At 57.8% G+C, this 115,343-nt stretch carries 90 protein-coding genes, 1 tRNA gene, 1 pseudogene and 2 riboswitches (1 of these 94 cut by a window edge); of the genes and pseudogenes, 32 read left to right on the plus strand and 60 right to left on the minus strand.

The window, feature by feature from the left end:
• Nucleotides 1–1,024, minus strand: a pseudogene (locus MARLIPOL_RS18385) (transposase); the annotation flags it as partial.
• Nucleotides 1,025–1,367: 343 nt separating this feature from the next.
• Between MARLIPOL_RS18385 and MARLIPOL_RS10510 the strand changes: the two are divergent.
• Nucleotides 1,368–1,664, plus strand: a complete 297-nt coding sequence (locus MARLIPOL_RS10510) for a hypothetical protein (RefSeq protein ID WP_012138067.1) — start codon at nucleotides 1,368–1,370, stop codon at nucleotides 1,662–1,664.
• 141 nt (nucleotides 1,665–1,805) lie between these two features.
• Here the strand turns inward: MARLIPOL_RS10510 and MARLIPOL_RS10515 are convergent, their stop codons facing one another.
• Together MARLIPOL_RS10515 and MARLIPOL_RS10520 are read right to left on the minus strand one after the other, a co-directional pair.
• On the minus strand, nucleotides 1,806–3,185 hold the full coding sequence (locus MARLIPOL_RS10515) for a GGDEF domain-containing protein (protein WP_012138068.1): 1,380 nt from the start codon (nucleotides 3,183–3,185) through the stop codon (nucleotides 1,806–1,808).
• A 138-nt stretch (nucleotides 3,186–3,323) separates the two neighbouring features.
• Nucleotides 3,324–3,845 (minus strand): DUF2238 domain-containing protein, encoded by a 522-nt coding sequence (locus tag MARLIPOL_RS10520; protein WP_012138069.1) that lies wholly within the window; start codon nucleotides 3,843–3,845, stop codon nucleotides 3,324–3,326.
• A gap of 761 nt (nucleotides 3,846–4,606) precedes the next feature.
• On the opposite strand from MARLIPOL_RS10520, the gene MARLIPOL_RS18670 reads away from it, so the two are divergent.
• The gene (locus MARLIPOL_RS18670; RefSeq protein WP_222102466.1) at nucleotides 4,607–4,714 is read left to right on the plus strand and encodes a hypothetical protein; all 108 of its coding nucleotides are present in this window, start codon (nucleotides 4,607–4,609) and stop codon (nucleotides 4,712–4,714) included.
• A 14-nt stretch (nucleotides 4,715–4,728) separates the two neighbouring features.
• Here MARLIPOL_RS18670 and MARLIPOL_RS10525 read toward each other — a convergent pair whose 3' ends face one another.
• Complete coding sequence (locus tag MARLIPOL_RS10525; protein WP_012138070.1) at nucleotides 4,729–5,787, minus strand: ribonucleotide-diphosphate reductase subunit beta; 1,059 nt, start codon at nucleotides 5,785–5,787, stop codon at nucleotides 4,729–4,731.
• Nucleotides 5,788–5,802: 15 nt separating this feature from the next.
• Complete coding sequence (locus MARLIPOL_RS10530; RefSeq protein WP_012138071.1) at nucleotides 5,803–8,574, minus strand: ribonucleoside-diphosphate reductase subunit alpha; 2,772 nt, start codon at nucleotides 8,572–8,574, stop codon at nucleotides 5,803–5,805.
• 157 nt (nucleotides 8,575–8,731) lie between these two features.
• A riboswitch (cobalamin riboswitch) is annotated at nucleotides 8,732–8,953 on the minus strand.
• Nucleotides 8,954–9,039: 86 nt separating this feature from the next.
• Between MARLIPOL_RS10530 and MARLIPOL_RS10540 the strand changes: the two genes are divergently transcribed.
• Complete coding sequence (locus MARLIPOL_RS10540) at nucleotides 9,040–9,762, plus strand: DUF3047 domain-containing protein (protein WP_012138073.1); 723 nt, start codon at nucleotides 9,040–9,042, stop codon at nucleotides 9,760–9,762.
• A 1-nt stretch (nucleotide 9,763) separates the two neighbouring features.
• Here the strand turns inward: MARLIPOL_RS10540 and MARLIPOL_RS10545 are convergent, their stop codons facing one another.
• From MARLIPOL_RS10545 to MARLIPOL_RS10655, 23 genes are all read right to left on the minus strand, one after another.
• Nucleotides 9,764–10,540: a substrate-binding periplasmic protein gene (locus MARLIPOL_RS10545; RefSeq protein WP_012138074.1), complete on the minus strand. Its 777-nt coding sequence runs from the start codon at nucleotides 10,538–10,540 to the stop codon at nucleotides 9,764–9,766.
• A gap of 113 nt (nucleotides 10,541–10,653) precedes the next feature.
• On the minus strand, nucleotides 10,654–11,505 hold the full coding sequence (locus MARLIPOL_RS10550; protein ID WP_012138075.1) for a universal stress protein: 852 nt from the start codon (nucleotides 11,503–11,505) through the stop codon (nucleotides 10,654–10,656).
• 85 nt (nucleotides 11,506–11,590) lie between these two features.
• Nucleotides 11,591–13,078 (minus strand): SulP family inorganic anion transporter, encoded by a 1,488-nt coding sequence (locus MARLIPOL_RS10555; RefSeq protein ID WP_012138076.1) that lies wholly within the window; start codon nucleotides 13,076–13,078, stop codon nucleotides 11,591–11,593.
• 85 nt (nucleotides 13,079–13,163) lie between these two features.
• Nucleotides 13,164–14,669 (minus strand): sodium/proton antiporter NhaB, encoded by a 1,506-nt coding sequence (nhaB, locus tag MARLIPOL_RS10560; protein WP_012138077.1) that lies wholly within the window; start codon nucleotides 14,667–14,669, stop codon nucleotides 13,164–13,166.
• A 334-nt stretch (nucleotides 14,670–15,003) separates the two neighbouring features.
• On the minus strand, nucleotides 15,004–16,233 hold the full coding sequence (locus MARLIPOL_RS10565; protein WP_012138078.1) for a D-amino acid dehydrogenase: 1,230 nt from the start codon (nucleotides 16,231–16,233) through the stop codon (nucleotides 15,004–15,006).
• 175 nt (nucleotides 16,234–16,408) lie between these two features.
• Nucleotides 16,409–16,507: riboswitch (glycine riboswitch) on the minus strand.
• A 114-nt stretch (nucleotides 16,508–16,621) separates the two neighbouring features.
• A complete protein-coding gene (gene glmS / locus MARLIPOL_RS10570; RefSeq protein ID WP_012138079.1) occupies nucleotides 16,622–18,454 on the minus strand; it encodes a glutamine--fructose-6-phosphate transaminase (isomerizing) in 1,833 nt (610 codons plus the stop codon).
• A 42-nt stretch (nucleotides 18,455–18,496) separates the two neighbouring features.
• Nucleotides 18,497–19,864: a bifunctional UDP-N-acetylglucosamine diphosphorylase/glucosamine-1-phosphate N-acetyltransferase GlmU gene (gene glmU / locus MARLIPOL_RS10575; RefSeq protein WP_012138081.1), complete on the minus strand. Its 1,368-nt coding sequence runs from the start codon at nucleotides 19,862–19,864 to the stop codon at nucleotides 18,497–18,499.
• Nucleotides 19,865–20,012: 148 nt separating this feature from the next.
• Complete coding sequence (locus MARLIPOL_RS10580; protein ID WP_012138082.1) at nucleotides 20,013–20,435, minus strand: F0F1 ATP synthase subunit epsilon; 423 nt, start codon at nucleotides 20,433–20,435, stop codon at nucleotides 20,013–20,015.
• A 47-nt stretch (nucleotides 20,436–20,482) separates the two neighbouring features.
• A complete protein-coding gene (gene atpD / locus MARLIPOL_RS10585) occupies nucleotides 20,483–21,877 on the minus strand; it encodes a F0F1 ATP synthase subunit beta (RefSeq protein WP_012138083.1) in 1,395 nt (464 codons plus the stop codon).
• A 55-nt stretch (nucleotides 21,878–21,932) separates the two neighbouring features.
• Nucleotides 21,933–22,796 (minus strand): F0F1 ATP synthase subunit gamma, encoded by an 864-nt coding sequence (gene atpG / locus MARLIPOL_RS10590; RefSeq protein ID WP_012138084.1) that lies wholly within the window; start codon nucleotides 22,794–22,796, stop codon nucleotides 21,933–21,935.
• Nucleotides 22,797–22,867: 71 nt separating this feature from the next.
• On the minus strand, nucleotides 22,868–24,412 hold the full coding sequence (gene atpA / locus MARLIPOL_RS10595; protein WP_012138085.1) for a F0F1 ATP synthase subunit alpha: 1,545 nt from the start codon (nucleotides 24,410–24,412) through the stop codon (nucleotides 22,868–22,870).
• 28 nt (nucleotides 24,413–24,440) lie between these two features.
• Entirely contained in the window at nucleotides 24,441–24,977 is a 537-nt protein-coding gene (locus MARLIPOL_RS10600) for a F0F1 ATP synthase subunit delta (protein WP_012138086.1), read from the minus strand.
• A gap of 15 nt (nucleotides 24,978–24,992) precedes the next feature.
• Complete coding sequence (locus MARLIPOL_RS10605) at nucleotides 24,993–25,463, minus strand: F0F1 ATP synthase subunit B (RefSeq protein ID WP_012138087.1); 471 nt, start codon at nucleotides 25,461–25,463, stop codon at nucleotides 24,993–24,995.
• Between the two features lie 69 nt (nucleotides 25,464–25,532).
• Complete coding sequence (gene atpE, locus MARLIPOL_RS10610) at nucleotides 25,533–25,790, minus strand: F0F1 ATP synthase subunit C (RefSeq protein WP_012138088.1); 258 nt, start codon at nucleotides 25,788–25,790, stop codon at nucleotides 25,533–25,535.
• Between the two features lie 75 nt (nucleotides 25,791–25,865).
• The gene (atpB, locus tag MARLIPOL_RS10615) at nucleotides 25,866–26,738 is read right to left on the minus strand and encodes a F0F1 ATP synthase subunit A (RefSeq protein WP_012138089.1); all 873 of its coding nucleotides are present in this window, start codon (nucleotides 26,736–26,738) and stop codon (nucleotides 25,866–25,868) included.
• 19 nt (nucleotides 26,739–26,757) lie between these two features.
• Complete coding sequence (locus tag MARLIPOL_RS10620) at nucleotides 26,758–27,156, minus strand: F0F1 ATP synthase subunit I (RefSeq protein ID WP_012138090.1); 399 nt, start codon at nucleotides 27,154–27,156, stop codon at nucleotides 26,758–26,760.
• A 269-nt stretch (nucleotides 27,157–27,425) separates the two neighbouring features.
• Nucleotides 27,426–28,298, minus strand: a complete 873-nt coding sequence (locus tag MARLIPOL_RS10625; RefSeq protein WP_012138091.1) for a ParB/RepB/Spo0J family partition protein — start codon at nucleotides 28,296–28,298, stop codon at nucleotides 27,426–27,428.
• Nucleotides 28,299–28,359: 61 nt separating this feature from the next.
• On the minus strand, nucleotides 28,360–29,154 hold the full coding sequence (locus tag MARLIPOL_RS10630) for a ParA family protein (RefSeq protein WP_012138092.1): 795 nt from the start codon (nucleotides 29,152–29,154) through the stop codon (nucleotides 28,360–28,362).
• Between the two features lie 22 nt (nucleotides 29,155–29,176).
• Nucleotides 29,177–29,821, minus strand: a complete 645-nt coding sequence (gene rsmG / locus MARLIPOL_RS10635; RefSeq protein ID WP_012138093.1) for a 16S rRNA (guanine(527)-N(7))-methyltransferase RsmG — start codon at nucleotides 29,819–29,821, stop codon at nucleotides 29,177–29,179.
• Nucleotides 29,822–29,830: 9 nt separating this feature from the next.
• Nucleotides 29,831–31,717 (minus strand): tRNA uridine-5-carboxymethylaminomethyl(34) synthesis enzyme MnmG, encoded by a 1,887-nt coding sequence (gene mnmG, locus MARLIPOL_RS10640; RefSeq protein ID WP_012138094.1) that lies wholly within the window; start codon nucleotides 31,715–31,717, stop codon nucleotides 29,831–29,833.
• A gap of 382 nt (nucleotides 31,718–32,099) precedes the next feature.
• Nucleotides 32,100–35,246: an efflux RND transporter permease subunit gene (locus tag MARLIPOL_RS10645; RefSeq protein WP_012138095.1), complete on the minus strand. Its 3,147-nt coding sequence runs from the start codon at nucleotides 35,244–35,246 to the stop codon at nucleotides 32,100–32,102.
• 3 nt (nucleotides 35,247–35,249) lie between these two features.
• Nucleotides 35,250–36,344 (minus strand): efflux RND transporter periplasmic adaptor subunit, encoded by a 1,095-nt coding sequence (locus MARLIPOL_RS10650; RefSeq protein ID WP_012138096.1) that lies wholly within the window; start codon nucleotides 36,342–36,344, stop codon nucleotides 35,250–35,252.
• 11 nt (nucleotides 36,345–36,355) lie between these two features.
• Nucleotides 36,356–36,925 (minus strand): DUF3833 domain-containing protein, encoded by a 570-nt coding sequence (locus tag MARLIPOL_RS10655; protein WP_012138097.1) that lies wholly within the window; start codon nucleotides 36,923–36,925, stop codon nucleotides 36,356–36,358.
• 246 nt (nucleotides 36,926–37,171) lie between these two features.
• On the opposite strand from MARLIPOL_RS10655, the gene MARLIPOL_RS10660 reads away from it, so the two are divergent.
• From MARLIPOL_RS10660 to MARLIPOL_RS10680, 5 genes are all read left to right on the plus strand, one after another.
• Nucleotides 37,172–38,992 carry an acyl-CoA dehydrogenase C-terminal domain-containing protein gene (locus MARLIPOL_RS10660; RefSeq protein ID WP_012138098.1) on the plus strand — a complete coding sequence of 607 codons (1,821 nt, stop codon included), beginning with the start codon at nucleotides 37,172–37,174 and terminating at the stop codon, nucleotides 38,990–38,992.
• Nucleotides 38,993–39,210: 218 nt separating this feature from the next.
• Complete coding sequence (locus tag MARLIPOL_RS10665; RefSeq protein ID WP_012138099.1) at nucleotides 39,211–40,788, plus strand: pyridoxal phosphate-dependent decarboxylase family protein; 1,578 nt, start codon at nucleotides 39,211–39,213, stop codon at nucleotides 40,786–40,788.
• Nucleotides 40,778–42,115 carry a lysine N(6)-hydroxylase/L-ornithine N(5)-oxygenase family protein gene (locus MARLIPOL_RS10670; RefSeq protein WP_012138100.1) on the plus strand — a complete coding sequence of 446 codons (1,338 nt, stop codon included), beginning with the start codon at nucleotides 40,778–40,780 and terminating at the stop codon, nucleotides 42,113–42,115. Before MARLIPOL_RS10665 ends, MARLIPOL_RS10670 begins: the two co-directional genes overlap by 11 nt.
• Before the next feature lies 1 nt (nucleotide 42,116).
• Nucleotides 42,117–43,295: an MFS transporter gene (locus MARLIPOL_RS10675; RefSeq protein ID WP_012138101.1), complete on the plus strand. Its 1,179-nt coding sequence runs from the start codon at nucleotides 42,117–42,119 to the stop codon at nucleotides 43,293–43,295.
• A gap of 13 nt (nucleotides 43,296–43,308) precedes the next feature.
• Nucleotides 43,309–45,762, plus strand: coding sequence for a GNAT family N-acetyltransferase (locus MARLIPOL_RS10680; protein ID WP_012138102.1), 2,454 nt, complete (start codon nucleotides 43,309–43,311; stop codon nucleotides 45,760–45,762).
• Nucleotides 45,763–45,829: 67 nt separating this feature from the next.
• Here the strand turns inward: MARLIPOL_RS10680 and MARLIPOL_RS10685 are convergent, their stop codons facing one another.
• The 6 genes from MARLIPOL_RS10685 to rpmH form a co-directional block, all read right to left on the minus strand.
• The gene (locus MARLIPOL_RS10685; RefSeq protein WP_012138103.1) at nucleotides 45,830–46,576 is read right to left on the minus strand and encodes a substrate-binding periplasmic protein; all 747 of its coding nucleotides are present in this window, start codon (nucleotides 46,574–46,576) and stop codon (nucleotides 45,830–45,832) included.
• 142 nt (nucleotides 46,577–46,718) lie between these two features.
• Complete coding sequence (gene mnmE / locus MARLIPOL_RS10690) at nucleotides 46,719–48,083, minus strand: tRNA uridine-5-carboxymethylaminomethyl(34) synthesis GTPase MnmE (protein WP_012138104.1); 1,365 nt, start codon at nucleotides 48,081–48,083, stop codon at nucleotides 46,719–46,721.
• 95 nt (nucleotides 48,084–48,178) lie between these two features.
• Nucleotides 48,179–49,885 (minus strand): membrane protein insertase YidC, encoded by a 1,707-nt coding sequence (yidC, locus tag MARLIPOL_RS10695; protein ID WP_036191423.1) that lies wholly within the window; start codon nucleotides 49,883–49,885, stop codon nucleotides 48,179–48,181.
• A gap of 4 nt (nucleotides 49,886–49,889) precedes the next feature.
• Entirely contained in the window at nucleotides 49,890–50,156 is a 267-nt protein-coding gene (gene yidD / locus MARLIPOL_RS18395) for a membrane protein insertion efficiency factor YidD (RefSeq protein ID WP_012138107.1), read from the minus strand.
• Nucleotides 50,156–50,560, minus strand: a complete 405-nt coding sequence (rnpA, locus tag MARLIPOL_RS18400; protein ID WP_012138108.1) for a ribonuclease P protein component — start codon at nucleotides 50,558–50,560, stop codon at nucleotides 50,156–50,158. Before rnpA ends, yidD begins: the two co-directional genes overlap by 1 nt.
• 15 nt (nucleotides 50,561–50,575) lie before the next feature.
• Nucleotides 50,576–50,710 carry a 50S ribosomal protein L34 gene (gene rpmH / locus MARLIPOL_RS18405; RefSeq protein ID WP_008172542.1) on the minus strand — a complete coding sequence of 45 codons (135 nt, stop codon included), beginning with the start codon at nucleotides 50,708–50,710 and terminating at the stop codon, nucleotides 50,576–50,578.
• Nucleotides 50,711–51,360: 650 nt separating this feature from the next.
• Here rpmH and dnaA point away from each other — a divergent pair.
• The 5 genes from dnaA to gyrB all read left to right on the plus strand — a co-directional run bounded on the left by dnaA (nucleotide 51,361) and on the right by gyrB (nucleotide 59,113).
• Nucleotides 51,361–52,812, plus strand: a complete 1,452-nt coding sequence (gene dnaA / locus MARLIPOL_RS10705) for a chromosomal replication initiator protein DnaA (protein ID WP_012138109.1) — start codon at nucleotides 51,361–51,363, stop codon at nucleotides 52,810–52,812.
• 56 nt (nucleotides 52,813–52,868) lie between these two features.
• Nucleotides 52,869–53,969, plus strand: coding sequence for a DNA polymerase III subunit beta (gene dnaN / locus MARLIPOL_RS10710; protein WP_036191426.1), 1,101 nt, complete (start codon nucleotides 52,869–52,871; stop codon nucleotides 53,967–53,969).
• 94 nt (nucleotides 53,970–54,063) lie between these two features.
• Nucleotides 54,064–55,338, plus strand: a complete 1,275-nt coding sequence (locus MARLIPOL_RS10715) for an ABC1 kinase family protein (RefSeq protein ID WP_012138112.1) — start codon at nucleotides 54,064–54,066, stop codon at nucleotides 55,336–55,338.
• 153 nt (nucleotides 55,339–55,491) lie between these two features.
• Complete coding sequence (gene recF / locus MARLIPOL_RS10720) at nucleotides 55,492–56,622, plus strand: DNA replication/repair protein RecF (RefSeq protein WP_012138113.1); 1,131 nt, start codon at nucleotides 55,492–55,494, stop codon at nucleotides 56,620–56,622.
• 76 nt (nucleotides 56,623–56,698) lie between these two features.
• Nucleotides 56,699–59,113, plus strand: coding sequence for a DNA topoisomerase (ATP-hydrolyzing) subunit B (gene gyrB, locus MARLIPOL_RS10725; protein WP_012138114.1), 2,415 nt, complete (start codon nucleotides 56,699–56,701; stop codon nucleotides 59,111–59,113).
• A gap of 82 nt (nucleotides 59,114–59,195) precedes the next feature.
• Here gyrB and MARLIPOL_RS10730 read toward each other — a convergent pair whose 3' ends face one another.
• The 4 genes from MARLIPOL_RS10730 to MARLIPOL_RS10745 form a co-directional block, all read right to left on the minus strand.
• Entirely contained in the window at nucleotides 59,196–59,951 is a 756-nt protein-coding gene (locus MARLIPOL_RS10730; protein ID WP_012138115.1) for a VC0807 family protein, read from the minus strand.
• 97 nt (nucleotides 59,952–60,048) lie between these two features.
• The gene (locus MARLIPOL_RS10735) at nucleotides 60,049–61,767 is read right to left on the minus strand and encodes a carbohydrate-binding module family 20 domain-containing protein (protein WP_012138116.1); all 1,719 of its coding nucleotides are present in this window, start codon (nucleotides 61,765–61,767) and stop codon (nucleotides 60,049–60,051) included.
• Between the two features lie 373 nt (nucleotides 61,768–62,140).
• Nucleotides 62,141–63,418: a 4-aminobutyrate--2-oxoglutarate transaminase gene (gene gabT / locus MARLIPOL_RS10740; RefSeq protein ID WP_012138117.1), complete on the minus strand. Its 1,278-nt coding sequence runs from the start codon at nucleotides 63,416–63,418 to the stop codon at nucleotides 62,141–62,143.
• A 116-nt stretch (nucleotides 63,419–63,534) separates the two neighbouring features.
• On the minus strand, nucleotides 63,535–65,289 hold the full coding sequence (locus MARLIPOL_RS10745) for an ABC transporter transmembrane domain-containing protein (protein ID WP_012138118.1): 1,755 nt from the start codon (nucleotides 65,287–65,289) through the stop codon (nucleotides 63,535–63,537).
• Nucleotides 65,290–65,537: 248 nt separating this feature from the next.
• On the opposite strand from MARLIPOL_RS10745, the gene MARLIPOL_RS10750 reads away from it, so the two are divergent.
• Nucleotides 65,538–67,346, plus strand: a complete 1,809-nt coding sequence (locus MARLIPOL_RS10750) for an ABCB family ABC transporter ATP-binding protein/permease (RefSeq protein ID WP_012138120.1) — start codon at nucleotides 65,538–65,540, stop codon at nucleotides 67,344–67,346.
• Between the two features lie 97 nt (nucleotides 67,347–67,443).
• Here the strand turns inward: MARLIPOL_RS10750 and recD are convergent, their stop codons facing one another.
• From recD to recC, 3 genes are read right to left on the minus strand one after another with little or no spacing between them, the layout of a single operon-like run.
• Nucleotides 67,444–69,723 (minus strand): exodeoxyribonuclease V subunit alpha, encoded by a 2,280-nt coding sequence (recD, locus tag MARLIPOL_RS10755; protein ID WP_012138122.1) that lies wholly within the window; start codon nucleotides 69,721–69,723, stop codon nucleotides 67,444–67,446.
• A complete protein-coding gene (recB, locus tag MARLIPOL_RS10760; RefSeq protein WP_012138124.1) occupies nucleotides 69,720–73,442 on the minus strand; it encodes an exodeoxyribonuclease V subunit beta in 3,723 nt (1,240 codons plus the stop codon). Before recB ends, recD begins: the two co-directional genes overlap by 4 nt.
• Complete coding sequence (gene recC / locus MARLIPOL_RS10765; protein ID WP_012138125.1) at nucleotides 73,439–77,032, minus strand: exodeoxyribonuclease V subunit gamma; 3,594 nt, start codon at nucleotides 77,030–77,032, stop codon at nucleotides 73,439–73,441. Before recC ends, recB begins: the two co-directional genes overlap by 4 nt.
• A gap of 136 nt (nucleotides 77,033–77,168) precedes the next feature.
• Here recC and MARLIPOL_RS10770 point away from each other — a divergent pair, with 136 nt between their 5' ends.
• From MARLIPOL_RS10770 to MARLIPOL_RS10780, 3 genes are all read left to right on the plus strand, one after another.
• Nucleotides 77,169–77,606, plus strand: a complete 438-nt coding sequence (locus MARLIPOL_RS10770; RefSeq protein WP_012138126.1) for a DUF4864 domain-containing protein — start codon at nucleotides 77,169–77,171, stop codon at nucleotides 77,604–77,606.
• A gap of 195 nt (nucleotides 77,607–77,801) precedes the next feature.
• Nucleotides 77,802–79,508, plus strand: coding sequence for a VRR-NUC domain-containing protein (locus MARLIPOL_RS10775; RefSeq protein WP_012138127.1), 1,707 nt, complete (start codon nucleotides 77,802–77,804; stop codon nucleotides 79,506–79,508).
• Entirely contained in the window at nucleotides 79,505–81,751 is a 2,247-nt protein-coding gene (locus MARLIPOL_RS10780; protein WP_012138128.1) for an ATP-dependent DNA helicase, read from the plus strand. Before MARLIPOL_RS10775 ends, MARLIPOL_RS10780 begins: the two co-directional genes overlap by 4 nt.
• 29 nt (nucleotides 81,752–81,780) lie before the next feature.
• Here MARLIPOL_RS10780 and MARLIPOL_RS10785 read toward each other — a convergent pair whose 3' ends face one another.
• On the minus strand, nucleotides 81,781–84,309 hold the full coding sequence (locus MARLIPOL_RS10785) for a chemotaxis protein CheB (protein WP_012138130.1): 2,529 nt from the start codon (nucleotides 84,307–84,309) through the stop codon (nucleotides 81,781–81,783).
• Entirely contained in the window at nucleotides 84,309–84,926 is a 618-nt protein-coding gene (locus MARLIPOL_RS10790) for a PAS domain-containing protein (protein WP_012138132.1), read from the minus strand. The genes MARLIPOL_RS10785 and MARLIPOL_RS10790 overlap by 1 nt, the downstream gene beginning before the upstream one ends.
• A 257-nt stretch (nucleotides 84,927–85,183) precedes the next feature.
• Here MARLIPOL_RS10790 and MARLIPOL_RS10795 point away from each other — a divergent pair, with 257 nt between their 5' ends.
• The 3 genes from MARLIPOL_RS10795 to MARLIPOL_RS10805 are packed head-to-tail and all read left to right on the plus strand — an operon-like array spanning nucleotide 85,184 to nucleotide 87,813.
• Nucleotides 85,184–85,585, plus strand: coding sequence for a DUF4398 domain-containing protein (locus MARLIPOL_RS10795; RefSeq protein ID WP_012138133.1), 402 nt, complete (start codon nucleotides 85,184–85,186; stop codon nucleotides 85,583–85,585).
• Nucleotides 85,582–86,448, plus strand: coding sequence for an OmpA family protein (locus MARLIPOL_RS10800; protein ID WP_012138134.1), 867 nt, complete (start codon nucleotides 85,582–85,584; stop codon nucleotides 86,446–86,448). The genes MARLIPOL_RS10795 and MARLIPOL_RS10800 overlap by 4 nt, the downstream gene beginning before the upstream one ends.
• A 3-nt stretch (nucleotides 86,449–86,451) precedes the next feature.
• The gene (locus MARLIPOL_RS10805) at nucleotides 86,452–87,813 is read left to right on the plus strand and encodes a diguanylate cyclase domain-containing protein (protein WP_012138136.1); all 1,362 of its coding nucleotides are present in this window, start codon (nucleotides 86,452–86,454) and stop codon (nucleotides 87,811–87,813) included.
• A 5-nt stretch (nucleotides 87,814–87,818) separates the two neighbouring features.
• On the opposite strand, the gene MARLIPOL_RS10810 is transcribed toward MARLIPOL_RS10805, so the two are convergent.
• The 10 genes from MARLIPOL_RS10810 to def form a co-directional block, all read right to left on the minus strand.
• Nucleotides 87,819–88,541 (minus strand): Crp/Fnr family transcriptional regulator, encoded by a 723-nt coding sequence (locus MARLIPOL_RS10810; RefSeq protein WP_012138138.1) that lies wholly within the window; start codon nucleotides 88,539–88,541, stop codon nucleotides 87,819–87,821.
• Between the two features lie 188 nt (nucleotides 88,542–88,729).
• On the minus strand, nucleotides 88,730–89,101 hold the full coding sequence (locus MARLIPOL_RS10815) for a VOC family protein (RefSeq protein WP_012138139.1): 372 nt from the start codon (nucleotides 89,099–89,101) through the stop codon (nucleotides 88,730–88,732).
• Nucleotides 89,102–89,333: 232 nt separating this feature from the next.
• A tRNA-Pro gene (locus MARLIPOL_RS10820) sits at nucleotides 89,334–89,410 on the minus strand.
• A 35-nt stretch (nucleotides 89,411–89,445) separates the two neighbouring features.
• Nucleotides 89,446–90,003 (minus strand): D-glycero-beta-D-manno-heptose 1,7-bisphosphate 7-phosphatase, encoded by a 558-nt coding sequence (gene gmhB, locus MARLIPOL_RS10825; RefSeq protein WP_012138140.1) that lies wholly within the window; start codon nucleotides 90,001–90,003, stop codon nucleotides 89,446–89,448.
• Between the two features lie 24 nt (nucleotides 90,004–90,027).
• Entirely contained in the window at nucleotides 90,028–92,109 is a 2,082-nt protein-coding gene (gene glyS, locus MARLIPOL_RS10830) for a glycine--tRNA ligase subunit beta (protein WP_012138141.1), read from the minus strand.
• Nucleotides 92,110–92,111: 2 nt separating this feature from the next.
• A complete protein-coding gene (gene glyQ / locus MARLIPOL_RS10835) occupies nucleotides 92,112–93,143 on the minus strand; it encodes a glycine--tRNA ligase subunit alpha (protein ID WP_036191280.1) in 1,032 nt (343 codons plus the stop codon).
• A 135-nt stretch (nucleotides 93,144–93,278) separates the two neighbouring features.
• The gene (trkA, locus tag MARLIPOL_RS10840; protein ID WP_012138143.1) at nucleotides 93,279–94,682 is read right to left on the minus strand and encodes a Trk system potassium transporter TrkA; all 1,404 of its coding nucleotides are present in this window, start codon (nucleotides 94,680–94,682) and stop codon (nucleotides 93,279–93,281) included.
• Nucleotides 94,679–95,980, minus strand: coding sequence for a 16S rRNA (cytosine(967)-C(5))-methyltransferase RsmB (gene rsmB, locus MARLIPOL_RS10845; protein WP_012138145.1), 1,302 nt, complete (start codon nucleotides 95,978–95,980; stop codon nucleotides 94,679–94,681). Before rsmB ends, trkA begins: the two co-directional genes overlap by 4 nt.
• Nucleotides 95,981–96,916: a methionyl-tRNA formyltransferase gene (gene fmt / locus MARLIPOL_RS10850; RefSeq protein ID WP_012138146.1), complete on the minus strand. Its 936-nt coding sequence runs from the start codon at nucleotides 96,914–96,916 to the stop codon at nucleotides 95,981–95,983.
• 122 nt (nucleotides 96,917–97,038) lie between these two features.
• Nucleotides 97,039–97,542, minus strand: coding sequence for a peptide deformylase (def, locus tag MARLIPOL_RS10855; RefSeq protein WP_012138147.1), 504 nt, complete (start codon nucleotides 97,540–97,542; stop codon nucleotides 97,039–97,041).
• 361 nt (nucleotides 97,543–97,903) lie between these two features.
• Between def and MARLIPOL_RS10860 the strand changes: the two genes are divergently transcribed.
• The 8 genes from MARLIPOL_RS10860 (at nucleotide 97,904) to MARLIPOL_RS10895 (ending at nucleotide 104,725) form a co-directional block, all read left to right on the plus strand.
• Entirely contained in the window at nucleotides 97,904–98,920 is a 1,017-nt protein-coding gene (locus MARLIPOL_RS10860) for a LysM peptidoglycan-binding domain-containing protein (RefSeq protein WP_012138148.1), read from the plus strand.
• Between the two features lie 153 nt (nucleotides 98,921–99,073).
• Nucleotides 99,074–100,246: a DNA-processing protein DprA gene (gene dprA / locus MARLIPOL_RS10865; RefSeq protein ID WP_012138150.1), complete on the plus strand. Its 1,173-nt coding sequence runs from the start codon at nucleotides 99,074–99,076 to the stop codon at nucleotides 100,244–100,246.
• A 42-nt stretch (nucleotides 100,247–100,288) separates the two neighbouring features.
• On the plus strand, nucleotides 100,289–100,864 hold the full coding sequence (locus MARLIPOL_RS10870; protein ID WP_012138152.1) for an L-threonylcarbamoyladenylate synthase: 576 nt from the start codon (nucleotides 100,289–100,291) through the stop codon (nucleotides 100,862–100,864).
• Nucleotides 100,865–100,873: 9 nt separating this feature from the next.
• Nucleotides 100,874–101,803: an oxygen-dependent coproporphyrinogen oxidase gene (gene hemF, locus MARLIPOL_RS10875; RefSeq protein WP_012138154.1), complete on the plus strand. Its 930-nt coding sequence runs from the start codon at nucleotides 100,874–100,876 to the stop codon at nucleotides 101,801–101,803.
• Nucleotides 101,793–102,620 carry a shikimate dehydrogenase gene (gene aroE, locus MARLIPOL_RS10880; RefSeq protein WP_012138155.1) on the plus strand — a complete coding sequence of 276 codons (828 nt, stop codon included), beginning with the start codon at nucleotides 101,793–101,795 and terminating at the stop codon, nucleotides 102,618–102,620. The genes hemF and aroE overlap by 11 nt, the downstream gene beginning before the upstream one ends.
• Nucleotides 102,621–102,675: 55 nt before the next feature.
• Complete coding sequence (locus MARLIPOL_RS10885; protein ID WP_012138156.1) at nucleotides 102,676–103,449, plus strand: motility protein A; 774 nt, start codon at nucleotides 102,676–102,678, stop codon at nucleotides 103,447–103,449.
• Nucleotides 103,450–103,453: 4 nt separating this feature from the next.
• Nucleotides 103,454–104,287 (plus strand): flagellar motor protein MotB, encoded by an 834-nt coding sequence (locus MARLIPOL_RS10890; protein ID WP_012138157.1) that lies wholly within the window; start codon nucleotides 103,454–103,456, stop codon nucleotides 104,285–104,287.
• Between the two features lie 120 nt (nucleotides 104,288–104,407).
• The gene (locus MARLIPOL_RS10895; protein ID WP_012138158.1) at nucleotides 104,408–104,725 is read left to right on the plus strand and encodes a PA4642 family protein; all 318 of its coding nucleotides are present in this window, start codon (nucleotides 104,408–104,410) and stop codon (nucleotides 104,723–104,725) included.
• Nucleotides 104,726–104,747: 22 nt separating this feature from the next.
• Here MARLIPOL_RS10895 and MARLIPOL_RS10900 read toward each other — a convergent pair whose 3' ends face one another.
• The gene (locus MARLIPOL_RS10900; protein ID WP_012138159.1) at nucleotides 104,748–105,203 is read right to left on the minus strand and encodes an Hsp20/alpha crystallin family protein; all 456 of its coding nucleotides are present in this window, start codon (nucleotides 105,201–105,203) and stop codon (nucleotides 104,748–104,750) included.
• Between the two features lie 186 nt (nucleotides 105,204–105,389).
• Nucleotides 105,390–105,929, minus strand: a complete 540-nt coding sequence (locus tag MARLIPOL_RS10905) for a gamma carbonic anhydrase family protein (RefSeq protein ID WP_012138160.1) — start codon at nucleotides 105,927–105,929, stop codon at nucleotides 105,390–105,392.
• A gap of 212 nt (nucleotides 105,930–106,141) precedes the next feature.
• Here MARLIPOL_RS10905 and prlC point away from each other — a divergent pair, with 212 nt between their 5' ends.
• The 3 genes from prlC (at nucleotide 106,142) to MARLIPOL_RS10920 (ending at nucleotide 109,754) form a co-directional block, all read left to right on the plus strand.
• Entirely contained in the window at nucleotides 106,142–108,187 is a 2,046-nt protein-coding gene (prlC, locus tag MARLIPOL_RS10910; protein ID WP_012138161.1) for an oligopeptidase A, read from the plus strand.
• A gap of 30 nt (nucleotides 108,188–108,217) precedes the next feature.
• Entirely contained in the window at nucleotides 108,218–108,469 is a 252-nt protein-coding gene (locus MARLIPOL_RS10915) for a YheV family putative zinc ribbon protein (RefSeq protein ID WP_012138162.1), read from the plus strand.
• A gap of 76 nt (nucleotides 108,470–108,545) precedes the next feature.
• Nucleotides 108,546–109,754 carry a hypothetical protein gene (locus MARLIPOL_RS10920; RefSeq protein WP_145768777.1) on the plus strand — a complete coding sequence of 403 codons (1,209 nt, stop codon included), beginning with the start codon at nucleotides 108,546–108,548 and terminating at the stop codon, nucleotides 109,752–109,754.
• Nucleotides 109,755–110,146: 392 nt separating this feature from the next.
• Here MARLIPOL_RS10920 and MARLIPOL_RS10925 read toward each other — a convergent pair whose 3' ends face one another.
• Both MARLIPOL_RS10925 and MARLIPOL_RS10930 read right to left on the minus strand, forming a co-directional pair.
• Nucleotides 110,147–111,469 carry a Na+/H+ antiporter family protein gene (locus MARLIPOL_RS10925; protein ID WP_012138164.1) on the minus strand — a complete coding sequence of 441 codons (1,323 nt, stop codon included), beginning with the start codon at nucleotides 111,467–111,469 and terminating at the stop codon, nucleotides 110,147–110,149.
• Nucleotides 111,470–111,582: 113 nt separating this feature from the next.
• Nucleotides 111,583–111,813, minus strand: a complete 231-nt coding sequence (locus MARLIPOL_RS10930) for a DUF1653 domain-containing protein (protein WP_012138165.1) — start codon at nucleotides 111,811–111,813, stop codon at nucleotides 111,583–111,585.
• 203 nt (nucleotides 111,814–112,016) lie between these two features.
• On the opposite strand from MARLIPOL_RS10930, the gene MARLIPOL_RS10935 reads away from it, so the two are divergent.
• On the plus strand, nucleotides 112,017–113,792 hold the full coding sequence (locus MARLIPOL_RS10935) for a sensor domain-containing diguanylate cyclase (RefSeq protein WP_082446161.1): 1,776 nt from the start codon (nucleotides 112,017–112,019) through the stop codon (nucleotides 113,790–113,792).
• On the opposite strand, the gene MARLIPOL_RS10940 is transcribed toward MARLIPOL_RS10935, so the two are convergent.
• The 3 genes from MARLIPOL_RS10940 to MARLIPOL_RS10950 form a co-directional block, all read right to left on the minus strand.
• On the minus strand, nucleotides 113,737–114,123 hold the full coding sequence (locus MARLIPOL_RS10940; protein ID WP_012138167.1) for a DoxX family protein: 387 nt from the start codon (nucleotides 114,121–114,123) through the stop codon (nucleotides 113,737–113,739). The genes MARLIPOL_RS10935 and MARLIPOL_RS10940 overlap by 56 nt on opposite strands.
• Before the next feature lie 62 nt (nucleotides 114,124–114,185).
• Entirely contained in the window at nucleotides 114,186–114,833 is a 648-nt protein-coding gene (locus tag MARLIPOL_RS10945) for a hypothetical protein (protein WP_012138169.1), read from the minus strand.
• A gap of 197 nt (nucleotides 114,834–115,030) precedes the next feature.
• A protein-coding gene (locus MARLIPOL_RS10950) for an MATE family efflux transporter (protein ID WP_012138170.1) crosses the window boundary here: on the minus strand, nucleotides 115,031–115,343 show its 3' end. It continues 995 nt past the right edge of the window; the window shows 313 of its 1,308 coding nt (coding positions 996–1,308); its start codon lies off the right edge, out of view — the gene reads right to left on this strand; it ends in the stop codon at nucleotides 115,031–115,033.

The following is a 115,343-nucleotide window of genomic DNA, read 5'->3' on the forward strand; positions in this document are numbered from 1 at the left end:
CACCTGTCGGCCAGAACCATTTCGATGGTTAGCTGACGCAGGGTTCTGCATGCATTGGCGCTTCTTGGGGCAGTGCCGGCATTGCAACAACCGACCTTCGAAGTGCACCCGGATCTTGCCATTCTCGGCTTCTCGCTGCCCCCGGTAGGTGAGCGCTTCGCCGGTCGGGCAGACGAAGGTCAGGTTCACCGGATCGAACTGGAATTCACTCGCCGGGATCGTATCTTTCCACCCTTTGTCCGGCAGGTTCTGATGGCGCTTGCCGTACTTGTCTTTCTGGTTCTGGAACTTCGGATCCCGGCTGCGGAACCGGTTGTCTGGCACGTAGCCGTTGATCTGCCGTTCGTGCAGGTACTTCATGTTCGCTTCGTTGGCAAAGCCGGTATCGGCGGTGATCACAGCGCCTTGCTGATAAATGCTGTCAGCGATACCCAGCTTCTTGAAGCGGTGTTCCACGCTCTCCAGTACCGGTTGCAGGGTGTGGTGTTCCTGCCCTTCGCCAAAGGCCTGGGCGTCGATGATGATCTGGTGTTTCCTGTCCACCGTGGCCACGCCGTTATAGCCCTGGATCGTGCCCTTGCTGGTGGTCATCTTGGCGCTTTCGTTATCGGTGATGTTGCTCTTCACTTCCTTGTTCCGCTTTCCCCGGCCCATCCGTGGGCGGTTCGTCTTTAGGAAGCGGTCCACTTTATTCATGGCTTCATCAGTGAGAGGATGGTCTTTGCCCGGCGGATATCCCGGTCCAGCGCTGCTTCGGTTTCCGCCTCGCCCCGCTCGTAATGTTCCTTCAGGTGATGTTGGTCTCGCAGCACCACTGCCTCTCGCGGCTGGAGGTGATGCCCCTGGAATACGCAAACAGGATGATCTTCAGCAGGATGGCCGGATCGTAGGCCAGCCGACCGGTGTCTTCGTTGCGATACTTGGGAAGGAATACCGACAGGTCCAGCTTGTGCTCGATCAGGTAGTGCACCGCGTGTTCGAAGGTGCCGGGTTGAAGCTGGTCCTGGTAGTTGATCACGACCATGGCGTTCTGGTCGGGGTTATACGGCCTAAAACGGGGTTTGGCTTTGGGCACCCGACGACTCCTTGTCCGTTTGCCTGATCCTATCAAACCGCTGCGGCATTTTTGAGTTTTTCTACAGCCTCAACGCTAGCGGCAGGGGCGCAACGTTGGGAGCGTCCCTTGACCGCACTTGATACTGATTGAGCCTTCTCCCCAGCCCAGCGGTTGCCCGCTAAGCTGGAAGGCGAGGTACTGCTGCACAAGGAAATCAAAGCCCGGCCGGAACCCTTACTGGCCATGCTCAAGGCCCACGCCGTGAACACCTTGGGGCAATTACACCGCCTTCTACGGTGCCTACTGGCTATTGATCGTGCTGATGCAGGCGCTGACCGGCGGCACGCTCACGATTGGTCAGCTCGAGCGAGCCTTCGTCGGTACGCGAAACTGGTCCATCGGTATCAGCGCAAGACACATCTGGTGGGTAGCCTTCATGGCATTGATCGCGAGGCACGCGCTTTCCATGCTGGTTGCACATTGGCGCGCACTCCAGCTGTTCGAAGATGCCCGGCGCGCTGCGCGCTCTCAAATTCTGTTGACCATTGCCATGGTCGGACTGACTTTGCTGAGCCTGTGGATTCTTTCACAGCCCATCAAGGAGTGACTGGCATCCCAGTATTTTACGTAATTTTCTTGGTTAGTGGCCGTGGTTGAGAACCGCATTAGAGAGCCCCGACATGTGTTATGAGAGCCTCTACCGGATTACGCCAAAATGCTGCAGTTATTATCTGAATTCACCTTTTCACTATTCAATTTTATCAGCAAAGACGACTTGATTACGGCCATTTTCTTTTGCTTTGTATAAGGCTTCGTCCGCAAATTTAATAGTTTCCTCCATCGTGTAGCTTCCATCGTTTTTTGCGCACCCAATTGAAGCAGTAATCGGCCCATTTATGTCTGTCCATCCCTCAATCCTGATTTTTTGGATATTCATTCGAACGTTCTCTGCGACACGTTCTGTTCCCTGTTTGCTACTATCAACCAGAATGATTGAGAATTCCTCGCCACCTATTCGGCTAACCAGATCGACATCACGGACTGATTTTTTCAGATCTTCGCTTAATATGACAAGCACCTGATCCCCCATATCATGACCAGCACTATCATTAATTTTCTTAAAATGATCAACGTCTATAATCAAAAGCCAAAATTCGTTTTCATTACGGGCAACACGTCTAATCTCTTCTTGTGCAAATTTAAGAAAATTTCTACGATTCGACAGCCCTGTCAATGGATCACTCAGTGCTGCCTTGGCAAGTAATTGTTCGCCTTTACGACGCTCATGATCTATTTTTTCCTGGTAGATTGCGGATAGAATGATCATTAAAATCATGAACCAACATATGGTTACTACGAAGAGGCCAAATAAGCTTCCTTCTCTTGAACTAAGCGTCTTAACTAAAAGAAATCCCAGCAAAGAGGGAACCATATAACCTAAGAAGGTTTGTGACCTTGCAATTGTTCCGCCAAGATATGGGCTCAGGAATGCCCTCAAGCCTCCGATATGTGCTGTCATACTCAGAGCAGAGATGGCGAGTGCGAAGCCAGTCGTTGCTGTTAGTATTGACATTTGACCATGAAATTTTTCTAGATTATAGGCATAGCCAGTAAAAGAGATGGTTGGTAAAGCCAAGGCCAAGAAAGCGAAAAATTGCGAACTGATGAGCCGTTGAAAGCCATATAACCCCAAGCAGATAGCAAGGCAAAGAAACATAATGGCAGAGTTCAACCCCATGCTATTACTTTTTCCCACTTCCAGCTCGCTCATAACCTGTTCCTGAAAGGGGGTTATGAGCGAAGAAATATTTGTGCTGAAAATTACATCAATAATTTTGGACGATGCCATAATTATTACGAAAAGAGCGCAGGCCTTTTGCAACCATTCATCTTGTTTTTTATCATTTCTCTTTCGAAGTCCTAATCCGATAACGATTATACACATTGCCGTCAATGGATTTGTTGCGGGACCATTCGCAAATGGCCTGTATAGAATTTCTATAGATCCAAAATAGCCGGCTAGAACAGTGAAGCCGAACAATATGCAAGCTCCACTGAGAGGTCGTACAATTGCCTGGGCATATTTGACTAATACCCATTGTTTTTCATTAAATGTGAATCCTGACATCTTTGATTCAATTCCTACGTATTCTTTAGAATAACTGATTGTTTTTGCAATTCATTTAAGCTCTGAACAATCCATGGGCATACTGGCGCAAGCCAGGATCCTGAAAAAAGAGGTTTTCTCCTAACCAAAGGGCACCCTTTACCAGCGTCCGCCGGCCAATGATGGATCCACCTTCAGGAGCTGCCAATTGTGGATTGCTGACAGCAACAACAACGAAACACAAGCACCGAGCAACGCTAACCCCATATCAGACTGGGTGTCCCAGATATAACCCTGGGTACCAGGGAATGCTTCGGCATCCTCACCACTGACCAGGGCAACCCACCATTCAATCAACTCATAGAACGCACTGCAACCCAGGCAGATTGCAATGATGATAAAACTCCGCCAACCACTGCCGTTGACAACCCTTTTACGTATCAGGACCTCCCTTGCCACCAGTGCCGGTACAAAACCCTGGAAAAAATGCCCCACCTTGTCGTAATTGTTTCTCTCTGCACCCCACAAGCCATCGAACAGGGGCACTTCAGCGTAGGTATAATGCCCACCCACCATGAGAATGATGCAGTGCACCAGAATCAAACCGTATAACAGGGTGGTCAGGTGGAAAGAGCGATAGGTCACCACCAGCAGCACAGCCGCCACCAAAGCTGGCAGCACCTCCAGGAACCAGGTCAGCTGATCCTTGGGACTGATCCCGGACCAGATTAAAACCGAAAGAAAAATAACAACCCAAAGGTACTTGATATCTCAATTCCCCCATGTTCACCCTTAGTTTCTAGCTGGCCCTGTCCAGACTCCTTTCAAACACAACAGTCAGTTATTGGATGGCCGGAATATAGCCGCTCTACGGCAATTAAACCTTGCGGGCAGCCCATTGCAAGCGCCTTTCGATTCCCCGGCCCGGCCAATCTTGCCAACTATCACACTTTCAACCGATAAGGTTAAGTGCAAACTACCCGCACAGAGCCCTCTGCTTAGGCCAACATTTGTGCTTCGTGCACTATTTATTTCCGTATTGTATCCACGAGGACTACCATGCCCTAAACACCCAATACTGAAAGAGAAACGATGACCCTTTGCCCTATTGCCGCAGCTGTCAGCTGCACAAAATGCCCGATGTTCCGAATTTGTCCCGCCACACGTATTCTCGGCGACCAGAAACCTGAGGAAAAAAAGCCTGAGCAAACCGAAAAAAAATCCCAAGAAGGGTAATAAGCTCAGACCCGGATCGCTGATGAAACTGTCAATGTGTAGTGGTTCAATGATTCCTGGGGGATTACAGTATGCTTTGGCCAGGAAATACCCTAACGCAGGCAATACCCTAGAGTGGCAATGGCTGTTTTCATCGCCATCACTCAGTACCGACAACCTGGGAAAAGTTTCCCGTCGCCACCGAGTTACTCAAACGCGGCAACGACATCCGCACCGCGCAGGATCTGCTTGGCCATGCTGACCTGCGAACTACCCAGATCTACACCCATGTTCTGGGGCAGGGTTTTGCCGGGGTCCGCAGTCCTATGGCCTGAGGGTCAGTGAGTCCTTACCACTCCAACTGCGCCCCTGTCTGATACTCAATCACCCGCGTCTCGAAGAAGTTCTTTTCCTTGCGCATGGTGGCCTGCTCGTCCAGCCAGGGCGAGACGTTCCTCGCCCCCGGGAATGGCTCTTCCAGGCCTACCGTTCTGGCCCGGCGATTGGCTACGAAGCGGAACTGTTCGCTGTGGTACTCGGCGGAGTAGCCCAGGATCGGGTCGCGAAGGATGTAGTTCGAGTAGGCGGTTTCCGCGGCTTCGGATTCGTCCCACATATCCCGTACAGCTTTCGGGTCGAGGGTGATGTTTTCCTCTTCCAGGATCTGGTTCACCACTTTCAGGCCGAAGGAGAAGTGCATGGCTTCATCCCGCAGGATGTACTGCAGCTGTTCGGCGGTGCCGCGCATCAGGCCGCGACGTTGCAGGGCAAAGATGGGGCTGAAGCCGTTGTAGAACCAGGCACCCTCGAATACCGCGGCGAAGAACAGGTAGGACATGATGAATTCCTGCAGGTCGTCCTTGTTGTGCAGGTTCATGTCGGAACGCATGGCGGCGTCCAGGCGGCGGTTGGCCATCTGGATCTTGCCGTTGATGGCGGGCACCACGCGGTAGCGGTTGTAGATTTCGCTCTGGTCCAGGTTGAGGGTTTCGATGCAGTGCTGGTAGGCCCAGGTGTGCATGGCTTCCTCGTACACCTGCCGCGCCTGGTAGATCTGCAGTTCCGGGGCGCTCATTTTCTCCATCACCGCCAGGCCGATGTTACGCATGGCCAGAATGTCGGAGGTGGTGAGATACGCCAGCACGTTCTCGTACACGTGCTTTTCTGGCGCGGTCAGGCGGTGGTGGTAATCGTGGACGTCCTGGGCCATGTTGACGTCCAGCGGGGTCCAGTGGTTCTTGTTGGCGTTCATGAAATACTCCCAGGCCCAGGGGTACTTGAACGGCGCCAGTTGGTTGATGTCGGTCTCGCCGTTGATCACCCGTTTGTCGTCGACGTTGACGGGGGCCGGGCCTTCGACAGTGGCCGGCCGGGTTTGGGTGTTTGGTTCGTCGTCCCAGTTCAGCATGATTGATCTCCGGTATTATTGGCAGGCTTCGCAGTCAGGCTCGTCGATGCTGCAGACCTGGGGTTGCGACGCGGCGACGGGGGCAGTTTTTTCGGCGCCGGTGGCACCCAGGGAGCGCAGGTAGTAGGTGGTTTTCAGGCCGCGTTCCCAGGCCAGCTGGTACAGCGCATCCAGCTTCTTACCGCTGGGTTCAGCCATGTAGAGGTTGAGGCTCTGGGCCTGGTCGAGCCATTTCTGGCGCCTTGCGGCGGCTTCCACCAACCATCTTGGGTCAATCTCGAAAGCCGTGGCGTAGCGGGCCTTGAGTTCATCGGGTATGCGGTCAATCTGCTGCACGCTGCCGTCGAAGTATTTAAGGTCGTTGACCATCACGTTGTCCCACAGGCCTTCGGCCTTGAGGTCGCGAACCAGTGACGGATTGACCACGGTGAACTCGCCGGACAGGTTCGATTTCACGAACAGGTTCTGATACGCCGGCTCGATGGACTGGGATACACCCACGATGTTGGAGATGGTGGCCGTAGGCGCGATGGCCATGACGTTACTGTTGCGCATGCCGTTCTTCGCGATCAGTTCCCGTACCGGCGCCCAGTCCAGCCGGGCGTTGGTGTTCACGGACAGGTCCCCTTCGCGCCGGGCCTCTTTCAGCAGGTTGATGGAGTCGATGGGCAGGGTACCCTGGTGCCACAGGGAACCTTCGTAGGTCTCATAGGCACCGCGTTCGCCGGCGAGAGTGGCGGAGGCGCGGATGGCGAAGTAGCTGAGCTGTTCCATGGCGACATCGGCAAACTCCACCGCTTCCGGGCTGGTGTACGGCAGGCCTAGTTGATAGAGGGCATCCTGGAAGCCCATCAGTCCCAGACCTACCGGCCGGTGCTGGAGGTTGGAGTTACGGGCCTGGGGCACGGCGTAGAAGTTGATATCAATGACGTTATCGAGCATGCGCACGGCGGTGGATACGGTTTGTTCCAGGCGTTGTACGTCCAGCTCACCATCGCGGATATGGGCCGCCAGATTCACCGAGCCCAGGTTACACACGGCGATTTCATCGGCACTGGTGTTGAGGGTAATTTCGGTGCACAGGTTGGAGCTGTGCACCACGCCCTGATGCTGTTGCGGTGAACGCAGGTTGCACGGATCCTTGAAGGTGATCCACGGGTGGCCGGTCTCGAACAGCACGGTGAGCATCTTGCGCCAGAGCTGTTTGGCAGGGATTTTCTTGAACATTGTGATCCTGCCCTGCTCTGCCAATGCCTCGTAATGCTCGTAGCGTTCGCGGAAGGCGTTGCCGTACAGGTCGTGCAGGTCCGGCACATCGCTGGGGGAGAACAGGGTCCAGTCCCGGTCCTCGCGCATGCGTTCGATCAACAGGTCCGGCACCCAGTTGGCGGTGTTCATGTCGTGGGTGCGGCGGCGCTCGTCGCCGGGGTTCTTGCGCAGTTCCAGGAACTCCTCAATGTCCAGGTGCCAGCTTTCCAGATAGGCGCATACCGCGCCCTTGCGCTTGCCGCCCTGGTTCACCGCCACGGCGGTATCGTTGACCACTTTCAGGAATGGCACCACGCCCTGGCTTTTACCGTTGGTGCCCTTGATGTGGGAGCCCAGCGCGCGCACTGGCGTCCAATCGTTGCCCAGGCCGCCGGCCCATTTGGACAGCATGGCGTTGTCGCGGATGGCGCCGTAGATGCCTTCCAGGTCATCACCCACGGTGGTGAGGTAGCAGGAGGACAGCTGGGAATGGCGGGTACCGCTGTTGAACAGCGTCGGTGTGGACGCCATGTAGTCGAAGGACGACAGCAGGTTGTAGAACTCGATGGCGCGTTCGTTGGGGTTGTCTTCCCGCAGTGCCAGGCCCATGGCCACGCGCATGAAGAACACCTGGGGCAACTCCAGGCGGGCGTCGTTCCAGTGCAGGAAATAACGGTCGTACAGGGTCTGCAGGCCGAGGAAACCAAATTGCAGGTCCTGTTCCGGCTTGATGGCCGCGCCCAGGCGCTCGAGGTCGAACGCGGCCAGGGCCTCGTCCAGCAATTCGTAGTGGATGCCGGCCTCGATAAAGGCATTCAGGGCCTGGGGATAAATCTCCGCCAGCGGCAGGCTGCGGGGCAGCTCCAGCGCTGTGGCGGTTTCCATGCGCAGCTGTTCCAGCAGAAGCCTCGCGGTCACAGAGCTGTAGTCCGGTTCCTGTTCGATGCGACCACGGGCGGTCATCACCAGCGCTGACAGCACGTCTTCCTCGGCGATGCCGTCATAGAGGTTACGCAAGGCGTCTTCCACCAGGGATTCGCCATCAATGCCTTCCAGCCCGGCGGCGGCCTGTTCCACCTGGAGTTTCATCAGGCCCAGGTCCAGCGGCACGGTGTCGCCATTGGCCTGCTTGACGGTCAGGTGCGGGTGCGCTTCCATCGGCGCGTGGCGGGCCCGTTCACGGGCGTGTTCTTCCCGGTACAGTACGTAGGCGCGGGCAACTTTCTGCTCTTCGGCCCGCATCAGCGCCAGTTCCACCTGGTCCTGGATGTCTTCGATATGCACCTTGCCACCGGCTTTCAAGCGCCGGCTGATGGCGTGTATCACCTGCTCGGTGACCCGTTGCACGGCATCGTGAATGTGCGCCGAGCCGGCGGCTTTATCGCCTTCCACAGCCAGGAAGGCCTTGGTGACGGCCACGCTGATTTTCGCCGGATTGAATCCAACGAGGGTGCCGTTGCGTTTAATTACCTGAAGGGAAGCGGTATCGTCTGGTCGGGAAGTATCGGCCGGGGGGTGTGCCGCAGTGGCGGTGGACATGTCGGTTCTCCTGAATACGCGTTGGTTTGCTTGTCCTTCGCGTAGGCAGAGAATCGGGGAGGCAGCAGCCAATGATGTCGGATTACGCTGCGCTAATCCGACCTACGGGGCCACGGGTATGTACCTGATCCGACCTGCTCACCTTATGAACGCGAAGGTGCAGTTGTTTTCCCTGGCAGGTCTTCGGACTCAGGGGCGTGAACCGTGTGGTTCGGCCTTGCGTGGCGACTTCCCGGCGATTGCCAGTGTCATGGTGCCACGCTCGTTCCCCAATACCGCTGCGCGTCAGTTCCGGAGTCTCACCGGATTCCCGATACCGTGGAAGTGTTTACAAAATAAACACTACATCTGGTATATGACCAAGGATACGAACACTATATACACGAAATGCCACGGCAACAAGGCACTTTTCAGGACTGCCGTTGTCAACGACACAGGCCAAGGGTTCATCAAAGGATGTTGAATATGAGAAAGCCGGATTCACTGAAAGCCCTGTTTCTGGGGGCGGCATTGCTGCTCGCCAGCGGGGCGGTCGTAGCAGACACCACCATCAAACCGTTTTCGCAAATGACCAATCTGGACGATGGCTGGGAGCCTCTGGAATTTCCGAAGATCGATCGCCACACCACCTACCGCCTGATTGAGGAAGACGGTACCCAGGTGGTTGAGGCGCAAACCAGCAACAGTGCCTCGGGCCTGATTGCGCGCCTGAACGTGGCACCCGGGGATTCGCTGATCCTGCGATGGCGATGGAAGGTGTCCAACACGTTTGAAAAAGGGGATGCCCGCCAGAAGTCCGGTGACGACTACCCTGCCCGCATCTATGTGGCATTCGAATTCGAACCGGACAAGGCCGGCTGGTTCGAGCGTGCCAAACGCAAGACTGTGGAAGCCCTGTTTGGCGAAGAGCTACCGGGCAATGCCATCAACTACATCTGGGCCAACCAGCTTGCGAGGGGGAAAACCGTGGCCAACCCTTACGCCGAGGAAACCATGATGATTGCGGTCACCTCTGGTGAGGATAAGGTCGGGGAATGGGTGACCGTGGAGCGGGATATTGTGGCCGATTATCGGGAGGCGTTCGGCGAGGAGCCGCCACGTCTGCGGGGCGTGGCCATCATGTCAGACTCAGACAACACCGGGGAGTCAGCCACCGCCTGGTACGGCGATCTCGAACTGAACCCGTGAATTAACGCGGGAGGTCTTCCGGGAAACCGGGAATAATGAAAACGCCCTTTTCGAGCTCCCTCGCAGGGGGCACTTCGCCGCGCTCAGCGAGCCGTTGATAGGCATCGTCAAACTCCTCCCGCAGGAGGCTCGCCCGGGGATTGGCCAGAGAATATAGCCAGGCAGCGTGACGTGTGCGTACTTCGGAATCTCTCAGAACCCGGTCCGAGGGTTGGTTCAGGATATCAAGGACCGGCTCTCGATAATCGAGCAGATAATCACCCCGCTGACGTTTTAACATATCAATGCCGGCCCGATGATGGGGTGCCTCGCTGATCCGAACCTCTTCGTGGATTTGCAGTTTCTGCAGCAAACCACCGTAGGTATAGCCACCGATGACTATCAATGTCTTTCCCCGGAGGTCATCAAGGTGGGCCAGCGGTGGCGTACCCTCCACATACCAGGCGCTGAGTTGCACAGGGATTGGTCTCACCCAGCTTTCCAGGACATCTTCCCTGAGAGAGGGGATACCGGTCATCCCCGGCCAGACATCAATCTCTCCGGTTTTCATATAGAGGTAGATTCGCCCCACCGGTAAGTAGAGAAAGTCCGGCGTGTAGCCGGCTTCCTCGGCCACCTTGCGTGTCAGTTCGACAAACAGCCCGGCTGCCTCGCCATCGGCGTCGCGGTACTCAATGGGAGGGAATTCCGCATACGCGATCCGCAGCACAGGTCGACTTTCGTCCGCCTGGACTCCCCCTGTCACCATCAGGGCAACCCCCACCACCACAGTGGCCATTGCCCTCCCCATGACTAACCGGCACCACCGTCTGCCCATAGAGACCATCACTTTCTAGGCGAATTCCCTGAAGATTAGCAGACCCGACCAGCCAAGTACGATAACCAGTACTCCTAGCGCAGAATCACCAAGGGCTTTTTCGCGGTTTTCAGCATATTGGTTGTGGTGCTGCCCACCAGGAACTGGCGGATCCGGGAATGGCCATAAGCGCCCATTACCAGCAGATCAACGTCGTGCTCTTCCTGGTAGGCGTGCAGGGTTTTCTCCACATCGCCGGCACGAATGGCCAGATGCACTTCGCAGCCCAGATCCGCCAGCATGCGCTCGGCCTTTTTCAGTTGTTCCCAGCGGTCGTTGGTGTCCGGGCCGATCATCACCAGATGCAGCGGGAAGCCCTTGAACACCGGACTGTTGGCCAAGAGCTCTACACCGTTGAAGGCAGTCTCGGAACCGTCGAACGCCAACATGGCACTGCGGGGCTCCGAGTAGTCGTCCGGCACCAGCATGATCGGACGGTGTACACTGCGGATCACCGTTTCCAGCTGGCTGCCAATGTGCACATCGCGCTCGGTGCTGGTTTCCCCGTGCAGGCCCATCACCAGCAGGCGGGTTTCGTTTTCGATGGCCAGCAGGGAATCGGTCAGGTCACCGTGGCGCTGGCGCTTGATCACATCCTCAACACCATGGGACTTCACCCGTTCCTCGGCGGCGTTAAGCATATGATGGCCCTGCTCCAGCGCGAGTTTGCTACGCTTCTGGTCCAGTTCCGCCAGCTCCTCCATCAGGTGTTCCCGACTACCCAGGCCGATGTTGCCAGCAAGATCGGTTTCAGCCGGATACCGCTCCTGGTCCAGAACGTGGAACAAGGTCAGCGGGGCTGCCATACGCTGGCTGGCCCATGCCGCATAGTCACACACTGCCGATGCCGCTCTGGAACCATCGATACATCCTACGATCCGGGTCATCGTTACCTCACTACCTTGGTTCTGGTTCTTGTTGTCATTATGCGGGTTTGTATCGGCCCCGCCTTGAGAATAATCAGTAGTCATATCAGTGCCCCATCAGCTGGTCAACTGCATCCGGCTTGTCGTGTACACCGAATCGGTCAACGATGGTGGCGCTGGCCTCATTGAGACCGATGACCTCGACATCCGCACCTTCACGCCGGAACTTGATGACCACCTTGTCGAGGGCACCCACGGCCGTGATATCCCAGAAGTGAGCGCGGCTGAGGTCGATCACCACCTTATCCACCGCTTCCTTGAAATCGAATGAGGCGGTGAATTTCTCGGAAGAGCTGAAGAACACCTGACCTACCACACGATAGGTACGGGTTTCACTGGCTTCATCCAGATCGGAGCTGACAATCATGAAGTGGCCGATCTTGTTGGCAAAGAACAGCGCCGCCAACAACACGCCGGCGAGCACACCGAACGCCAGGTTATGGGTCGCAACCACGACAATTACCGTCACCACCATCACGATGTTGGTGGACAGTGGGTGCTCCTTCAGGTTGCGGATGGAATCCCAGGAGAACGTACCGATGGACACCATGATCATCACCGCCACCAGCGCCGCCATGGGAATCTGTACCAGCCAGGCATCCAGTACCAACACCATGACCAGCAGGAAAGCGCCGGCGGTCAGTGTGGACAGACGGGTACGACCGCCCGATTTGACGTTGATGATGGACTGACCAATCATCGCGCAGCCCGCCATGCCACCGAGCAGGCCGGAACCGATGTTGGCGATGCCCTGGCCCTTGCACTCGCGGTTGCGGTCACTGGAGGTATCGGTGAGATCGTCCACGATGGTGGCGGTCATCATCGACTCCAGTAGGCCAACCACGGCCAGAGCCAGGGAATACGGCAGAATAATCATCAGCGTTTCCAGATTCAGCGGCACGTCCGGCCAAAGGAAAATCGGCAAAGTATCCGGCAGTTCGCCCATATCGCCGACGGTACGGATGTCCAGATTCAGAACAATGGCCACCGCCGTCAGACCGACAATACAGATCAGCGGTGATGGCAGGATCTTGCCCACCACCGGAACCAGCGGAAACAGGTAGATGACGCACAGGCCGGCGGCGGTCATGGCGTAGACGTGCCAGGTGACGTTGGTCAGTTCCGGCAGCTGGGCCATGAAGATCAGGATCGCCAGGGCGTTGACGAAGCCGGTGACCACGGAGCGGGACACAAAGCGCATCAGCCCGCCCAGCTTCAGGTAGCCGGCACCAATCTGGAACACACCGGTTAACAGGGTCGCGGCCAACAGGTATTCCAGGCCGTGTTCTTTCACCAGGGTCACCATCAGCAGCGCCATGGCGCCGGTAGCCGCGGAAATCATGCCCGGGCGGCCGCCTACAAACGCGATGATGACGGCAATACAGAAGGATGCGTACAGACCAACCTTGGGGTCCACACCCGCAATAATGGAAAAGGCGATGGCCTCGGGAATCAGCGCCAGTGCCACTACGATGCCCGCCAGCAGGTCACCGCGAACATTGGAGAACCAATTGTCTTTCAACGATTTGATCATAAAAATATCCGGTCAATTAAAAACTGCAAAACGACGGCATCCCCGCCCGGCCATAAGCCCGACGGGGAGTATAAAGCCGTAATGTTCAGATGTGGTTAATAACCATGAACAGGCCGACGGCGCCCATAACGATGGTATAAGGGAAGGCCATGATCACCATCCGGCCGTAGGAAAGCCGGACCAGGGGAGCAATGGCGGAAGTCAGCAGGAACAGGAATGCAGCCTGTCCGTTGGGGGTTGCCACACTCGGCAGGTTGGTGCCGGTGTTGATGGCAATGGCCAGGGTCTGGAAGTGGTCGTAGCTGATGCTACCCGCATCCAGCGCCTGCTTGATCTCACTGATGTACACGGTGGCAACGAACACGTTGTCACTGATCATCGACAGCAAGCCATTGGCGATAAAGAACATGCCCGGCTGCTGCTCCATCGGCAGCGACAGCACATATTCGATAATGGGTTTGAACAGGTGCTGTTCGTGGATCACCGCCACGATAGCGAAGAACACCACCAGCAGCGAGGTGAACGGCAGGGATTCCTGAAACGCCTTGCCGATCTGGTGTTCATCGGTGATGCCGGTGAACGACGTAATCAGAATGATCACCAGCAGGCCGATGAGGCCGACTTCTGCAAGATGGAACGCCAGCCCCACCACCAGGATCAGCGCCGCCAGGGCCTGAATCCACAGGGCGGCCTGATCGGCTTTAGTGCGCTTATTACGCTCGTTGTCGGCAAACTCTTCCAGCACACGACGTACCGGTTTGGGCAGGCGACCGCCATAACCAAACCAGCGCAGCTTCTCCAGCAGCCAGCAGGTGGTCAGACCTGCAAACAGAACCGGAATACTCACCGGTGCCATGTGCATGAAGAAGCTGGCGAAATCCCAGCCCACCACTTTGGCAATCAGCAGGTTCTGGGGCTCACCCACCATGGTGGCAACGCCACCCAGCGCGGTACCGATGGCTCCGTGCATCAACAGACTGCGCAGGAAGGCGCGGAAGTTTTCCAGGTCTTCCCGGTGCAGTTCGATCACATCGTCATCGCTGTTGGCGTTGTGGTCCTTGTGCTGGTAGCCCTTGCCGGATGCCACCTTGTGGTACACCGAAAAGAAGCCCACCGCCACGCTGATAATCACCGCCGTGACCGTCAACGCATCGAGAAATGCAGATAACAGAGCTGCTGCACCACAGAACAACAGCGACAGCGCCGATTTGGACCGGACCCCCACCAGGATCTGGGTGAAGGTCACCAGCAGCAGCTCCTTCATGAAGTAGATGCCGGCCACCATGAACATCAACAACAGGATGACGGGGAAGTTAGTAAGTACTTCCATATACACCGCATCAGGCGTGGTAAGGCCTATCAGCAGGGCCTCTACTGCCAACAGGCCACCGGGCAGCAGCGGGTAACATTTCAGCGCCATCGCCAGGGTAAAGATGAATTCGGCGATCAACAGCCAGCCCGTGACGCCAGGACCAAACACATAGAATGAGATGGGGTTGATGGCAAGAAACAGCAGGATGACCTGCTTGTACCAGACAGGCGCCTTGCCAAGAAAGTTGTGGGTGAAACCTGAGATAACAGAATTAGGCATTACAAAATCTTCTGAGTGATCGGGCGATAACGATAATGCGACAGGCACGCCGCATCTTCCTTGATATTTGTGTACCGGTCAGTCACCCACAGGTGGTAAAAATCCCCACCATTGGTCGTAGTTAACCAGCAGCACAGGTCAGCCCAACGCTAGGGCGGAGTGATCATCAGAACGTTGTTGTCGGGGGCGGGCATGGAACAGGTTTCCGGGTGCGCGTGTTGTTTTAAGGGCGCGAATAGTACCAGAAAATCTCATTGGGGGTAAGCAAGGAGGCACGACCGCCCACCACACGCTTACCCTCGGTCTGTCGCTGCTCCAGTAACAGCGGCCGTCGTCAGGGCCTGGTTGACGACGTCCTTTCAACCGAATCCGCCAGCATTTGGGCGGTAATCGCAGACAGGGTCCAGCCCAGATGACCGTGACCGGTGTTGTAGAACACCGTAGGCAGGCGACCCGCCCCGACGCGCGGCATCATATTGGGCAGCATCGGACGCAACCCCGCCCACGGCACCACGCGTCGGGTACAGACCCCCGGGAAACACTGCTCGACCCAGCGGGTAAGTGGCTGGATCCGGTCATCCCGGATATCGCGATTGTAGCCACTGAATTCCGCGGTACCGGCAACGCGGAAACGACCATCACCGAGCCGACTGGTCACGATCTTGGTGGCATCGTCCAGCAGGCTGACCGTTGGCGCTGATTTCCGGGAGTCCTCGTCGTCGAGCTCAACGGTGATGGAGTAGCCTTTGACCGGATAGATATTGACCCGGTCTCCCAACTTTGCCGCCAGCGACCGGCTACCCACGCCGGCACAAATGACCACGCCATCAAACGTATCCCGGTTCTGCTGTTCCCCATCATCGGCTGTCACCCAGGCATGGTTCTGATCCGCGCTCAGTTCGGTGACCGTGTGTCCGTAACAGGTTCTGACCCCAAGGCGCAGGATCGCATCGGCCAGACCGTTGGTGAATTTGTGGATATCACCGGTGGAATCGCTCTCGGTATAGAAACCGCCGTAATAGGTGCCCGCCAGCGTGGGTTCAATAGCGCGCATTTCGTCCGGAGTCACTGCTCGACGCTCCAGACCGCCGGCGGCCAGCAGTTTCGAGACGTTGGCAGCGTGGTCGAAGCCCGCCTTGTCCCGATAGATGTGCAGGATGCCCTGTTTCTTCAGGTCGAAATCGATGCCTTCTTCCTGAGCCCAATTAAATAGATGCTCACGGGCGGCAATCGCCAGACGGGCGGTTTCCGTGGTGTTCTTTTCGTACTGGGGAATCGCAGCGATGAACTCGGCAAACCAGCTCAATTTGTGCCAGGACGGTTTGGGATTGACCAGAAGCGGCGCATCGCGACGGGACATCCATTTGATGCCCTTGATGACCGTTTGCCAGTTATTCCAGACCTCCGCATTGGAGGCTGACAACTGGCCCCCGTTGGCGAACGAGGTTTCCATCGCCGCGTAACGGTGCTTTTCGTAAACGGTCACATCCAGGCCACGTTTGGCCAGCGAATAAGCCGTGGTGATACCGGTGATACCGCCGCCAATAACTGCAATTCTCTTCATGACAATCTCCAGGGCACTTTCCGGGACGCGTCCAGGGTTACCTTCCTGGCCTGAGGGCAGGAAGCACCCCTTCCGTCACGGAACCTGAGAGATTCACGCACCGTTTCAATGAAACCGGCGGTTTGCTCCTTCGGTGTGCCGACTGACGCAGTCGTCGACAGCTCTTCGGAAAGTCTTCATGTCAGCGGTCCTTTTGCCTGAGAGTTTCCGGGGCAGTTGCTCCTTCGGCGCTGATCACACGATTGTGCGACTCAGTCTCTCCCGCTGACACATTTATTCTGTCACCAATAACAGACTGCCCTAGAAAGTAGCAAATAACTCGGCATTACAACAACTTTACTGTCATATACCGGGTGCTGGTTTTTTTGGTTGTCAATCAGGCCGTCGTTTATTCCACCGTCACACTCTTCGCCAGGTTTCGCGGCTGATCCACATCCGTACCCTTCAGTACCGCCACATGATAGGACAGCAGCTGGAGCGGAACTGTGTAGACGATCGGCGCGGTGATCGGGTGCACCGAAGGCAGCTGCATCACGTGGATGCCATCCTGGGCCTTCACATCGGCGACCTTGTCGGCGAACACGAACAGTTCACCACCACGGGCGCGGACTTCCTCCAGGTTGGATTTCAGTTTTTCCAGGAGGTCGTTGTTGGGCGCCACGGTGACCACCGGCATTTCACTGTCCACCAGCGCCAGCGGGCCGTGTTTGAGCTCACCGGCAGGATAGGCTTCGGCGTGGATATAGGAGATTTCCTTCAGCTTCAGCGCACCCTCCAGAGCCACCGGAAACTGTGAGCCACGTCCAAGGAACAGGCTGTGGTGTTTGTCCATGAACGCCCGGGACATTTCCGCAATTTCACCATCCAGTGCCAGTACCTGGTCGACCTGACCCGGCAACAGGTGAATGGCTTCCACGATCTCTGCTTCGGCTTCAGTGGACAGTCCGTTGTGGCGCGCCAATGCCAGCGTAAAGATCAGCAGTGCCGTCAATTGGGTAGTGAACGCCTTGGTGGAGGCGACACCGATCTCTGGGCCGGCCTGGGTCATGATCACCAGATCGGATTCCCGGACCAGGGAGCTGCCCGGCACGTTACAGATGGCCAGCGCGGCGCGGAAACCCGCTTTCTTGGCCTGTCTCAGCGCGGCCAGGGTATCGGCGGTTTCACCAGACTGGGAGATGCACAGGAACAAGGTATCGGGTTGGATCACATGCTTGCGGTAGCGGAATTCGGACGCCACTTCGACAGAGCAGGGTACCCCGGCCAGATCCTCAATCCAGTAACGCGCCACCATACCAGCGTGGAAACTGGTGCCGCAGGCAATGATCTGGACGTGGCGGACGTTCTCAAGCAGTTTTCCTGCCGAGGTGCCCAACGCCTGTTCCAGCACGCTGGTGTCGGTCAGACGACCTTCCATGGTGGCCTTGATCACCCGTGGCTGCTCATGGATTTCCTTGAGCATGAAGTGGCGGTATTCGCCTTTGTCGGCAGAATCGGCGCCGTGCTCAAAGCGCGTAACCGGACGCTCGACGATGTTGCCTTCACGGTCATGAATCTCGACACGGTCACGACGGATATCGGCAATGTCGCCCTCTTCCAGGAACATGAAACGGTCGGTAACGGGCAACAGCGCCAGCTGATCGGAGGCAATGAAATTCTCGCCAATGCCCACGCCGATCACCAGTGGGCTGCCTTCACGACAGACCACCAGGTGATCGGGCTCATCGGCATGGATCACCGCCAGGGCATAGGCGCCCCGCAGGCGACCAATGGCGGATTTAACCGCATCCTTCAAATTGCTCTGCTCGCGGTAATGCTTTTCGATCAGGTGGGCGACCACTTCGGTGTCGGTCTGGGAAGTGAACTCGAACCCCTCAGCCTTGAGTTCATCCCGCAGGTCCTGATAGTTTTCGATAATTCCGTTGTGGACAATGGCCAGCTTGTCACCGGACATATGTGGGTGTGCATTCAGTCTGGAAGGCTCACCATGGGTTGCCCAGCGGGTATGGGCAATACCCACGGCGCCTTCCAGGACCTTTGCCCCGATGGCGTCCGCAAGTGCTGCAACCTTGCCCACTTCCCTGGCACGCTGCACGACATTGCCGCCATCCATGACCGCCATTCCAGCGGAGTCGTATCCCCGGTACTCTAGCCGGCGCAGGCCTTCCAGAAGAATGCCCTGGACCTCACGTTCCGATACCGCACCTACAATGCCACACATGTTTTATTCACCTGTCGGATAATTAGCTGTGTTACGGGCCAATCAGGACTTTTTGACTGGTCGGTCCCAGTCTGCAATGTTGCGCTGACGCCCCCTGGCTACCGCCAGTTCACGATCAGACACATCACGGGTAATGGTGGAACCGGCACCGATCGTGGCGCCTTCCGCAACCGTCACTGGCGCCACCAACGAGGTGTTGGAGCCGACAAACACACCATCCCCGATCACCGTCTGATGTTTGTTAACACCATCATAATTGCAGGTGATGGTCCCTGCACCCACATTCACATTACGGCCCAGTGAGGCATCACCCACGTAACTGAGGTGATTAATCTTACTGCCCTGCCCGACAATCGTTTTTTTGGTCTCAACGAAGTTACCCACCTTGGTATCGTCAGCCAGACGAGTGCCGGGGCGCAGGCGAGCGAACGGACCAATCTGGGCATTAGCGCCGATCTCGGCGCCTTCGATTACCGAATGGGCCTTGATCTGGGCGCCGGCGGCAATCTTCGCGTCACGGATCACACAACCCGGGCCGATTGAGACACCGTCTGCCAACTCCACTTCACCTTCAAACACCACGTTGACGTCAATCAGGATGTCATTGCCAATGGACAGATTGCCACGCACATCGATGCGAGCGGGATCAGCGAGTGTTGCCCCTTCTGTCATCAGGCGTTCTGCTTCCCGACGTTGAAACCAGCGTTCCAGTTCCGCCAGTTGCAGGCGATTATTGACGCCCTGCACTTCGAAGGCATTCCCAGGCTGGGAAACCGCAACCCGCATGCCGTGCTCCACGGCCATGGCGATGATATCGGTCAGATAATACTCGCCCTGGGCGTTGCGATTGGAGAGCTGAGGCAACCAGTCCTTCAGGCGCCGGGCCGATACCGCCAGAATGCCGGTATTGACCTCGCGGATCTGTTGTTGGACCTCACTGGCGTCCTTCTGTTCGACAATGGACGTCACCTTGCCCTCATCGTCACGGATGATTCGGCCATAGCCCTGGGGGTTATCCAGGGTAACCGTCAACAGACCCAGAGTGTCATTATCGATCTGCGACACGAGTGCCTCCAGGGTGCCCGCTCCAGTCAGAGGTACATCCCCGTAAAGTACCAGTACCCGGGCGTCATCCGGCAGGTCCGGTAACGCCTGGGCCACCGCGTGGCCGGTGCCCAGCTGCTCCTGCTGCAGCACCCAGTTAACCGGTTGTTCCGAGGTAGCGGCCTTGACCTGATCAGCACCATGGCCGATCACCGCATGAATCTGCTCGGCCTCAAGCTGACGGGCCGTCGCGATGACATGATGGAGCATAGGGAGACCAGCCACGGCGTGGAGCACCTTGGGCAGGGCGGATTTCATTCTTGAACCCTGGCCAGCGGCCAGAATGACAACGTGTAGCGGGCTCATGGAAACGTCAGGCTCCCGGTCGGTTGATTGTCTTCATTGAAAAATAAAAAAGCCGCACCCCTTGCGACCGGAGTTCCAACGCCAGGCGTTGGTCCTCCAGCCACTCAGGATGCGGCTCTGGTGTTCGGTAATCCCGAAATCCGACTGCTTAGCGCATTTTATTGCGCAGCTGCTGGATCGTACGAAGCTGGGCAACAGCTTCGGCCAGCTCTGCAGCGGCACGGGAGAACTCGAATTCACCGGTCTTGTCGGCAAGTGCTTTCTCGGCTTCTTTCTGAGCTTCGAGTGCGGCAGCTTCGTCCACATCCTTTGCACGAACCGCGGTATCAGCCAACAAAGTCACCAGATTGGGCTGGACCTCCAGATATCCGCCGGACACGTAAAGAATCTCTTCCTCACCGCCCTGCTTGATGATCCGAACGGGACCAGGCTTCAGCTGGGTCAGCAGCGGCGTGTGGCCCGGGCTAATACCCAGGTCACCTTCAGAGCCCGCTGCGATCAGCATTTCTACCAATCCGGAATAGATCTTTGTTTCGGCACTTACCACATCACAATGCACGGTCATACCCATGTCAGTTGCCTCTTTGATCGATCCGGAAAAAAGCGCTCAGGCTCAGATTACTTCTTCGCCTTGCTCTTCATTTCCTTCGCTTTCTCGACCGCTTCCTCAATAGTACCAACCATGTAGAATGCCTGCTCGGGCATATCATCATAGTCACCGTTGAGGATGCCCTTAAAGCTGCTGATGGTTTCCTTCAGGGAAACGTATTTACCGGGAGAACCGGTGAATACTTCAGCAACGTGGAACGGCTGGGACAGAAAACGCTCGATCTTACGGGCACGGGCTACGGTCAGCTTGTCTTCTTCTGACAGTTCGTCCATACCCAGGATGGCGATGATGTCTTTCAGCTCCTTATAGCGCTGCAGGTTCGTCTGCACGCCACGGGCCACTTCATAATGCTCATGACCGATAACCAGCGGATCCAGCTGACGAGAGGTGGAATCCAGCGGATCAATCGCCGGGTAAATACCCTTGGAGGCGATGTCACGGCTCAGTACTACGGTGGCATCCAGGTGCGAGAACGTGGTCGCCGGAGACGGGTCAGTCAAGTCATCCGCCGGTACGTAGACCGCCTGGATAGACGTGATGGAGCCAGTCTTGGTGGAGGTAATACGCTCCTGCAGCTCGCCCATCTCCTGAGCCAGAGTCGGCTGGTAACCTACCGCGGAAGGCATACGGCCCAGCAGTGCAGATACCTCGGTACCCGCCAGGGTGTAACGGTAGATGTTGTCAACGAACAACAGGACGTCACGACCTTCGTCACGGAACTTTTCGGCCATGGTGAGGCCAGTCAGGGCCACACGCAGACGGTTTCCGGGAGGCTCGTTCATCTGCCCGTATACCATCGCAACCTTGTCCAGTACGTTGGAGTCCTTCATCTCGTAGTAGAAGTCGTTACCCTCACGAGTACGCTCACCTACGCCGGCGAATACAGACAGACCGGAGTGTTCTTTGGCGATGTTGTTGATAAGTTCCATCATGTTAACGGTCTTACCAACACCGGCGCCACCGAACAGACCAACCTTACCACCCTTGGCGAACGGGCAGATCAGGTCGATAACCTTGATGCCGGTTTCCAGCAGGTCAGCTGAGGCAGCCTGGTCCGCATAGCCGGGGGCCTTGCGGTGGATAGCCCAGCGCTCTTCTTCGCCGATCTCGCCCTGTTCGTCGATGGGACGACCCAGAACATCCATGATACGGCCCAGGGTCTGGGTACCAACCGGTACCGAAATTGCCTTGCCGGTATTCTCTGCTTTCAGGCCACGCTTCAGGCCTTCGGTGCTGCCCATGGCGATGGTACGAACAATGCCGTCACCCAGCTGCTGCTGGACTTCCAGAGTTGTTTCGCCACCTTCAAGCAGCAGTGCGTCATACACGTTGGGTACGGAGTCACGTGGGAATTCCACGTCGATAACCGCGCCAATGATCTGAACGATTTGTCCGCTACTCATGCTCGGTTCCTCGTTATCTTGATAGTCAATAAAACCAGTTGGATTGCTGGCGGGATCAGACCGAAGCCGCGCCGCTCACAATCTCCGAAATCTCTTGGGTGATGGCTGCCTGACGTGCCTTGTTGTAAGCCAGCTGAAGCTCGTCGATGATGCCACCGGCGTTATCAGTTGCGCTCTTCATGGCAATCATCCGGGCTGCCTGTTCACATGCCAGATTTTCTACCACACCCTGGTACACCTGGGATTCAATGTAACGTGGCAGAAGGCCATCGAGGATCTGCCTGGCATCGGGCTCGTAGAGATAATCCCACTGGTTCTTGATCTCTTCCTCGTCTTCCCCCGGAGGCAGCGGCAGAATCTGCTCGACCTGAGGGGTCTGAGTCATGGTATTTTCGAACTCGTTGCTGACCAGATACAGACGATCGATCTTGCCTTCCGAGAACGCATCCAGCATGACTTTGACGTTGCCGATGAGTTTGTCAGAGCTCGGGCTGTCCCCCAGATGGGTCAGCGCCGCAACGACGTTACCGCCGTAGCTCTTGAAGAAAGAAGAACCTTTCTGTCCGATGGCGCACAGATCAGCCTCTACTCCTTTCTCTTTCCACGCTCGCATGTCACGGACAAGCGCTTTGAACAGGTTGATGTTCAGACCACCACACAGGCCACGGTCAGTCGACACCACGATATAGCCAACACGCTTCACTTCGCGCTCAACCATAAACGGATGCTTGTACTGAACGTTTGCCTTGGCAATGTGCCCGATAACCTGACGCATCTTTTCGGCATAAGGGCGAGTCGCCTTCATGCGTTCCTGAGCCTTGCGCATTTTGCTCGCCGCCACCATTTCCATGGCGCTGGTGATCTTCTGCGTGCTCTTGATGCTTGAAATCTGGTTACGTATTTCTTTGCCGACGGCCATAACTCACTGCCTTCTCAAGTTAGACACTCGTTGCTCAAAAATCGGCCTGCAACGCGTTGCAGGCCCATTTATTACCAGCTCTGAGTGGTCTTGAATTTCTCAAGTGCAGCTTTCAGGCCGGCAGCGATTTCGTCGTTGTAATCGCCTTTCTCGTTGATCTTGTCGAGAAGTTCTTTCTGTTCGGAGCGCATCCAGTCGAGCATCTGCGCTTCAAAACTAACTACTTTCTCAACATCAACGTCGTCCAGGAAGCCTTCGTTGGCTGCAAACAGAACCGTACCCATTTCAGCCACTGACATCGGGCTGTACTGGTTCTGCTTCATGAGTTCCGTAACACGCTGACCGTGCTCAAGCTGCTGACGTGTCGCTTCGTCGAGATCGGAAGCGAACTGGGCGAAAGCGGCCAGTTCACGATACTGGGCCAGGGCCAGACGGATGTTACCGCCAAGCTTCTTCATGATCTTGGTCTGGGCGGAACCACCAACCCGGGATACGGAGACACCGGCGTTCATCGCCGGACGGATACCGGAGTTGAACAGGTTGGTTTCCAGGAAGATCTGACCATCAGTGATCGAGATAACGTTGGTCGGTACGAACGCGGATACGTCACCGGCCTGGGTTTCGATGATCGGCAGCGCGGTCAGGGAACCGGTCTCGCCTTTCACTTCACCGTTGGTCAGCTTCTCAACGTACTCGGCGTTCACGCGGGAGGCGCGCTCCAGCAGACGTGAGTGCAGGTAGAAAACGTCACCCGGATAGGCTTCACGGCCCGGCGGACGACGCAGCAGCAGGGAAATCTGGCGGTAAGCCACAGCCTGCTTGGACAGATCATCATAGATGATCAGGGCGTCTTCACCACGGTCACGGAAGTATTCACCCATGGAGGTACCGGCGTACGGTGCCAGGAACTGCATGGACGCAGGATCGGCAGCGCCGGCGGCAACCACAATGGTGTGGTCCATGGCGCCATGCTCTTCCAGCTTACGCACAACGGCAGCAATGGAAGATTGCTTCTGGCCGACGGCAACGTAGATACACTTGATGCCGGAGTCTTTCTGGTTGATGATCGCGTCGATGGCGACAGCGGTCTTACCAATCTGACGGTCGCCGATGATCAGCTCACGCTGACCGCGACCGATCGGCACCATGGTGTCGATCGTTTTCAGACCGGTCTGTACCGGCTCGTCAACGGACTGACGAGCGATAACGCCAGGCGCGACTTTCTCGACCGGAGAGGTCAGATCGGTGCCCAGGTCACCCTTGCCGTCGATCGGGTTACCCAGACCGTCGACAACGCGGCCCATCAGTTCCGGACCCACCGGAACTTCCAGGATACGACCGGTACAACGAACCTTCTGGCCTTCTGCCAGACCTTCGTAGTCACCCAGAACAACCGCACCTACGGAATCACGCTCCAGGTTCAGAGCCATGCCGAATGTGCCGTTGGCAAATTCAATCATCTCACCGTACATAACGTCGGCAAGACCGTGGACCAGTACGATACCGTCGGAAACCGACAGGATGGTACCTTCGTTTTTCGCTTCGGAAGAGATATCGAGCTTTTCGATTCTCTTCTTGATGATGTCACTGATCTCGGATGGATTCAGTTGCTGCATGCCAATATCCTCAAACCTTGTGCTGAAATCAGGAGCCCAGAGCGTCGGCCAGCTTGGTCAGCTTTCCGCGTACAGAGGCGTCAATGACCAGATCGCCGGTGCGAATGATCGCCCCGCCAATCAGAGACTTGTCCATTGACGCTGCGAGTGACACTTTTCGCTCAAGTTTGGTCGAGAGTGCCTGGGCGAGCTTCTGTTGCTGTTCGTCCGTCAGCTCGAAGGCTGCGGTAACTTCGATATCAACAGTGCGCTCCAGATCAGCCCGGTATGTGTTGAAGAGCGCTGAAATCTCGGGAAGAAGAGTCAGCCGGCGGTTTTCAGCCAGTACCGCGAAGAAGTTGCGAACCTGCTCGGTGACGCCATCTTCAGCGACCTCCAGAATCAGTTCCGCCTTCTTCTGCTCTTCCAGACCCGGATTCGCGAGAAGCTGTCGAATGCTTTTGTTCGCGGTGACCTGTCCGGCAATCGTCAGCACCTGGGACCACTCAGCCAGTTGCTCGTGCTCCTGGGCGGCCTTGAATGCTGCTTTTGCGTATGGACGGGCCAGCGTTCTCAGTTCTGCCATGATGAACCTCGTCGTTTAAAGTTCTGCCGCCATTTTTTCCAACATATCGTTGTGCTTGGAGGCATCGACAGAGGTTTCCAGGATCTTCTCAGCACCAGCGATTGCAATGGCGGCAACTTCCGCGCGCAGAGCATCACGAGCCTGATTACGCTCCTGTTCAATTTCGGCCTTGGCCTGCTCAATCAGCTTCTGGCCTTCCTTGCGGGCGTCATCCTTGGATGCTTCCACAATTTGGGCAGCGCGCTTGTTGGCCTGTTCAATAAGGCCAGCGGCTTGCTGCTTGGCTTCACGCAGTTCCTGAGCTGACTTTTCCTGAGCCAGTTCCAGATCGCGCGTTGCGCGGTCTGAGGCAGCCAGTCCGTCAGCGATCTTCTTTTGACGCTCCTGCAGGGCAGCCATAATCGGCGGCCAAACGTACTTCATGCAGAAGACGACAAAGATAAAGAACGCGATGGCTTGACCAATCATCGTCAAATTAATGTTCACGTCTTCACCTCTCGCCTGTTTTGTTAAGAATCATCTGACCGGGGTGAACCCCCGGCTCTGGCGACTCGATTAACCGGCGATCTGGCCGACAAACGGGTTGGCGAAAGTGAAGAACAGAGCGATACCAACACCGATCATGGTTACGGCGTCCAGCAGACCTGCAACGATGAACATTTTAACCTGCAGCATCGGGGTCATTTCCGGCTGACGCGCAGCGCCTTCCAGGAACTTGCCACCGAGGATACCAAAGCCAATCGCAGTACCCAGGGCACCCAGGCCGATCAGCAGTGCAACGGCAATCGCGGTCATTCCAACTACAGTTTCCATGATAACTCCCAGTTTTCAGTTTAGGTTTTCAGTTTAATGGTTAAGGGTTAAAAACTACGGCTTAGTGCTGCCCGGTCAGTGATTGTCCTCGTGAGCCATGCTCAGGTACACGATGGTCAGCATCATAAAGATGAATGCCTGCAGGGTAATGATCAGAATGTGGAAGATCGCCCAGGGTACAGACAGTGTCCACTGTGCCCACAGCGGCAGCAGTGCAATCAGGATAAAGATCAGCTCGCCGGCGTAGAGGTTACCGAACAGACGCAGTGCCAGTGAAATCGGCTTGGCCAACAGACTCACGCCTTCCAGCAACAGGTTCACCGGGATCAGCAGGACCTTCAGGAACAGGTTGTCGGATGAAAACGGATGCAGGGTCAGCTCACCCAGGAAGCCACCCACGCCTTTCACTTTCACGCTGTAGTAGATGATCAGCGCAAAGACCGACAGGGACATGCCCAGCGTGACGTTGACGTCTGTGGTCGGAACGACCTTCATGTATTCCAGACCCATCAGGTGGAACAGCTGCGGCAGGAAATCTACCGGCACCAGGTCCATCAGGTTCATCAGGAATACCCAGCAGAAGATAGTCAGGGCAAGGGGAGCGATAACCTTGTTTCTGCCGTGGAAGGTTTCCTTCACGCTGGTATCGACAAATTCGATCATGACTTCAACGAAGTTCTGCAGCCCGCCAGGCTGGCCGGACGTAGCACGCTTGGCCGCCATACGGAACAGGATCAGGAAAATCAGACCCAAACCTACGGCCCAGCCCAGTGAGTCCACGTGCACTGCCCAAAAGCCCATATCGGAGGCTTCGGCGGCGGTGTGCGCCATGGTCCAGGTGCTTTCTTCGATTACGGTTCCGTCGGCACGCTCATAGCCTGCCGGCAGCTTACCGTAGGTAAGGTTCTGGAGGTGATGCTGAATATATTCGGATGCACTTCCTGCCATAACGGGTTCCCAGGTCCAGTTAATTTCGCTGCGTATTGCTGCCCGCCAGAAGCGGTGTCAACCAGTTGGTGACCAGCATGATCGCAAATGTTAAAAAAAGTGCCGCAATATCAAGCGGCTGAATCCATTTGAACACCATCGTGAAGAGGATGGCGCACAGGATGAGCTTGCCGGCCTCACCCTGATAAAAAGAACTCATGATCTTCCTGGCAGACCGCGCGCCGGAGTAGCGGAATGCCTTGAGCGCAAAGTAACCGTGGGGCAGTAAAAAAATAAGTCCGCCCAGAAGCGCTGAATAACCGGAAACCTGACCACGAAAAAGGAACGCCAGGCTCACGAAGACAAGTACCACACTTTCTATTACAAACCATCGTGCGATGGGCGGACGGCTGATACCGCCAGGAGCTGCCTTCGTCATGTTTTTCCCGTGAATACGGTGCCTTGGTTCGGTGCCGTTTAAAAAATAAGCAAATACACCGATACGAGCGCCGCAGATTATATGTGTTCAATGTGCACGAATCAACAATACCAGCCCCTGTCGAACCGGCGAGAAACAGCAGAATTCCTGACCTTACGGCTTTTCAGACACAAATAGGCGACTACTCAGTTGCGCACCACTACATGTTGTGTGCAACTGATGAAATGGTCTTTCGTAGGTGAACCAGAGGTGTAGAAAAATAAGACGTTTTACTTGATATGGCCCAAAATCCCATCCAGCTCATCCAGGGAACTGTACTGAATGACCAGCTTGCCCTTGCCACGCTGGCCGTGATCGATGGATACCCGGGCACCCAGTCGCTCGGCAAGGTCGTCCTGCAGCGCACGGATGTTGGGATCCACTTCGCCTCGCGGCTTTTGGCGATCTGGCGTTTCCTGCTGAACGCGGCGAACCAGGGCTTCAGTCTGACGAACCGACAGGGATTTCGCCACCACCTGCTTGGCCACCTGCATCTGCTGTTCCGGCTGCAACGTCAGCATGGCGCGGCCGTGGCCCATTTCCAGGTCGCCGTGTTCCAGCATCAGGCGGACGTCTTCGGTCAGGCCGATCAGGCGCAACAGGTTGGTGATGGTGGTACGGCTTTTACCCACGGCTTCTGCCACCTGGGCCTGGGTCAGGCCGAACTCATCCTGGAGACGCTGCAGGGCAAAGGCTTCTTCAATGGGATTGAGGTTTTCGCGCTGGATGTTCTCGATCAGCGCCATGGCAATGGCGGCTTCGTCCGGCACATCGCGGATAATGGCTGGAATACTGTCCAGCTCGGCCATCTGGGTGGCCCGCCAGCGACGTTCACCGGCAATCAGTTCGTAGCGACCCTCGGCAATGGGGCGAACAACGACCGGCTGCATGACACCCTGCTGACGAATGGAGTCCGCCAGCTCCTGCAGAGTCACCGGGTCCATATCTCTACGGGGCTGGTAACGACCACGCTGGATCAGGTCGATCGGCACTTCACGGAGTTCACCGTCGTGGTCATGGAGTTCCTGACCCAGATTGACCTTGGAGCCCTGTAGCAGGGCGCCCAGTCCGCGTTCACCCAGTCCTCGTTTCTTCGCCGCCATGGTGTTTGTCATTCTTCCCGATGAAAGTCAGTGTTGCCCAGAATTAAAGAGCAGCCGTAGTTTACACGGCAACCGCGGTGGATGTCTTTTGCGCTTTGTGGCGACGGACCATTTCGCCGGCCAGCGCCAGATAGGCCACGGCCCCCTTGGAGGCGCGATCGTATTTCAGAGCCGGCACACCATAACTGGGCGCTTCCGCCAGGCGCACATTGCGGGGAATCACCGCCCGGTAGACCTTGTCACCGAAGTATTCGCTGAGCTGACCGGATACGTCCAGCGTCAGGCTGTTGCGGGGATCGTACATGGTACGCAGGATACCTTCGATCTGCAGGTTGGGGTTCACCGTCTCCTGAATCTGCTCAACAGTGTTCATCAGTGCGGCCAGCCCCTCCAGGGCGTAGTACTCACACTGCATGGGAATCAACACGGTATCCGCGGCGGACAGGGCGTTCACGGTAAGCAGACTCAGGGAAGGCGGACAGTCGATCAGGATGTAATCGTAGTTGTCACGAACTGTATTGAGCGCCAGGCGAAGGCGGTGCTCGCGGCCAATTTCGTTCATCAGCTCCACTTCCGCGGCGGTCAAGTCGCCATTGGCGGGCAACAGGTCAAAACCGGAGGCTTCGGCCAGGAACGTCACCTCGGCGGCGCTGGCCCGCTTGGTCAGCATGTCATAGCCCGACAGTTCCAGGGCATTTTTATCCACACCACTGCCCATGGTGGCATTGCCCTGGGGATCCATATCCACCAGCAATACCCGGCGCTTGGTCGCAGCCAGAGAGGCGGCAAGGTTCACGCAGGTGGTGGTTTTACCCACACCGCCCTTCTGATTGGTCACTGCAATCACGCGCGCCATGTCTTGCCTCCTTGATACTGGATTACTGGGGTTGCCCCGCCCGGCTGATCACCAGCAGGTGCCGTTCGCCATCTGAGGCGGGTACGGTCAATGGATGACGGGATTTTACCTGCCATCCGGCCGGAAGCGCAGCTACTTCATCATCCGGATACTGACCTTTCATGGCAAGGAACTCACCGTTATTTGCCAACACATCCCCGCACCAGGTCACCAGGTTCTCCAGAGCGGTAAACGCTCGGCTGCTGATCTGGCTGAAACGGAGATCCGGGCCGCAGCTTTCCGCCCGCCCGTGAATAACGTCAACATTATCCAGGCCCAGCTCCAGCACGCACTGGGTCAGGAACCGGGTTTTCTTGCTGTTGCTGTCAAGCAGGGTAAACCGTCTGTCCGGCAGGGCAATGGCCAGAGGAATCCCGGGCAGGCCGCCGCCGGCGCCCACATCCAGCAGGTGCTCCGTGGTGACAAACGGCAGGATGCTCAGGCTGTCGAGCAGTTGGCGTGACACCATTTCCCGCGGATCACGCACCGCCGTGAGATTGTAGGCGCGGTTCCACTTGTTCAACAACGCCAGAAAGGCCAGCAACTGCTGTTGCTGGTGTGCGTCGAGTACAATCCCCATGTCCGCCAGCCCGTTCTCGAGCTGGCTCTGCCAGAGTGCGTCACTCATAAGCGCGGATCAGGCCGTCTGCTTGCGCAACAGGTCGCGCTTTTTCAGGTGCACCAGCAACTGGGATACCGCTGCCGGAGTCACACCCTGAATGCGTGAAGCCTGGGCCACGGTTTCCGGCCGTACGGTCTTGAGCTTCTGCTTGATCTCATTGGACAGGCCGCCAATGGCGTCGTAATCCAGATCCACTGGCAGTGCGGTGTTTTCGTTGCGGCGCAGGCGCTCAATCTCGTCGGTCTGACGGGAAATGTACCCCTCGTACTTGATCTCGATTTCCACCTGATCAGCCACCACCGGATCATCCGCCTGCGCCGCGCCTATGTCAGCCACGTGCTTGTAGGCAATCTCGGGGCGACGCAGCAGTTCCGCCAGGGACTGGTCGCGGGTCATCGGCTGTTTGAGGAACCCATTGGCCCGTTCGCCGGCGTCGGTATTCGGATGAATGCGGGTGGATTCCAGACGGCTGCGCTCGGTGGCAATGGCTTCGCGCTTGTCGTTGAACTTCTGCCAGCGATCGTCGTTCACCAGGCCCAGCTTGCGACCGGTTTCGGTCAGACGCAGGTCGGCGTTGTCTTCCCGCAGGATCAGCCGGTATTCAGCACGGCTGGTGAACATGCGGTAGGGCTCGGATGTGCCCATGGTGATGAGGTCATCCACCAGCACGCCCAGGTAAGCCTCGTCGCGGCGCGGATACCATTCATCTTTTTCCTGGGCTTTCAGCGCGGCGTTGATGCCTGCCAGCAGGCCCTGGGCACCGGCCTCTTCATAACCGGTGGTGCCATTGATCTGGCCGGCAAAATACAGCCCCTGGATAAACTTGGTTTCCAGGGTATGGCGCAGATCCTGGGGATTCAGGAAGTCATACTCGATGGCGTAACCGGGCCGGGTAATGTGGGCGTTCTCGAACCCCGGAATGGAGCGCACCGCCGCCAGCTGGATATCAAACGGCAGGCTGGTGGAAATGCCATTGGGATACAGCTCGTTGGTGGTCAGCCCTTCTGGCTCCACAAAGATCTGGTGGGAATCCTTGTCGGCAAAACGGTTGACCTTGTCTTCGATGGACGGGCAGTAGCGGGGGCCAATACCCTCGATATTGCCGGCGAACATCGGCGAACGGTCGAAGCCGCTGCGGATAATGTCGTGGGTCTGCTCGGTGGTGCGGGTGACGTAACAGCACATCTGCTCGGGATGCTGATTGCGGCTGCCGATGAACGACATGACCGGCGTGGGATCATCGCCCCACTGTTCCTGCATCACCGAGAAATCCACAGAACGGGCGTCGATCCGTGGCGGCGTACCGGTCTTCAGGCGACCAACGTTGAACGGCAGTTCCCGCAGGCGTTTGGCCAGGGCATTGGCCGGTGCATCGCCAGCGCGACCGCCGGAATGCTGCTGCATGCCAATGTGGATAACGCCACCCAGGAAGGTACCGGTGGTCAGCACCACGGTCCGGGCATTGAAGCGGATACCGGTCTGGGTGACCACGCCGGTGACCTGATCGTTTTCTACAATCAGATCGTCCGCCGCCTGCTGGAACAGTGTCAGATTGGGCTGGTTTTCCAGGGTATGGCGGATGGCCGCCTTGTACAGCACGCGATCCGCCTGGGCACGGGTTGCCCGCACCGCAGGCCCTTTGCGGCTGTTGAGCACGCGGAACTGGATACCCGCCTGGTCCGTGGCCTCAGCCATGGCACCGCCCAGGGCGTCGATTTCCTTGACCAGATGACTCTTGCCAATGCCGCCAATGGCCGGATTGCAGGACATCTGCCCCAGGGTCTCAATGTTGTGGGTCAGCAGCAGGGTTTGCGAACCCATGCGTGCAGCCGCCAGCGCGGCCTCGGTACCGGCATGGCCACCACCAATGACAATAACATCGAAACGGCTCGGAAAATCCACAGTTCACCTCGGAAATCGGGGGATAAAAACAGGGCGGGGAGTATAACGCCTTGCCCCGGAAAATGCAGTCAGAATGTGCAAATTTTAACCAGATCGGCTCACAAGGGAAACCGGCACCCACCACAACCATGCCGAAGAGGCCATGGGGCATGCCTGTCAGGACATGAGTAAAATAGAAATCGTTATACTTTCAGTGGCTTGGAATGGTCTTCTCAGAAAAGTTTTCAAGAAAGTTATCCACATGAAAGAACACTAATCATACAACCCAAATAACACTATAAGACATTGTTTTCGAAGTACTATTTTTTATTCATCCAAAGCTTATCCGTAGCTTATTCAAACTTTTATCCACAAGATACCGCCGATACACAGGCCGTTCCGGTCAAAAATCATCCGCCCGTTTCTGCGGTGCCGTAGCCAGCCCCTGCCCGCCACCGGACTGACCGGCCTGCTTTTCCAGCTCCACCGCGACGGCATTGGTGGATTTGGCAAAGCGTGCCAGCAGGTTGTACAGCACGGGGATAATGAACAGGGTCAGGGTGGTGGCGAACACCAGCCCACCGAGGATAACCACACCGATGGAGGCGCGGCTTTCAGCACCGGCACCCGTGGCAAGCACCAGCGGTATGGCGCCAAACACCGTGGAAATTGTCGTCATCAGCACCGGCCGGAACCGAAGGCTGGCACCGGCCAGTATCGCGTCCCGCACGTCGTAGCCCTTGTCCCGGAGCTGGTTGGCAAACTCCACAATCAGGATGCCGTTCTTGGCCATCAGCCCCAGCAGCATGACGATGCCAATCTGGCTGTATATGTTCAGGCTGATGCCGGCCCAGAACAGGGCGAACAGCGCACCGGTCACCGCCAGGGGTACCGACAGCATGATGATCAGCGGGTGTATCCAGCTTTCAAACTGCGCCGCCAGCACCAGGAACACGATGACGAAGGCCAGTCCGAAGGTCAGGTAAATGGCAGCGGAGGAATCCTGGAACTCGCGGCTGAGCCCCTTGTAGCTGATGCGGGCCTCCGGTGGCAGGTTATCCACAGCCAGGTTATTCAGGTATTCCAGGGCAGATCCCAGATCGTAACCCTCAGCCAGGGAACCACTGATCACCACTGCCGGCAGACGATCGATCCGTCGCAGGTCCGGGTTGGCACCAATTTCACGCACTGACACCAAAGCTTCCATGGGAATCAGATCGCCTCCCGCCCGGGGACGCAGATACACCTGCCCGAGGTCCTCAGGCGTCGCCCGGTCGGCGTCCGCGGCCTGCACAATGACATCGTATTCCCGGCCACGATCGATGTAGGTGGTGACCTGACGGGAAGCCAGCATGGTTTGCAGGGTCAGCCCCACATCTTCAACCGTAATGTCCAGATCCGCAGCCCGTTCACGGTCAATATTGACGCGCAACTCCGGTCGGGTCAGTTCGAAATCCGTGTCCAGATTCAGCAGGTTCGGGTTGTCTTTTGCCCGCTCTTTGAGTTCCTCACTCCAGGCCTGTACCGACTCATAATCGGGACCGCCGACCACGATTTCCACCGGCTGGTTGAACCCCCGCTGCCCCAGCCCCGGCGGATTAATCGCCACGGCACGGATACCGGGAATACTGGCAAGCTTGCCACGGAGCTCACTGGTGACCTGTTGCTGTTTGATATCACGTTGTTCCCATGGAGTAAGGCCCATGATCATGAAGGCATTGTCCGCCTCATTACGGAACCCGACGATGGAGAGCAGACGGTCGGCAACTCCCTCCTCCAGGTATGGGAGTAACTGTTCCTCAGCCTTTTTCACATGATGATCGGTGTATTCCACCGTCGATCCTCGCGGCGCGCTGACCGGCATGATAATCACACCCCGGTCTTCGACAGGCGCCAGTTCCTGGGGCAGCTTGGGAAACACCACCGCTATCAGCACCATGCCCACCAGCCCGAGACCGAGCAGCAGTCCCGGTTGGCGCAGCGAGAATCGCAACATGCGCTCATAACCGCGGGTCAGGCCGGTCAACACCTTCTCGGTGGCACTCCAGAGCCGGTGACCCTCTTCGGTTTCCGGACTGTGTTTCAGCCACTTGGAACAGAGCATCGGTGTCAGGGTCAGTGCCACCAGGCTGGACACCACCACGGCCGCCGCCAGGGTAAAGCCGAATTCCGCGAACAACCGGCCAATATTGCCGCCCATAAACGAAATAGGCACAAACACCGCAACCAGCGTGAGGGTGGTGGCTATAACCGCAAACGCCACCTGCTTGGCACCACGGTAGGAGGCCAGTAACGGCGGCTCGCCGTCATCAATACGACGCTGGATGTTCTCGAGCATGACGATGGCATCGTCCACCACCAGACCGATGGCAAGAATCACCGCCAGCAGGGTCAGCACGTTGATGGAAAAACCCAGGGCTCCCAGACCGATGAATGCACCGATCACCGCCACCGGGATGGTCACGGCAGGGATCAGTGTTGCCCGCCAGGAGCGCAGGAACACGAAAATCACCAGGATCACCAGTGACACGGCGATGCCCAGGGTGATCATCACTTCCTTGATGGAAGCACGGATGAAGATGGATTCGTCGTAGCTTTCAGCAATGGTGACTTCCGGTGGCAGGGTGCGCCGGATATTCTTCAACTCCTCCTGAACCCGGTCCGACACCGCCACCGTGTTCGACTTGGACTGCCGGATCACCCCCATACCGATGGCCGTCTGACCATTGGCCCGCAGGCGACCGGTATCGGATTCCACCCCCATCTGGACGTTGGCCACCTCACCAAGGCGCAGCAGGTCGTTGCCGTCGCGGCGAATCACCAGTTCACGGAACTCCTCCACTGTGGATAACCGACCCTCAGCCCTTACCGTAAAGTCCCGGGTGGAAGACTCCACCGAGCCTGCCGGCAGTTCGACGTTATTGGAGCGCAACGCCCGTTCGACTTCAGCCACGGTAATGTCGCGGGCCGCCAACCGTTCCCGGTCCAGCCAGATACGAATGGCATAGCGGCGCTCACCGCCAATGCGCACATCGGCCACGCCGTCCAGTACCGAGAGCCGGTCTGCCAGCACCCGGTCGGCAAAATCACTCAGTTCCGCGCTGTCCCAGACGTCGCTGCGGAGCGTAATCCACATCATCGGGCGCGCATCGGAATCGGCCTTGCTTACTACCGGAGGATCGGCTTCATCGGGGAGTTCGTTGCTGATCCGGGACACCGCATCACGGACATCGTTGGCGGCAATATCGACATTGCGGGAGGTATTGAATTCGATGCTGGTACGGGATTCACCCTGCTCGGTGCTGGACTCAATGGAACGGATACCCTCGATACCACTGATCGCCCCCTCGATCACCTGGGTGATCTGGGTGTCCACCACTTCGGCGGCGGCGCCGGTATAGTCGGTGGATATCGACACCACCGGCGGATCGATATCCGGGTACTCCCGCACGGGCAGGCCCAGCAGGGCGGCCAGACCGAACACAAGGATCAACAGGCTCAGAACGGTGGCAAAGACCGGGCGCTTGATCGAGACATCGGACAGGATCATGGATTACGACTCCAGCGATGTGGCAAAGCGGTTGTCCGGAATCGCCTTGTCGTCTTCCACCACTTCGATACGGTCGCCACTGCTGAGGCGATCTTGGCCGGTAATAATCACCGGATCATCCTCGGTCAGTCCATCCGACACTTCCACCCACCCCGGCTCACGAGCGCCCAGGGTGACGGGCACGCGCCTCGCCTTGCCATCTTCGGCAACAAACACATATTTGTCGGCGCCACGCATCAGTACCGCCTGTTCCGGAATCACCAGGGCCTCACGCTCACGCAGGGTCAGGCTGGCTGACATAAATTGACCGGGACGGAGTTTGCCTTCCGGATTGTCGATCAGAGCCCGCACCGGCAGGGTACGGCTAAGTTCACTGATGCGAGTACCCAGCTCCGCAAGTTCACCGCCAAAGATTTCCCCCGGGTAGGTCGGGGACTGCCCCTGCACTTGCTGGCCCAAACTGATCTGTCCCAGGAAACGTTCCGGGATGGCAAAGCCCAGTTCCATGCGATCCGTGGAATCCAGGGTCGCAACAGCGGTGCCGGAAGCCAGGTAGGCTCCCATACTGATATCATTCAGACCCACCACCCCGGTAAACGGCGCGGTGATACGGTGATTGTCCAGACGGGTTCGCGCCGCCTCCAGCTGGGCCTGGGCCACATCCAGTGAGGTACGCAATTCATCCACCTGGGACTGGGAAATGCTGTTGTTTGAACGCAGGCTCCGGGCGCGCTCAAACTGACGCCGGGCATCAGCTACCTGGGCTTCGGAAACCCGAACTTCTGCCCGCGCCTGGCGATCATCCAGCCGAAGCAGCAGATCGCCCTTCTCCACGCGCTGACCACTGCGCAGATTCAGTTCCACGGCACGACCACTGACCTCGGTGGTCAGTTCAATGGCATTCGGTGCTTTCAGGCTGCCAACGGCGTTCACCCGGTCCCGGACCGTTTCCAGGCGTGGATTGGTTACGTTAACCACGCTTGCCGGTCGCTCACGCTGATCACCAGCAGACTGCCCCTGATCCAGATAACGGTAGGTAAACGTTCCGGCAACTGCCACAACCACCAGAACCAGCGCAATCAGCCATTGCTTCAGCATACGTGTCTCTATCACTCTTGTTGGTTTTTGGTGATCACCAACACCACTTCACCCACATCCACCCCCCATTTACTCATGGTGGTCTGGTTAATGAGGGCGTTCGGTGTCACCAGATACATCCAGTCGTCCATGCGGACGTCGATGGTGCCATCACCGTATGGCACCCGTAATACGTAATTCATATGGATGGCATTGCCCTGCCACCGCATGGTGCCTGGCTCTACCACATCACCGGCCTCGGCAAGGTAACCATCGTCGGAAGCCGTCAGTATCCAGGTTCGAGTCTGTACTTCGCCGTCATCGAAGCGGAACACCTCGTCCAGGGTGCCGACTCCCCGGGCGTCCCAGCTGGCGTTGATGTCCGCGTCGAAGGTACGAATGACGGTGCCAGACCAATCCTTGACCACGCCCCGTGCCGAAAGTTCGCCATCAAAAAACTGTTCGGGAACCAATTGGGGCTCGCGATCGCTGTAATCATCCAGCGAGGGCCCGGCGCAACCGGCCAGAACCAGTACCGACAACAATAACCACAAGGGCAATCGCGGACCAGCCTGTTCAGCCGAAGGTCTGGGTATTTGCATGACTTTTACACTCCCGAAACAGAATTTGTTGGCAAGTTATCTTCCGGGAAATACGCTCATCGCCGGTTTTTCGATCAACGCCTCATTACGCCCGACTTCAGTACCGTCATTTCAGCCAATTGTCCTTCCTGACAGTCGGACAGGCGGTTTTCGTCAATGGAACACCTGTTTGAATGCCGTAAAACATGACCTATCGGAAGGCCTGTTGCCTTCCACCCGATTCCCTGACAGGACTGAGGTATTGTTATGCCGGTTTACAAGGCGCCCCTGCGCGACATGAAATTTCTGCTCAATGATGTGTTTGACTACCCGGGTCATTACGCGTCACTGAAAAGTGGTGAAAACGCCACACCGGACATTGTTGAGGCCATTCTCAGCGAATGCGGCAAGTTCTGCGAGGAAGTCCTCAGCCCGCTGTATCAGCCCGGGGATGAAGAGGGCTGCAAGCTGGAAGACGGTGTGGTCACCACGCCAAAGGGATTCAAGGAAGCCTACGAGCAGTACGCCATGGGTGGCTGGCAGGGACTGTCCGCGCCGGAAGAGTATGGCGGTCAGGGCCTGCCCGCCTCCATGGGTCTGCTGAAACAGGAAATGATGGGTACCGCCAACTGGTCGTTCTCGATGTACCCGGGCCTGTCCCTGGGTGCCATGAACACGATTTACCTGCATGGTTCCGAAGACCAGAAGCAGACCTATCTGGTACCACTGACAGAAGGCCGTTGGGGCGGCACCATGTGCCTGACCGAGCCGCAATGCGGTACCGATCTGGGCCAGGTCAAAACCAAGGCGGAACCCCAGGCGGACGGCAGTTACAAACTCACCGGTACCAAGATTTTCATTTCCTCCGGTGACCATGACCTGACCGAGAATATTGTTCATATCGTGCTGGCACGGCTGCCGGATGCACCCAAGGGCACCAAAGGCATCAGCCTGTTTATCGTTCCCAAGTTCCTGCCGGACGGCAACGGCGGTATCGGCGAGCGCAACGGTGTGAACTGCGGCAGCCTGGAAAAGAAAATGGGCATCAAGGCGTCCGCAACCTGTGTGATGAACTTTGATGAGGCCACCGCTTTCCTGATTGGTGCCGAGAATGAGGGTCTGAACTGCATGTTCACCTTCATGAACTCCGCCCGTATCGGTACCGCCATCCAGGGCGTTGGCCCCGCGGAATTGTCCTATCAGTGGGCACTGGACTATGCCAAGGAGCGCCGCTCCATGCGTGCGCTGTCCGGCAAGAAAGATCCTGAACATGTTGCCGATGCGCTGATTCACCACGCCGATGTGCGTCGCATGCTGCTGACCCAGAAGGCTATCGCTGAAGGCGGCCGCGGAATGCTGTACTACGCAGCCCGAGTGGCCGATCACATGGTGGAAGGCCATGCGGAGGGTGACGAGCAAAAAGCCGACAAATACGACGACAAGCTCGGTTTCCTGACGCCGATCCTCAAGGGCTTCCTGACCGAACTGGGTAACGAGGCGGCGAATATCGGCATGCAGGTCTTCGGCGGCCATGGCTACATTCGCGAGCACGGCATGGAGCAGATTGCCCGCGATACCCGCATTGCCACCCTGTACGAGGGCACCACCGGCATCCAGGCCCTGGATCTGCTGGGCCGCAAGGTGCTGCTGATGACCCAGGGCGGCGCGGTTCGCGAGTTCACCCTGATCATCGCCAACTTCGCCCGCAAGCACCTGACTGACAAGCGTTTGCGGCCATTCGCGGTGGAACTGCTGAAACTGACCGCCCAATGGAATCTGCTGACCGTGCGCATCATGCTGGCAGCACGCAAGGACCGGGATGTGGTCAGTGCCGCCGCCCACGATTTCCTGATGTACAGCGGTTATGTGTCGATGGCCTACATCTGGGCACGTCAGGCCGCAGTCGCAATCGACAAGCTGGATAACGGCGGTGACGAATCCGAGGAGTTCTACAAGGCCAAACTGGCCACCGCGGAATTCTATTACGAGCGCCTGCTGCCCCGCGCGCAGACCCACGCCACCACCATGCTCAGCCCCAGCAAGAATCTGATGCAGCTGGACGCTGAGGACATGAGCTTTACCGCCTGATCCTTTTAGATCTGTCCTACCCCGAAAGAGGAGCCGCCCGGCTCCTCTTTTTTCATCTCCCCCTTTCTATCTCCCCGTCAACTTAAAGAGATCAACAGGTTAACTGTCGCGTTTGACAACATTGACATCGCTCAATTAGTAATTGAGAATCATTCGCACCTTATTTATCGTTTGATAAATCAACTGTAAGGACAATCAACAAACGGACGACCCTGCCCATGTCTGATCAACCTGCATTTTCAAACACTGCATTGACCACGCCGTCCACACCTGCCCTATCGGAGACGGATTATTGTCTGTTCAACCCTACCAACCTGACATACTACAGGAGCAGCCTGCTCCAGGGACTGGAGCTGATCGAAAACCGGATGAAAACGGTCAAGCGTCCATTCAGCGGTATACTGCCACGGGAACTGGCCCAACAGTTCGAACACCTGGACCTTGACCAACCCTGCCGCGGCATGAACGAAGCCCTGGCAGAACTTGACCGGCTCTACCTGGAAGACGCCGTCTACTTTCACCACCCCCACTACACAGCTCACCTTAATTGCCCGGTCACCATTCCCGCGATCACCGCGGAGCTGATCCAGGCATCGTTCAACACCTCGGTGGATACCTGGGACCAGAGTGGCGGTGGTACCTTCATTGAACAACGGCTGATTGACTGGACGGCCAACCGCATCGGATTTGATAGCGAGGCCGATGGGGTGTTCACCAGCGGCGGCACCCAATCCAACCTGATGGCCATGTTGCTGGCCAGGGACAACCTGTCCCAACACTTCTGGCAGCACAGCACACGGGAACAGGGTCTGCATCCGGACGCCCACCGATTCCGCATTTTCTGCTCCGAGGTCAGCCATTTCAGCATCCAGAAGGCCGCGGCGTTGCTGGGATTGGGTTATGACGCCGTGGTCCCGGTGCCCTGTGATGCCTACTATCGCATGGACGTGACCGCCCTGACGCAAGCCATCGAGACAACGCGCGAACAGGGACTGCTGCCGATGGCAGTGGTGGCGACCGCCGGCACCACCGATTTTGGCAGTATAGATCCGATTATCCCGATCGCGGACCTGAGCCGGCGCGAGGGCCTGTGGCTTCATGTGGATGCCGCTTACGGCTGTGGCCTGCTGACGTCCTCCCGCCATCGTCACCTGCTGAAAGGTATTGAGCAGGCGGATTCGGTCACGGTCGACTACCACAAATCCTTCCTTCAGCCCGTCAGTTGCAGCGCCTTGCTGGTGCGCCATAAACACACCCTGGGGTGTGTCACCTGGCATGCTGAATACCTGAACCCCCTCTGCCAACGTCAGGAAGGCACGCCCAACCTGGTGGACAAGAGCCTGCAGACCACCCGCCGTTTTGACGCTCTCAAGCTCTGGCTGACCCTTCGGGCACTGGGACCCGAGGCGATTGGCGCGGCTTTCGACAAAGTGATCCACCTGGCACGCCAGGGCTACCTGCTGCTGTTATCGGATAACGACATTGAAATCCTTCACCAGCCCCAGCTCAGTACCCTGGTATTCCGCTACCGCCCGGATATGGCTTTGAGTGAGGCGGCACTGGACCAGCTCAACCAGTCCATCCGCAAGGCCCTGATGCGCTCCGGCGAAGCACTGGTCGCCGCCACCCGGGTCCACGGCCGGCAGTATCTGAAGTTCACCCTGCTCAACCCAGATACCCGGATACGGGATGTCCAGGCGGTTCTGCGCCTGATCAAACGCCACGGCGCCGAGGCTCTGGCCGACCATACACCCACGAACACCCAGCAGCCGATGGAGGTCGCCCATGTCGGATAACACTCTTGATTTCATTGCTATTGGTCTGGGGCCTTTTAACCTCAGCCTGGCCTGCCTGGCCGAACCCCTGGACGACCTGAGCGGACTGGTGCTGGATGAGAACCCCCGGTTCGACTGGCATCCGGGCATGATGCTGGAAAACGCCCGGCTGCAGACCCCGTTCCTGTCGGACCTGGTGACCCTGGCGGACCCCACCAGCCCCTACAGCTTCCTCAATTACCTCAAGGCCCAGGGCCGCATTTACTCGTTTTACATTCGCGAGAGCTTTTTCCTGTTGCGCCGCGAATACAATCAGTACTGCCAGTGGGCTGCCAGCCAATTGAGTAACGTCCGCTTCAACACCCGGGTGGAAACCATCCACTACGATGAGACCGCCAACCAGTATGTGGTAACGGCGCGCTGTACCCAAAGTGGTGATGAACAGAAGTTCCGCACCCGCCGACTGGTGCTGGGCACCGGTCCACGCCCAGCCGTACCACCGTGCTGCGAACATCTGGAGGGCTCCGCCATCCACTCGTCCGGTTACCTTGACCACAAATCGGAACTGCAGGCGCAGCCGTCCATTACCGTACTCGGCAGCGGACAGAGTGCCGCCGAGATATTCCACGACCTGCTGCAGGACGTCGACCGCTTTGGCTACCAGCTGAACTGGATTACCCGCTCCCCCCGTTTCTTTCCGCTGGAGTACAGCAAGCTGACCCTGGAGATGACCTCTCCCGAGTATGTGGACTATTTCCACGACCTGCCTGCGGAAACCCGCGACGACCTGGTGACCCATCAGAAGCATCTCTACAAGGGCATCAATACCGACCTGATCAACGACATCTTCGATCTGCTGTACACCAAGCGTCTGGTGGCTGATGTGCCGATCAACCTGCTCACTAACAGCCGTCTGGAGTCCGCCCGTTTCTGTGGCGACAGTGCGCACCATGAGCTGACATTCCGCCATCTGGAGCAGGATCGGCCGTTCGCGCTGAACACCGCCGGTCTGGTACTGGCCACCGGCTACCAATACCGCGAACCCGATTTCCTGGAGGGTATCGCGGGACGGATCCGGCGTGATGACCGCGGTCGCTTTGCCGTTAGACGCAACTACAGCATTGATCACCGGGGGCATGAAATTTTCGTGCAAAACGCGGAATTGCATACCCATGGCTTTGTCACCCCAGACCTGGGTATGGCGTGCTATCGCAATGCCTGGATATTGCGGGAACTGACCGGACGCGAACCCTACGCCATAGAGCAGACCATCGCCTTCCAGCAGTTCGGTGTTCCCGAATCCCGGGAGACCACGCAATGCACCGGCTCACTGATGGAGCCCGCGTAAGATGGCTATGACGGTTAAACATTGGCTGGTCGCCATCACCATTGCCGCAGTGGTCAGCGATTCCATGCTGCTGCCCTTTTATCCGCATTTTTTCGCCAGTGTGTTCGGCATCACCGATACCGGTCATATCGGGCTCTACCTCAGTGCCTGCTGCCTCACCATTGTCATCGCGTTTCCGATGTGGGCGAGAGTCTCCCGGCAGATACCGGTGCTGCAGCTGCTGATTCCCACGCAACTGGCTGCCGGTGGGCTGAGCATACTCTGCTACTGGGCCGATACCCCGGTGTCGTTCTGGATTCTGTCGCTGGTCATGCTGGTGTTCAAAGGCAGTTATCTGCTGGTCTACCCGATGATCATGGCCGCCGAACGTGAGGAGAATCACGGCAATACCATCGGGTTGTTATCGGTGGTGGTTCATATCGGCGGTATTGCCGGCGCCGTGCTCGGTGGCGTGGTCCTGCAGTGGTTTGAGCCGCGCCAGGTGTTTCTGGTGATGGCGGTGAGCGATTTCATCCAGACCGGTGTCTGTTTTTATCTCATTCGCCGCCCCGATGCCCGGCCCAAACCAGAGGAACCGCCAACGGCAGCGCCCGAAAAGAGCCGGGTGACCTCCGCCGTGATCTACAAGCTGGGACTGGTGATGTTCCTGTTCTATTTCAGCGCCTACCTCACCCGCCCGTTCTTCGTGCGCTATTGGGAATCGGTGACCCCGGCCACGGGCGAAATCCTGTCCGGGCTGGTGTTCGCCATTCCGGCCGGCATCGCGATTCTGGCCTTGTGGCTCAACGCCCGCAGCAGCCGGACCCGATCGCCCGGGGAGGGACTGCTGACCGCGATGATGTTGGGCAGTGTCGGCCTGGCCCTGCAGGGACTGAATCAGGAATGGCTGGTTCTGGCTGGCCGCTGCCTGTTTGGCTGGGCCCTGTTCCAGGCTACCGTCCAGCTGGATCAGCTGCTGTTTGCCCTCAGCCACCCCGAGGCGTACGCCACCGATTTCAGCAAGATCAACATCTTCCAGCAGTTGGGAGTACTGGCCGCGGCGTCATCCGCTGGCGGAATGGTGGGGCTGCTGGGTTTGCAAATGCCTTTTGCCGTCGCCGCCGCCGGCCTGGTATTCACCGCGGCCGTTTACGGCGCGCTGTTTTACCGCACCCGTCGCGAGTTACTACCGTCCACCTGACCAGGGAATGATCATGAACGACGTTACCTACCACTATGAACAACACCTGCCTTCACTGGGCCAGTTCCGCATTCGCCCCCTGCGACTGCCGGACGATCTGCCACTGATCCATCAGTGGCTCAGTGATGACCACGCCCGTTTCTGGGGCATGCAGGATATGTCTCCGAACGAGCTTGATGATTTTTACCGCACCCTGCGCTCCTCCGGGGAAGGGGATGCTTTTATCGGCTTGCACAACGGCCAGCCTGCTTTCCTGATGGAGACCTATCAACCACAACTGTCGCCACTGGCAGACCACTACCCGGTGCAATCCGGCGACCTGGGTATGCACATCCTGATCGCCCCCACCGATTACCCCATTCGCGGGTTCACCCGCGGTGTGTTCACCGTGATCATGGGTTTTCTGTTCGAAGCCCTGGATGCCCGACGCATTGTTGTCGAGCCGGATGTCAGCAATGACCGCATCCATGATCTGAATCGTTTCGCCGGTTTCCAGTATGACCGGATCATCTCATTACCGGACAAACAGGCTCACCTGGCGTTCTGCGACTACGCACAGTTCCAGCAAGCCATGACCAACAACTACCTGCTCAAGGAATCCAACATGACCACCGACCGGACCATTTCCCTCACCAACAATCCCGCCCTGGCTTGCGATCACCTGCAACCGGAGCTGTGGCAACACGTGAATACGCTGCTGGTGCGTAAGGCCCTGAGCGAGTTTGCCCATGAGAAGCTGCTTCAGCCAGAACCCCTGTCAGAGCAGGACGGCTGGCAGGAATATCGGGTAATCGCGGACAAGCCCGACATCGAGTACCGTTTCCTCGGCAAGGTTCTCGCCCTGGAGCACTGGCACATCGATCCGTCGTCCATTCGCAAAACCGTGGCTGGCGAGCAAACGGATGTGGATGCCATGCGCTTCATCATCGAGTTCCGCCAGACCCTGGGTATCCAGGACGCCATGCTACCGACCTACCTGGAAGAGATCGCCAGTACCCTCTATGGCAGTGCCTACAAACACCGCCGCCCGGGACTGGATGTGACCTCTCTGGTCAGTTCGGACTTCCAGCAGCTGGAATCCGCGATGATGGAGGGGCATCCCTGTTTCGTTGCCAACAACGGCCGCATCGGCTTCGACGCCCGCGACTACCAGGCCTATGCCCCGGAAGCGGGCAACCCCATCCGGCTGATCTGGGTGGCTGCACACAAGGACAGTACCACCGTGGCCAGCAGCGAAGACCAGGGTTTCAACGGCATGATACGGGAGGAGCTGGGGGACGAGCAGTTTGAAGCCTTCATGACCTTACTGGAGCAACGGTCGCTGAACCCGGACGATTATTACCTGCTCCCCGTCCACCCATGGCAGTGGTACAACAAACTGGCCCACGTATTTGCGGCCGATATCGCCACCGAGAAACTGGTTTACCTGGGAGAAGGACAGGACCGCTACCGGGCGCAACAATCCATCCGCACTTTCTTTAATACTGATCGACCGAACCGGCACTACGTCAAGACCGCACTTTCCATTCTCAATATGGGCTTTATGCGGGGCTTGTCGCCCTACTATATGAGTACCACGCCGGCCATTAACGAATTCCTTTACGATCTGGTCAATCAGGATCCGTACCTGGCTAGCACTGGCTTCAGCCTGTTGCGCGAAGTGGCGGGTATCGGCTACACCAATGCCCATTTCGAAGAGGCTGTGGATAAGTACAGCCCCTACCGCAAGATGTTGTCGGCGCTGTGGCGGGAAAGCCCGATTCCTCAGCTCAAAGACAATCAGAAACTGATGACCATGGCCGGGCTGCTACACGTCGACGCCGAGGGCAATGCCCTGTTGCCGGCACTGATTGCCGCCTCTGGCCTGGATACCGAAAACTGGATCCGGCGTTTCCTGCACGGCTACATGAGTCCGCTGTTGCACTGCTTCTATGCCCACGATCTGGTCTTCATGCCCCATGGGGAAAACCTGATCCTGGTGCTGGAAGATCATGTACCAGTGCGGGCCATCATGAAGGATATCGCCGAGGAAGCGGCCATTATGAACACCGATATCCTGCTCTCGGAAGACGTTCGGCGGTTACAGGTGGAGGTACCGGAGGAGCTCAAGGTGCTGTCGATCTTCACCGACCTGTTCGACTGCATTTTCCGCTTCATGGCACCCGTACTCGATGAACAGGGGGATTTACCCGAATCCCGTTTCTGGCAGCTGGTGGCCGACTGTGTCCACGACTATCAGTCAGCCCATCCCGAGCTGGCCGACAAGTTCCGCCGTCACGACCTGTTTGCGCCGGAATTCACCCGTTCGTGCCTGAACCGCCTGCAACTGGCCAATAACCAGCAGATGATCGACCTGGCCGATCCCGCGGGCAATCTTCAGTTCCATGGCACCCTCGTCAATCCTATTGCGCGTCATGCGCGGAACGGTAGGAAAACGGGAGAAACGGAGATGCTGTCGGACGGTTAATCCCCACTGAAAGTCCCTGACACCGGATAAGCACCCTCCCTACCAAGCGGGGGGTGCCTGCTCCCCGTCAAAGGCCGTATTTGGTCTCGATGGCCTCATACATACCGGTCTCGTGAACCTTCTTCAGGGCCGCGTTCAGCTCGTCAACCACGCTGTCCGGAGTGGCGGGGTTGATCGCCAGGTACAGTTCGGTGTCATTGAAGGAGTAGACCGGCTCCAGGCCTTCCACATCCTGCTGGGACGCAAAGTAGGGGCCGGCCAGACGGTCGGCGATCCACAGGTCGACCTGGCCCAGTTCCAGACGCTTGGGGTTCAGGTCGTCGCTGTCGAGTGCAGAGACCTCATAACCACGTTCCAGCAGGTACTCGGTCATCACATCGTTGCGGTAGCCACCAAACAACAATTCCCGGGCATCTTCCAGTCTGTCGATCTTCAGGTTGGTGTTGGCAGGCGAAAAAATCGTCCACAGGTTCTTCGTCAGCGGCCCCACCCACTTGAATAGGGGAGCACGGTTTTCGGTATAGGTGGTGCAGAAAATTCCGTGGTTCTTCTTGTTCCTGGCGCGATTGTAGCCATAGTCCCAGTTACGGAGCTTGATCACATATTCCAGGCTGGTATGGCTGAGAATGGCCTTGACCATTTCGGTACACAGGCCATCAATGCTGTCACCGTTGTGCTCGAATGCACGGCCGGTGGCGCTCATGTTATAGGGCGGGAAATTCTCGGTGTAAAAGTAGAGCTTTTCGGATGCGCCAACCTGGGGAGCCGAAGCCAGCACCAGGATCAGGGACAGGACAATAGACAGATTCCGCACAGCGTTTCTCCTTGCAATGGTGTTCGCACCACAAGGTCGTGGCACGTTCGTTATGCGGCGGAGAAGTTTACCTGATGATTTAACAGTGTTTTATACAATTCCTGTGTGTTTTCGTAAGGGCGGCGTCCTAAGGGTGCAAAGCCTACTTCCCGATACAGAAACTGCTGAATATTTTCCCCAACAGGTCATCGGGCGTCATTACCCCGGTGATTTCACCCAGGGCATCCTGGGCAGCGCGTAAGTCCTCGGCCAGTAATTCACCGGCACCAAAGCCGTCCAGCTGGCCCTGCCCCTGGAGCATGGAGTCCCGGGCGCGCTCCAGCGCATCAAGATGCCGGCGACGGGCCAGGAACCCACCTTCGGTGGTCGCCGCAAAGCCCATACACTGCTTCAGGTGATCCCGCAGGATTTCCAGTCCATCCGCGGACTTGGCAGCAAGACGGATAACCGGGCCAGCCGGGTTATCCACAAGCCCGACGGTTTCCCCGGACAGGTCCACCTTGTTACGGATCACTGTCACCGGGGCCGAGGCCGGCAATTGATCGATAAAGTCCGGCCAGATCTCGTGCGGGGTGATTTCCGGAGTCGTGGTGGCATCCACCATCAACAGGATCCGGTCGGCCTGGCGGATTTCATCCCAGGCGCGGGCAATGCCGATCTGCTCGACTTCATCGGGGCTGTCCCTCAACCCCGCCGTATCAATGATATGCAAGGGCATGCCATCAATGTGGATATGTTCCCGCAGCACGTCCCGTGTCGTCCCTTCAATGGCTGTCACGATCGCCGCTTCACGACCTGCGAGGGCATTGAGCAGGCTCGACTTACCCGCATTGGGCCTGCCAGCAATTACCACCTTCATGCCATCGCGGAGGATCGTGCCCTGTTGGGCTTCCGCCAGAATGCCGTCCAGGTCAGTAATCAGCTGCTGTAGATCGGCAGCCACTTTGCCATCTGCAAGAAAGTCGATCTCTTCTTCCGGGAAATCAATGGCCGCTTCCACATAGATGCGTAAGTGGGTGACGGCTTCCACCAGGCTCTCGATACGGCGGGAAAACACCCCCTGCATGGAGCGAACTGCACATCGCGCGGCCTGTTCCGAACTGCTCTCGATCAGGTCGGCAATGGCCTCGGCCTGGGTCAGGTCCAGTTTGTCGTTCAGAAACGCCCGTTCGGAAAACTCCCCGGGCCGGGCCAGACGAGCGCCGAGGTCACAGACCTGGCGTAGCAGCAGGTCCAGGATCACGGTGCCGCCGTGGCCCTGGAGTTCAAAGACATCTTCCCCGGTAAAGGAGTTCGGGTTGGGAAAGTAAAGGCCAATACCTTCGTCAATCAACTGTTGCTGCTGATCGTAGAACGGGCCGTAGTGTGCATAGCGCGGCCTGGGTTCGTAGCCGAGCATCCGGCAGGCAATGTCCCGCGCTCCCGGACCGGACACACGGACAATACCGACACCGGCCTGACCGGGGGCAGTGGCAATGGCGGCGATGGTATCGGTCACGTATTGCATGTGTTCTTTATGATCCTTTCCTGTAGCCCTGAACCAGCAAAGGCTCCACGAAGGAGCCTCTGTCAGGTTACGGTGTCAGACACGGTATCCGCAGATCAGTGTTTTCTTCCCGCAACTTCCGCTTCAATCTTCCGCGTAATGTACCACTGCTGGGCAATGGACAGAATGTTGTTCACCAGCCAGTACAGTACCAGACCAGCGGGGAACCAGAGGAAGAACACGGTGAAGATCAGCGGCATCATCTTCATGATCTTGGCCTGCATAGGATCCGGCGGTGTCGGGTTAAGACTCATCTGCAGGAACATGCTGGCGCCCATCAGGATCGGCAGGATGAAGTAGGGGTCCATCACCGACAGGTCGTTTATCCACAGCATGAACGGTGCCTGGCGCAGCTGCACACTTTCAAACAGACACCAGTACAGGGAGATAAACACCGGCATCTGCACGAGTATCGGCAGGCAGCCGCCCAGTGGATTGATCTTCTCCCGCTTGTAGAGCGCCATCATTTCCTGGGACATGCGTTGGCGGTCATCACCATACAGCTCTTTCAGTCGGGTAAGCTGTGGCGCTACCGCTCGCATTCTCGCCATGGACTTATAACTGGTGGCCGACAGGTGGAAGAACACGGCCTTGACCAGCACCGTTAGCAGAATGATAGCGACGCCCCAGTTGCCTACGATGCCATGGAACCATTCCAGAATGATGAACAATGGCAAGGCAATAAAGAACAGGAAGCCGAAATCAACGGTGCGATCCATGTTCGGGGCAACGGCTTCGAGCCGGTCAATGATCTTGGGACCGACATAGGCCCGGGCACCAATTTCTGCAGTTTCACCGGGAGCCACAGTGGTCGCCGGATAGACAAAACCCATCACATAGAGTGGACCACGTTGGGTGGTCTGGAACTGGGCTGGCTGATCCCGTTCGGGAACCCAGGCGGTCAGAAAATAATGTTGGAGGAACGCCAGCCAGCCATTGGTGACAGACTGATTAATCGGTGTCTCACTGAGGTCACCAAAATCGTATTTCTCGTAGGGATCTTCCGGGGTACTTACCACCATACCGAGGAAGGCTTTGATCCCGAGGCTGTTCTGGGCAGTCGGATCGGGTGTCTGGTCCCGGACGATCTTGCCTGTGAGGTTGGCTTTCCAGTTGTCGCCGGACTGGTTATTGATCAGATAGCGCACGCCAATCTCGTAGCTGTCACGGGCAAACTGGTACTGCTTGGTAATTTCGACGCCGGAATCGGTCGTAAACATCAGGTTAACTATGAGCTCATTGGCGTCTTCCGACAGCTCGTAGTTGGAAGTGGCTGATTCATAGACCGGGGGTTTACCGTTACTGCTGCTGTCGATCCCGTCCCGACCTATCAGTCCACTTTCCAGAACATAGGTACGGTTGTTTGTATTGGTCAGGATCTTCAGGGATTCCTTGCTATCAAGGGATTTGTCGTAATCCAGCAGGGAACTTTCCACCAGGTTGCCGCCAACGCGATCGATCTTGAGTTCCAGTACATCAGTACGGACAGTGATCAACTGGTCACTGATTTCGGTGGTGTTGGTGTCGCCGATTGCCTGACTGTCGTCGTCCGGTGTGGTGAATTCTCCACCGTTGCTGTTTTGTGTACCGGTTTCTTCCGGGGTGCGGAGGTCAGCGGTGCTCCCGTTGCTGCCTGTAGAACGGACCTGTTCGACAACCTGTTGTTGCTGTTGCGGCAGGTTATAGTCCTCGTTCCAGGCAAGTACCATCAGGTAACTGACAATAGCGAGGCCGGCAAATAATACTATGCGTTGAATATCCATAAACTTACTGTTTGGTCTGGTTCGTGTTATGGGAATGGCTAGCCTGCCCACAATGGTCAGTGCCCGGTACCGGATCATACCCGCCTTCAGCCCATGGATGACACCTCAACAAACGCCCCATAGCAAGAAAAAGGCCTTTGATTGCACCGTGATAGGTGATGGCTTCAACAGCGTATTGCGAGCAGGTTGGATAATGCCGGCAATGACTCGCCATCAGGGGGCTGATTGCATACTGGTAGAAGCGGATTGGCAAGAGCAGCAATGTGCGCATTAATCCGATCCTTTACCAGTGCGAGAGGGTGCAGGCGTCGACGATTGAGCGTGACGATGTTTTCTTACCAGCCGTGACCAGAGGTCGTTCAGCGTAGCAGTGACGGTCTGGTTATCAAGCTGAGCCAGACCTTGCCTGCCAAGAACGATGATATCCAGGCCCGGTAACTCGGGCTGGAGTCTGAAAGTTTCCCGTACACGTCGCTTGACGCGATTGCGTTGTACGGCAAGTTTCAGGTTTTTCTTGGAAAACACCAGACCGATCCTGGCGTGCCCCAACGTATTGGGTGTCGCCAGGATCAGAAAATTCCGGTGTGGAACTCTGATTCTTACGTCGTTGAAGACTTTGCCGTAATCGCCGGGTTTCAGGAGCCGGTGAGATTTCGGGAAACTCAAAGCCTTCATGAGGCGGACGATGTCTTAAGCAGACAGACGTGCGCGGCCTTTCGCACGACGACGGGAAATAACTTTCCGGCCGTTTGCAGTGGCCATACGAGCACGGAAACCGTGGACGCGCTTACGCTTCAGTACGCTTGGTTGAAACGTTCTTTTCATGGTGATGATCTCACATTTCAGGTATTTGGAAATTCAACGGTTGGCTGGAAAATGAACAGCCAAAACAGGAGCGGCATTCTATGCAAACTGGCCGACGAATTCAATGGCTAATGCAAGGGGTGGTGTGGAAAGTGCGGAGAAAGCGTAGATCTGGCGAATCACTAATAACATTAGTAGGTCTTTTTTAATCTTCTTAAGGATTAATTATTACTGTTATTAGTAAGCTCCTTTTCTGTGGATAAGGGGATTTAAAATAATAAATTCAGTGGATTAAGAGGTTTACAAAGACGTTGACAAGGCGCCCTGGGATCTGTGTATAAACGATGCAGGGATTGTGGGTAATTCGAGGGGGTGGTCAAAACCTGACTTATCCCTGTGTTGGTCAAGTGGATACACACAGGGTTAAACGCAAGGTATACACACAGGGCTGTGGGTAACTGGAACTGGTATTATTTTTCTGTACACAACCCTGTAGGTAAGTTTGTAAAAACATGAAAATAAATAAAATAAATTTCCACAGGCTGTTCATGAACGGGTTTTTCCTCTTTTACTTGAGGGGCCCGCGGGGTAGAATTCCGGGTCATCTCTGACATCATCGGATTACCGTAATCCGGTGTGAGAAAATTCTGAGGCATCGGAGGCAGGCTGTTGTGCCGAATACCATCTGGCATCAGTGTCTAGAAGTACTCCGGGACGAGTTTCCCGCTCAACAGTTCAATACCTGGCTGAGGCCGTTACAGTCTGATCATCGCGAAGGTCAGCTGATGTTGTTTGCGCCCAACCGGTTTGTTATGGACTGGGTGAACGAGAAATACCTCAGGCGTATAGAAGAAGTATTGAAGGATTTGAACGGGGGGCAGGCGCCCCGCGTAAATATGAAGGTTGGATCGGCGCCAAAGGTCGGGGATCTGGTGGTGCGTTCTGAGCCTGACAAACCGGTTAATGGGGCTGACCAGGAAGAAGCCGGTAGTTCGGTCACTGAAGAGGAAAAGGGCGTTGCGGCCACGGTGTCATCACCTTCGGTAAAACCGCCACAGGGTAGTCAGCGACGTACGGTTCAGGTTGAAGGTGATATCAAGCACCAGAGTTTTCTGAACGAGGGTTTTACGTTCGAAACCTTTGTCGAAGGTAAATCCAACCAGTTGGCACGGGCGGCGTCGATGCAGGTGGCTGAAAACCCCGGCGGTGCCTATAACCCGTTGTTCCTTTATGGTGGGGTTGGCCTCGGTAAGACTCACCTTATGCATGCGATTGGTAACGATATCGTGCGGCGTAATCCTCGCGCCAAGGTTGCCTATCTGCGTTCCGAGCGGTTTGTTGCTGATATGGTCAAGGCGTTGCAGCTCAACGCGATCAATGAGTTCAAGCGCTATTACCGATCGGTTGATGCGTTATTGATCGATGATATCCAGTTCTTCGCCCGCAAGGAGCGGTCACAGGAAGAATTTTTCCACACCTTTAATGCGTTGCTCGAAGGTGGACAACAGGTGATCGTCACCTGCGACCGGTTCCCGAAAGAAATTGTGGATATGGAAGAGCGCCTCAAGTCGCGATTCGGCTGGGGGCTTACCGTGATGGTAGAACCGCCGGAGCTGGAAACCCGGGTTGCGATCCTGATGAAGAAGGCCGAGCAAGCCAACGTCAAACTGAGCAGCGAAGCCGCATTTTTTATTGCGCAGAAAATCCGATCAAATGTCCGAGAGCTAGAAGGGGCGCTTCGTTTGGTGATAGCGAATGCTCACTTCACAGGCTCGGAAATTACCCCGCCGTTCATTCGGGAAAGTCTGAAGGATCTGCTGGCGCTCCATGAAAAGCAGGTCAGTATTGATAATATTCAGCGTACGGTGGCGGAGTATTACAAGATCAAGGTGGCGGATTTGTTGTCAAAACGACGGACCCGAACGGTAACCCGTCCGCGGCAGGTGGCTATGTCGTTATCGAAAGAGTTGACCAACCACAGCCTGCCGGAGATCGGCGATGCCTTCGGTGGCCGTGACCACACCACGGTATTGCATGCCTGCAAGAAGATTGTGGAATTGCAGGAGACGGATCCCAGTATCCGTGAGGATTATCAGAACTTTATGAGGCTGCTGACCACCTGATGACCGGGATGGTTGCGGACAACATTCACCTTCCAAATAGAAGACTGCTGAGTGCCATGAAACTGACGATCAGCCGAGAATCACTGCTTACCCCGTTGCAATCCATTGCCGGGGTAGTAGAGCGCAAACAGACCATGCCGGTGCTGTCCAATGTGTTGCTGGTGGCCGAGGATAATACCCTGACCATGACCGGTACCAATATGGAAGTGGAGTTGGTGGGGCGGATCACACCTGTGCATGTGGACCAGCCGGGGAAAATTACCGTGCCGGCCAGAAAACTTGCGGATATCTGCCGCGCACTGGGCGATGAGGCACCGATCGAGTTGGCCCAGGAAGGAGACCGTCTGCACCTTCGTTGCGGGGCGAGTCATTTTACCCTGTCGACCCTGCCGGCCGAGCATTTCCCGAATGTCGAGGACGATGCCGAAAGCTTCCGTCTTGATGTACCGCAGAAGGAATTGAGTCGCATGCTGGATGCCACGGCATTCGCCATGGCGCAGCAAGACGTTCGCTACTACCTGAACGGGTTGTTGCTGGAAGTGGATCAGGGCCACATACGTACCGTAGCCACCGATGGCCACCGTCTGGCGATGGCCCACTTCGACCTGCCTACCGGCAGCGACCTGCGTCAGGTAATTGTGCCGCGTAAAGGCGTATTGGAGCTGGCCCGGCTGCTGGATGATGTGGAGACACCGGTCACTCTGGTAGTGGGTGACAATCACCTGCGCGCGACCGTCGGCAGTTATACCTTCACGTCGAAACTGATCGAAGGCAAATTCCCGGACTATAATCGGGTCATTCCGCGCGGCGGGGACAAAATAGTCCTGGCCGATCGGGCGACACTGAAGAATACCCTGCAGCGGGCGGGCATTCTGTCCCACGAGAATATTCGCGGTGTGCGATTGAATCTTGCACCCAATGAGCTTCAGGTTTTTGCCAACAACCCGGATCAGGAACAGGCCGAAGACGCGCTGCCAGTGGAGTATCAGGGCGAATCACTGCAGATTGGCTTTAATGTAGGCTACCTGGTGGATGTTATGAACGCGCTGGACGAAGACCAGGTCAAGATTACCCTGTCCAATCCCAACAGCAGCGCGTTGATCGAAGCCCAGAACGACAATCGTTGTCTGTACGTGGTCATGCCCATGCGCCTGTAGTGTTGATTGAACCGGGCCACAGGCATGGGTAGCCCGTACGGATGTCGAGGATTGGTTACACATCGGGTTCAGTAAACGTTGAGGTGAAGAGATGATGAAGGGAACAGTGACCAACAGTATCAAAGGCGCATTCCGTATTGGCCAGACGGTATCCGTACTGGGCCGTACCGGTGTTAACTGGTTACGGGGAGATCGCCCGCCGACGCCACGGCTGTTACGTCAGACCTTTGAATCTCTGGGTGCAACCTACATCAAGCTGGGCCAGTTTATTGCCAGCTCTCCCACGTTTTTCCCCAAGGAATACGTGGAAGAGTTTCAGTACTGTCTGGACAAGACCCCTAACCTGCCCTTCAGCGTGATCAAAAAGATCATACGTGAGGAGCTCGATCGTCCAATCGATCAGGTCTTTGCAGAGATTGATCCGGTCGCCCTGGCTTCCGCCTCCATTGCCCAGGTCCATTCGGCAAAACTGCTGACTGGCGAGGATGTGGTCATCAAGGTACAGAAGCCGGGGGTGGAAAACATTCTGCTGACGGATCTGAATTTCCTGTATCTGTCTGCCAGGATCCTTGAAACCCTCGCGCCAAAACTGTCCTGGACGTCCCTCTCCGGTATCGTGGAAGAAATTCAACGGACCATGATGGAAGAGTGCGACTTTATCAAGGAAGCCAACAACCTCAAGGTGTTCCGTCATTTCCTGCAAACCACCCATAATGAGGACGCGGCCGTTCCCCTGGTGTACGAGCATTGCAGTACCCGCCGCATTCTCACCATGGAACGATTCCACGGTGTTCCCCTGACTGATCTGGAAAGCATTCGCGGATATGCTCGCGATCCGGAACGCACCCTGATTACGGCAATGAACACCTGGTTTTCCAGTTTGACCCAGTGCGAGTTTTTCCATGCGGATGTGCATGCGGGCAACCTGATGGTGTTGAAGGACGGCCGTGTCGGGTTCATCGATTTCGGTATCGTCGGGCGCATACGTCCGGATACCTGGCAGGCAGTCAGTGATTTCATCTCCGCAGTGATGGTCGGTAATTTCGAAGGCATGGCCGACGCCATGATTCGGATCGGTATTACTCACGAACATGTGGAAGTTTCGGCCCTGGCCAACGACCTTCGCAAGCTGTATCAGCAGATGGACACGATGGTGCCCGATCAGGTGCCGTATGAAGCGGATCAGGCGGAGGATGACGTCAACAACATCCTGATGGATATGGTCAAGATCGGCGAAAGTCACGGTCTGCATTTTCCTAGGGAATTTGCCTTGTTGCTGAAGCAGTTCCTGTATTTCGATCGCTACGTGCATATCCTGGCACCGGAAATGGACGTGTTTATGGATGAGCGATTGAACATGCTCCACTAACCAACAAAGCTGGCGGGGAGGAAAAAAACGATTGTTGGCAAATTCGCCTTAATCGTCGCCTTCCTGCTGAGGGTTTTGTACACTAAGGCAGCACTCGCTAGGCGGGCGCTGCCTTTTTCATTTCTGTCACATTCTCCGGTAATCCCCGACTCTATGGCGCTGGTCAAACTGCAAACGGAACACTTCCGGAATCTTTCCTCCGCGCCTGTTACTTTTTCCCCGTCCTTTAACCTGGTGTTTGGCGAGAACGGCAGTGGGAAAACCAGTGTGCTTGAAGCGATTGGTTATCTTGGTCTTGGTCGATCCTTCCGGGTCAGTCGGCACCAGGCGGTTGTTCAACATGGCCAGCAGCGACTGACGGTATTCGGTGGATTGGATCAGGGGCTGGATAATGCAATGAACGAGGGGGAAGACCCCGGACAACTGGTACATCGGTTGGGGTTCGCCCGGGATATCGGTAGCAAGGAAACGACGTTACGGGTGGATGGTGAAGCGGTGAAGAATCTGTCCTCGCTGGCCCGTCATCTTCCGGTGTCTGTCATTGATCCGGGGGTGTTTGACATCGTCGCCGGTGGCCCCGGAAAGCGTCGGCAATTTCTGGACTGGGCAGTGTTCCACGTGGAACCTTCCTTCGCAAATGTGTGGCAACAGTGTCAAAGAGTGACGTCACAGCGGAATCAAACGCTGAGAAATGGTAGACTAGACGAAGCCTTGATCCGGGTCTGGGACAGTCAGTATGCCCAACTGGCAAACCGCCTGACGGAAGCAAGACGAGCTGCCTTTGCCCTGTTTGAGTCGGCGTTTAAGCGACTGCTGGAAGAGGTAGATGCGCCCTGGGTCGAGGGCATGAAAATGGATTTTTATCCGGGCTGGGATATCAGTCAGCCTCTCTCCGATGTGCTCGCAGCTCATCGGGAACAAGAGCTGCGGATGGGGCACACGTTATATGGCCCTAATCGTGCTGATGTGAAGTTGCGGTTTCAGGGCAGACCGGTTGCAGAGACCTTTTCCAGAGGTCAGCAAAAAACTCTCGTGATTCTGATGAAGATTGCTCAGGGTATGGTGTTGAGCAGTCTTGGTAAGCAGGTGACGTTCTTACTGGATGACATCAATGCGGAACTGGATGTCAGCCATCGGGCCATGCTTGCTAAGAAGTTGTATGAACTTCGATGTCAGGTCTTTATGACCTCTATCGAACCACCCCGCCCCGACGAATTGTGGCGGGATGAAAAACCAGAATATCGGATGTTCCACGTGGAACATGGCAAATTGAAGGAAGAATAAATCTGGGTGGCACAATAATGACGCTGGTACAAACCGGCCATTCTGCGACCAGGTAATTACCCATCAGGAGTACCTAATGAGCGAATCGAGCTACAATTCCTCCAGTATCAAAGTCTTGAAAGGACTGGACGCGGTTCGGAAACGGCCCGGGATGTACATCGGCGATACCGACGATGGCACTGGTCTGCACCATATGGTGTTTGAGCTTGTGGATAACTCCATTGATGAAGCTCTCGCCGGGCATTGCTCCGAAATCGGTGTCATTATCCATCCGGATGAATCTGTCAGTGTTAAAGATAATGGTCGGGGGATTCCCACGGACCTGCACGAAGAGGAAGGAGTGTCCGCTGCAGAGGTTATCATGACGGTACTCCACGCCGGCGGTAAGTTCGATGATAACTCCTACAAGGTTTCTGGCGGTCTGCATGGCGTGGGTGTCTCTGTTGTAAACGCCCTCTCCTCTACCCTTACGTTGACCATCCGCAGGGAAGGCAAAGTCTACGAACAGTCCTACAGCCATGGTGTGCCGAATGCACCGCTGGCCGTGGTGGGCGATACCGACGTCAGTGGCACCAAGGTCCACTTTATTCCATCCCCGGATACGTTCACCCATATCGAATTCCATTACGACATTCTTGCCAAACGGCTCCGTGAGCTGGCCTTCCTTAACAGTGGGGTCCGTATTCGCCTGACTGACGAGCGTAGCGGCAAAGAAGAGGTCTTTGAGTACGAAGGTGGCCTGAGAGCGTTTGTTGAGCATCTGAACACCAACAAGACCCCTATCAACCGGGTTTTCCACTTCAACACAGAGCGGGAAGACGGTATCGCGGTGGAAGTGGCGATGCAGTGGAACGATGCGTTCCAGGAGAACATCTACTGTTTCACCAACAATATACCCCAGCGCGACGGCGGTACTCACCTTGCCGGTTTCCGTGCGGCGCTGACCCGATCCCTCAATAACTACATTGAACATGAAGGTCTGGGCAAGAAGGCCAAGGTCAGCACCTCAGGGGACGATGCCCGTGAAGGTCTGACAGCGATTATCAGTGTAAAGGTGCCGGATCCGAAATTTTCGTCCCAGACCAAGGACAAACTGGTGTCTTCTGAGGTGAAAACCGCGGTGGAACAGGAGTTGTATCAATCCTTTGCGGACTTCCTGCAGGAGCAGCCCAGCGAAGCCAAGCTTATCGTGAACAAGATGATCGAAGCCGCTCGGGCCCGTGAAGCCGCTCGGAAGGCTCGGGACATGACCCGTCGCAAGGGTGCACTGGACATTGCCGGCTTGCCCGGAAAACTGGCTGACTGCCAGGAAAAGGACCCCGCCCTGTCCGAACTGTTCATTGTGGAGGGTGACTCGGCCGGTGGCAGTGCCAAACAAGGCCGAGCCCGTAAGACCCAGGCGATTCTTCCGCTGAAAGGTAAGATCCTCAACGTGGAAAAAGCCCGTTTCGACAAGATGCTGTCATCCGCGGAAGTGGGGACGCTGATCACTGCACTGGGTTGTGGCATCGGTCGTGAGGAGTTCAATCCGGACAAACTTCGTTATCATTCCATCATCATCATGACCGATGCGGATGTGGACGGATCCCATATCCGTACCCTGCTGCTGACGTTCCTGTTCCGCCAGATGCGCGAAATCATTGAACGTGGCCACGTCTTTATAGCCATGCCGCCCCTGTACAAGGTCAAGCGGGGCAAGCAGGAGCAGTACCTGAAGGATGAGAAAGCCAAGGTCGCCTATCTGACCCAGACGGCCCTGGAAGGCGCCCAGCTGTACGTAAACCCGGAAGCACCGGCGATCAAGGATTCGGCGCTGGAGACCATGGTGAAGGACTACCAGGCGGTGATGGCGATGATCGAACGATTGTCCCGTGCCTACCCGGCCAAGGTTCTGGAGCAGATGTTGCAGAACGTGACCCTGAAGCCGGACGACCTGAAGGAAGAAGCAGCGGTCGCACGCTGGGTTGCGCGTCTGGGCGAAGGGCTGGATCTGGATACGCGCACCGGCACCAAGTACACCTTCTCGGTGGAAAAGGATCCCGAGCGCAACCTGTACCTGCCCAAGGTGATCATCTACGTGCATGGTATTCCATACACTCACGTGTTCAATCACGAATTCTTTGAGTCATCATCCTACGCGGCTATTGCCCGTATGGGAGAAACCCTGGATGGCTTGATCGAGGAAGGCGCGTATATCCAGCGTGGTGAGCGCAAACAAGCGGTGCTGTCCTTTGAGGGCGCTCTCAACTGGCTGATGAAAGAAGCCCAGCGTGGTCTCAACATCCAGCGTTATAAGGGGCTGGGTGAAATGAACCCGGAGCAGTTGTGGGAAACCACCATGGATCCGGAAACCCGCCGCATGATGAAGGTCACCATCGAGGATGCCATCGCGGCCGATCAGATCTTTACCACGCTGATGGGTGACGACGTGGAACCACGCCGGGCGTTTATCCAGACCAATGCCCTGGAGGTGACCAACCTGGACGTCTGATCAACGGCGTGAGGGAAGCAATAAAAAAGGCGACCGCTTGGTCGCCTTTTTTATGATAAATCAATAAGTTGTTATTCTATTCCTAGCGTCCGGAATCCGACGTGTTGCTGTTCTCGTGCTGGGCTGCCAGATGCGGCGCCATCACCTCTTCGAGGGTATAGCCGGTGAGCCGGCGAATGGAGCGCCACAGATAGTAGAATATCGCGATCATCATGATCATCGATGGTATGGCGATCATCGGGTAACTCACCAGTGTCATCCGCCCCAATTCCTCGTTGAAGGCCTGTGTGCCGGAGGGGCTGACGACAATCCACCTGGCCAGCACATAGTTCATGATGGAGGAAAACAGGAATGTCAGGCTGAAGAAATACGTCGCCTTCAGCAGTCTTGCTTCGAACTCGTCTTCGCTGCCCTGCTCTTTCAGCGCGGCCTGGATCTTGTCGACGTTCAGCACCGACGGGTTATACAGCAACGTCCGCACCAGGGGGTATTTGGTACGTGTGGATATCAATACCGCCAGGCCAATGATGGCGGGAATTGCTGCCTCTTTGATCGCCAGCCAACCGGCATCCAGCTCCATCAAACCAATACCACCGGTCAGCCCCACGCTGATCAGGCCCAGCACCGCAATAAAATTTTTCTTGTGGTATCTGATCAGTTCAAACAAACCCCAACCCAGGGGGAAGGCCAGGCCAATAAGCAGGGCATTCACGCTACCCAGGTGCTCATCACCGCTGAACTTCATGAGGATCACTGAGGGAATAATAATACTGACCAGCAAGTCGACCCAGGGCCTGGGCTTGTGGTCCGGAATATTGGAGGAACTTGGAGAAGTCATGGCTTAGCCTGATTGGTGAAACAGCAGCAGGCCAACAGGCACTGCCGGAGATCGTTCCGGCAGTATACGATGAATCGAGCGGGTTACGTAAGCGGGATCAGAAGCTTCCCGAGGTACTCGCCGTGGCGCCGGAATCACCGGTTTGCAGGAGATTGTTGGCACCGGGTTGCCAGACCAACTGGCTCTCCGAATCGGTCTCACTGCGTTTGATGCACTTCCACTCGATACTGGCGTTAGCCGGCATGGTAAAGGTACCGTTCCAGGTCGGATAATTCTCCGGATCCAGTTTCAGTGCGCTGGCAGGTGACCAGTTGCCCAGTTCATTATTGTTGCCAGTCACATACACGCTTTGGCCCCAGTTGGTGGACCCATTGGCGCACTCGAAGGATACAGAGACGCCCTTATCGTCAGATGGTTCGTCGATCCCGCCACCGTCACAGGGCGCCCCTGTGTGCAGTGCCGCCGCTTCCATTGCCGGGATGTCCAGCGTAACCTGCCCGCCCTGGACACTGACACAGCTGCCGTCGCCGGCGATATTGCGATACTGGCCGTCCGGCAGCATCGTACTGAAGGTCCGTGAGAGACTCCCCCCTTCCCGGTTGATCGCCACAAAGCCTTTGTTGCCGCGGTTGAAGGCAATCTGATTATTGCCGTTATCCCACCAGCCAGATACCCCGGTGCCATCGGTAACGTTACGGAAACCCACCATATTGGCAATGGAATCCCACCGATGTTCACAGATCCAGGCATCACCGCATTGCGCGCTGCCATTCTGGTAAACGTTCTGGGCGGGTGGTCCCTGATCACCGTCGGAAAAGCTGTAGCTGGACATCACTTTCGGGTAGCCATAGGGCCAGGCCAACATGAACACATTGGCGAGGTTGTACACACTGCCGTCCTTGTAGGTCACCACGTTGCTACCGCCGGCACCATGGCCCCGCTGATTGTCATGATTGTCGGTGAACACCACGGCATCACCACCGGCCAGGAACCCCCAGCTCTCACCAAAGCTGTTGAGATTGGCCAGTTGCTGGTTCTTGAAGACATCGCCAATGGACGCGCTGTAGCGAAACTCCGTGACATCGGAAATACCGGTGTATTCCCCGGCACTCACCGCTTCGCCTCCCAGGTCGATCACCTCCTGGAACACATAGAGCGGGTCGTTCAATCCCGACAGGATGCCGCTGATATCGGATGGCGACATGTGTTTGGCTGCATCAATGCGAATACCTTTCACACCCAGTGAGGTCAGATGGTTCAGATACCCTGCAATGGTGTTCTGCACATAGCTATCCGCCGTATCCAGGTCCGGCAAGCCCACCAACTGGCAGTTACGTACCCGCCAGGCATCGTTGCCGTAGTCTTCAGGATTGATGGTACAGGGGGCGTGAAAATCGTTACTGCTGTAGATGGGATAGCTGAAAGAACCGGAGTCATAACTCGAGCCGGCGGTACCTGTTCCGGAACCGTTGGCCATATGATTGATCACCGCGTCGGCATAAACCTCCACACCGACGGCATTACAGCGCTGAACCATATCCGCAAAGGCATTGGCATCACCACTGCGGCCCTGTATCTGATAACTGACCGGTTGATACCGGGTCCACCAGGCACTGCCCTGAATGTGCTCCTGAGGCGGCGACACCTGCACAGCACTGAAACCTTTCGGCCCGAGGAAATTCTCGCACTCCTGTGCGACGTCGCTCCATTTCCATTCAAACAAATGAACAAACGCGCCCGCATGGGCCTGATGGGTGGGTAACACCATGGTCACGCCAAGGGCGGCGCCGGCGATAAACCGATGTAAAGGGATCATTGCATGCTCCTGTTTTGTCTTTGTTGTGGTGCATCTATGTATCAGCCAACGGTTGGTTGTTTTCTATTCGGATTGGCTGATAACCAGCAACATGCATTGTGCAATCTTTAGGCAAAACATCCTTAAGTGTTAAAAAGGGGGCGTAGTACCAGGGAGGATCTATTTTTTGGTCACACCAAAAGTACAAAGCGTCGGTGAGGGCAGGCTGTCGGAAACTGTGCGGAGCCATGGATGGCGGAGCCCAAGCGTCCCATGGATGGGCTTGAAGCGTGTTTCCGACAGCCTGCCCTCACCGATGCCCGCACCCGATTCAGGAGACCAAAAAAAGCCGGGCGTTTAGCCCGGCTCTGTCATCAGAAAAGTTTGAAGGGAATTAAGCCCCAACCTCCTTCAGGCTCTCTTCCACTATTGCCAGCCCTTCTTCCAGCACATCATCTTCGATGGTCACCGGCATCAGGAACCGCAACGTATTGCCGTACATACCACAGCTCAGCAGAATCAGACCCTTTTCCTTCGCCTTCTTGGTCACTGCTGCCGCCAGCTCCGGCTTGGGCGTACGGCTGGCCTTGCTCTCCACCAGCTCGAAGGCCGCCATGGGACCAAGATTGCGCACGTTATCCACATGCTCGAACTGGTCCTGCCACTGACTGAAGCGCTGTTTCAGCTTCTCGCCAAGTGCCTGGGCCTTGCCCAGAATATCCTCTTCCTTGAACACATCGAACACCGCCAACGCAGCCGCACAGGCCGTCGGGCTACCGGTGTAGGTACCGCCGAGAGAGTTCGGGCCAGACGCATCCATGTAATTATCGGTGCCGACAATGGCGGAAATCGGCATACCGTCCGCCATGCTCTTGGCCATGGTAATCAGATCCGGCTCAATACCGCTGTGCTCAATGGCGAACATCTTGCCGGTTCGGCCAAAGCCGCTCTGAACCTCATCCACAATCATCAGGATATCGTTTTCATCGCAGATCTTGCGAATGGCCTTGAGGAAGCTCGCTGGTGCAGCATAGAAACCGCCCTCACCCAATACCGGCTCGATCACGATTGCTGCGGTATTGTGGGCCGGGGAATCGGCCTTCATCGCCATCTTCAGACCGCGTAGTGCCTCGTCTTCACTGACACCGTGATACGGAACAGGGTAAGGAGCGCGATAGACGGTACCCGGCATCGGACCGAAATCGGTCTGGTAGGGCGCGGCCTTGCCGTTCATCGCCATGGTGTAAAAAGTACGCCCATGGTAACCGCCGTCAAAGCAGATCACGTTGGTGCGGCCGGTGGCAGCGCGGGCGATCTTGATGGCGTTCTCCAGGGCCTCGGCACCGGAGTTGGCCAGCATGACCTTGGCGTGGCCGCGGACCGGACTGACGCTGCTGAGTTTCTCTGCCAGTTTGACGTAGCCCTCATAGGGCATCACCGTCTGGCAGGTATGCATCAGCTTGTCCAGCTGGGCCTTGACGGCTTCCACCACCTTGGGATGACGGTGACCGATATTGAGGACACCGATGCCACCGGCAAAATCAATCATCCGGTTGCCATCGGCATCCCACAGTTCCGCGTTGGTCGCGTGATCGGCAAATTGCTCATTGGGACTTGCCGCGCCCGCTGCAACGTAGCGTTCTTTGAGTGCCTGCAATTCTTTATTGCTCACTTTGCCATTCTCCCTGATATCAGGTTCGAATATTTGGCGGCAACCGGGCTTTGATGGGTCGCCGCCCTGGAATCTCTCTATCAGTGTAAGGAGTACGGTGACGGTTCACAAACCGACTAACTGATTACAGGGCTCGTTTCCTCTTCGGAATCGCGGAACTGCAGCTGTGCCAGGCGCTGGTACAAGGGGTTGCGCTGAATCAGCTCATCGTGGCGGCCAATGTCCTGAAGTCTGCCCTGATCCATCACCGCAATCCGGTCGGCATCGCGAACCGTGGCCAGCCGATGGGCAATAACCAGCGTGGTTCGTTGTGCCGTCAGCGCCGGCATGGCTTGTTGAATCAGGTGCTCGCTTTCCGCATCCAGGGCACTGGTGGCCTCATCCAGCAGCAGCACCGGGGCATCCGCCAATAACGCACGGGCGATGGCCAGTCGTTGTTGCTGACCACCGGACAGCCCCAGACCGCTGTCTCCCAACCGGGTGTCATACCCCTGTGGCAGGGCCCGGATAAACTCATCGGCGTGGGCAATAACGGCGGCTGCCTTTACCTCTTCCAGTGTGGCTGTCGGCCGCGCGTAGCGAATATTATCCAGCACCGAGCCATGGAACAGCGCGGGATTCTGGGGCACCAGCGCAAAACACCGCCGCAGATCCGCCAGAGTGAGCTTGCTGACGGGAAGTCCGTCGATGGTGATGGTGCCAGCTTCCGGTTCGTAGAAGCGCAGCAGCAGATCAAACAGGGTGGATTTCCCGGCACCGGAAGGGCCCACCAGCGCCACCGTCTCACCGGCACGTATGTGGATGTCCAGATGATGGATGGCCGGCGCTTCCGGCCGTGACGGATAGTGGAAGGTCAGCGCTTCAATATCGATCTGGCCGCTGACATGGATTGGCAGAGTTACCGCGTTCTCCGGTTCACTGACCAGTTCCGATGGCGTCTGTAACAGTTCAAACAGCCGTGCGGCGGAACCGGCGGCGCGCTGGAGTTCCCCGATCACTTCGCTGAGCGCGCCGGCAGCTACCCCTACCAGCAGGCTGTAGAATACGAAAGCGGCCAGCTCCCCGGGACTGATCCTTCCGTGGATGACATCCAGGCCTCCGATCCACAGCACCACCCCGACCGCTCCCATGACCAGAGCGATGGCCAGGGCGGTCAGCCAGGAACGCTGCCGGATCCGGGCGCGGGCAATATCGAAGGCTCGTTCCGACACTTCGGCGAAGAAGCGGCGGTCGTGGGGTTGATGATTGAACGCCTGAACGGTTTTGATCTGGGCCAGATTTTCACCCACGTAACTGCCGACATCGGCCACCCGGTCCTGGCTGAGGCGGGATAACTGACGAACCCGGCGACCGAAAAACAGAATCGGAATGATCACCAGCGGGAAGCCCAGAAAAATCACACTGGCCAGTTTTGCGTTGGTAACAAATAACAGAATCAGGCCCCCCACCAGCATCAGCGCATTGCGCAGGGCAATGGACATCGTCGAGCCGATCACTGACTGCAGAACCGTGGTATCGGCGGTAAACCGGGACTGGATCTCCAGTGCCCGGTTCTGTTCAAAGAAGCCGGGGTGAAGGTCTATCAGGTGGTTGAAGACTTGCTTGCGGATATCCGCCACCACCCGCTCCCCGATCCAGGACACCAGGTAGAACCGCGAAAACGACCCGATCGCCAGGCCCAGCACCAGCACAAAAAACAGCCCGATAGCCTGGGCCAGATTCTCGGGCGATTGGGTAGCCAATCCCTGGTCCACCAGAATTCGTAAACCCTGACCCAGGCCAAGGGTAATACCGGCAGTGATGATAAGCGCCACCATGGCGCCAACCACCGCCCGACGGTAAGGGCTGATAAACCCAATAACCAGTTTCATAGCTTTGCGGTGACGGGTGTTAATGGTATGCCTCCTGGATGCGGTAGACTCTGGCGACTATACGGCTTGTACTCGTAACAAGACCTATCATACAGCTATGCAAGAGCGTGCGGGGTGGGTACTGCCTACCAAGACCGTCAAAAGCCAGGGATGGCTTTTGACGAGCGTACAGGGACGTATTTACAGCGTGTCCTGGCAAGCCGTTCCACCCCGTACGCTCGACTACTCTGAAGCGAAAGGAAGACCAAGTGCGCGCCTACGCCGATAACGACTACCCCGCTGATCACAAACCGGACTGGAAGGTCATAGCCGGTCTATGGCCTTATCTGGCGGAATTCCGTGGCCGTGTGTTCCTGGCCCTGGGCTTTCTGGTGATCTCCAAGCTAGCCACCGTGGCGACACCGGTGGCGCTGAAATACATTGTGGATTACCTGGACCAGAACCGGGGCGGCGAACTGCTGTTGTGGATTCCGGTGCTGCTGGTCGTGGCCTATGGCCTGCTTCGGTTTGGCAGCACCCTGTTCAGTGAACTGCGGGATGCGGTGTTTGCCCGGGTAGCGGAGCGGGCGATGCGACGGGTGTCGTTGCGGGTGTTTGAACATCTTCACAATCGGGAGCTGGCGTTTCACCTGGACCGCAAGACCGGTGGTCTGGCCCGGGATATCGAACGGGGCACCAATGGCATCAGTTTTCTGTTGCGTTTTACCCTGTTCAACATCGTGCCCACCCTTCTCGAAATCCTGATGGTTGCCGGCATTCTGTTTGTGGTGTTCAACGTCGGCTATGTGCTGGCGATTCTGGTGGCGGTGGTGGTGTATGTGGTGTTTTCCATCAAAGTCACCGAGTGGCGGACGAAGTTTGTGCGGGAAGCCAATGCCCGGGACAACCAGTCCAACTCGCGGGCGGTGGACAGCCTGCTCAATTACGAGACGGTGAAGTACTTCAATAACGAGCGTTTTGAGGCGCAGCTGTACGACCGGGATCTGGAGGACTGGGAACAAGCCCGCCTGAAAAACCGGTTATCACTGGCGGCGCTGAACTCCGGCCAGGCCCTGATCATCGGCCTGGCGATGATTGCCATCATGGCGATGGCGGTGCGAGAAGTGGCCAGCGGCGAGATTACCCTGGGTGACTTCACCATGATCAACGCTTACCTGTTGCAACTGTTTATTCCCCTGAACGCCCTGGGGTTTGTCTACCGGGAAATCCGTCAGGCGTTGGTGAATGTGGAGCGCCTGTTCGGGCTGTTGGGTGATCCCCCGGGCATAAAGGACGCGCCGGATGCCCGGCCGCTGGCAGTGAATGACGGAGAAGTATGCTTCAGCCACATCCACTTTGCCTATCGCCCGGATCGTCCGATTCTGCAGGATGTGGATTTTTCCATTCCTGCTGGTCACACCGTGGCGGTGGTCGGCGCCAGCGGTGCGGGTAAGTCCACCCTCGCCCGATTGCTGTTCCGCTTTTTCGATGTCGACAAGGGCGCGATTACCATCGATGGCCAGGATATCCGCGAGGTGACCCAGGACAGCCTGCGCGCCGCCATTGGCGTGGTGCCCCAGGATACGGTGCTGTTCAACGATACCCTGTATCGCAACCTGGCCTACGGCCGACCGGAGGCCAGTGAAGAAGAGGTGTACCGTGCCGCCCGCATGGCGCACCTGGAAGACTTTATCCACAGCCTGCCCGATGGCTATGAAACACGGGTCGGTGAACGCGGGCTGAAACTCTCAGGCGGTGAGAAGCAGCGGGTGGCCATTGCCCGGGTGATTCTGAAGAACCCGCCGTTGCTCATTCTGGACGAGGCCACATCGTCACTGGATTCGCTGTCCGAGCAGGCCATTCTGGGGGCGTTGAAAGAAGTTAGCCAGCAGCGGACGACGCTGGTCATCGCCCACCGCCTTTCCACGGTGCGGGATGCCGACGCCATTCTGGTAATGGATGGCGGCCGGATTGTGGAAAGCGGCCACCACAACGACCTGTTGGCTCGGGGTGGCCGCTATGCACATCTGTGGGAGCAGCAGCATCGGAGCGGTGATAACTCCCAGTTGAGCCAGTGATCGGAGGGCCTTGCCAAAACCGTGCGGAGCCAGGGATGGCGGAGCCCGAGCGTCACATGGATGTGCCGAAGGAGCGTGTTTTGGCAAGGCCCTCCGATCACTGGCGTCCCGGGCGCTCGTTATCAGCAAGCCTCAACGCCAGCCCGGAGGCCCGGACCACCTGCTGCCCGACACTGTCTTTCAGTACCTGGGCATCGCCGGTGATCAGGCTGAACCAGTTCTTTGCCCGGGTGATGCCGGTATAGACCAGCTCCCGGGTCATCACCGGGCTGAGTCGGTCCGGCAGTACCAGGCAGGTATGGTTGAACTCGGAGCCCTGAGACTTGTGCACGGTCATCGCGTACACGGTTTCCAGTTGTTGCAACCGGCTCGGGGATATCCAGCGTATGCTGTCGGTCCCGTCCCCGCTGGGAAACGCGACCCGCAACGTGAACCTGGGCTCACCGGACTCGGTCCGGTCCCAGGGCACGCTGAAGGTGATACCGATATCCCCGTTCATCAGGCCCAGGTTGTAATCGTTGCCGGTGATCAGCACCGGCCGCCCGGCGTACCAGCCTTCGGCGCGGGGAATCAGTTTTTCCCCCAGCAACTGCTGCGCCACCTGGTCGTTGAGGCCTTCCACTCCCCAGGGGCCCTTTCGCAGGGCGCAGAGAATCTGGAAATCGTTGAAGGCGGTCAGTACGTCTTTTGCCAGATCGTCCCAGTCCTCCCGGGAGCTGTCGGGCGTTAACCGATGATGATTCATGCGTTCCAGATAGTGACGATACCCGACCGGTGGCGGCAGCATCTGCCGGTTGACCTCCCGACCCTGGCCCTGATGTCGGAAGGCGTCCGGCGTGCCGGTGACGGCATGGGCACAGACCAGTTCCAGGGTGTCGTCGAGGGCCGGTCTGGCGGTGCGGCCGTTCAGCCAGATGACGTCATCGAAGCCGCCGTCGCGGCACTGTCGCAACAACGCTGCATCCAGGGTATCGGTGTTGACCGCTTCCGCCAGTTTGCGAATACCGCTGTCCTCACTGAAACGATAGCTCTTGCGCAGCATCGCCACCGCCTGGTCGAGCACCTGGCCCTGGGGATCAATCCGTGAGTCCGGTACCCGGTCGCCAGTGATGGTGTGCAGCCACTGGGCAGTGTCCGGGGTGTAATGGGCCTCTGCCGCACGCTGGCACAATTCACCCAGAACGGCGCCGGCATCCACCGACGCCAGCTGGTCCTTGTCGCCCAGCAGGATCAGTTGGGCATCGCTGGGCAGGGCATCAAATACCGAAGCCATCAGGTCCACATCCACCATGGACGCTTCGTCGATCACCAGGATATCCACCAGCAGCGGATTGTCCCGGTTGTGGCGGAATTTGCGGGTGTCCGGCCGGCTGCCGAGCAGGCGATGCAGTGTGGTGACTTTGGTGGGAATGTCGTCCAGCACCACCTGACCGGGCAATGCCTCCAGTGGCAGGCGGCTGACCGCACCGCCGATGGATTCGTTCAGTCGTGCGGCGGCCTTGCCGGTGGGGGCGGCCAGACGAATACGGTACTTGCGACCGGCCCGTTCCGGGGATTCACCGGCTACCGCCTGCAGGGCTGCCAACAGGTTCACCACGGTGGTGGTCTTGCCGGTACCGGGACCACCGGTAACCACCGCAAACCGGTTGCGGGCGGCGAGGGCGCAGGCCAGTTTCTGGTAATCCACATCCGGTTGGGGTTTGAACAGGCAGCCCAGTGCCTGCGACAGGGTGCCGGCGGATGCCGAGGTCGGGTCCGCCAGTGGGGAGAGCAGCGCCAGCCGTTGCTGGATGCCCTCGGCAATTCGCTGTTCGTAACGCCAGAACCGGCGCAGGTAAAGTCGGGTATCGTTCAGCACCATCGGCGTGATCTGTGAGCCATCACTGACTGCCGGCGTGTTGCCCAGGGCGGCAAGACACTCCTGCAGGGAAACGCTGGCCAGCACCTCATCCGGGGCCAGTTGGCTCAGTTCCGCTGCTTCGGAATCCGTCAGTTTATCCGGGCCGGGTTCCTCCGGTGGCAAGGACAGGGTGGCGCCGGCATCGGACAACAGATTGGCAAGGTCAATACACACATGGCCCCGACCTACCTGATGGGAGGTCAGTGCTGCCAGTAACAGCAACAACGGTTGTGGCGTATGGCCCTGCTCTTCCAGAAGGTTCCGGATCAGCCGTGCAAACCCCACATCCAGTGGGCGAATCCATTCGGCCTGTTGCCACTGGAGCAATAACGCTTCGGTCCGGTCGAGGCTGGCCAGTAGCTTGCGGGTATCGACAGTCGGTACTGATGGCGCTGTGGATAATGGTGGCGCAGGGCTTTGACCGTCATCGCCGAGATCGAAGGTGAACTGTTTGTCGGAGTTGCGGGTCCGGCTCATGCGGCTACCTCCCATGGCGTGTTGCCGTCAAACATCGCATCCAGTTGCTTGATCAGTGTCTTCGGCGGCTTGTCGGTAAAGGCGCCGGCGGTGGGGGCATTCACCCCGCGCAGGAACAGATACACGGCACCACCGATGTGGGTATCGTAGTCATAATCCGGCAGCCGGGCCTTCAGCAGCCGGTGCAGGGCCAGCAGGTAAAGGATGTACTGCAGGTCGTAGCGTTTATCCAGGATCGCCTCACCCATGGCCTGGTCGGTGTAGGCGCTGTCATTGTCGCCAAGGGTATTGGATTTATAGTCCAGCACGTAATACTGCCCGTCATGTTCAAACACCAGGTCGATAAAACCCTTGAGCATGCCGTTGAAGCTGCGGTCGTTCACCTGGGGTCGGTCGGCGCCGTTAAGGGTATGGTGCCTGACCAGCTGGTCCATAGCCCGGGTACTGACGTGGCAGCTCTCGAACCAGAACTCCAGTTCCGGGCGCAGGGTGGTCAGTTCCGCCAGGCTGGCGCGCTGATGGCCGGTTCTGCTCAGCGGGATCGGTTGGCGAATCAGCGCCAGCAGCCACTGCTCCAGCGGCTCCACCCACTCGCTCCAGCCACGGGTGCTGCATCGGCGGGTGAGCTGTTCGCGCAGTTGCGCGGGGTGGTCCACAACCTGTTGGAATCCCTGTTGGGTACACCACTCCAGTAACTCATGCAGGAAGGTGCCGGGGCCAGCGCCTTTGGGGAAATGGTGGTGGTTGCGGGTCGCCGGAACAGCGGCTTCTTCGGCCTCGTCCTGGGCACTTTCTTCCAGCAAATTCTGGGTTTCCGCATCTTCCACTTCTCCGGTAAAGACGATACCGGTTCCGGCCATACCGGTGTACTCGATGGAGGAATAACTGGCGATCCACCAGTCCTCTTTTGCTTCGCGGTTGGAGACCAGCGCCGGCCCCAGGGCTTCCGGTGCGGCTTCGGTGTAGTGGTTGTCGGTGGCCTCCGGCAACGGCATGACCGATATCGCCGGGTGGCCGTTCGCCAGTTGGTTCAGGCAGTTGCTGACGGAGTGCGGTTCACCTTCCCCGCCCATCAGATAGCCCAGGCCGCTGAGGGGCCAGTTGTCGATCGCCGCCACGCCGACCCAGGTGGCAAAACGGGCGCGGGTCAGCGCCACGTAGAGTTTGCGGATGTCCTCACCCAGCCGTTCCCGGTCGGCCCGTGCCACGTCGTCCGGGGTGGGGTCGAACACGGTGGTAAGCTGGCCGCTGTCATCGTGATAACGGACAAAGGCCTGTTTCTCGTTCTCGGCACGAAATGCTGTGCCGAAGGGCAGGAAAACCAACGGGTATTCCAGACCCTTGGATTTGTGCACGGTGATCACCTTTACCAACCCGGCGTCGCTTTCCAGGCGCAGGGTGCGATGTTCGTCTTCCTCGTCCGCCGCCCGCAGGATCTGGGTGTAGTGGTGCACCAGCGCGTGTTCGCCGTCCAGTTGCAGGCTGTCCTGCTGTAGCAGTTCGGCAATGTGCAGGATGTCGGTCAGTCGGCGCTCGCCATCGGGGCGCTGGAGCAGCCGGCCAGGCACATCGAAATCCATCAGGAAACTGCGCAGCATGGGCAGCACGCCCTGGTTTTGCCATTGCTGCTGGTAACCCATAAAGCGTTCAATTTCCCGCTCCAGGGCAATCTCGTCGGTCAGCAACCGGTTCAGGGAGTGCCAGGACTGGCCCAGCGTCGGGGTGGCCAGCGCAGCCCGGGCGTAGGCCAGTTGCCGGGGTTCGGCAAACGCCCGGAGCCAGCACAGCATTTCCCTGGCTTCCTGTGAGGTCAGGACCGAATCCCGATCCGACAGGTACACGCTCTTGATCTGGCGTCGCCCGAGGGCATCCCGCACCGCGCTGGCTTCGTTGCGGTTGTTGACCAGAATGGCGATGTCCTTGGGGGCTACCGGTTCGAGATCCGCCGGGTTTTCCGTCAGCGCAAATCCGGCCTCGCCCGCCTGCCCCTGGCTCAGCAGTCGGGCAATTTCACTGGCACAGGTCTCCGCGATATCGGCGGTCGCCGCCCCTTTTGCCAGCCCCTTGCGGTTGCCGGCCTTGTCCTCTTCTTCCGATTCCAGCGACCAGAAGGTGAGACTCGGCTGGATTTCGCCCTGGACCGACCACAGGCGTTTGGTGCCATTGGCGCCGACACTCTGGAACGGTAGTGGCGAGGTGTCGCCCTTGCCGAACAGGAAGGCGCCATCACGGCTGTTTTGATCGCCATGCTCAAACACCCGGTTGACGGCTTTCACCATGGATTCGGCGGAACGGAAGTTGCGGCCCAGGGTGTAGGTGCGTTCCCGTGCGCCCTTGCGGGCTTCCAGGTAGGTATGGATGTCCGCACCGCGGAAACCGTAGATGGCCTGTTTCGGGTCACCGATCATCAGCATGCAGGTGTGCGGGTGGTTGTCCGCCACCTGGTAGACCCGGTTGAAGATACGGTACTGCACCGGGTCGGTGTCCTGGAATTCGTCAATCAGTGCCACCGGGAACTGACGACGGATGGTGGCCGCCAGTTGCTCGCCGCGGGGGCCGTGCAAGGCGTCGTCGAGGCGGGTGAGCAGATCGTCGAAGCCCATCTCCGAGCGTTTCTGTTTTTCCGATTCCAGCCGTTGGGCGATCCAGTGGCTGGCGTGCCGGAGAATATCCGACTCGGCACTGGGCAGGTTCTGGCTGAACGCTACCAGTTCGGCTATGGCCTCGAAGGCGGGATGGTGTGGCGCCGGGTCCTCGCCCTTGAGCTTGGTGGGCAGTACGGCCGGTGTCTGGTTCTGGAAGCCGGCCTTGTCCAGCCCCTGGGGATAGAGTTCGTCCGAAGCCGCCCAGTCCAGCAGGGTATCCCAGGCAGCAATCATGGGCTTCATGCTGCTGCCGTGGAGCCGTTTGCTCTTGTTGAGCGTGGTCAGCAACTCCACCACGTCGGGTTTCCAGTGGGCCCAGTCATAAGCCTTCAGTTCCCGCGCCCGTTCCTGGCGTTGATTGACGGTCTGTTCGATGGCCTGTTTCACATCACCGGTGGCTGCGCCCAGGCTGTTCGCGTCGGGTATCAGGTTACGCACCGCCTTGCGCAGGTCATCCGGGGTTTTCCAGTGGCTGAGGGCTTCGTCCATCAATACCGGCGATAAGGGGTAGATGAAGGTGCGCCAGTAATCCCGCACCACCTCGTCCAACAGGTCGCTCTGGTCGGTTTCCAGGGTAAGCTTGAACAGGCTGCCGCTGTCGAAGGCGTGCTCGCTGAGCATTCGGTTACACCAGCCATGGATGGTGGAGACGGCGGCCTCGTCCATCCACTCGGCGGCCAGTAACAGTTTCTTGCGGCATTCCGGCCAGGTGGCCGGGTCCGGGTAACTGTTATCGCGAAGCTGATGGATCAGCGCGGTTTCCGGTGATGGCGCTGCGGCGTCTGCGGCATCGGAAAACACCTCGGCGGCCTGGGTCAGCCGGGTACGGATGCGGTCCCGCAGTTCCTTGGTGGCGGCGTCGGTGAAGGTCACCACCAGCAGGTTCGGCGGCAGTATGCCCTGTGCCAGCGGGCTGTCCTCCGGCTGGTCGTGGCCCAGCACCAGGCGCACATACAGAATGGCGATGGTGAAGGTCTTGCCGGTACCGGCACTGGCTTCAATCAGGGTGCTGCCGTTCAGGGGCAGCGTTAAGGGGTCCAGATTCGGATTGCGGTTTGTCATGTTTTCGCTCATGCCTGACCCTCGATCTGTTCGGCGGCGGACTTGCCCTGCTCCGCTTCCCACAGGGGCACATAGAGTGCATGCAGCAACGCCTCGAATGCACCACTGGCCATCAGTAACTCCGCACTCTCAAATGCCCCTCTCAGGTAACCGGTGTCCCGCTCCAATGCGGTGGTGTAGGCCTGCTCCGCGTCGCTGATCGCGCGTTCATGGTCCCCGAGGAATTTTTTGCTTTGATAGAAGCTGTAAATCCAGGCGAAGCCGGCTTCACAGTGAATCGGCAGGGCGCGGGTGGTGGCCTCCATCCAGCGGGCGATGATGGCATCCAGGTGCGCCTGTGCCTGTTCCCGCTCCATCGGAGCGAAGCGGAACCTGCGGCCCTCTTCCTTGCCGAGGATCAGGGTTTCAAACGGCCGCCCGGTAAGCTGCCCGGCGAGATGAATCACCCAGTCCCGCATCAGGTTGGCGTACCGTACCTTCTTGCTGTAACCGGAGCCTGTCAACAGCCCGGAACTGGCCACCACCAGCCGGCACAGCTGGCCTTCGTGGTTACAGCGCAGGCCATCGATCAGGTCCAGCACCTCGACAGCGCCAGTGGCGTTGCTGACGTGGTAGTCGAAGGGGATGGGTTCGCTGACCGTTTCCGGCCACTCCATCAGTGCAGTTTGATAGCGCTCGAACAGGTCCGGCAGGCGGCCGGACAGCTCGGTGCGCAGCCGGTGCTCGGTGACCCCCATGCCCAGGTCACCGCGCCGGGCCATGCGATCCAGGGTGGCTTCCAGCCGTTCATGCAGTTCTTCTTCCGAGCCGGCCTTCATTAGACCTTCCCGGATCAGTTCGTTGTCGAGCCGCCAGCGGTCCAGACCGTTGAGGTCGAAGTTCTCGTTGTCGGTGTCCTCGTCTTCCACATCCTCAAAGCGCACCTGCAGGCGACGCTGGTAAAAGGTGTCGATGGGCTTTTTCAGGAACGCCGCCAGATCGTTCAGGGTGATGGGCTCTTCCGGGGTCTGATACGGCAGGGCATCCTGGGCCTGTTCTGCCGCTTCACTGCCATGGGCGCTGCGCCATTCCCCCTCGTAGGTAAACAGCGTGCGGGCCTGCAACACCTCGGTCAACGGTCTTGGCGGGCTGTTCTCGCCTTCGCCCAGGCCATTGGCTTTGGGGAAGTAATCGCGGCTGAACGGTTGCAGCGGATGCTGCGTGGTCAGGGCATGGGTGACCGGCTGGGATGGCTGGCCGGTGACCTGCCACAGGCTGTCGAGATGGTCCCTCAGCTGGCCCACCAGCACCGAGGGTGGTCGCTCGGAATCGTCCTTGATGCTGCGGCCGACCCAGCTGATGTATAACTGTTCCCGCGCTGACAACAGCGCTTCCAGGAACAGGTAACGGTCGTCCTCGCGGCGGGAACGGTCCCCCGGTCGGTAATCCTGGGCCATCAGATCGAAATCCACCGGCGGCCGGGAACGGGGGTAATCGCCATCATTCATGCCCAGCAGGCACACCTTGCGGAAGGGAATGGCCCGCATCGGCATCAGGGTGGCGAAGTTCACCTTGCCGGCCAGGAAGCGCTGGTTCAGGCCGCCTTCATCAAGGCCTTCCAGCAGCACATCCTTGACGATGTTCAGGGGCAGGGACTGATTTTCCAGCCCGGCGGCCAGGGCATCCTCCAGCCATTGTTCCAGCTGGCGGCGGAAGCGGTTGAGCAGTAGCAGATCGCTGCCGGTTACCTTGTGGAAAAAACGCTCCAGCATGTCGGAAAACAGGGCTTCCCAGGCTGTCGCCGTGCGGGATTGCTGTAACGCCTGCCACAGGGTTTCCAGCTGGTGAACGAACTCGCTGAGGCGCCCGGCCAGGCTGGCCTGAAGCCCGCCGATTTCGCCGTAGGGTTCCACTTCGGCCCAGGGTTCATCTTCTCCCATGCTGTACCCCAGCAGCATCGACCTTAGTCCCGACTGCCAGGTGTTACGTTCCAGCTCGGCCGGCAATTCCAGGCTTTCCCGGTGCTTGCCGTGCAGGCCCCAGCGGATGTTGGCGCCTTCCACCCAGTGCCGGGCCAGGGGAATCTCGTCCTCGGCGATACCGAAGCGATCGCGAATGCCCGGCACTTCCAGCAGGCTGATGATTTCACTCACGCCGAAGCGGCTACGGGGCAGCGACATCAGGGTTTCCAGGGCAATCAGCACCGGTTCATGGTGACGCTGGCCCTGGTCGGAAATAGTGAAGGGAATATGCCGTGTGCGACCGGCCTGGTAACGACCGAACACCGCCTGGATGTGGGGCGCGTACACGTTGATATCCGGGACCATGACGATGACATCCCGGGGCCGCAGCGCGGGGTCGGCGTTAAAGGCGGCCAGTAACTGATCGTGCAGGATTTCCACTTCCCGCTGGGGGCTGTGGGCATCATGAAATACCAGGGAATGATCCCGACCGGGATCCAGCTGGCGCTGCTCAGCGCGAATGTCCTGCAGTGGCGTCAGGTTGTAAATGTCGTTCTGCAACTGGTGCAGCAGGGTGGCTTCCTCGCCGGCACCGTGCGCCGAGAAGATGTCGATTTTATGGTCCGGGGTCTGGAAGCTGCTCCGGTACTCTTCCGGATTATCGAATTCATCCAGCAGGCGGATGTAATCACGCCCCTGCTTACCCCAGGCTGCGAGCAACGGGTTGGCATGCTGGTGCAACTGGTCCGGATCAGCAACGTGGGAAAGCGTCGGGTGGGCGATCCCACGTTTGCGTTCGGCCTTGAGCAGTTCCCGGTCGCTGATGATATCCGCCCAGTAGAACTGACTGGGGTTGTGGACACACAGCACCACCTGGCTGAAGCGGCTGAGCACGTAGAGGGCTTCCAGTGCCTGCCGTGGCAGGGAGGAGACGCCAAACACCACAATGCGTTTGGGCAGCCGGGATGGATTGGCAGGCACACGGATACGCTGGCCTTCGGTCATAAACCGGGTGTGAATCTGCGAGCGGCTGGTGTGGGCCTCGGCACCGACATCTTCCACCACCTTGCGCCACAACAAGGGTTGCCAGCGGGTTTCATCATCCAGCGGCTTCTCCTCACCCCGGGCGGTGATCACCACATCCCGTCCCTGCTCCCAGGCACTGAGCCAGTCGGCGCGGAACACCTGGTACTGGTCAAACAGATCCGCCACTTTCTCGGCCAGCTGGAAATCCCGCAGATCCGGATCAGTGCCGTCCAGGAATCGGGCCATCGGGGTGAAGGCGTCGTCCTGACCGACCAGTTCCGGCAATAACCGGTATAACCGCCAGACCAGTCGACGCTTGTCGAACGGCGATTGCTCCGGCACTTCGCCATCGGGCATGACCGCCCGGTAGGCCTGCCAGATAAAGCGGGCGGGAAACAGGAAATCCATGCCGGCGGCGATCCCCAGCCCACCGTCGGCGCCCTCCTCCGAACGCTTCTCCGCCAGTGCCAGCTTCAGCCACTGGGCAATGCCGTTACTCTGCACCAGGAAGGTTTCGCTCTCCAGAGGCGGCATGGGATTCTGGCGGCAGATGTACACCACCGCGCGGCGCAGGTCTTCCAGGTGATTGGCGTGAATGGCGTGAAAGCCGGGTTCGATGGCGGTTGTGTCGGGCATACCTGCTCTTTGGGGGTCCGGGTAAACGTGGCGACTACAGAGTAGCGCAAACCCGGGTGAAATTTCTCGAAAACACATCCGCCAGGCTGAAAATGGCGTAAGCTTAAAACAGGGTTTCCCTGGGGAGGACACCATAATGACCACTTCCCTGATCCAGGCCCGTATCGGGCTTTTTTCCTTGCTGTTGATCGCAGCGATGATGACCTTTGTTCCAGCTTCGCCCAGAGCGGGGACCGAGGGTTCCGCTATTCGTGAGACCATACTTCTGCAAATAGAGGCGTTCGCCAATGACGACGATGAAGCTGCATGGCGGGTGGCGTCGGATGGCGTCAAACGCCGGTTTGGCAGTTCGGATGTGTTCCTGGAAATGGTTAAACACGCGTATCCTGCGGTTCACCGTGCCAGTGCCATTGAGTTTGTAAGGCGGGTTCCTCACGGTGATTTCGAGATCCAGGTAGTGCGCCTGAAGGGTCCGGATGGAAAGCTGTGGGATGCTTATTACCGGATGGTGCTGGTTGATGATCAGTGGAAGATTGGTGGGGTACAGATGCAGCCGGCGGATTTGGGTATTTGAGACCTGGTCTTGGCCATCGTAGAGTTGGGTGGACTGCGACCGAGCGGGTAAGATCTGCCAAAATACGCTGTGAATACGTCCCTGTACGCTCGGCTCCGCCATCCATGGCTCCGCACGATTTTGGCAGATCTTACCCGCTCGATCGCGTGCAGGCTAAGGCAGTTGCGGCCTCTCAATAAGGTTCCCTGGAACACTATGACCACCGAATCAAAAGGCCAACGCCCCCAGACGGCGGACCTTGAAGACCCCCTGTATTACCTGAAGAACATGGACACAGTCGTGTCATGGGTGACCAGTCACCACGGGGACCTGCTGACCGCCAATGAGCAATCCCGTTTAGACAATTTCTTCAAGCTATCTGTCGCCGCGCGTGGATTGCTGACGCGTATGGTGATGCGGACGGGCGAATTGTTTCGTGTGGATAAACTGAATTACCCGGAGCTGCCAGATTCCGTCGGTTATGCCTTGGCCGAACTGATCGAGAGTAACTGGTTGCAGTCGTCCCCTCTGCTCGGCATTGATGACCTGTTCCGGCTTGTTACCCTCACCGAACTCCGGCCGGTTTTTGCAAACCTGCTGACGGAACTGGGCCTGCCCAAGAACCTGTCCAAATCCCGGATGCGTGAAGTATTGACCGAACATTTCCCGGAGCCGCAGCGTTTGCAGGAATGGTTGGGCGATGGCGCTCCGGCAATGGTGCGGCTGCGGGATATGCCTCTGTTTGACCGCATCCGCCTGATGTTCTTCGGCAACCTGCGTCAGAGCTGGACTGATTTCGTGCTGGTGGAACTGGGTTATCAACAGTACGAGCAGGTGACCTTTTCCACCGATTCCCGGGCTTTTCATCAGCGGGCGGACGTGGACTGCTATCTGCAGATGCACCACTGTCGGCAATGGCTGGATGAGGGCGTGGCCGCGGTTGAGGTGTGGCCCGAGGTGCCCGGTCCTTTGGCAAATCCCTGGCTGACCAGTCGGCGGGACCGGTTGTTGCTGGAGTTGGGCCGGCAGGCGGAGCGGCAGGGTGAGCGAGAGCTGGCGCTGGAAGTGCTGGCGGCCAGTAACCATCGGGAGGCGCGGTTGAAGCAGCTGCGGTTGCTGGAACGAATGAAACGCTTTGGCGAGGCCTGGAAGATTGCCCGACATTGGCATGCCGGGGACCTGAGTGATGCCGAGGCCCAGGGGCTGGCGCGCATTCTCAAGCGGCTGGCACCGAAAATGGGCGCGGCGCCGCCTGCCGTGGATACACCGCCGCCGATCCGGGAGTTCACCCTGACCTTACCGAAACCTGAAATCGCGTCGGTGGAGCTGGCGGCTCAGCAGCATCTGGAGACCGAGGAGGCCCCGGTTTTCTATGTGGAAAACACCCTCATCAACAGCCTGTTCGGCCTGCTGTGTTGGCAGACCATTTTCGCGGCCATTCCCGGCGCTTTTTTTCATCCTTTCCATGTGGGGCCGGCGGACCTGATGCGGGAGGACTTTGTGGAACGACGCCAGCAAGCCTTCGACCAATGTTTTGCACTGTTGCGGGGTGGTGATTACAGGCAGCGCATCCTCGAAACCTGGCGGGAAAAGCACGGCATTGCCAACCCTTTCATAGTCTGGCCGGTGTTGTCGGAAGACCTGTTGATTATGGCCATGGACTGTATTCCGGCGCATCACCTGGAGCGGCTGTTCGAACGCCTGCTGAATAACCTGAAGGAGCACCGCAGTGGCTTCCCGGACCTGATCCGGTTGCACCCCAACACCGCCGGCCCGGGACCGCTTTACGAAATGATTGAGGTAAAAGGACCCGGTGACCGGCTGCAGGATCACCAGCGTCGCTGGTTGGCTTTCTTTGCACGCGAAGGTATGCCCGCCAGCGTCTGTTACGTGCGCTGGCAGGCAGATGGGGACAGCGAGTGAAGGTGGCCGTCCGTACCCTGTGTGAGTTCGCCGCTCGTCGTGGCGACCTGGACTTTCGTTATACCCCGGCACCCAGCGCTGAAGAGGGCATTGCCGGCCACCAGGCCATTCAGTCACGGCGTGGCTATGGCCATAAGAGCGAGTACTTACTGACCGGGGAGTGTCTGGGGTTAGTGCTCTCGGGGCGAGCGGATGTTTACAATCCGCACAAGGGTCGGCTGGAGGAGATCAAAACCCACCGGGGTGACCTGTCCCGCATCCGTGAGCATCAGCGTGCACTCCATCGTGCGCAGCTCAGAGCCTACGGTGCCCTGCTGTGCCGGCAGGAAAACCGCAAAAAATTGGAACTTGCCCTGATCTATTACGACACCGGCAAGGATAAGGAAACCCCGGTAGCGGAAACCGCTACGGCGGATGAGCTCTGGCGGGAGCTTGAAGGGCTGTGCCAGCAGTACAAGGCCTGGGCAGAGCAGGAAGCACATCACCGGGAGCAGCGAAACGCCCTGCTGTCCGAATTGACGTTTCCCTTTGCCGAATTCCGGCCGCGGCAACGCCAGCTGGCTGAAACGGTCTATAAGAACTCTATGACATCCGGCGCTTTGTTGCTGGAGGCTCCCACTGGTCTGGGCAAAACCCTGGGTACCCTGTTCCCGGCCTTGATGGCCCTGCCGGCGGCGCAACAGGACCGGCTGTACTACCTCACCTGTCGTAATACCGCCCGCCAGCTCGCCATGGATGCGGTGACCCGTCTGCGTGCAGCCCAGAATCAGCCCCGCTGGCCGTTGCGAACCCTGGAGCTGGTGTCGAAAGACGATGCCTGTGAGCACCCGGACAAGGCCTGCCATGGTGATTCCTGTCCGCTGGCCAAAGGCTTTTTCGACCGCCTGCCGGATGCCCGGGCCGAGGCTGCACAGACGGAAGATACGCTGGATCAGGCAACATTGGCGAAGATCGCCGCAAGTCATGGCATTTGCCCCTATTTTCTTGCCCAGGAGATGGCGCGCTGGTGTGACGTGGTGATTGGCGATGTGAACCGGCTGTTTGACCAGTCCGCCCTGCTCCACGGCCTGATTCGCCAGAATAACTGGAAGGCCAGCGTACTGGTGGATGAAGCCCACAATCTGGTGGACCGGGGCCGGGGCATGTATTCGGTACGGCTGGAACAGCAACGACTGCTGAAGGTGAAGAAGAGCGCCCCGAGACCGCTGAAATCGGCGATCGATCGCACCGCCCGGGCCTGGCAGAGTCTGATCCGGGATCATCAGAGGGATGACGAAACCCCGGTATTTCTCGACAATCTGTCCCCCCAGCTACTCGGGGCCTTGCAGGCCACGGTCTCCAACCTCACCGATTATCTGGCGGACAACCCGCCGGACCTCACCCTGCAGGAACTGCTGTTTGAAAGCGTGGCCTTCATGAAGCTGGCGGAGTCCTTTGGCGATCATTCCCTGTGCGAATTCCAGCGCACCGGCCGGGGCCGGGCCAGTCTCACCATTCAGAACCTGATACCGGCGGATTTTCTTCGGGAGCGGTTCGAAGCGGCGCAGTCGGTCCTGTTGTTCTCTGCCACATTAAGTCCTGGCGTCTACTACCGGGACCTGCTGGGCATGCCGGAGGACACCCGCTTTACCTCCCTGCCCAGTCCGTTCAGTGCCGAGCAGTTGCAGGTGCAGTTCACGCCGGGCATCAGCACCCGGCAGACCCATCGGGACGCCTCCCTGAGGCCGATAGCGGATCTCATCGCCCGGCAGTTCCGCGAACGGCCGGGTCACTACCTGGCGTTTTTCAGCAGCTTCAAGTACGCACGGGCGGTCAGTGAGACCCTTGCCAAAGAGGCGCCGGATGTTCCCCAGCGCTCTCAACAACCGGGCATGTCGCCGCAGCAACGAAGTGAATTTCTGGCAGGGTTTCAGAAGTCCGGGGGCAGTGTCGCATTTGCGGTACTGGGCGGCGTGTTCAGCGAGGGCATCGACCTGCCCGGCGACCAACTGATTGGTGCCTTCGTGGCCACCCTCGGCCTGCCGCCCTTTGATGCCTGGCATGACATCCTCAAGGCCCGTCTTGAGCAACGATTCGGTGCCGGCTACGACTACACCTATCAGATTCCCGGCCTGCAGAAGGTTGCCCAGGCTGCCGGGCGGGTGATCCGCACCCCGGAAGACCGGGGCGTGATCTGGCTGATTGATGACCGGTTTCTGAAACCGGCGATCCACTCGTTGTTACCGCGATGGTGGTTCCGATAACCCAGTTGCCATCCGGGGGCGGAGCCGGGTCAGGATTTCGGATGTTTCCGTAACGAGGATTCCAGCTTCTTGGTGTCGGTAATATCCACCAGGGTGATGACGACCCCGTCAATCACATTATCCAGCCGCCGGTAGGGGATGATCCTGACCGAAAACCAGCGATCATCCGTTGTCGTGATCTGCTTTTCGCTGACCGCCAGGGTACTCAGGGTGTGCCGGGCGTCTTCCTGAAGCTCCGGATAACTGAGATAGGTGGTCAGGTCACTGAGTGGACGGCCGATGTCGCTCTCGCGCAGGCTGATAATGGTTGCGGCCCGCTCGGTGTAGCGCCGCACATTCAGGTCTTGATCCAGGAACAGTACCGCGATTTCAATACTGTTGAGCACATTCTGCATATCGCTCTGGGCGAGCGAGAGGTCATCCAGCTTGGTTTGCAGCTCGGTGTTGATGGTTTGCAGTTCCTCGTTCATCGACTGCATTTCTTCCTTGGAGGTTGTCAGTTCCTCATTGGTGGACTGCAACTCCTCATTGGTCGATTGAAGCTCTTCATTCGATGCCTGCAGTTCTTCCCGGGATACCCTCGCCTGTTCCCTGAGACTTTCGATTTCCTGCTGGTACCGCTGAATCTCCGCATCGTGGTCCGGATTGGCGGCTGACGCTTTTTTGTGGCGCTTGGGTGCGACCTGGTCAGGCGCGTCGTGGAACACCACCATGGTCATGCCCTTCAGCGCCTCGGGCTTACTGAAGGCCTGAATGGAAAGGTCGACGGCTTGTGTGCCGGTGCCTGTCTGTACCAACACGCCTTTAAGCTCCACCGGCTCGGTCTGGGCAGATGCCTGTTTCAGCGCGGTATACAGTGGCTCCCGCAACCCGTCACGGGCCATGGCATGGATGTTCCAGTTGGCCTTACCGGCGGCGGGTTCCAGGTACTTGCCGGTACGCCCGCTGATGTACACGATGTCAGCATCGGCATTGAGCAGCACCGCGGCAGGCGAATACACCTGTAACAGCACATGATCCGCTGCGGACTGCAGGTTGCTGTGGGCCTCCTGTGGGGGAACCTGGTTGGATGGCACGGATTGCTCCTTGGGCATAGTGGACAGCGGCGGAAACGATTTTAGCAGGAAGTCGGTGTGGCGGTTGGACTGGTAGGGTTTGCTCCGATAGAGGCGCATTTTGGGCTTCAACGGTGCGAACAGATGATTCAGCCGGCCAACGGTTTCGGAACTGCCCAGCATCAGTAGCCCGTTGGGGCGAAGACTGTAGTGGAACAGGGGCAGTATCCGGCGCTGCAGTGTCAGATCAAAATAAATCAGCAGGTTACGGCAGGATATCAGGTCCAGCTTGGTAAACGGTGGATCGAGAATGACGTCGTGCCGTGCAAACAACACCTTGCCCCGAATCGATGGTCGTATCTGGTAGTAATTATCGTGTTTGACGAAAAAGCGCGCCAGTCGGGCCTCGGACACGGTGTCTTCAATATTCAGTGGGTATTGCCCTCGCCGCGCCACGTTAATGGATTCCGGACTGATGTCGGAAGCAAAGATCTGCAGGTCCAGCTTCCGGTCAGGTTCGATGTGGTCCAGCGCTTCGGTGAACGCAATTGCCAGGGAATAGGCCTCTTCCCCGGTTGAGCAGCCCACTACCCAGACCCGTAAAGTGTGTTCCGGTGGCAGTAGGGAAAGGAGTTCCGGCAACCCGGTATTGATCAGATACTCCCAGGTATCGGGATCCCGAAAAAACTGGGTAACGCCGATCAGCAATTCCCGGAACAACAGCTCTATTTCCTGGTTGTTTTCGGCGAGGAAGTGGGTGTAATCGGCCAGATCCGACATACCATGGATCGCCATGCGGCGCTCAATCCGGCGGTTCAGGGTGGTGGGCTTGTAAAGTGAAAAATCGTGTCGGGATTGCTGTCGCAGCAGGCGAAGGATCGGGTCCAGTCGTGTCAGCGAGGTGTGAGCGTGATGGTTTTGTTCCGGACTTTGGCCCGGCTCGGGAACACGTCGGACATAGGCCAGTATACGATCCGGTAATTCATCGGCCGGTGCCACAATATCGGCACAGCCGGCGGCTATGGCGTTTCTGGGCATGGGATCGAACTGGGCGGATTCAGGGGTCTGTACCACCGTCAGCCCGCCGGTGGCCTTGATGGCCTGCAGGCCCAGGGTGCCGTCTGAGCCCATGCCGGAAAGCACAACGGCAATAGCCCGCTCATTCAGTGCGCTGGCCAGCGATGAGAACAGCACGTTGATGGGCAGGCGCAAGCCTCGGGGTTGGGCTGGCTGATCCAGTTTCAGGGTGTTGTCGACCACCCGCAGCTCCCGGTTCGGGGGGATGACATAGACGGAATCCCCACGAACGGGCATGTTCTGCTCCGCTTCATACACCGGCATTTCGGTAAAGCGTTGCAGCAGTTCGGGCAACATCGCCTTTTGGGTCGGATCCAGATGCTGCACTACCAGAAACGCCATGCCGGTATCGCATGGCGTATTGCGGAAAAAGTCTTCGAGGGAAGCCAGACCGCCGGCGGAAGCGCCTATACCGACGATACGCATCAGGAGCTGGCGGAGGGTGTCATGGCTTCAGTCAGTATCATCAGAATACTGTCCTCGGAAACGGCAGACCTTGAGTTGATTATCAGCCTCCTGCGATCAGGGAGCTCGACCACCACACTTTTAGTGGGTTGTCTGCCTGAGCCTTGTTCCTCAGTATTCCTGAACAGTGCGTCCACCGAGCCTTTCTGGTCGGGGGCCAGAAGCGCGCTCAGGGGCTTGCCGGTCAGCGGCTGCGCGGAATCACCGAAAAGTAGGTCTGCGGCCTGATTACCCTCAATAATTTCACCATCGTTGGCGACGACCAGATAGGCAGCGGGAGCCTGCGCATAGAGTGATTTGTAGTGTGCCAGTTCCTCGGTGATTTCCTGTTCGTTGGCCTGAAGCTGCTCATACAGAAGATCAAGCTCCACCTGATAAGTCTGCATCTCATGGAGCAACTTGAGGGCGTCGGCAGCGGATTCGGGATTGCTCGCACGTTGGTAAAGCAGTTGCAGCGCATCCACGCTGAGCGATCCGCCACGGTTGGATGGCGGCACGCCGTGGTCGATCAGGTCCCTGGCGCTGCGGCGCAGCCGGTCATGGCTTTCGGAATTCGGCTTTCCGTGGGTGTTGTCCATAGTGCCTCCTAAAAATGCGCCTCCCAAAACCGGCTTTCTGTTTACGTCTATTGAGTCTACTCCACCTTGAGGCCCCGAAATAGCAAGCGTTGGGTGTTTCAGCACAGGGCGAACCTTTTGTGTGCGTTAGCGAACGGACGGTGTTCGGGCTTGGCCCTAGTGTTAGAGACAAGGAATGTTGTCGGACCGTTATGGCCCGGCCGTGCCCGGAATCATAACAGAGGGCCGGGCCGTTCCGTGGCATAAGGAGCCTCGCTATGAAGACGCACACAATCCGGCGGGCCGCTGAACGTATCGGCCTGTTCACCACTTTGTTTCTTGCAACGCTGACTCTGGTCGCCTGTGCGTCTGCTCCGTTGCCACCGACAGAATCACTGAACGCGGCCAGAGATGCCATTGCCAGTGCGGAACAGGCCGACGCCCGACGCTATGCCGGCGCCGAACTGGAAGAGGCGAACAGGCATCTGGCGGAAGCCGATCAGGCTGTCGAGAAGGAACGGATGACCGAGGCTGACCGCCTGGCCAAACAGGCCCGCGTTGCCGCACAACTGGCAATCGCGAGGACGGAACTGGCGAAGGCCGCCGCAATCAATCGTGAAATGGGGCGAGGCGCCGAGGCTCTGGATGAAGAAATGCAGCGCCAGGGGGATCAGCAATGACTATCTTATCGTTTTTGAAACCGGTTCCAGGCTTAAAAACCGGCGCCGTGGCAGTGCTTTCCTCGGTGCTGCTGACCGCCTGTGCCACATCGCCAACGAGCCCTGATGGCTCCGAGGACGTGCGTGCCAAATTGATGGAGCTGCAACAGAACCCGGACATGATGACCCATGCCCGCATCGAACTGCGTGATGCGGAAGCGGCCGTGCAGCTTGCTGAACAGCCGCTGGATGATGACGAAGCGGCGCTGGCGGCTCACCGTATTTACATGGCCGACCGGATGGTTGAAATTGCCCGTGCCAAAGGCGAGATCGGTCTGCTGGAAGCTGATCGGGCGCTGTTGGGCGAGCAACGCGACGCAGCCAGGCTAGCGGCACGGACTCGTGAGGCCGACCAGGCACACGCCGATGCTGAGAGTGCGCGCAGCGCACAGGCAGATGCCGCCGCCCTGGCTTCCCGTGAAGCAGAGGAATTGCAACGACAGATCGATACCCTGGAGGCCGAAGCGACCGAGCGCGGGTTGGTACTGACCCTGGGCGACGTACTGTTTGCCACCGGGAGCGCGGAGATTCAGGGAGGCACTAACCAGAACCTCGAGAAGCTGGCGAACTTTCTGAAACAGTATCCCGACCGCAATGTGTTGATTGAAGGCCATACGGATAATGTGGGTAGTGCCGCGTTTAATCAGAATCTCTCACGCCAGCGGGCAGAGTCGGTCCGGCGTTTTCTGACGGGCCGGGGCATCGAAAGCCGCAGACTGTCGGTGTACGGATATGGTTTTGAACGACCGGTCGCCATCAACGACAGCGCAACGGGGCGCCAGCAGAACCGCCGTGTTGAAGTCATCATCGAAAACAGGGAGTAGTGCATGCTGCGATATCGCGATTTCTTCCCGATGGCGGCAGACACCCAGGCCAATGCCGGAAAGGGCAAGGGCATTCCACTGAGTGATGCCTTGCCGCTGGGCATTTTGGTGACGGATCAATATGGCAAATGCATCTACAGCAATGCGGCCTACCAGAAACTCTGTGGCTGGACCAGCGACGAGCTGATCGGCTCGCACTGGTGCTCGGTGATCCATCCGCTGGATCATGACAGGATCCTTCGGCACTGGAATGCGGCGGTGCAGGGGCATAAGCCGTTCCTGTGTGAAATGCGGTTAAAACGTGCGAACGGCGAGGTTATCTGGGCCCGCCATAACGCGGCGATGCAGACCGACAATGAGCCCGGCGACGGCTATGTGCATACGATTGAGGACATCAGCACCTACAAAGCCCACGAGAGGGCTGGGCGCAAGGCTGAGGAGCAACTGTATGAGGAAAGGGAGCGCGCCCAGGTGACCCTCGACTCTATCGGTGATGCGGTATTGAGCACCGATATTGACGGGCGTGTTTCCTACATGAACGTGGTGGCGGAGACACTGACCGGCTTCAGCCGCTACGAAGCCATCGGTCGGCCCCTGAGCGACATTTTTCGAGTGGTGGATGCGGGTACCCACAAGCCGAAAGCCGATCCGGCCCGGCGAGCCATTCAGTCAGACAGCATTGTCGCACTGGAAGCGAACGCCCTGTTGGTCGCCAAGGATGGTGTGGAGCTGGCAATCGAGGATTCCGCGGCCCCTATCCACAACCGTTTTGGCGTGGTTGTCGGAGCCGTGATTGTGTTTCACGATGCCCGCTTTTCCCGGGAAACCACCGCCCGCATGGCGTACCTTGCACAGCACGATGAGCTGACCGGCCTGCACAACCGCAGTGCATTCTACGAGCGTTTTGAGCAGTCCCTGGCACTGGCGCGGCGCCACGGCAAACAGATGGGCCTGCTGTTTATTGACCTTGATAATTTCAAGGATATCAATGACGTTCTCGGCCATGGCAGCGGTGATGTTATCCTGGCCGCACTGGCCGGAAAACTGAAGACCTGTGTAAGGGCGGCGGATACTGTTTGCCGCTATGGTGGCGATGAGTTTGTGGTGTTATTGGGCGAGATCGCTCAGCCCGATCACGCCTTTGCCGTCGCCGACAAAATTCGTGAAGCTGTGGCTATCCCCATGGAGATTGATGGGCATAATGTGGCGCTTAAGCTCAGTATTGGGGTGAGCGTGTATCCCGACAACGGGGAAACCGCCAACGAGCTCCTCAAAAAAGCGGATACCGCCATGTACCAGATCAAGATACTGAATCGGCGGCCCGTGATCGGAAATCTGATGCAAGATCCGGAGAGTCGACAGTAACCGGGCTAGTACCTGAAGTTGTCGGGTGCCAGGCGATCGGTTTCCCGTTTCACCACGGCGTAGCATTCACAGCAAAGCGTTTCGAGGCGTGCCCGGTCAAGGACGGTTATGTGACCACGGTGATATTCAATGATGCCTAGTTTCTGCAACTTGCCGGCGGCTTCGGTGACGCCTTCCCAGCGGACGCCCAGCATGTTGGCGATGAGTTCCTGGGTCATCGTCAGCCGGTTGTCCGGGAGGCGATCAAGAGATAACAGTAGCCAGCGGCACAGTTGCTGGTCGATTGAGTGGTGGCGATTACATACAGCGGTCTGGGACATCTGGGTGATCAGCGCCTGGGTATAGCGCAACATCAGGACCCGCACATCGGCATGGTTGTTGAACTCAGCCTTCAGTTCCGTTGAGGGCATCCGGTAAGCGGCCCCCCGGCTTTGCACAATGGAACGGCTGGGGGTGCTGTCTCCTCCCATGAATACCGCAATACCGGCCATGCCTTCGTTACCCACCACCGAGATTTCTGCAGATGCGCCGTTGAGCATCACGTAAAGCAGGGAAATGATGCAGCTGGTGGGGAAATAGACATACTCGATAGGCTGGCCGGATTCGTAAATCACGTCACCCAGATTCAGTTCAATCAGTGTGAGTCGTGGGAATATTCGCTCCTTGGCGCCGTCTGGCAAGGCTGCCAGTAACAGATTCTGCTCGAGGATGGTCGGTGAGACAGTCATATTCACCTCCCTGGCGAAGCTGTGGTTGATGAGAACTGAGCTCATCAGTAACCATGTGACGCTAACACAAAGTCAGCACTCTGGCTTCAATATTATAGCGTAATGGATTCCGCCGTTGTGTCAGACGCAGGTTGTCCGGTCGCCCCGGGAGTTGTTGAAGCAATGGCCCTCACCAGAGGGCCATTGCATTAACCAAAGTGAAAGAAGGCCAGCTTGTTGCCATCCGGGTCTTTCACGTAGGCACCGTAGAACTGGTTCGGAATGCGCTGCCCCGGCTCACCGTCGCAGGTGGCGCCCAGCTCAATGGCCTTGTGGTAGTGGGCATCCACCGCTTCTTTCGAGCCCGGTTGAATGGCCACCATGTTGCCATTGCCCGGGTGGTTGGGCTCACCGTTATACGGCTTACAAACCGCCAGCATGGGGGAGCCCATGTTTTTACCGATGAAGGCGATGCGCTCCATGTCCAGCAGTACCTTTGCGCCCAGATCTGCCAGAAGATCCGAGTAGAATTGCTTGGCTTTCTCCATATCACTGACGCCAAGGGTGACGTATCCAATCATTGTTATTCTCCGGTGTGGTTTGTGTTACAGAATCAGGCAATTGGTTCTATCTTAGTCTATCGAATTGCTCTGTCACCTCGGTCAGACGGATTAAACAGCGATATTTTGATGAACAGCAGCACCAGTTCAGTGATGAATCCGATTAGTTGATGCTGTATTCGCTACAGAATACGCGGCGCCTGAATGGGCACTGTCTTGAGAGCAGAAGGAGTAAGAAGGAAAAGCGGGAAAGTGGTCGGCGTGGCAGGATTCGAACCTGCGACCCCTTCGTCCCGAACGAAGTGCGCTACCAAGCTGCGCCACACGCCGATCAACGGCCGGTATTATACGGATTCGCTCTGGTTTTACCACCCCTCGGCGGATAAAAGCGCATCCGTAAATTTGCTGAGATTATCGTAAATAGCGACTTCTGCATCTGGAATCGGACGTGCGTCCAGGTGCCTTTCTGTATCCAGGCCATTACCGGTTCTGACCAGAACAGGACGACAGCCAGTGGTGTAACCGGCTTCCAGATCCTTTCGGCTGTCACCAACCATCATGGCGCCCTGCAGGCTGTCCAGATGGAAATGATCGCGGATCTGGTCCAGTAAACCGGTCCGTGGTTTGCGGCAGTTGCAGTGCTCATCGGGATGATGCGGACAATAGGCAATGAACTCGATGCAGCCACCCTGGGCTTCAACCAGCTGTTCCAGCTTGTGGTGCATGGCGTCCAGTTCGTCGATGTCATAGTAACCACGGGCGATGCCGGACTGGTTGGTGGCGATGGCGATACAATGCCCGGCATTGCTGAGCCGGGCAATCGCCTCAATGCTGCCGGGAATAGGGATCCACTCATCCGCTGAGCAGATGTAGTTGCCATCGTATTCGTTGATGACCCCATCCCGGTCCAGAATGATCAGCATTGTGCCTTTTCGATTGCCTCTGTATCAGCTTGCCGTGGGCAGTAGCGAGATATCCGCCACCCGCAGGAACAGGTTGCGGAGCTGGTTAAGCATGGCCAGACGGTTGTCACGAATGGCTTCATCTTCTGCCATGACCATGACTTCATCAAAGAAGGTGTCCACCGGCTCGCGCAGGCTGGCCAGTGAGGTCAGCGCAGCGGCATAGTCGCCCTTCTCGAACAGCGGCAGGACGGTGTCTGCCTGTTGGCTGATCTGTTCGGCCAGGGCCTGCTCGGCCTGATCCTGCAACAGACTCTTGTCCACGTTTTCACCGATGGCGTCGCCGCCCTGCTTGGTGAGAATGTTGGACACCCGCTTGTTGGCGCCGGCCAGGGCCAGGGCTTCCGGCAGCTGGCGGAAGGCTTCCACGGCTTTCACCCGACGGTCAAAGTCCAGCGGCTTGGTGGGGCGGCGGGCGTGTACCGACAGGTAGACTTCCGCACCAATGCCCTGTTCTTCATAATGGGCCCGGAAACGCTCCAGCATGTAGTCCACGACGGTGTCGGCGGTGTCCTTCTTAGTGAGTACCGTGAAGTTTTCCTCTGCCCACTGGCAGCAGGTTTGCAAGTCCAGCGGCAGTTCCCGTTCGATGATGATGCGTAGTACACCCAGGGAGGCACGGCGCAAGGCGAACGGGTCGCGGGTACCGGACGGCGGCTGATTGATGCCGAACAGGCCGACCAGAGAGTCCAGGCGGTCGGCGATGGCGACGGCGCAGCCAGTCAATGTGGTGGGCAGATCGTCACCGGCGAAGCGCGGCATGTACTGCTCGTTCAGTGCCTTGGCGACGTCTTCCGGCTCGCCGTCGTTGGTGGCGTAGTACTGGCCCATGATGCCCTGGAGATCGGTGAACTCGAGCACCATCTCGGTGACCAGGTCAGTCTTGGCGAGCATGGCGGCACGCTCGGCCAGGGCCGGATCACTGCCAATGGCGTCGGCAATCTTTCTCGCCAGCGCGGCAACCCGCACGGACTTATCGTAGATACTGCCAAGCTTTTCCTGGAACACGATCGGTTTGAGCTGTTCGATGCGGTCTTCCAGCCGGCTCTTGCGGTCGGTCTCGTAGAAGAAGGCGGCATCCGCCAAGCGGGGGCGGATGACCTTCTCGTTACCGGAGATGACCTGGCTTGGATCCTTGCTGTCCAGGTTGGCCACGGTGATGAACAGGGGCATGATTTCGCCATCTGCGGCAACCACGTGGAAATACTTCTGGTGTTCCTTCATGGAGGACACCAGGGCTTCCGCAGGAACCTCCAGGAAGCGTTCCTCGAACCGGCCCATCAGCGGTACCGGCCATTCATTCAGGGCGGTTACCTCGTCCAGCAGCTCTTCATCAATCACCGCTTTGCCGCCGGCTTCCTTCTCGGCCAGAGTGGTTACACCGGCCCGGATCTGCTCACGGCGCTCGGCGAAATCGGCAATCACATAGCCTTCCTGTTTCAGCACCACCTCATAGTCGCCCGGCGTCGGTACAATCAGGGATTTCGGGCAGTGGAAACGGTGGCCTCGGGTCTTGTTGCCCGGGGTCAGTCCCATGATCGGTGCATCGACCACCTTGTTGCCAAAGAGCATGATCGCCCAGTGCACCGGGCGGACGAATTCGGTGCGGTAGGCACCCCAGCGCATGCGCTTGGGAATCGGCAGGCCGGCCAGGGATTGCTCCACCAGTTCCGGCATCAGTTCAACCGTGGGACGGCCCTTCTCCACCGAACGGTATACCACCCAGGCGCCCTTGTCGGTTTCCAGGGTATCCAGCTGGTCCGGAGTTACACCCAGCGAAGTGGCGAATCCGGTCAGTGCCCGGGTCGGGTTGCCGGCGTCGTCAAACGCGGCTTTCACCGCCGGGCCGCGCTTCTCCACGGACTTGTCCGGCTGGGCATCGGCCAGGTCACGGACGCGCACGGCCAGACGGCGCGGTGCGGCAAAGCTTTCGAGCTTGCCAAAGGCAATGCCGGCGTCTTCCAGGCCTTTGGCAATGCCGGCGGTGAAGGCATCAGAAAGCGGTTTGAGGGCCTTGGGGGGCAGTTCTTCGGTGCCCAGTTCGACCAGAAAATCCTGTGTTGCCATGATTATGCGTTCCCCTGTTCCTGCTGAGCTTTCTTCGCTTTCTTACCCTTTTTGCCTTTGCTATTGGCCTTTTCATCGGCAGCTTCGGCCGCTGCCAGCACTTCCTTGCGCAGCGCCTCGGGCGCCAGCGGGAAGCCGAGCTTGCGACGGCTATCGAAATAGGCCTGGGCCACGGCACGGGCGAGGGTGCGAACACGCAGGATGAAACGTTGACGCTCGGTTACGGAAATGGCGTGACGGGCATCGAGCAGGTTGAAGGTGTGTGAGGCTTTCAGCACCTGCTCATAAGCAGGCAGCGCCAGACCGGCTTCGATCAGACGTGCGCTCTCACGCTCATGGACGTCGAAACTGTGAAACAGGAAGTCGGTGTCTGCATGCTCGAAGTTGTAGGTGGACATTTCCACTTCCTGCTGGTGGAAAACATCGCCGTAGGTGACCACACCGTCCGGACCTTCGGTCCACACCAGGTCGTACACGCTGTCCACACCCTGAAGGTACATGGCGATGCGTTCCAGACCGTAGGTCAGCTCACCGGTGACCGGGAAGCATTCAAGACCGCCCACCTGCTGGAAGTAGGTGAACTGGGTCACTTCCATGCCGTTGAGCCAGATTTCCCATCCCAGGCCCCAGGCGCCCAGTGTGGGTGATTCCCAGTTGTCTTCCACAAAGCGGATGTCGTGAACCAATGGGTCCAGACCCAGCGCCTTCAGGGAATCCAGGTACAGCTCCTGGATGTTATCGGGGGAAGGCTTCAGGACCACCTGGAACTGGTAGTAATGCTGCAGGCGGTTCGGGTTCTCGCCATAGCGCCCGTCGGTGGGACGGCGGCTGGGCTGAACGTAGGCGGCGTTCCAGGTTTCCGGACCAATGGAGCGCAGAAAGGTCGCCGGGTGAAAAGTACCCGCACCCACTTCCATATCCAGTGGCTGGAGTACCACGCAGCCATGCTGCGCCCAGAAGTTCTGCAGGGCGAGAATCAGGCCCTGGAAGGTTTTGACGTCCGGGGTATTGTGAGAAGTTGCCTTGTCTGTCACGACGATTGCCTGCTGATCGGTCTGTGTGTGGTGCCCCGTTACATGGTCGGGGTACTCTGAAAAAAGGCGCATTATACGCTGGCCAAACGTGTATTTCTAAGTGGCGTTCACAACCTTGTTTTTGCGGTGTTTCTGCTAGAAGAACGTGAGACCCACCTGGAACAGCTTTTCCACGTCCCGGATCCGGGTTTTGTCCACCAGGAACAGGATGACATGATCGTCCGGCTGCACCCTCAGGTGATCGTGGGCGATCAGTACTTCGTTATGGCGCACGATGGCGCCGATGGTGGTGCCTTCGGGCAGTGCGATCTCGTCCAGGCGCTTGCCCACCACCTTGGAGGAGCGATGATCACCGTGGGCAATGGCCTCAATGGCCTCGGCGGCACCCCGACGCAGTGAGTGAACGTTCACCACATCGCCGCGACGCACATGGGTCAGCAGGCTGCCGATGGTGGTCTGCTGGGGTGAGATGGCTACGTCAATGTCACCGCCCTGGATCAGATCGACGTAGTCGGGGTTGTTGATCAGGGTCAGTACCTTGCGGGCGCCGAGGCGTTTGGCCAGCAGCGATGCCATGATGTTGGCTTCGTCGTCATTGGTGACAGCGCAGAACACGTCGGTATTCTCGATGTTCTCTTCCAGCAGGATATCCTTGTTGGCAGCGTTACCCTCCAGCACCACCGTTTTGCGCAGGTTTTCCGACAGCATCACGCAGCGTTCTCGGTTTCGATCGAGCAGTTTGACCTGATAGCGGTTTTCCAGGGTATGCGCGAGGCGCTGGCCGATATTGCCGCCGCCGCAGATGAAGATGCGCTTATAGGGTTTCTCCAGCGGCTGGAGTTCACTCATCACCGAGCGGATGTGGTCGGAGGCGGCAATGAAGAACACCTCGTCGCCGTCTTCAATGACGGTGTCACCCTGGGGCATGATGGCCCGGTTTTTACGGAAGATGGCCGCTACGCGAGTGTCGATCTTGGGCATGTGGGTGCGCAGGTAAGATAACTCGTGACCCACCAGTGGGCCCCCTTCTGTCGCGCGAATGGCAACCAGTCGGGTGAGGCCTTTGGAGAATTCCAGTACCTGCAGGGCGCCCGGGTATTCGATCAATCGGGTAATGTGTTTGGTGACCAGATGTTCCGGACTGATCAGGACGTCGATGGGAAAGCCACGCAGGCTGTCCAGATCCTTTTTCTGCTCCCGTTGGTAAAACAGCTCGGTTTTCGCCAGGTAGGCATTGGCCCGGACCCGGCAGATGGTCGTTGGCGTTTTGTAGAGCAGCTTGGCGACCTGGCAGGCCACCATGTTGGTCTCGTCGCTGTTGGTGACGGCGATGATCATGTCGCCATCTTCCGCGCCGGCCTGCCTCAGTACCGTGGGAAAGGATGCCTTGCCCTGCACCGTGCGAATGTCGAGGCGATCCTGAAGCTCCCGCAGGCGGGTGCTGTCACTGTCGATCACGGTTATGTCATTGGCTTCGTTAGCCAGGTTTTCCGCCAGTGTGCCGCCGACCTGGCCAGCACCGAGAATCAGGATTTTCATAGCTCAGGTTTCTCCAGCACGGCGTAGAAGAAGCCGTCGTGGCTGTCGGGATTCGGTAACAGTTGTCTGCCTGCCGTCATATCGCGTCCCCAGGTGACGTCCGGGTCCACCAGCGTTACATCGGAACGTTGTTTGAGGAATCGCTGGATTATACGGTGATTTTCCTGGGGGAACACGGAACAGGTGGCATAAACCAACCGGCCCTCGGGTTTGAGAATCTGCCACATGGCGTCCAGCAAACCGAGCTGGATCGACGCGAGGGGCACGATATCCGACTCCCGTCGCAGCAGTTTGATGTCCGGATGACGGCGGATGACACCGCTGGCACTGCAGGGAACATCCAGCAGGATGCGGTCAAACGGCTGGCCATTCCACCACTGATCGATATCAGCCGCGTCTGCTTCCTGCAGGTTGGCCCGCAGATCGAGGCGGTCCAGGTTTTCCTGTACCCGCGGTAGGCGCTCGGCGGATTCGTCGATGGCGACGACTTCCTCAAGTTCGCCGCACGCTTCGAGTATGGCGCAGGTCTTGCCGCCCGGCGCTGCGCAGGCGTCCAGTACCCGCTGACCGGGCGCGAGATCCAGCAGTGTGGTGCACAACTGGGCGGCTTCGTCCTGAACACTGACGGCACCGTCGGCAAACCACGGCAGGCGATCAACCGGCACCGGCGTGTCCAGCTGGATGCCGTGAGGCGCAAACGCGGTGGCCTGAGCCTGTATGCCGGCTTCGGCGAGCTGGCGAAGGTAGTCTTCACGGGAAAACCTCAGGGCGTTGACCCTCAGGGTCATGGGGGCCTGGGCGTTATTGGCAGCGAGAATGGCCGTCCAGTCATCGGGCCAGTTATGACGCAGTTTTTCCACCATCCAGACCGGATGACTGAAGCGGGCGGCATCGCTCGTGGGCTCGGGGGCGCCGTCCCTTTCGGCGCCGCGTAACACCCCATTGACCAGGCCGGTCAGGTTGGGCTTGCCAAGGGCGCGACAGGCTTCCACTGTCTCATTCAGCACGGCGTAGGTGGCCTGCTGGCTGTAGCGCAGTTGAAACAGCGCCACCAGCATCAGGTGGTGCACTACCCGGTCCTGTTTGCGCAGGGGCTTTTTCAGGCGTTGATCCAGTTCATCCTCAAGGCGGTGAAACCAGCGGCAGGTGCCGTAACAGATCGCCTGCAGTTCCGGACGCTCGTTCGGTGCCAGCTGATTCAGGGCTGGCGGCAGGCACTGGGTCAGTGACTGACCATTCTCCACCGATTGCAGCACACGGGCGGCCAGGGCTCGCATGGGCTGACTGCGGTCGTTCATTCAGTGCAGCTCCTGGCCGGGCAGTAACAGTTCCTTACCGCCATTGATCAGGTCGTTGGCGGTCTGGGCGCGGGCGCCGGGCAGTTGCAGGCTGGTGATTCGGAGCACACCGCTACCGCAGGCTACGTCGATGCCGTCCCGTTCCCGTTGCAATACGGTGCCCGGAGTCTTGTCGGACGATTCGTTCAGGGTTTGGGCGCGATGGAGGCGAATACGCTGGTCATTGAGATCGGTGTAGGTGCCGGGCCAGGGATTGAAGGCGCGAATCAGCCGCTCGATGGTCGCGGCTTCGGCGGACCAGTCAATGTGGCCTTCATCCTTGGACAACTTATGGGCGTAGCAGGCCTGGTCGTCGTTTTGCGCCTCTCCCTGCAGTTCGCCTTTTTTCAGCAGTGCCAGTGCCTTGACGATGGCCTCTCCGCCCATGTCCGCGAGACGATCGTGGAGACTGCCGCCGGTATCGTCGGCTTCAATAGCGGTCACCGCTTTCAGCACCATGGCACCGGTGTCCAGGCCCTCATCCATCTGCATGATGGTGATACCGGTTTCCTTGTCCCCGGCGGCAATGGCGCGGTGAATAGGCGCGGCACCACGCCAGCGTGGTAACAGCGAGGCATGGATGTTGAGGCAGCCGTGGGTGGGGATCTCCAGCACCGCCTTGGGCAGGATCAGGCCATAGGCGGCCACAATCATCACATCCGCCTCAAGGCTGCGGAGTTCGTTCTGGGCTTCCGTCGTTTTCAGGCTTTCAGGCTGAAAGACAGGGATGGTGGCGTCCAGCGCGACCTGTTTCACCGGGCTTGGGGTCAGTTTGCGGCCTCGACCGGCAGGACGATCGGGCTGGGAATAGACGCCCACCACGTTATGATGGCTGGCCAGAAGAGCTTTGAGAGCGGTGGCTGCAAAATCCGGGGTGCCGGCAAACACGATTCGCACGGTGATATTGTCTCTGTTCCGTTGAATACGAAAAGACCGGGTATCTACCCGGTCCGTTAATTCTGGCTGTTGTCACTGAGGTCCGAGTGCTGAGAAACAGGACCGGGAAAATTTACGGGCGCTCAGGCACTCTTCTTGTGAAGCTTTTCCAGTTTCTTGCGGATTCGATTGCGCTTCAGGGCGCTCAGGTAATCCACGAACAGCTTACCATTGAGGTGATCCATTTCGTGCTGGATACACACGGCCAGCAGGCCGCGGGCTTCAAGTTCAAAGGGCTTGCCGTCACGATCAAGGGCACGGATCATGCAGTGCTCGATCCGTGAAACGTCCTCATAGAAACCAGGCACTGACAGGCAGCCTTCCTGCATGTCCTCCAGTTCACCGTCCAGCACTTCCACTTCCGGGTTGATGAACACCCGTGGCTCGCTCTTGTCCTCGGACAGATCCATCACGATGATCTGTTTGTGAACGTTCACCTGGGTCGCTGCGAGGCCAATGCCGGGCGCATCGTACATGGTCTCGAACATGTCGTCGATGAGCTTTCGGTCGGCGTCAGTCACCTCATCCACCGGCTTGGCAACGGTGCGCAGACGGGGATCCGGGTATTCGAGAATTTCTAATATCATATTGCTCGTACTTTTGACCTGTGAATGACCTGTGAACCTGCATCACACCGTTATGATTTGTAACAGTGTGACTGCCATCTCCGAAATGCGACAGTGTACTGCGCATATTTCTCTACCGGGGCTATTATGACCGGAGGCTTACATTATCCCCCATCTTGACGATTGAGTACAAACTGATCAGTTAATAGTTAAAATCTCTTGACGGTGGAGTAGAATTTACTGGAAGAACAAAAGATAACATCACAATTTGCGAGACTTCTTCTATAGTATCGGAATCGGCAACGTAATATGCTGCATCCGACAGGCTGCATATCAAGAACAGAAGCCATCGATTCAAGGCACGCGATCAAGGACTTACACAATGAGGAAACTGCTGTACGCTCTGGCAGCAAGTATGCTGCTGCTAACCTCCTGGGCCCATGCACAACCGGAGCTCAGGGCCGATCATCCCGAGCGTTACACTGTCGTGAAGGGTGACACCCTGTGGGACATTTCTGCCCGTTTTCTGAAGGATCCCTGGCAATGGCCGGAGATCTGGCACGTCAATCCCCAGGTGCAGAATCCTCATCTGATCTACCCGGGCGACCGTCTTGCGCTGGTTTATATCGATGGCCAACCACGCCTGACCAAGGTAGCAAGCAATGGGGTGGTGAAATTATCACCGCGGGTGCGCTCTGAGCCGATTGATACGCCGATCCCGGCGATCCCGCTGGATGCGATCAGCAGCTTCCTGTCGGAGACCCGTATCGTCTCTGCCGAGGAAATCAACGGCGCCCCCTACGTGCTGGAAGGTGAAGACGGCCGTATCATCACCGGTGCCGGTGACCGTATCTACGCTCGTGGTGAAAAGCCGGCAGACAAGGTGGGCGTTTTCCGTCGCAGCCAGGAGTTCCGGGATCCCGACACCGGTGAATTCCTGGGCCTGGAGGCACGCAGCATCGCCAAGGGTGAGGTCAGCGCTGAGAATGATGATGTACTGACACTGAAACTCACCAAGTCCAGCGAAGAGGTACGTATCGGGGATCGGCTGCTGGTCAGCGAGGACCGACGCCTGACGACTCAGTTCGTGCCGAGTTCTCCGGATGAAGAAGTTGAAGGCGAGATGATTTCCGTCGAAGGCGGTGTCAACCAGATCGGCCAGTTCAATGTGGTCGCAATTAACCGCGGCGAACGCGAAGGCCTGAAACCGGGCAATGTGATGGCAGTGCTGAAAAGTGGCAACCTGGTACGTGACCCGGTCACCAATGAGACCATCAAGCTGCCGTCCGAGCGGGCTGGTCTGTTGATGGTATTCCAGACCTACGAAAAAATGAGCTATGGTCTGATTCTTCAGGCTACCCGCCCCTTGTCGGTTGGGGATAAGGTCACCAATCCCTGAGGAACGGTCCTCGCCTGAACGCAGACCCCGCAACGGGAGCCCATTATTGGCTCCCGTTTTTTATGACATAATCATCGCCGGCGGTGCCAGGAAGGCAAACGCCGGAATGCAGTCCCGATACTGCAGTTTCAACCAGCCAGGGAAGGATGGCCCATGCCCGATGTACCTACGGTTCTAACGTTGCCGGAGACTTCCTCCGATATTTTCCACTGTGCGGCAAGTCCATGGTTGATGCTGTCCTGTCTGCCGAAATTCGGTGTACGCCGTCGTCAGGCCGCGTTGTCCGCATTGACTGACCTCACCGCTTTGCTTGGCGCCAGTGTGGCCACCTTGAAAGCCATTGGCCTGACCACCGAAAGCATAGAGCCCATCCAGGCGTGGCAGCGGCAGGACCGGAATCACCCGGTGGTGGCGCAGGTTCTCCGGATATGGAATGAATGCCGGATCCAGGGAATCCGGCTGATAACACCGGGCGATGACGATTACCCCGAGCCCTTGCGTCACATTCACGATGCCCCTCTGGTGCTTTACTGTCTTGGACGCCGTGACCTGTTGGCGCGAGACCAGATTGGCATGGTGGGCAGTCGCAATGCCACCAGGGCCGGCCTGGACCACGCGCGGAAATTTGCCGCGGCGCTCGGCGACCAGGGATTCCTGGTAACCAGTGGCCTCGCGTTGGGAATTGATGGCGCCGCCCATGCGGGAGCATTGGATGCAGGTCACCCCACCCTGGCGGTCATTGGCAGTGGTTTTGATCGGTTGTATCCCAGCCAGCACCGCAAGCTCGCCGAACGAATTATCGATCAGGGTTTGCTGATCTCGGAATATCCTCCCGGTGTCCGTGCCCGGGCCGCCCACTTTCCCCAGCGGAACCGCATCATCAGTGGCATGAGTCGAGGCGTTCTGGTGGTGGAAGCGGGCCTGAAAAGCGGGTCGCTGATTACCGCTCGGCTGGCTCTGGAACAGGGGCGGGAAGTGTTTGCCATCCCCGGATCCGTCCACAGTCCGGTGGCCCGGGGCTGTCATCACCTGATCAAACAGGGTGCCCGCCTGGTGGAAACCGTGGATGATGTGCTGGAAGAGCTTGGCGCCTGGTGGTCCCCTTCCCTTGTGGCTGAATCCGCGGAGAGCCAGCAGGCCTTGGCGACGGATCTGGATGCCAGGGAAATCGCGGTGCTGAAGGCTTTAGGGTATGATCCGCAATCAACCGATCAACTCTGTTCGGAAACCGGATTGCCCGCCGACCAGCTGATGCAGTCGCTGTTGTTGCTGGAGTTACAGGGGCTGGTCAGTTCGGTACCGGGTGGATTCCAGAAAATTGCATGAGCCGGGCCGTTCCGGCAACGACGTATCAGAGTGAATGAACCCATGCCACACTCATCCACACCCTTGACTGACTGGCAACTGCACTGCGCTCGCCGTACGCTGCTGCAGGGCGGTGTCATTGCCTATCCCACAGAAGCTGTGTGGGGGCTCGGTTGCGATCCCTGGGATGTGCAGGCGGTCGACAGGATTCTCGATCTCAAGCGACGGCCCATGGAGAAGGGCGTGATTCTGGTCGCATCCTCCATTGAGCAGGTGCGTTTCCTGTTGGATCCCCTGCCCCTTGAATTGCAGAGGGAAGCCGAGAAGCACTGGCCCGGTCCGGTCACCTGCCTGTTACCTGATGTAGAACGCCAGATACCGGAGTGGGTGCGCGGTCGCCATAGTTCCATAGCGGTGCGGGTCAGCGATCATCCCGTGGTTCGCGCGCTCTGTAATGCCGCCGGCATGCCGCTGGTGTCCACGTCCTGCAATCCGGCCGGACGGCAGCCAGCCCGCTCCATCTGGCAGGTTCGCCGTTATTTTGGTGATGAGCTGGACTGGATCGTACCCGGTGATCTGGGTGGCAGTCGCCAGCCCAGCCGTATTCTGGATATCGTCAGCGGCCGTCAATTGCGTTAGGAGAATCAGATGTCGCAGCAACCCGACAGCAACGCCGTCAAACAGTACCTGCTTGAGTTGCAGGAGACGATCGTCGCCCGCCTGACAGCTGTTGATGGCAGGGCCGGTTTCATCACCGATGCCTGGGATCGCCCGGAGGGCGGCGGCGGTGTCAGCCGAGTGATCAGTGATGGCGCCGTGTTCGAAAAAGGGGGGGTGAATTTCTCCCATGTTATGGGGGATACCATGCCGCCGTCTGCCACCGCGCATCGTCCACATCTGGCGGGGGCGCCCTGGCAGGCCATGGGGGTGTCACTGGTGCTTCACCCCCATAATCCAATGGCGCCCACCTCTCACGCCAATGTGCGGTTTTTCATTGCCACACCGCAGGACGCGGAACCGGTGTACTGGTTTGGTGGTGGCTACGACCTGACGCCCTATTATGGTTTTGAAGAAGATTGTGTTCACTGGCACCGGACGGCTCGCGGCGCCTGTGAGCCGTTTGGTGAAGATCTTTATCCGCGTTTCAAACAGTGGTGTGATGAATATTTCTACCTGAAACACCGGGATGAACCGCGAGGCATTGGTGGTCTGTTTTTCGACGACTACAACACCGGCGACTTCGGACGGGACTTTGAACTGATGCAGTCGGTGGGTAGCAGTTATATCGAAGCGTATGAGCCCATTGTACGCCGCCGCGTGGCGCTGCCTTATACAGAACAGCAGCGTGATTTCCAGCTGTACCGCCGTGGCCGCTATGTGGAGTTCAACCTGGTTTACGATCGCGGTACCCTGTTCGGCCTGCAGTCCGGCGGACGCACCGAATCGATCCTGATGTCGCTGCCGCCGCTGGTTCGCTGGGACTACAACCGCACGGCGGAGCCGGGCTCCGAAGAGGCACGGCTGACCGACTATTTCCTCACCGATCGTGACTGGCTGGAGTTGAACCATGGAAAATGATCTGTACGCGGTGGTGGGTAACCCCATCAGCCACAGCAAGTCGCCACGGATTCACAGTCTGTTTGCACGCCAGACCGGACAGCCGGTGGAATACACCGCCATTCAGGCGCCACTTGATGATTTTGCAGGTACCGTCAGGAGCTTCTTTGCCCGGGGCGGCAAGGGGCTGAATGTCACGGTGCCATTCAAGGAGCAGGCCTGGACACTCGCGGATCAGCGCACTCCCGAAGCAGAAAAAGCTGGCGCCGCCAACACCCTGCTGCTGGATAGTGATGGTTTGCTGACTGCCGATAATACCGACGGCCGGGGCCTGGTGACCGATCTGGTTCACAATCACAGCGTTGACCTGCGAGACAAGAGCATTCTGGTGCTTGGTGCTGGCGGTGCCGTTCGCGGCGTCCTTGGCCCCCTGCTGGCGGAACGACCCGCTGCGCTGACCATTGCCAACCGCACGGTCTCCAGGGCCGAAGCGCTGGTGAAACTGTTCCGGCCGGATGCCGGCGCAACCACACTCTCGGCCTGTGGTTTTGAAGACGTAGCGGACCGGTTTGATATCATCATCAACGGCACCAGCGCCAGCCTCCAGGGTGACCTGCCGCCAATTTCACCGAATGTGATCGGCACCGATACCGTGGTCTACGACATGATGTATTCTCTGACGACCACCACCTTCAACCAGTGGGCTCTCGATCAGGGCGCGACACGGGTACTCGATGGACTCGGTATGCTGGTGGAACAGGCGGCCGAGTCGTTCCGGATCTGGCGTGGTGTGCGCCCGGACACGGCAGCGGTGATGGAAGAATTGCGTAACGACTGAGTCGGCTGGCCGGCGATGGGCTATGCTCAGGGTCACAACATACAAAAGGTTCCCGATGGATATCCTTACCCTTGTGGGCCTCGTGGCGGGTGTACTGATTGTGGTGCTCGCCATGCTGGCCAATGCCTCTGTACTGACATTCCTGAATCTGCCGGGGTTGGCCATTGTGCTCGGCGGCACGTTCGCAGTCACCCTGATCAAGTTCCGGCTGTCCTCGGTGATGAGCGCCTTCCGCCTGGCATTTTCCGCGGCATTCAAGGAACAGGTGGCACGCCCGACCGAGCTGATCCGGGAAGTGGGAGAGTTGGCCATGGTGGTGCGCAAGGAAGGCATTCTCGGACTTGAGGACCACGAAACCACCAACGGATTCCTGCAAAAAGCCATCAACCTCTGTGTCGACGGTCATCCGCCGGAACTGGTGGAAGAAGCCCTGAACCAGGAAACCCGCCAGACAGCGGAGCGTTACGAGGTCTCCGAAAGGGTGTTCCGCGGCATCGGCGAATCGGCACCGGCCATTGGCATGCTGGGTACCCTGGTTGGCCTGGTGCAAATGCTCAATACCCTCGATGATCCCTCCTCCATTGGCCCGGCCATGGCGATCGCCCTGTTGACCACGCTGTACGGTGCCTTTATTGCGCAACTCATTGCACTACCGCTGGCGGACAAGCTCCAGCTCAAGGCAGAGGACGAGGCCCGCAACCAGTTACTGATCACCACCTCCATCCGCAACATCATGCGCGGCGAAAATCCCCGGGTGATGACCGAACTGCTGTCGTCCTTCGTGACTCCGGAACAACGCACGGGCCTCGCACCGGAGCGGGAGGCCTGACAGTTTGACGGGTATCAGCCAGCAGCGCCGTCGCAAGCCGCAGAACCGCACCCCGGCCTGGATCGTCACCTTTGCCGATCTGGCGACCCTGCTGCTGACGTTCTTTATTCTGCTGCTGTCCTTTGCCGAGATGGACATCGAGAAATACCGCGCCATGGCCAATTCCATGTCAGTGGCTTTCGGCAGCAGCAATGTCCTGGCGGAAGACATTGGCGGTTCGCCCCTGACCATGATCGAGTCGGATACGGTGTCGCTGCCCGAGCCTTCGGAGAGCGCCGTCGATGAGCCGGAGTTCATTGATGAGCGATCAAGCGGCGATGCCCCGACAAAAATTCCCGGAGGGGTGATCGAGCTTGCCAGCCGTCTGATCAGTGAGCTGGAAACGGAAGTGGCCTCGGAAACACTCAACGTCAATTACAACGAGGACCGGGTGGTGATCCGTTTCTCGGAAGAGGCGACCTTCCGCTCCGGCGAGGCCGCCATCAAGCCGGATATGATTCCGATCATCGAGCGGGTGGTCGGGGTACTGGCCCAGTGCAGTGGCGATGTTCTGGTGTCCGGCTACACCGATGATCGCCCGATTTCCAGCAGCCGCTACCGCTCCAACTGGGATCTGTCCGCGGCCCGTGCGGTGTCGGTCGTCCACGAGTTGGTGCTGAATCGCCAGTTGCCGGCAGAGCGGGTGGTCGCGGCCGGTCGTGCGGAAACCAACCCGCTGGTGCCAAATGACAGTGCGGCAAACCGCGCAAAGAACCGCCGGGTTGAAATTGCCATTCGTGACCCGGAATGCGCCGATGCTGCAGCAACTGAAACGCTCCCGGTGGAAATCCTGCCGTAGCGAGCCTTATGCTCTGGTGGCAGCACCTCATAGTCATTTCAACTAACTTCTTCGCTTTCAGATCTTTATACTGTGCCCCCCAGTTATAAACGATAAGTCGGAAAATACCGGAGGGAGACTATGAGCGGACCAGACAAACCCAAAGTGATTGGCGAAGAGTGGAGCGACGAGCGGGTCAGGAGTTTTCTTGCCATCGAGCCAGCGGAAGCCGGCATAAACCCGGATTTTCATGTATTGCAGAAAGCCTACCAGGCCATGCGGGCAGAGGACTTCGAGCGTTTTATTGCGTTCTTCCTGGACGCTGGACGGGATCTCAATGCCGTTGCTGAATCCGGCGAAACCATTCTCGACCACATCTCGGCTCACCGCAGGAGCGTGGCCTATGCCGAGGCTCTGAAAGCCGCCGGAGCAAAAACAAAGGAACAAGCCGGGAGTTGAATTCCCCCGGTGTTGCAGTGGGTTACTGAACCTCGACCTCAATGGCTTTCGGTTCGGCAGGTTCAGACTTCTGCAGGGTGAGTGACAACACTCCGTCCTTGAAGTTGGCCTTGATACTGCCTTCGTCCACGTTCTCCGGCAGGGTGAAGCGGCGCAGGAAACTGCCATAGACCCGCTCAATACGGTGGTGTTTCTTGTCCTTTGTTTCCTCTTCGTGTTTGCGTTCACCCTGAATGCTGAGCACACCATCATGGACGGTGACTTTGACATCCTCCTTGTTCATGCCCGGCAGCTCTGCCTCAATGGTGAAGGCTTCCGGGCTTTCCTTGATATCAACGGCAGGTGCCCAGTCGCTGCGACTGAACAAATCCTTGCCTTCCCGCTCCCCGTTGCCACGGCTCAGGCCCAGCAGTCGATTGTAACGGTTCATCAGGTCGTCAAATTCACTGACCGGATTCCAGCGTGTAATGTTGCTCATAATGAAACTCCTCCTATACGAATCTGAAATCGTTGTGACATCAGCCTCGCTCGCGGAACAGCTCCATACCGGTGGCGCCGGCCGGATGGACATCCGTGAACATCTGCTATTTCCGAATGTAGGATCATTGCAGCGGTTTTCAAGTGCCGTCTGATCGAATTTTGACCTGCATCAGGAGCGGGAGGATCATTCCTGCCCGTTCAGATATTCGTCCTTCAGTTTGACGTAGTTGGCAGCGGTGTATTTGAAGAAAGTGCGCTCTTTGTCCGTCAGCGCGCGTGCTTTTTTACAGGGGGAGCCGACATAAAGATGGCCGGATTCCAGGGTCTTGCCCGGAGGTACCAGACAGCCAGCCGCGACGATGACCTCATCTTCCACCACGGCCCCATCCATGATGATGCAGCCCATGCCCACCAGTACCCGATTGCCCACGGTGCAGCCGTGAAGCAGTGCCTTGTGGCCAATGGTGACATCGTCACCAATGATCAGCGGCCAGCCGCCGGGATTGAAGTCACTGGCGTGGGTGATATGCAGCACGGAGCCATCCTGGACACTGCAGCGATCACCGATTCGGATCTTGTGCATGTCTCCCCGAACTACTGTCATTGGCCAGATTGAACAGTCATCGCCCGTGATTACGTCGCCAATCACCACGGAACTGGGATCAATCCAGGCGCGCTCGCCAAATTGTGGCGTGATACCCTTGTGAGAACGTACATTCGTCATTACATATACTCGTATAGCGTTTTCCCGGAGGTTCGGGGTACCTGTGGGAGGGGGCTTTCCAAAACTGTGCGGAGCCATGGATGGCGGAGCCCAAGCGCCACATGGATGTGCCGCAAGGAGCGTGTTTTGGAAAGCCCCCTCCCACAGGTGCCGTTCCCCGAAGTCTGATATACCGAAGCTACCCTACAAATTGACAGCTGAGAAGGGAACTTATGAATAACCCATTATTGACCGACGACCTGTTGCCGAAGTTCGACCATGTTCGTACCGAACACATGGAAACGGCAATTGACCAGATTCTCAGCGAAAACCGCGTGAAAATCGCCGAACTGGCGCAACAGGAAGACCCCACCTGGGATACCCTGGCCCAGCCCATGCAGGCCATGGAAGACAAGCTGAGTAACGCCTGGTCGGTGATTTCCCACCTCAACGGGGTAATGAACAACGACGACCTGCGCAAGGTTTACAAGAACTGCCTGGAAAAGCTCACTGAATACAGCACCGAGCTGAGCCAGAACGAGACCCTCTGCAACGCCTATAAGAAACTGGCGGCGCGGGACGATTTTAGCGAGCTCAGTGAAGCCCAGCGCAAGTCCGTAGATAACACCCTGCGGGACTTCCACCTGGGTGGCGTGGATCTGCCGGCGGACAAGAAAAAGCAGTACGCCGACCTGTCCCGGGAACTGGCGGAACTTTCCAACCGGTTCAGTGACAACGTGCTGGATGCCACCCAGCACTGGTACAAGCACATTACCGATGTCGACGAGCTGTCCGGTTTGCCGGAAAGCGCCATTGAGGGCGCGAAACAGGCGGCGAAACAGAAAGACCTCGACGGCTACGTCATCACCCTCGACTTTCCCAGCTTCTTCCCGGTCATGACCTACGGGGACAACCGCGAGCTGCGTCGCGAAGTCTACGAAGCCTTTGTCACCCGTGCCTCGGACATGGGCCCGGACGCCGGCACCTGGGACAACACCCCGGTGATGGCGGAAATCCTCAAGCGCCGCCACGCCCTCGCCCAGCTACTCGGTTTCGATAACTATGCTGAACGCTCCCTGGCCACCAAGATGGCCCGCAACACCGACGAAGTGCTGGATTTCCTCAACCAGCTGGCCGCCAAATCCAAACCGGTGGCGGAGAAAGAGTTTGCTGAACTGACAGCCTTCGCCCGGGATCGTCATCGCGTGGAAGAGCTCGAAGCCTGGGATATCGGCTATTACAGCGAGAAACTGCGCCAGGAACGTTACGACATCTCCCCGGAGACCCTGCGCCCCTGGTTCCCGGCGAACAAGGTGGTGCCGGGGCTGTTTGCCGTGGCGGAGAAGCTGTTCGATGTCCAGATCGAAGAAAAGCCCGAGGTGGAACCCTGGCATGAAGATGCCACCGCCTATTGCATCAGCCGCAACGGTGAGCCGGTGGCCTGGTTCTACCTCGACCTGTTCGCCCGTCAGGGCAAGCGTGGTGGTGCCTGGATGGCGGATTGCCGGGTGCGCTGGCGCAATCAGCGTGGCCACTTGCAGCTGCCGGTGGCGTTTCTGACCTGCAACTTCACCCCGCCGGTGAACGGCAAACCGTCGTTGCTGACCCACGACGAGGTTACCACCCTGTTCCATGAGTTCGGCCATGGCCTGCATCACATGCTGACCCAGGTGGATGTGCTGGAAGTATCCGGTATCAACGGCGTGGCCTGGGATGCGGTAGAGCTGCCCAGCCAGTTCCTTGAAAACTGGTGCTGGAGCCCGGAGTCCCTGGCGCTGATCGCCTCCCATCACGAAACCGGCGAACCGCTGCCAGAAGATTTGCTGCAGAAGCTGCTGGCAGCCAAGAACTTCCAGTCCGGCATGGCCATGGTGCGCCAGCTGGAATTCTCCCTGTTCGACTTCCGCCTGCACGCGGAATTCACCAGCGAGGCCCCGACCAACCCACTGGATATGCACCGCAAGGTGCGGGAAGAAATCGCCGTGGTGCGGGCACCGGAATTCAACCGCTTCCCCAACAGCTTCTCCCACATCTTTGCCGGTGGATACGCGGCCGGCTACTACAGCTACAAGTGGGCGGAAGTGCTGGCCGCGGATGCGTTCTCGCTGTTCGAGGAACGAGGTATCTTCGACCCGGAAACCGGCAAGGCATTCCTCCATAATATCCTGGAAAAAGGCGGCTCCCAGGAGCCCATGGAACTGTTCAAGGCCTTCCGCGGCCGCGAACCGCAGGTGGATGCACTATTGAAACAAACCGGCATCACGGACGACGCTGCTTGATCACCAAGGCCCGAATACTGGAGTAATCTTATGGCGAGTCCAAAACGATTCATCGCCGGCGCCGTCTGCCCCCGCTGTGCGGAGATGGACAAAATCAAGATGTTCACCACCGACGATGGTGACCAGGTCCGCGAATGCGTGGCCTGCGGTTTCACCGATGCGGTGTCCGACACCGAGCAGCCGTCTAATCCCGAACTTGAAACCCGGGTTAACAAGCGCGGTAACGAGGACGACCATACGGTTAAGCAGGTGGTGTTTTTTAAGGCTGGCTCTGAGGACTGACCTCTGGGGTTGGCCTTGTAGCCTGATTGAGTGGGGGTTGAGAGGGTCTGGGGGAACCTTTCCAAAACGGAGAAACGTGGTTTCTTTGAATGTTTTGGAAAGGTTCCCCCAGACCCTCTCTTTTTTGACCACGCAGATATCGCCGGGGGGCGTTTATCGGCCGAAGCCTTCTCTGTTGGCCCTTGCTATTTCCGCTTCACCAACTATTGTTCACCTGTGTATTTGTACTGATAAGAGGGTTCTACAGATGCGAATAATTGGAAGCGCGTTAGTGCTCCTGTTGGGGTTTGGGGGCCCTGTTGCCTGCTATGCCGATGAGCTCCTAAAAATTGGCAGCACCCTTAACGATTTTACCGAGTTCTTCGCAAGTGGAACCGTTAATCTCAGGGATGGCAGAAACGACATTCAAATGCGGCGCTTTCGCTATGAACTCCGACAGGGAGAGAAGATCGAAGGTGGCTGCAAGTATTCCAGTGGGGGCAATAGTGAATGGGGGCAAGGCGAAACTGTCATCGCTCAGGAAGTTGCTCACGACCTGACGGAATGTAAACGACTTTTCCTCGTTGGGATCCCTTATCCAGATAGCATCCCGGATTGGATGCGGAAGTCGGACGACGCCTCGTCAACTGAGAGCTTAGAGGTCAGCCCTGGGCAAGATGATTCCTCTGATGAGCCATTGACAACATCATCCGAAATTGCAGATTGCGAGACAGGCTATCTCCAAATCACGGATGGCAACCAAGCTGCTGTCAGCGTTGCGAGGGCGTTAACTGGCTGGACTGGCATACCCATTTCAACCACCGAAGTATGGGCAAAGGTAAGTGGGACACCAGGAAGTATGGTAAATGGCTGCGGGACGTTTCAATATGGCAGCCTAACGGGGGACGCAGATTACGATGAAGGCGGCATTGGTTGGGATCATTCAGTCACAGACATTTCTTGTCCCTATGAATCTACCTATGATCGAAATAGATATTGCAGTTGTACGCGTGAGGAAGACACTGGCGCTTGCTTGGTGCATTGTAAAGCAGCATCTGGGCCAGGCCCCTGGTATGGTCGGGCCGGGATTTCAGCCACCCTAACCAATAAAGGAAGCGTCCCTCTTGTATTTGACTGCTCGGCGGGTGACGGGGCCAAAATTGTGATCAGTGAGGTAAGCATTGAGTCACAAATTGCTGGCGACTCATGGGCATTGAAGCGAGAATTTTCGATGACCGGACCAGTGGAGAGCTGCCTAGAGAATGTATACGTCGATAGCGCCGAGCATACCAGCCGGTGTGATTAGCTTGTATAGATCAGTTGCTGTCAGCTAAAAGGCTGGCTGGGGTATGCAGCACGGAAAGGCCGCATATAGTGAGGCTGATTATGCCTTGGGATCAGCAATTTGATCAGGATACCGACGTTAAGGCTCCTGCCGAGGGCGACGATCAAAATCTCTATCCAGAGTCGATTCGTACTGGCCAAATGGTGGGAAGAAGCCGGCAGTACTTCTTTATCAATTTTCAGCAGAAATCTGTCATATAGTCGCATTTATTAGCAAGTCGTACAGTGAGGGTGGGGGGACGGCGAATCAAAACATTCAAAGAAACCACGTTTCTCCGTTTTGATTCGCCGTCCCCCCACCCTCACATCCCCCCAATCAGGCAGGCTACAAAAAGCAGGCCACTCCCAACTAAATCAAAGCACCATAGCCGCCAACCACCCAAAGCCAAGCAACGGCAGGTTGTAGTGCAGGAAGGTGGGCACAACGGTATCCCAGATGTGGTTGTGCTGGCCGTCGACGTTGAGGCCGGCGGTGGGGCCGAGAGTGGAATCGGAGGCCGGGGAACCGGCGTCACCGAGGGCGCCGGCGGTGCCGACCAGGGCGACGATGGCCAACGGGCTGAAGCCCATTTCCAGGGCCAGGGGTACGTACAGGGCGGCGATGATCGGGATGGTGGAGAACGATGAGCCGATGCCCATGGTGATCAGCAGGCCCACTACCAGCATCAGGAAGGCGGCCATGGCTTTGTTGTCACCGATGGTGGCGACCGAGCTTTCCACCAGGGTGGCGATCTCGCCGGTTTCGCGCATGACTTCGGCGAAGCCGGAGGCGGCGATCATGATGAAGCCGATCATTGCCAGCATTTTCATGCCCTCGGTGAACAGATCATCGGCTTCCTTCCATTTGACTACACCCGACAGGTTGAACAGCACGAAGCCGGCCAGCGCGCCAAGGATCATCGAGCCCAGCCAGAGCTGGACGACAAACGCGGTGACGATGGCAATCAGTGCCATGAACAGAGTGCGGCCGTTGTACTGGATATCGACCCGCTCGGTTTTCTCGATGGTGTCCATGTTGTATTTGCGGTCGTCACGGTAGCTGAACAACACCGCAACCAGCAGACCGCACAACATGCCCAGGGCTGGCAGTGCCATGGCGGACATGACGTTCAGTTCGGAGGCATCGACGCCGTTGTCACCGACATTGGCCAGCAGGATCTCATTCAGGTAGATGCCCCCGAAGCCAACCGGCAGGAACATGTACGGGGTGATCAGGCCGAAGGTCAGGACGCAGGCTACCAGGCGGCGGTCCATGTTCAGTTTGGCCATTACGTACAGCAGTGGCGGCACCACCAGCGGGATGAAGGCAATGTGGATCGGCAGGATATTCTGGGACGAGATGGCAATGGCCAGCAGCAGACCCACGATGAGGAAGCGGATGCCGCCGACGGCTTTGCCTTCGTCCTGCTTGCCCACCAGGGCCAGGGCTTTGTCAGCGAGGGCGTGGGCGAGGCCGGATTTGCCGATAGCCACGGCAAACGCGCCCAGGGTGGCGTAGGACAGAGCGACCGTGGCGCCTCCACCGAGACCGTTATTGAAGGCTTCGATGGTGGCTTCCAGGGACAGGCCGGCGACCAGACCACCGGTAACGGCTCCGATAATCAGGGCGACAACAACGTGAATGCGGCACAAACTCAGGACGAGCATGATGGCGACCGCAGCGACAACGGCATTCATGGCAAAACTCCGGGTAGGAATTGTCGGTTTATCCGACCCCTTGTGAGGGTGGACATCTCAAAAAGCGGGCTAATGTGCAGGAAATCATCGTTCCAGTCAAAGCCGGGCAGATGTCAGTCGTCACTGACCCTGTAAAAACGGGGTACCTGTTCGCCGGCAACCTCGACGGTTTCCTGGAACATGGACAGCGGCCTTACCCAGAGGCTGTGATCGCCATACAGGCACCTATAGACCACCAGTTTTTCCTCAGTTTCGCTGTGACGGGCGATATCAATGACCTGGTAATCCTTACCTTTGTAGTGGCGGTAGCGCCCTGGCGTAATCTCCGTTTTTCTTTCGGTCATGTGCGGACTCCGGACGTTGTGTGAGGTTTATGTAACAGGCAGGAGATCATCCGCCGGTAAGCGTCTAAACTTATCACCTATCTGGCAAGGATGCATAAGGGTCGTGTTGAACTGTTTGCAACTCTGAATCACTGATACCGGGCATCGGATATCCTTTTATGAATCAGCCAGCCTGTCGCTTATGCAGCTGTCTCCTCTTTGTGATGGTGCTTTTGGCCCCTGCTTCCCTGAAGGCCGAAACCGCCGAGTTTTCCTGGCTGAAAGATAGAGATGCCACCCTCTCAATTGATGAAGCACGAGCTTTACCGGAGCGTCGCTGGCAAGCATTTGATCCCGAACACGTTTTAAACCTCGGCTTCAGTGATGGCAGTGTCTGGCTAAAAGTGGACGTCCCGCCAGAGCCTGAGAACCGGCTTCTGGAGATCGGCTATCCATTGCTGGATGACGTATCGGTTTTCTGGGTCGTGAAGGATGACATTGTTCAGGAGTACCGGACGGGGGATCGAAGGGTTTTTAACAGTCGTCCTGTACCGCATCGTCATTTTGCGTTCCTGGTGCCCTCGAATACCGAGACAGTGACCGCCTACGTGCGCGTGAAAACCCAGGGCTCGGTCCAGATTCCCGTGCGAATCGTGCCTTCTGCCCAGTTCCTTGCCGAAGAGCATCTGTCCTACGGCTGGCAGGCCGTATTCCTGGGCATTATGTTGGCAATGGCGCTGTACAACTTTTTTGTCTTCCTTATCGTTCGCCACCCGACCTACCTCTGGTACGTGCTGACGGTGTTAGCAGCCGCCATGGTCTGGCTCAATTTTAATGGGCTGCTGTTTCAGTGGTTGTGGCCAGATATGCCGATTCTGAACCGCTATTTCACAGCCCCGATTATTTCTCTAAACATAGCCTTTGCGTCGCTGTTCACCATGAGCTTCCTGTCATTGCAGCGCGTCAGTCCGCTCGCCTTTCGCCTGTTTCAGGGTGTGGTCGTAGTGGCCGTGTTTACGTTTCTCTTCGGTCTGTTCGGGCCCTATCAGGCCAGTACCGTTATTGTCAGTGCGTTCGGGGCCTTTGTTACTCCCCTGGCGTGGTTTGTTGGCCTGTGGGTCTGGCGCCAGGGCCAGGTACTTGCCGGTTTCTACGTGCTGGCGTGGACACCGCTGTTGCTGGGGCACCTGGTTCTGGCGGTCAGTAAACTGGGCTACCTGCCGAGTACCTTTGCGACCGATTTTGCGCCGCAATTCGGTGTTGCGCTGGAAGTGATACTGCTCTCTTTCGCGCTGGCCTACAGGATCAATCTGGAGCGATATCGGCGCCAGATCGCTCAGGACCATGCACTGGCAGTCCAGCGTCAGGCCACTCAAACACTGGAAACCCGTGTGCAGGAGCGCACTGAAGAGCTGGAACGGGCCAATGAACAGCTCAAGGCCATCTCACTCACGGATGGTTTGACTCAGGTGGCCAATCGCAGGCGTTTCGATGAAATGCTGGCGGTGGAATGGAGCAGGGCCTGTCGACAGGGACATCCGCTTTCCTTGCTGATGCTGGACATTGACCATTTCAAACAGGTTAATGATCAGTTAGGGCATCTGGTCGGGGATGATTGCCTGGTCAGCGTAGCAAGGCTGTGTGCCAGGGAGATTCAACGTTCCGGTGACCTGCTTGCCCGTTATGGCGGTGAGGAGTTCAGTGTGTTGCTGCCGGTTACCCCCGAGCAGGGCGCCCGGCGTGTGGCCGAGCGGTTGCGGAAGATCGTTGCCGAGAACCCGGTTTATCCCAATGATGGAGTCCGCCCTGTCAATCTGACCGTCAGTATCGGCGTGGCGACCATTACACCAACGAACAGCACCGGGCCAGAGGCACTCATCCAGCGTGCGGATGAGGCGCTCTATCAGGCCAAGGAATCCGGACGGAACCGGGTGGTCGAGTGGCTCAGTTCTTCAGTTTGTAGCGACCCGGCCCCAGAAAAACCAGGGCAATCGCGGTAAACAGGAAGAATCCCTGCAGCTCCAGTGCCCAGCCACCGCTGCTGCCCAGCGCCAGCAATTCATGACCATGGACCAGTGCAATGGCGACCAGCATGTTGAAGGCAATCAACAAAGCGCCGATGCGGGTCTGGTAACCGAGGATCACCATCAGCGGTGCCAGGAGTTCGCCGATAAACACCCCGTAGGCGAAGATCGCCGGAATGCCAAGGCCAGCCAGCTGGCCTTCGATGAATCCGACCCCGTGGATCAGCTTGGCGATGCCATGGAATAGCATAAGCCCGCCCAGGGTCAGGCGGATGATCAGTTTTCCCAGGTCTGCGTTGTCCAACAAAGGTGCCTCCGTCAGGTAAGTATGGAATCGTGGTATTCAGGAAGGTGCTAGATTACCCGCAATCAGAGGCCGTTGCCCAGAGAGAAACGGATGTGATTCCGTACCAGGAGGTTTTCCCAGTATTGCCGCATCCAGTCCCAGGCGGCATTTTGTGCGTGTTCGACGAAGGGATCCAGGTTGAGCTCATAGTAATCCGGTGTGCCGGCTATCTGTAACAGGGTCAGGGTAATGGCGTCGTCCAGTTCGTTGGCGAAGGGTTCGCCAATCAGCTGATGAACCAGCAGGTTGGCATGAGTGGCCTCGATGTCCACCAGGTCGCTGGCGCGGATGGAGCGGTTATTCTCGTACATTTCTTCCATCAGGCGATGGCAGAGGTAGGCCCGGATCAGCAGGCCATCAAGGCCGTCGTAACGTACCAGCAGTGCCGACGGCTGGGTAAAGTAGCGGGTTGCGGCATCAATGAACGGGGCGAACAGGTCAGACTTGCCGGCTTCCCGGGCACAGGCTTCAACGCACTCGATCAGTCGGGGAGCCATCTCGATGTATTCCACGGCGAACTGGAACAGGCAGGTGGCCGGTTGATAGCCATCAATAGTAATTGTGGCAGGCAGTGACGACGCCTTCTCCCCCAGTTGCCGGAGAAACGTGCCGGAGTGGGCTTCCTGCCGTCGTGCCTGATCAATGATGTTTAGGACTACCTGTGGTGTCATATCAGGAGATGCCGGTATCTGAACGAATTGAGGTCGCAAGGCGCCTCCCGTTGTTCATATAGAGTGGTTGAAGGCAGGAGAGCAGGGGCTGGCAACCGCAACAAGCCTGCCGTTTACGACAATTGTAGCCCAGATTTACCCGCCTGCTTCCGGCGCATCATGAAAATCGGGCCATGTAATGTTTGCCTGGCTGACGGTTATCGGGCATCGAACCACCGGCCGTGTCGTGTATGGGACAGAAACAACCAACCCATGGTCACGGCGCGGGCGAGCATAAGGCTGATCAGTGAGAACCAGAGACCATGATTTCCCCAGCCGGTAGTTAGCCACCATACTGGCAGGAAGATGATCAGGGCTGAGAACAGCATGGTGTTCTGCATATCCCGGGTTCGTGTGGCACCGATAAACACACCGTCCAGCAGATAACCCCAGACCGCCGCGAACGGCAACATCCACAGCCATGGCAGATACTGCCATGCGGTCATGCGGACCTCCTCAATGCCGGTTAAC

It is taken from the genome of Marinobacter lipolyticus SM19 (genome assembly GCF_000397065.2).
Taxonomy (GTDB): domain Bacteria; phylum Pseudomonadota; class Gammaproteobacteria; order Pseudomonadales; family Oleiphilaceae; genus Marinobacter; species Marinobacter lipolyticus.

Bases quoted from the DNA above. Each gene is read 5' to 3' on its own strand.
- atpE (WP_012138088.1), bottom strand. From the start codon at position 25,790: ATGGAAACTGTAGTTGGAATGACCGCGATTGCCGTTGCACTGCTGATC.
- MARLIPOL_RS10810 (WP_012138138.1), bottom strand. From the start codon at position 88,541: ATGACTGTCTCACCGACCATCCTCGAGCAGAATCTGTTACTGGCAGCC.
- MARLIPOL_RS10905 (WP_012138160.1), bottom strand. From the start codon at position 105,929: ATGACGAATGTACGTTCTCACAAGGGTATCACGCCACAATTTGGCGAG.
- MARLIPOL_RS10650 (WP_012138096.1), bottom strand. From the start codon at position 36,344: ATGCTGAAGCAATGGCTGATTGCGCTGGTTCTGGTGGTTGTGGCAGTT.
- MARLIPOL_RS10785 (WP_012138130.1), bottom strand. From the start codon at position 84,309: ATGCGTATCGTCGGTATAGGCGCTTCCGCCGGCGGTCTGGCTTCCCTC.
- MARLIPOL_RS10895 (WP_012138158.1), top strand. From the start codon at position 104,408: ATGAGCGGACCAGACAAACCCAAAGTGATTGGCGAAGAGTGGAGCGAC.
- gyrB (WP_012138114.1), top strand. From the start codon at position 56,699: ATGAGCGAATCGAGCTACAATTCCTCCAGTATCAAAGTCTTGAAAGGA.
- MARLIPOL_RS10515 (WP_012138068.1), bottom strand. From the start codon at position 3,185: ATGTCAGGATTCACATTTAATGAAAAACAATGGGTATTAGTCAAATAT.
- MARLIPOL_RS10860 (WP_012138148.1), top strand. From the start codon at position 97,904: ATGAGGAAACTGCTGTACGCTCTGGCAGCAAGTATGCTGCTGCTAACC.
- atpD (WP_012138083.1), bottom strand. From the start codon at position 21,877: ATGAGTAGCGGACAAATCGTTCAGATCATTGGCGCGGTTATCGACGTG.
- MARLIPOL_RS10775 (WP_012138127.1), top strand. From the start codon at position 77,802: ATGACCACCGAATCAAAAGGCCAACGCCCCCAGACGGCGGACCTTGAA.
- mnmE (WP_012138104.1), bottom strand. From the start codon at position 48,083: ATGCAATACGTGACCGATACCATCGCCGCCATTGCCACTGCCCCCGGT.
- MARLIPOL_RS10745 (WP_012138118.1), bottom strand. From the start codon at position 65,289: ATGAAACTGGTTATTGGGTTTATCAGCCCTTACCGTCGGGCGGTGGTT.
- yidD (WP_012138107.1), bottom strand. From the start codon at position 50,156: ATGCGCACATTGCTGCTCTTGCCAATCCGCTTCTACCAGTATGCAATC.
- MARLIPOL_RS10790 (WP_012138132.1), bottom strand. From the start codon at position 84,926: ATGGACAACACCCACGGAAAGCCGAATTCCGAAAGCCATGACCGGCTG.
- hemF (WP_012138154.1), top strand. From the start codon at position 100,874: ATGTCGCAGCAACCCGACAGCAACGCCGTCAAACAGTACCTGCTTGAG.
- MARLIPOL_RS10525 (WP_012138070.1), bottom strand. From the start codon at position 5,787: ATGCTGAACTGGGACGACGAACCAAACACCCAAACCCGGCCGGCCACT.
- MARLIPOL_RS10670 (WP_012138100.1), top strand. From the start codon at position 40,778: ATGTCGGATAACACTCTTGATTTCATTGCTATTGGTCTGGGGCCTTTT.
- MARLIPOL_RS10545 (WP_012138074.1), bottom strand. From the start codon at position 10,540: ATGGCCACTGTGGTGGTGGGGGTTGCCCTGATGGTGACAGGGGGAGTC.
- rsmB (WP_012138145.1), bottom strand. From the start codon at position 95,980: ATGAACGACCGCAGTCAGCCCATGCGAGCCCTGGCCGCCCGTGTGCTG.
- MARLIPOL_RS10680 (WP_012138102.1), top strand. From the start codon at position 43,309: ATGAACGACGTTACCTACCACTATGAACAACACCTGCCTTCACTGGGC.
- yidC (WP_036191423.1), bottom strand. From the start codon at position 49,885: ATGGATATTCAACGCATAGTATTATTTGCCGGCCTCGCTATTGTCAGT.
- MARLIPOL_RS10900 (WP_012138159.1), bottom strand. From the start codon at position 105,203: ATGAGCAACATTACACGCTGGAATCCGGTCAGTGAATTTGACGACCTG.
- gmhB (WP_012138140.1), bottom strand. From the start codon at position 90,003: ATGCTGATCATTCTGGACCGGGATGGGGTCATCAACGAATACGATGGC.
- dnaN (WP_036191426.1), top strand. From the start codon at position 52,869: ATGAAACTGACGATCAGCCGAGAATCACTGCTTACCCCGTTGCAATCC.
- MARLIPOL_RS10795 (WP_012138133.1), top strand. From the start codon at position 85,184: ATGAAGACGCACACAATCCGGCGGGCCGCTGAACGTATCGGCCTGTTC.
- glyS (WP_012138141.1), bottom strand. From the start codon at position 92,109: ATGGCAACACAGGATTTTCTGGTCGAACTGGGCACCGAAGAACTGCCC.
- glmS (WP_012138079.1), bottom strand. From the start codon at position 18,454: ATGTGTGGCATTGTAGGTGCGGTATCGGAACGTGAGGTCCAGGGCATT.
- dprA (WP_012138150.1), top strand. From the start codon at position 99,074: ATGCCCGATGTACCTACGGTTCTAACGTTGCCGGAGACTTCCTCCGAT.
- MARLIPOL_RS10870 (WP_012138152.1), top strand. From the start codon at position 100,289: ATGCCACACTCATCCACACCCTTGACTGACTGGCAACTGCACTGCGCT.
- MARLIPOL_RS10800 (WP_012138134.1), top strand. From the start codon at position 85,582: ATGACTATCTTATCGTTTTTGAAACCGGTTCCAGGCTTAAAAACCGGC.
- atpB (WP_012138089.1), bottom strand. From the start codon at position 26,738: ATGGCAGGAAGTGCATCCGAATATATTCAGCATCACCTCCAGAACCTT.
- aroE (WP_012138155.1), top strand. From the start codon at position 101,793: ATGGAAAATGATCTGTACGCGGTGGTGGGTAACCCCATCAGCCACAGC.
- def (WP_012138147.1), bottom strand. From the start codon at position 97,542: ATGATATTAGAAATTCTCGAATACCCGGATCCCCGTCTGCGCACCGTT.
- MARLIPOL_RS10630 (WP_012138092.1), bottom strand. From the start codon at position 29,154: ATGGCGCGCGTGATTGCAGTGACCAATCAGAAGGGCGGTGTGGGTAAA.
- MARLIPOL_RS10660 (WP_012138098.1), top strand. From the start codon at position 37,172: ATGCCGGTTTACAAGGCGCCCCTGCGCGACATGAAATTTCTGCTCAAT.
- MARLIPOL_RS10655 (WP_012138097.1), bottom strand. From the start codon at position 36,925: ATGCAAATACCCAGACCTTCGGCTGAACAGGCTGGTCCGCGATTGCCC.
- MARLIPOL_RS10580 (WP_012138082.1), bottom strand. From the start codon at position 20,435: ATGGGTATGACCGTGCATTGTGATGTGGTAAGTGCCGAAACAAAGATC.
- MARLIPOL_RS10555 (WP_012138076.1), bottom strand. From the start codon at position 13,078: ATGATCAAATCGTTGAAAGACAATTGGTTCTCCAATGTTCGCGGTGAC.
- MARLIPOL_RS10715 (WP_012138112.1), top strand. From the start codon at position 54,064: ATGAAGGGAACAGTGACCAACAGTATCAAAGGCGCATTCCGTATTGGC.
- MARLIPOL_RS10625 (WP_012138091.1), bottom strand. From the start codon at position 28,298: ATGGCGGCGAAGAAACGAGGACTGGGTGAACGCGGACTGGGCGCCCTG.
- MARLIPOL_RS10930 (WP_012138165.1), bottom strand. From the start codon at position 111,813: ATGACCGAAAGAAAAACGGAGATTACGCCAGGGCGCTACCGCCACTAC.
- MARLIPOL_RS10805 (WP_012138136.1), top strand. From the start codon at position 86,452: ATGCTGCGATATCGCGATTTCTTCCCGATGGCGGCAGACACCCAGGCC.
- prlC (WP_012138161.1), top strand. From the start codon at position 106,142: ATGAATAACCCATTATTGACCGACGACCTGTTGCCGAAGTTCGACCAT.
- MARLIPOL_RS10915 (WP_012138162.1), top strand. From the start codon at position 108,218: ATGGCGAGTCCAAAACGATTCATCGCCGGCGCCGTCTGCCCCCGCTGT.
- MARLIPOL_RS10665 (WP_012138099.1), top strand. From the start codon at position 39,211: ATGTCTGATCAACCTGCATTTTCAAACACTGCATTGACCACGCCGTCC.
- rpmH (WP_008172542.1), bottom strand. From the start codon at position 50,710: ATGAAAAGAACGTTTCAACCAAGCGTACTGAAGCGTAAGCGCGTCCAC.
- recD (WP_012138122.1), bottom strand. From the start codon at position 69,723: ATGAGCCGGACCCGCAACTCCGACAAACAGTTCACCTTCGATCTCGGC.
- MARLIPOL_RS10945 (WP_012138169.1), bottom strand. From the start codon at position 114,833: ATGACACCACAGGTAGTCCTAAACATCATTGATCAGGCACGACGGCAG.
- MARLIPOL_RS10675 (WP_012138101.1), top strand. From the start codon at position 42,117: ATGGCTATGACGGTTAAACATTGGCTGGTCGCCATCACCATTGCCGCA.
- MARLIPOL_RS10540 (WP_012138073.1), top strand. From the start codon at position 9,040: ATGAGAAAGCCGGATTCACTGAAAGCCCTGTTTCTGGGGGCGGCATTG.
- atpG (WP_012138084.1), bottom strand. From the start codon at position 22,796: ATGGCCGTCGGCAAAGAAATACGTAACCAGATTTCAAGCATCAAGAGC.
- MARLIPOL_RS10600 (WP_012138086.1), bottom strand. From the start codon at position 24,977: ATGGCAGAACTGAGAACGCTGGCCCGTCCATACGCAAAAGCAGCATTC.
- glmU (WP_012138081.1), bottom strand. From the start codon at position 19,864: ATGAGCCCGCTACACGTTGTCATTCTGGCCGCTGGCCAGGGTTCAAGA.
- MARLIPOL_RS10565 (WP_012138078.1), bottom strand. From the start codon at position 16,233: ATGAAGAGAATTGCAGTTATTGGCGGCGGTATCACCGGTATCACCACG.
- MARLIPOL_RS10530 (WP_012138071.1), bottom strand. From the start codon at position 8,574: ATGTCCACCGCCACTGCGGCACACCCCCCGGCCGATACTTCCCGACCA.
- atpA (WP_012138085.1), bottom strand. From the start codon at position 24,412: ATGCAGCAACTGAATCCATCCGAGATCAGTGACATCATCAAGAAGAGA.
- MARLIPOL_RS10620 (WP_012138090.1), bottom strand. From the start codon at position 27,156: ATGACGAAGGCAGCTCCTGGCGGTATCAGCCGTCCGCCCATCGCACGA.
- MARLIPOL_RS10730 (WP_012138115.1), bottom strand. From the start codon at position 59,951: ATGACTTCTCCAAGTTCCTCCAATATTCCGGACCACAAGCCCAGGCCC.
- MARLIPOL_RS10925 (WP_012138164.1), bottom strand. From the start codon at position 111,469: ATGAATGCCGTTGTCGCTGCGGTCGCCATCATGCTCGTCCTGAGTTTG.
- recB (WP_012138124.1), bottom strand. From the start codon at position 73,442: ATGAGCGAAAACATGACAAACCGCAATCCGAATCTGGACCCCTTAACG.
- MARLIPOL_RS10645 (WP_012138095.1), bottom strand. From the start codon at position 35,246: ATGATCCTGTCCGATGTCTCGATCAAGCGCCCGGTCTTTGCCACCGTT.
- rsmG (WP_012138093.1), bottom strand. From the start codon at position 29,821: ATGAGTGACGCACTCTGGCAGAGCCAGCTCGAGAACGGGCTGGCGGAC.
- MARLIPOL_RS10885 (WP_012138156.1), top strand. From the start codon at position 102,676: ATGGATATCCTTACCCTTGTGGGCCTCGTGGCGGGTGTACTGATTGTG.
- nhaB (WP_012138077.1), bottom strand. From the start codon at position 14,669: ATGCCTAATTCTGTTATCTCAGGTTTCACCCACAACTTTCTTGGCAAG.
- trkA (WP_012138143.1), bottom strand. From the start codon at position 94,682: ATGAAAATCCTGATTCTCGGTGCTGGCCAGGTCGGCGGCACACTGGCG.
- recC (WP_012138125.1), bottom strand. From the start codon at position 77,032: ATGCCCGACACAACCGCCATCGAACCCGGCTTTCACGCCATTCACGCC.
- MARLIPOL_RS10550 (WP_012138075.1), bottom strand. From the start codon at position 11,505: ATGACCCGGATCGTAGGATGTATCGATGGTTCCAGAGCGGCATCGGCA.
- MARLIPOL_RS10815 (WP_012138139.1), bottom strand. From the start codon at position 89,101: ATGATTGGATACGTCACCCTTGGCGTCAGTGATATGGAGAAAGCCAAG.
- MARLIPOL_RS10935 (WP_082446161.1), top strand. From the start codon at position 112,017: ATGGTGCTTTTGGCCCCTGCTTCCCTGAAGGCCGAAACCGCCGAGTTT.
- recF (WP_012138113.1), top strand. From the start codon at position 55,492: ATGGCGCTGGTCAAACTGCAAACGGAACACTTCCGGAATCTTTCCTCC.
- rnpA (WP_012138108.1), bottom strand. From the start codon at position 50,560: ATGAAGGCTTTGAGTTTCCCGAAATCTCACCGGCTCCTGAAACCCGGC.
- MARLIPOL_RS10770 (WP_012138126.1), top strand. From the start codon at position 77,169: ATGACCACTTCCCTGATCCAGGCCCGTATCGGGCTTTTTTCCTTGCTG.
- MARLIPOL_RS10735 (WP_012138116.1), bottom strand. From the start codon at position 61,767: ATGATCCCTTTACATCGGTTTATCGCCGGCGCCGCCCTTGGCGTGACC.